The following is a 115343-nucleotide window of genomic DNA, read 5'->3' as shown; positions in this document are numbered from 1 at the left end:
GGCCTCCATCACGACGCCGGTGGCCGGCACCGTGGCACGGTTGGCCGTCGCCGCCGTCGAACAGGTCCAGGGCGGGGACCTGCTGCTCGTCATCGGGGAGTAGGACCCACGCACCAAAAAGGGCTCCTCCGGCTGACGCCGGGGGAGCCCTTTCTGTTTGCTGGTTACCTGTTGCTGGCTACTGGAAGCTGCCCACTGGTTGCCATGGACCGTGCGACGGCGGCTCAGGCGTGGGTGGGACGCTTCGCCGTGTACATCTCCTCGATGACGGCGTCGAAGTCCTTGAGCACCTGGGCGCGCTTGACCTTCATCGACGGAGTCAGGTGGCCCGAGGCCTCGGTGAAGTCCGAGGGAACGATCCGGAAGGACTTGATCGCCTCGGCCTGGGAGACCGACTGGTTGGCCCGGTTGATCAGTTCCTGCACCGCGGCCTGCACCGCCGGGAGCTCCGCGGCCTCGGCCACGCCGGACGCGGACAGGTTATGGCGCTGCAGCCAGCCCGGCAGGGCCTCCTCGTCCAGGGTCACCAGGGCGCCGATGAACGGACGGTTGTCGCCCACCACCAGCACCTGGGAGACCAGGGCGTCGGCGCGGATCTGGTCCTCGAGCAGCGCCGGGACCACATTCTTGCCGCCCGCGGTGACGATGATTTCCTTCTTCCGGCCGGTGATGGTCAGGAAGCCCTGGTCATCGAGCTGGCCGATGTCGCCGGTCCGGAACCAGCCGTCGGTGAATGCCTCGTCCGTCAGGTCCGGCCGGTTGAAGTAGCCGCGCATCACGCAGACGCCCTTGGCGAGGATCTCGCCGTCGTCGGCGATCTTCACCGCGTTGCCCGGGATGGGCGCGCCGACGGTGCCGATCTTGATCAGCGAGGGCGTGTTCACGGTAACCGGGGCGGTGGTCTCGGTCAGGCCGTAGCCCTCAAGGATCTGCAGGCCGATGCCCTGGAAGAAGTGGCCCAGCCGGGCGCCCAGCGGGCCGCCGCCGGAGACCGCATGGGCCACCTGGCCGCCCATGGCGTCGCGGAGCTTGCCGTAGACCAGCTTGTCGAACAGGGCGTGCTTGGCGCGCAGGACCAGCCCCACCTTCCCGTCCTGCCGGGCCCGGGAGTAGGCGATGGCGGTCTCGGCGGCGCGGTGGAAGATGGCGCCCTTGCCGCCGTCCTCCGCCTTGGTCAGGGCCGAGTTGTAGACCTTCTCGAAGACCCGGGGGACGGCCAGGATGAAGGTCGGCTTGTAGCTCTGCAGGTCCGGGAGCAGGTTCTTGATGTCCGGGGTGTGTGCCACGGTCACGCCGGCCGCCACGGCCAAGACCGAGATGAACCGGGCGAAGACGTGGGCCAGCGGCAGGAACATGATAGTGCGGGCGTCCTCGTTGACGGTCAGGCCCAGGGAGGTGGCCAGCACGTTGTCGGAGAGTTCCACGAAGTTGCCGTGGGTCAGCTCGCAGCCCTTGGGCCGCCCCGTGGTGCCCGAGGTGTAGATGATGGTGGCCAGGTCGGCGAGTCCGGCGCGGGAGCGGCGCTGCTCCAGCTCCTCGTCGCTGATCCCGGCGCCGGCAGCGCGGACCTCGTCCAGGGCGTCGCCCTCGAGCTGCCAGACGTGGCGGAGCGCGGTCAGGCCCTCGGAAGTGGCGGCCTGGCGGATGATGTCCTCGTGGTGGGCGGACTCGCCGAACGCGGCGACGGCGCCGGAGTCGCCGAGGTTCCAGGCGACCTGGGAGGGGGAGGATGTCTCGTAGATCGGCACCGACACGGCACCGGCGAACCAGATCGCGAAGTCGATCAGGGACCATTCGTACCGGGTGCGGGACATGATGCCCACCCGGTCGCCGGCGCCCACGCCGCTGGCCATCAGTCCCTTGGCGAGGGCGGAGGCGTCGGCCAGGAACTCGGTGGCGCGGATGTCCTGCCACTGCCCGGCGGCGTCGAGCCGGGAGAACAGTGCCGGGTTGGACTGCTTCGCCGCCTGGCGCAGCACCAGGTCGGTGATGTTTGTCTCCGGCGGGACGGTGACCAGGGGCGGGACAATAATTTCTCGCACGATAGCTCCTTTGATATCCGTAAACCCCCGAGGGGTACGACTAAGACTAGTACGCGGGCTTGTTACGGGTGTGGCGCACTTCACCTACTGGCCAGTAACTTTACGGCCGGTGGGGGCCTAATGCCACCCGGAGGCCCTCCCGGCGGGCCGCGCCGCCCCGGGACTGTGGGGCGGCGGGCCCTAGAATGAGGAGCGATGCACACTCCACTTCCGGGCCCGCAGCCGGCCCCGTCCCGCCGGAGCCCCATGTGGCGGCACCGGACCACACGCCGCCCGGGCGCCGAGCCGGCAGGCCGCTTCCGCGAACACCTGAGGCTGGGCCGCAAGGGCCTGGCGATCGGCATCGACATCGGCGGCACCAAGGTAGCGGCGGGCGTGGTCGACGCCGAGGGCAGGATCCTCAAGCAGGCCCGGCGGTCCACCCCTGGCAACGACCCACGCGCCGTGGAGCAGGTCATCGTGGAGCTGGTCGAGGAACTGGGCCAGGGCCACCGGATCTGGTCCGTGGGCATCGGCGCCGCCGGCTGGATGGACCTCGACGGCGCCACCGTACTCTTCAGCCCCCATCTCGCCTGGCGGAACGAGCCGCTGCGGGAGAACCTGCAGCGGCTGCTGCGCCGGCCCGTGCTGCTGACCAACGACGCCGACGCCGCGGGCTGGGCCGAGTGGCGCTTCGGCGCCGGCCGCGGAGAAGACCGGCTGGTCTGCATCACCCTGGGCACCGGCATCGGCGGGGCGATGGTGATGGACGGACGGCTGGAACGCGGACGCTTCGGCGTCGCCGGCGAATTTGGCCACCAGATCATCCAGCCCGGCGGCCACCGCTGCGAATGCGGAAACCGGGGCTGCTGGGAACAGTATGCCTCCGGCAACGCCCTCGGCCGCGAGGCCCGTGAACTTGCCGCCGCCAACTCCCCGATGGCGCAGGAACTGCTCAAGGCCGTCGGCGGCCGCGTCGGGGACATCACCGGCGTCACCGTGACCGAACTGGCCAAGGCCGGGGATCCCACCGCCCGGGAACTGCTGGAAGACGTGGGCGAGTGGCTGGGCCTGGGCCTGGCCAACCTGGCGGCCGCTCTGGACCCGGGAACCTTCGTGATCGGCGGCGGGCTCTGCGACGCCGGCGAGTTGCTCGTCGGTCCGGCCCGCACGGCGTTCGCCCGCAATCTCACCGGGCGGGGCTTCCGCCCGGCGGCCCGGATCGAGCTCGCGGCGCTCGGCCCCAACGCGGGCCTGATCGGCGCCGCAGATCTGTCCCGGGTCAGCAGCCGGATGCGGAGCTAGCGCCCCCGAATCAGGTCAGACCCGGGCGCCGTCGTCGTACTCGTCCTTTTCGTGCGGGAGCTTGGTGATCAGGTAGACCACGGACACCGCGAACGCGGCCACCATGCCGATGATCGCCAGCAGCGGGGCCGAGCGCCAGAACATCACGGAGAGCAGCAGGGCAATCGGGCCTCCCACCGCCCCGATCCACGCCAGCATGGTTAAGGGGTCCGTGTCCGAGAGCTTCGGCGGCTCCTCCGGCACGAACTCGCCGTCGCCGTCGTCGTCGGCCTCGTAGTCCCGCGGCCCGGTGCCCGCGGCGCCGCGCGATGCGGGGGCAGACCCCGGGGTCGGTCCGGGTCCCGGCGCGGCCAGGCCCAGCGGGTCGAAGTCGCTGAAACGCCGCGGCGAGGCAGAATCCCCGGCGGCTCCGGTCCAGGCTCCGCCCTTGCCGGCCGCATCCCCGTCCGTCCCGTCCCCGCCAGTCTTTTCCCCGCCTGTCCCTTCCCCGCCTGCGGCGGGTTCCGGGGCCAGGCCCGAGTCGGTCTGCTCCAGCCGTGCCACCAGGTCCAGCCAGACGGCGTCGTCCTGGTTCGCGCCCGAATCCGGGTCCGGGGACTTGGGATCTGAGTGGGTCATCTGCCGTTTCTTCCTTGGCTGCTGCTGGCGCCCGGTTCGTGGGCTGCCACGATCGAGCGGATGAATTCAGCCGTGCCGCTGAAGATCTGCGGCGCGTCGTTGTCCATGGTAGCCACGTGGTAGCTGTTCCTCAGCGGCACCACCTCCAGCGGGGCGTTGACCAGTCCGCGGCGTAGCGCTGTCATGCTGGCCTCCGAGACCACGTGGTCCACCGCGGAGCGGTAGACGCGCACCGGGGCGGTCACACGGGGGAGCAGCCGTACCGTGTCCTTGAACATCTTGTTCAACTCGTAGGCGGCCGCCACAGGGGTGCGGGCGTAGGCACCCTCGTCGACGCCTTCCTTGAGGATGTCCCCGGCGATCGCCGGTGTGCTCTTGAGGACGAAGCGCAGGAAGCCGGCCAGTGGGGCGCGGGGATCGTCGATCACCAGGCCCGGGTTGACCAGCACGGCGCCCGCCACCGGGTGGGTGGCGGCTAGCCGCAACGCCAGCGCCCCGCCCATCGAGAGTCCGGCCACCACCACGTGCTCGCATTCCTCCGCCAGCTCCAGGTATGCGGCCTCCAGGCCGGCGTGCCATTCCTGCCAGCGCGTCCGGGCCAGCTCCTGCCAGCTGGTGCCGTGGCCCGGCAGCAGCGGCATCCGCACCGCGTAGCCTTCCCGGGCGAGGGACTCCGCCCAGGCCCGGACCCCGTGAGGGCTGCCGGTGAAGCCATGGGACACCACCACGCCGACGCTGGGGCCCTCCCCGCTGAAGGGGTGGCTGAACGGCGAGTGGTCGGGCGCTGGCGTCATGGCTGCTCCGGGGTTCCTGAGGGGGCGGGGGTGTGGTCCTGGAAGAAGCGTAGCGAGCGTTCGAAGATCAGCGGCGCATCAACATCGAGGGTCGCAACGTGGCCGCTGTCCGGCAGCCGCACCACCTCCGGTGCGGACGGGCCCAGCCGGCGCTCGAGCAGGGCCAGCGAGGAGGCCGGCACCACGGCGTCGGTGTCCGATTTGAACACCAGGGCCGGCGCCGTGACCGAGGGCAGTTCCCGGAGCGTGGTGGAGAAGAGCTTGCGCAACTGGTGCACGGCCTGCAGCGGCGTGAGCGAGTAGTCGCCGTCATCGGTGGCGGCCGCCGTCGACTCCGCCTCCTGCAGCGGAACGGTGGTGCGCTGCAGGTACTTAAGGACGCCGACGTAGCGGACGCGCCGGTCGTAGAAGCTCAGGCCCGGGTTGACGACGGCGACGCCGGCCACCGGGTTCCGGGCGGCGGTGCGCAGCGCGATGGTGCCGCCCATGGACAGGCCCGCGACGAAGCAGGTGCCGCTGGTGGCGGCCAGTTCCCGGTAGGCATCCTCGAAGGCGCCGTACCATTCCAGCCAGCTCCGGCGAGCCAGGTCCCGCCAGTTTGTGCCGTGGCCGGGCAGCAGCGGAACGCTCACCGCGTAGCCTGCGGCGGCAAGGTGTTCGGCCCACGGCAGCACGCTCAACGGGCTGCCGGTAAAGCCGTGGCAGATGGCGACGCCGGTGCGCGCATTGGCGCCGTGGCCGGGGTAGGAGAAAGCGGCAGGCCGGGAGGGAGTACTGCTGTCGCTCATGAGCCCATCGTGTCACTGTTCGGGACAAAACTCACTAGAGTAGGGTGTCATTGAAGTCCTGGCCGGACCCGAAGAAGGGCCGGCCAGACGCCTGCCGGAGAGGTACACCACGTGTTTTATTGGTTCATGAAGACGTTCGTCCTCGGACCGGTCCTCAAGACGCTCTTCCGGCCGTGGGTCAAAGGCCTGGACAACGTTCCCGCCAGCGGCGCCGCCATCCTCGCCTCCAACCACCTCTCCTTCTCCGACTCCATCTTCATGCCCCTGATGGTGCCCCGGCCGGTGGTGTTCCTGGCCAAGTCCGAGTACTTCACCGGCAAGGGCGTTAAGGGCAAGCTCACGGCCGCGTTCTTCCGCCTGACCAACCAGCTGCCGATGGACCGGTCCGGGGGAGCCGCCTCCGCCCAGTCGCTGAACGCCGGCATGGACGTGCTGAAGAACGGCTCGCTGCTGGGCATCTATCCCGAGGGCACGCGCAGCCCCGACTCGCGGCTGTACCGCGGCAAGGTGGGCGTGGCCCGGCTGGCGCTGCAGGCCCGGGTCCCGGTGATCCCGGTGGCGATGATCGGCACGGACAAGGTCCAGCCGATCGGCAAGCGGGTCCCCAACATCCGCCGGATCGGCATGATCTTCGGCGAGCCAATGGATTTCAGCCGCTACTACGGCATGGAGGACGACCGGCTCATCCAGCGCTCCGTGACGGACGAGATCATGTACGAGCTGATGCGGCTCTCCGGGCAGGAGTACGTGGACGAGTACGCCGCCGTCGTCAAGCTCCGGCTCGCCGGCAAGGCCACCGAGGCGCCCACACGGGAGCCCGGCCCGGGCCCGGAGGCGCCGGGAACAGTGTGACGGGAGGGGCCCGGACTTTGACGCCCCGGCGCCGTTGAACCGCTCCCGGCGAACTATCCTAGGAGGGTGACTGAGCTATCCGCACCCTCCACGTCCCCCCTCACCTCCTCCCCGATGCCGGGCGCCCCCATGGCCCCCGCGTTCGCTGCCGGCGCCTTCGCCGGTATCTCCCAGAGCGGGGCGGCCAACTATCCCGGACTGGATGACTGGCGAAAGCTTCCGGCCTCACAGCAGCCCACCTGGTCCGACCCTGCCGTCTTCGACGCCTCGGTCAAGGAACTCTCCGTGCTGCCGCCGCTGGTGTTCGCCGGCGAGGTGGACATCCTCCGGGAACGGCTCGCCGCCGCTGCCCGGGGCGAGGCGTTCCTGCTCCAGGGCGGTGACTGCGCCGAAACCTTCGAGGCCGCCACCGCGGACAAGATCAGCGCCCGGGTCCGGACCATCCTGCAGATGGCCGTGGTGCTCACCTACGGCGCGGCCATGCCCGTGATCAAGATGGGCCGGATGGCGGGGCAGTTCGCCAAGCCGCGGTCCTCCAACGACGAGACCCGCGACGGTGTGACCCTGCCGGCGTACCGCGGCGACATTGTCAACGGCTACGACTTCACCCCCGAGTCCCGCGCCCACGACGCCGGCCGGATGCTGAAGGCGTACCACACCTCGGCGTCGACCCTGAACCTGATTCGGGCCTTCACCCAGGGCGGTTTCGCTGACCTGCGGCTGGTGCACCAGTGGAACAAGGGCTTCACGGAGAATCCTGCGCACGCCCGCTACGAATCGCTTGCCCGCGACATCGACCGGGCCATCAAGTTCATGTCCTCCTGCGGCGCCGACTTCGAGGCGCTCAAGCGCGTAGAGTTCTACGCCAGCCATGAGGCGCTGCTGCTGGACTACGAACGGGCCCTGACCCGCATCGACTCCCGCACCGGCCTGCCGTACGACACCTCCGCGCACTTCCTCTGGATCGGGGAGCGCACCCGCGAGCTGGACCACGCCCACGTGGACTTCCTCTCCCGAGTCCGCAACCCCATCGGCGTGAAGCTCGGCCCCACCACCACGGGCGACGACGCGCTGCGTCTGATCGACAAGCTGGATCCGAACCGGGAACCGGGCCGCCTGACCTTCATCACCCGCATGGGTGCCGGCAACATCCGCGAGAAGCTGCCGCCCATCGTGGAGCGGGTCACCGCCTCCGGCGCGCAGGTCCTCTGGGTCACGGACCCGATGCACGGCAACACCGTCACCTCACCGAATGGCTACAAGACCCGCAACTTCGACGACGTCATCGACGAGGTGCGCGGCTTCTTCGAGGTCCACCACGGCCTCGGCACCGTCCCGGGCGGCCTGCACGTGGAGATGACCGGCGACGACGTGGCCGAGTGCCTCGGCGGCGCGGACCCGATCGACCAGGATGCGTTCCTGGACCGCTACGAGTCCGTCTGCGACCCGCGCCTGAACCATATGCAGTCCCTCGAGATGGCGTTCCTCGTCGCCGGGTCCCTCGCCAAGCGCTAGGACCACGCCCAGCTTCAACGCAGGGACCCCCGGCCGCCATTCGGCGACCGGGGGTCCCTTCGTTTAAAGCGTCTGGGACGGCGTCCGGCTGGGCTGGGTTGCGGGCGGCGTCCGGGCTGGAGCCGGACGGGGTCCGGTCCGGCGGCTAGACCACCGTCAGGGTGATGGTGGATCCCTCCGGGACGCTCCGGTTGACCGGATCCTGGGCCCGGACGGTGCCGAAGAACCCGCCAAGGATGTTCTCCACCTGCACCTTGAAGCCGAGTTTCTCCAGCGCGTCGCGGGCCTCCTTGGCCTGCTTGCCCACGAAGCTGGGCACATCCACCATCCGCGGTCCCTTCGAGATGGTCAGCGTGACCGAGCCGCCGCGGGTGAGGTTGGCGCCGCCCGCGGGATCCTGGCTGACGACGGCGCCCTTGGGCACCGAGCGGTCGAACACGGGTTCGGGGGCGACGACGGGTTGCAGTCCGGCGGCCTGCAGGGCCCTGGCTGCGGCGTCCTGGTCCTTGCCCCGCACATCCGGAACCGGGATGGGCTGCGGGCCCTTAGAGACCGTCAGGCCCACCGGGGTGCCGTGCTTGGCGGGAGTGCCCTTGGCCGGGTCCTGCGCCAGCACGGCACCGGCCGGGGCGGATTCGTCGAAGGTCTGGGTGACCGGACCGAGGGCCATTCCGGCGCCGTTGAGCGCCGTCTTCGCCTCGTCCAGGGACTTGCCGGTCAGTTCGGGCAGCGGGAAGAGCTCCGGGCCCTTGGAGACGGCCAGGGAGACGGGTTCGAACTTGCGGATGACCTTGCCGGCCGGGGGCTCCGAGCCGACCACCAGGCCGGGGGAGACGCTGTCGTCGAAGACGTCCCGGGTGGTCGAGTTGAAGCCCGCCGTCCGCAGCAGGGCCTGGGCCTCGGCGACGGTCTTGTTACCCACCTGCGGCACGGTGCCGGGCGAGCCGGGACCCATCCCGAAGAACCACCCGGCCCCGGCGGCGAGGACCGCCACCACCACCAGCACCACGATCCAGACCAGGCCGCGGCGGCGGGGGTTGCCGGGCCGCAGGGCGCGGCTGGGCGTAGCGGCGGCGCGCTGCCGGGCCTTCTCCTCGTCCCGGTCGAGCTTGCGCTGGGCGCGTTTGCTGGCCGGCGGCGCGGCGGCGTCCCCGGCCCAGGCCTCCGCCCCGAAACCGGAGTCGCCGAAGTGTGAGCCGCCATCATCGGAGTCGCCGGGTGCGGTCAGCGGGCCGAAGCCGCCTGCGGTGGCTTCCCGGGCCGGCAGACGGGACGTCCCCGGGATCACCGTGGTGGGGTTGCTGCCGCCACGGCCGATCACCTCGGTGGGCTGAGGGAGGGCGCCGAGGAACTCGGTGTGCGCCCCGCCGTCGCCGGCAGCGGCGCCCGCAGCGGCGCCAGCAGCACCCGCAACGACACCGGCCGCCGCACCCGCCGCCGCGCCGGGCACCGCGGGCGAGAGCGGACGGGCGGCGGGCGGCTGCAGGTCGAGTTCGGCGTCGCTGAGGTTGGTCCGGATGTGGCGCAGCTCGGAGAGCAGGGCCTGCCCGTCCACCGGGCGCTTCTCGGGGTCGTTGGCGGTGCACCATTGCACCAGCTCATCGATTTCCCCGGCCAGTCCCGGCACCAGAAGCGAGGGCGCGCCCACGCTGGAGTTCACGTGCTGGTACGCCACCTGGATGGGCACCTCGCCGTCGAACGGCTGGCGGCCGGTGATCATCTCGTAAAGCATGATGCCCAGGGAGTAGATGTCGCTGCGGGCATCGGCCTGCCGGCCCATGACGAGTTCGGGGGAGAGGTACGCCACCGTGCCGATCAGCGCGCCGGTGCTGGTCGACGTCGTGATGGCCCGCGCGAGGCCGAAGTCGCCGATCTTGATCCGGCCGTCGTCGGCGATCAGGACGTTCTCCGGCTTCACGTCCCGGTGGATCAGCCCGGCGGCGTGCGCGGCGGCGAGGCCCTCAACCACGGGGTCGATGTAGGCCAGGGCCAGCCGCGGCGTGAGGGCGCCGCGTTCCTTGAGCATGTCCCGGAGGGTGTGGCCCTTGATGTACTCCATGACCAGGTAGGCCAGCGGGCCGTCCTCGCCCTGGTCCAGCATGCCCACCACGTGGGCGTGGGAGAGCCGGGCCGCCGCCTTCGCCTCCCGGCCCAGGCGGTCCAGGAACTGCGGGTCGCCGGCCATGTGCGGGTGCAGGACTTTGAGCGCCACGTCCCGCTCCAGGCGGCGGTCCGTGGCGAGGTAAACGGTGGACATGCCGCCCCTGGCCAGCTTGGAACGAACCAGGTACCGGTTGTCCACGAGGGTCCCGACGAGAGCATCCGAAGTGTAGTCCTGCACCATTCGATCCTACGTTCTGCACAGAAACGGGCCCGGATTGACATGCAATCCGGGCCCGTATCGTTACGCGACGGAGGGCTCAGCCCCGCGCGAAGCCGGGGTCAGCTGAACTGCTGCTGCAGCCGCTTGATGGACGCGACGTACGCCTTGGTGTCGTCGTACATGCCGTTCTTGCTCACCGAGTACTGACCCTGGTAGTAACCGGCGATCGCGTTGTCCAGGTCCTTGCTGGTGCGGACCAGCTGGCGGATGATGGCGACGCCGGCCGTGGCGTTGTCGTACGGGTCCAGCAGGTTCAACTTGCGGCCCACCAGGTCTGAGGCCCACTGTCCCGAGGACGGGATGACCTGCATGGTGCCAATGGCGTTGGCGGGGGAGACCGAGCGCTGGTTGAAGCTGGACTCCTGGAAGGCGAAGGCCATGGCCAGGGACGGGTCGACGCCCATCCGCCGCGCGGTGTCCGCGACGATCTGCTTCATCTGCGCGGTGCTGGGCACCGGCGAGGCGTTCAGGATCGCCTTGTTGGCGTTGGCGGAGCTGACCACGGCTTCCGGGTAGCTGAAGCCGAGGAAGGTGCTCGGGACCAGCGGCGTGACCGTGGCCGGCGGCGTGCTGGAGCTCGGGTTGACCGTGGTGGAGGAACCCGCACCCGGGATGACCAGCTTGTTGCCCGGGTAGATGATGCTGCTCATGGTCAGCCGGTTCGCCGAGAGGATGTCGGCGAGCTTCACGCCGTTCTTAGCCGCGATACCGGAGAGGGTGTCGCCGGACTTCACGGTGTAGGAGCCGGAAGCCGGGGCCGGGGCGGGTGCGGACGGCGCGGGGGCTGCCACCGGTGCGGGGGCCGCCGGTGCCGGGGCGGCGGGGGCGGAACTGCCGCCCACCTTGATCTGCTGGCCCGGGTAGATGATCGAGCGCATGTTCAGCCCGTTCCAGTTCAGGACATCGGAGAGCTGGACGCCGCTGCGGGCGGCGATCGCGCTGAGGGTGTCGCCGGACTTCACGGTGTAGGACTGGCCGCCGGCGGGAGCGGGGGCCGGGGCCGACGGCGCGGCGGGGGCCTGGGGGGAGGCAACGGCGTTGCCGCTGAGCTTGATCTTCTGGCCCGGGTAGATGATCGTGTTCGGCTGCATGTTGTTCAGCGACAGGACCGCGTTGGTGTCCAGGCCGAACTTGCCGGCGATGGCGCTGACGGTGTCGCCGCGGGCAATCGTGTACTCGGCCGGAACCGGCGTCTGGGCCGGCTGGAATGCTGCCGGGATGGTGGTGGAGACGGCGGCGGCCGGGATGACTGCGGACGGCAGGGCCTGGGCGGTGAGTCCGGCGGCCTGGGCCTTCATGGCGGCGGCCAGGGTGGCCGGGATGGCGCGCGGCCGGGATTCCGCGGCGGCCGGCTGGGCGATCGCCAGCGAAGACAGGACGACGGCGGGCAGGGCCGCCGTCGTGGCCGCGATCAGCGGGAGGCCGGGCCTAGGGGTTGGCTTCGGCGCACGGGACGTCGTCATGGGAAAGATCCTCTTCTCAGCGGCGAACGCTGCAGGTCAGGCCGGTGTTACTGGTGTTACCAGTGTGACTCTAGATACCCCAGTTACAAATGTGATCTATGTGAATCTCTCATGAATTGGGAAATAGCACAAGAACTGTTTGACATTCCGTAAACCCGTTTAGTGGGTGTGTCGTGGACGGGTGCAACGGAGCGGGGTGAATTACCGTCCGGGACGCGGCTAACTAGGCGCAATACGTCCCGACATGGCACTCTTGACGCGTGAGTAATGTAGAAAGCCTTGTAGGCGAATGGCTGCCCCTGCCCGATGTTGCCGAGCTGCTGAATGTCTCCATCACCAAGGTTCACGCGCTGCTGGACGAGCGTGCGCTGGCGGCGATCCGGGTTGGAGACCGCCGCATCCGCTCGGTGCCCGCGGCGTTTATTCAGGACGGCCACGCGGTGGAAAGCCTGAAGGGCACGATTGTGGTGCTCTCCGACGCTGGTTATTCGGATGAGGAATTGATTACCTGGCTGTTCACCGCTGACGAATCCCTGCGCGGCCGTCCGATTGACGCCCTCCGGGAGGGCCGCAAGACCGAGATCCGCCGCCGCGCCCAGACGATGGCCTGGTAGCGGACTGCGGGTTTCCTGGATCCACTTTCGGCATGAGCGGCGAAGGCTGTGCCCGGGGCAGACACTCTGCCCGGGGCACGGCCTTCGCTTTTTTGTTGACGCTGCTCTTGTCGTCGGTGCTGTTGTCGCTGTTACTGCCGCTAACGCGCGTCAGGCCGCGCGGCTAACGGCGGCCTCGGCGAGCCGGCGCAGGGCCGTCTTCGGCAGCTCGTCCAGTTCCAGCGACTCCAGCGCGTCGAAGGCGGCCTGGCCGAACTCCTCGATCAGCGTCTCGGTGGCCTGCAGGGCCCCGCACTCGACGATGATCCGGCGGATTTCCTCGACGTCGTTGTCCCCGAGGCCGGGACTGCCCAGCCGGGCGTCGATGAACCCGGACTCCTCCGGGGTGGCCATCTCCAGGGAAAAAGCCACCAGGACGGTGCGCTTGCCCTCGCGGAGGTCGTCGCCCGCGGGCTTGCCGGTGGTCACCGGGTCGCCAAACACGCCCAGGACGTCGTCGCGCAGCTGGAAGGCCTCGCCGAGCGGCAAGGCGAAGGCCGAGTATCCGCGCAGCAGGGCGTCGGTGGCGCCGGCCAGCGCCCCGCCCAGGGCCAGCGGATGCTCGGTGGAGTATTTCGCGGACTTGAACCGGATGATGGACTGCGCCCGGCTCACGGCACCGGCACGGTCGCGGCGCGGCCCGGCGACCTCCTCGAGGATGTCCAGGTACTGGCCCGCCATGACCTCGGCGCGCATCAGGTTGAAGATGAGCCGGGCCCGGCTGCCGGCGGCGGCGCGGTTGCCGATCTCGGTGAAGGATTCCTCGCTGAAGGACAGGCACAGGTCGCCGGTGAGGATGGCCGCGGCGTGGCCGAAGCGTTCGGGATCCAGGGCCCAGCCCTGCTCGCCGTGCAGCTCGCTGAAGCGGCGGTGCACGCTGGGGCCGCCGCGCCGGGTATCGGAGCGGTCGATGATGTCGTCGTGGATCAGCGCGGCCGCCTGGAACAGCTCGAGCGCCGAGCCTGCGGTGATCACCTCGGGGGCCGCGGCGTCCCCGCCGGCACCCCGCCAGCCCCAGTAGCACATCAGTGCGCGGAGCCGCTTGCCGCCGGTGACCAGGTTGGAGATGGACCCCATCAGCGGGTCGATGTCCGGCGAGATGGTGGACATGATCGCGGCGCGCCCGGTCAGGAACTCGGTGAGCTTTCCGGCCACTGCGGCGACGTAGGCGGCCTGTTCGTCCCGGAGTTGTTCGGCCAGGCTCACTTGACGGACCCGGGGGCGACGTTGGCGCCGATGGTGAAGGTGGACACCCCGGCGGCTTCGACGACGGCGAGGTTAACGGTCTCGTTGTCGCCCCGGACGAAGTCCTTGGACGCCACCGCGCCGACCTTCTCGCCCGGAACGGCCTTGAACCCCTGGCCCTCCAGCTGCTGGGTGTAATAGGCCACGACGTCGGAGGAAGGCGCGGACACCTTGCCCACCAGGGCGACGGTGGCGGGGGAGCCGGTCTTGTCGAAGCTGCTGGATTCCACCTTGGCGTTCGGCATCAGCGGCAGGAGCTGCTGCGGGAAGCCGGCCACCAGGGCACCTACGGTCGCGGAGGTGCCCGGCGTGGCGGACGGGCTGGGGGAGGCGGTGACGGAGGCCGTAGCGGTGGGTGCCGGAGCGGCGGCCGACGATGCGGCCGGCGTTCCCGCCCCGGAGGTGCAGGCCGTCAGGGCCAGCAGGGCCCCTGCCGCGGCGACTGCGGCCACGGCCCGTGTACGCTCTCCAATTACCTTCACGAAGACATTCCTCCTGGTGTTGATGCCGGATCCAGCCTCCAGTTTAGTCAGGCCCTGCGGCTAGGATTGATCCGGTGGGGCAGGAGAGCGGCAGCAGTGCCGGAACGGGCAGCGGATCATCCGGCGGAACGGCGTTGAGCGCCGATGCGCTGCGTGAGCTGCGCGGCAGCAGCATCCTGCACGTGGACATGGATGCCTTCTTCGTCTCGGTGGAGCTCCGGACCCGGCCCGAACTCAAGGGCAGGCCGGTGATCGTCGGCTACCCCGGGGAACGGTCCGTCGTCCTCTCCGCCTCCTACGAGGCACGCAAGTTCGGCGTCAAGTCGGCCATGCCGATGGCCCTCGCAGCACGGATGTGCCCGGCCGCGGTCATCATCGAACCCCGCCACAAGCTCTACTACGAAGTCTCCGGGCAAATCATGGCCATCTTCGGCTCGATCACCGACCTCGTGGAACCGCTCAGTGTCGACGAGGCGTTCCTCGACGTCGGCGGCGCCATCCGCAGGCTCGGCCCGCCGCGGGAGATCGGCGCCCTGATCCGACGCCGGGTCTCGGCCGAACTCGGCATCACCGCCTCGGTGGGAATCGCCGCCAGCAAGTTCGTGGCGAAGATCGCCTCCACCCGCTGCAAGCCGGACGGGCTGTTGCTGATTGCCCCGGAGGAGACCGTGCCTTATCTCCACACCCTGCCGGTCAACGCGCTCTGGGGCGTGGGCGCCAAGACGGTCGAGGTCCTGGCCCGGATGGGAATCCGCACCGTGGCGGATGTGGCCGCCACCCCGCTGCCCTCGCTGCGGAAGATCCTCGGGGCCACCGGCGAACACGTCCACCGGCTCTCCTGGGGCATCGACCCGCGGCCGGTCACCCCGGTGCGGCTGGAGAAGAGCATCGGCGCCGAGGAGACGTTCGCCGTGGACACCACCGACGCGGCCCTGCTGCACCGTGAGCTCCTGCGCCTCTCCCACCGGACTGCGGGACGGCTTAGGAGCGCCGGTATGCACGCGCGGACCGTCGCGCTCAAGCTGCGCTACGCCGATTTCTCCACCATCACCCGCAGCCGGACCGTCAGCACCCCGCTGGACAGCGCCCAGCTGCTCTACGGAGTGGCGGTGCAGCTGCTCGACTCAGTCGGGGACCGGCCCATGGCCGTCCGCCTCATCGGCATCCGGGCCGAACAGCTGGAGGAGGCCGCGCAGGCGCCGCTGCAGTTGAGTCTTGACCGGCGGGATGACAACTGGCGCGCCGCCGAGCAGGCCCTGGATAAAGTGACCCGGAAATTCGGTGCCAGTTCGGTCCTTCCGGCCCGTCTGCTGGACCCGTCGCCTGGTACGGACTGACCACGCGGCGGAGACCCCGGCGGGGCGCCGCCGGAGGACTTTCGGCGTCTTTCAGAACGGGCCCCGACAAACTATCCTTATTTATACGTAGATTTCGAACGGCTGGATGGAACGTTCGGACTGCCGGCTGTGTCAGGGGAAGCGACCGTGAACGGCCTCGAGGGTGCCAGTCGTCCGATGGTGGACGACGGGAACCGACGGGGAGTTCCGGACGTTGGGCAGGTAGGACAGGGCCGCGTCAGATCCGGACGTTGGCCGATTAAAGGAGGTCGTGATGCCGCTCTCGGAGCACGAACAGAAGTTGCTTGAGCAACTTGAGAAGCAGCTGCACGAGGACGATCCCAAGTTTGCCAGTTCCATGGGATCGGACCCGGTCCGCTCCTGGTCCACCCGGCACCTGGTGATCGGAATCCTCGGCACCCTCGCGGGCGTCCTCCTGCTGTTGTTGGGCGTCTCGCTGCAGAACATCATCGTCGGGGTCCTCGGCTTCGTGGTGATGGGAGCCGGCGTCTACTACGCCACCATGCGCAACGGCGGCGTCAAGGCCAAGGCCGGCGGAACGCCCCGCAAGCCCGGCAAGCCCCGCAGTTCGTTCATGAGTAACCTCGAGGAACGCTGGGAAGAACGGCACCGCGGCGGGGACGCCTGACCGCAGACCCTGCTCCACTCCGCTCCACCGGCACTGCCTCCACTTCACACCACCGGCACCCGGTTTCCGCGACCAAGGCCCGCTTCGGCGGGCCTTTCGCCTTTTAACCCACCTTTTGGCCTCCACCCGGCCCCTTTCGCCCTCCACCGCACCCCACTTTGGCTCCTTCCCTTTATTGGCGCGGGACACCGCCAGGAAAAATGTGTCGAAATTGTGGCCAAAAGGCCGGAATGTCGTTGACGGGGGAGCGAAGTGGAGTAATGTGGAGCGCGTAAGAGGGTAGTGGCAGCACAGGGGACGTTGGACTTCCTAGGACAGACGGGTGGTGGGCCGTGTTTCTCGGCACTCATTCACCACGCCTGGACGAGAAAGGCCGCATCATCCTGCCGGCGAAGTTCCGCGAGGAACTGGCCGGGGGTCTGGTTCTCACGAGGGGCCAGGAGCGTTGCATCTACGTCTTCAGTGAGGCGGAATTCGGCCGGGTTCACGAGCAGATGCGGGAGGCTCCAATTTCCTCCAAGCAGGCCCGTGACTACATCCGCGTTTTCCTCTCTGGAGCCTCGGACGAGGTACCTGACAAGCAGGGGCGCGTGACGATTCCGCCGGCGCTCCGGGAGTACGCAGGACTCGGCAGGGAGCTGGCCGTCATTGGCGCCGGCACCCGAGCGGAGATCTGGGACGCCCAGGCCTGGAACGAGTACCTGGCTGAGAAGGAAACCGCCTTCTCGGAAACCGACGACGCCATCCCGGGGATTCTCTAGCCCCCGGCGCCGCCGCCGAACCATCGCTTCTTGATCGAGATCTCCAGCCGCCCATCCCGCACCCCACCTGGCTCACTTCCCCGGAGCCAGGCGGACCGCAGGATAGGCGCGGATGGGGATCTGGACTAAGAAGCACCCCTCCAGTACCGCCAACCAGGAAAGGACGCAGGCATGAGTGACGACTCCCACCAGGCGAAGCCTACGTCCGAACGCCATGTACCGGTCCTCAAGGACCGGTGCATCAATTTGTTGGCCCCGGGATTCGACGCGGCCCGGCGCCGGGGCGAGACGCCCGTCGTCGTTGACGCGACGCTCGGCATGGGCGGCCACTCGGAGGCGATGCTGCAGCGGTTCCCTGACCTGCACCTGATCGGCATCGACCGGGACGAGGAAGCCCTTGCCCTGGCGGGGGAGCGGCTCGCCCCGTTTGCCGACCGCACCGACCTGGTCCACGCGGTGTACGACGAGATCGCCGAGGTGATCGAGGACCTCGGTTTCAGCAAAGTCCACGGCATCCTGATGGACCTCGGCGTCTCCTCCCTGCAGCTGGACGAGCGGGAGCGGGGCTTCGCCTACTCCTTCGACGCGCCGCTGGACATGCGGATGGACACCAGCCGCGGAATCACCGCGGCAGACGTCGTCAATACCTACAGTGAAGAGGACCTGGTCCGGATCATCCGGAAGTGGGGCGAGGAAAAGTTCGCCGGCCGGATCGCCAACCGGATCGTCGCCGCCCGCGCCGAGCGTCCCTTCACCACCACTGCCCAGCTGGTCGACACCATCCGGGCGGTCGTCCCCGCCGGCGCCGCCAAGTCCGGCGGACACCCGGCCAAGCGGACCTTCCAGGCCCTGCGCATCGAGGTCAACGAGGAACTCGACGTGCTGGAACGCGCCATCCCCGCCGCCGTGGCCTCGATCGCCCTCGGCGGCCGGGTCGTCGTGATGTCGTACCACTCGCTGGAAGACAAGATCGTCAAGGCCGTCTTCCGGGCCGGCTCGAAGTCCTCCGCGCCCCTGGGCTTCCCGGTGGAGCTCGAGGAGCACAAGCCGGAACTGAAAACCCTGACGAAGGGCACCGAGGTGCCCACCGCCGCCGAAATCGCCGAAAACCCACGCGCTGCCTCCGCCAGGCTCCGCGCCGTGGAACGCATCAAAGCCAGGAGAGACGCATGAGCGCTGCCGCCGCCACCACGTACCCCGTGTCCACCGCTGCGACCGCGCGTGCACTGCCGGAGCTCCAGCCGGGGCAGCCGGCCCGGAAGAACCGCACCCCGCTCTCGGTGGTCCAGTCCGTTCCGCGCCGCCGCCGTCGGGCCCCATTCGTCGTCATGTGCTTCGGCCTGCTGGCCCTGGCCCTGATGGCCGTGCTGGTGCTGAACATCTCCGTTTCCTCCGCCCAGTACCAGCTGGTGGAGCTGCGGGCGAAGCAGAACACGCTGACCAAGCAGAACCAGGACCTCACCCAGCAGGTGCAGAACTACGACGCCCCGCAGAACCTGGCCGCCAAGGCCACGGAGCTGGGCATGGTGGCCTCCACCGCCAAGGGCCAGATCGACCTGTCCACGCTCTCGGTCACCGGAAAGGCCAAGCCCGCCGCGAAGTCGGACGCGCCCTCGGCCGTGATCGCCGCCCCGGCCATCGCCGGCCAGGTCGCCGTCGTTCCCGCACCGACCGCCCAGGATCCGCTCGCCAACCGCAAGCCGGCCGACAGCACCGCCGCTGCGGCTTCCGCCACCGACGCCGCCGCGAAGACCGCGGCCGACGCAGCCAAGCAGGCGGCGGAACAGGCCGCAGCCAAGGCCGCCGCGGCCGTGCCCGCCGTCGAACTGCACGGCGGCTCCATCCCGGCGCCGGCCCAGAAGACCCCCGGCAAGTAGCCCCGGCCGGTAACGGACAGGACCACCCCGCACCGCCGACCAGCAAGGAAATACCGTGGCGCAGAACACCGGCAAGGCACGCTCATCCCGGACCTCAAGCGCCACCCGGCGGCTGCGGATCGGGCTCTGCCTGATGCTCGCGCTGCTGCTGGTGGTGGGCGCCAAGCTCTTCCTGGTCCAGGGCCTGGACATGGGCGGCATGGCCGAGGCGGCCCTGAAGAACCGGCTCACACCCACGGTGCTCCCGGCCGAGCGCGGCAAGATCCTCGACGCCTCCGGCAACGTGCTGGCCAGCAGCGTCATCCGCTACAACGTGGTGGTCGACCAAACCGTCAACACCGCCACCGCCACCTTCCCCCGGCTCGAGACGGTGGACGGCAAGGACACGATCGTCAAGATCCCGCGGGACCAGGGCATCGAGGAACTCGCCAACGTCCTCGGCATGAAAAAGGACGACGTCAAGAACGCCCTGACCGGCACCCAGCGCTACTACATCGTCGCCAAGGACATCCGGCCCGACGTCGAGGACCGGATCTCCAAGCTGCAGATCCCGGGCCTGGCCTCGGAGGGCACCAGCAAGCGCGTCTACCCCAACGGCTCGGTGGCCGGCGGTATTGTCGGCTTCCTCAAGGACGGCACCACCGGCCAGGCCGGCCTCGAACAGACTCAGGACGACGTGCTGAAGGGCACCCCGGGCAAGCGCGTCTTTGAGATCGGCGCCGACGGCCTCCGCATCCCGGTGGGTGTGGACCAGCTGACCCCCGCCGTCAACGGCAAGGACGTCAAGCTCACCCTGAACTCGGACCTTCAGTACTTCGCCCAGCAGGCCATCCAGAGCCAGAAGGACAAGCTAAGCGCCGAGTGGGGCATCATCGTCATCTCCGACGTGAAGAACGGCAACATCATCGCCATGGCGGACACCAACGCCCCGGACCCCAACGACCCGGGCAAGGTCGACGCCAAGGACCGCGGCGTCCGCGCTGTCACCGCCGCCTACGAGCCCGGCTCGGTGGAGAAGATGATCACCGCCGCCTCGGCCATCGAGGAGGGCACCTCCCACCCGCTGGACACCTACACCATCCCGCCGACCTACACCGTGGACGGGCAGACCTTCTCCGACGCGTTCGAGCACGGCACCGAGCAGCGGACCCTGGCCGGGATCGTGGGCTACTCGATGAACACCGGCACCGTGATGGTCGGCCAGAAGCTGAGCAAGGAAAAGCGGCACGACTGGCTGCAGAAGTTCGGCATCGGCGAGGCCCCGGACATCGGGCTACCCGCCGAGACGCCTGGCATCCTCACCCCCGCGGACCAGTGGGACGGCCGGCAGCAGTACACCGTCCTCTTCGGCCAGGGCGTGGCGCAGTCCACCCTGCAGACCGTGCGGGCCTACCAGAGCATCGCCAACGACGGCGTCATGCTCCAGCCCCGCCTGATCGACAGCTACATCGACCCGGACGGCCACGAGGAAAAGGTCCCCGCCAAGGACAGCCGGCAAGTGGTCAGCAAGGACACCGCCAAGCAGGTCCGGGACATCCTGGAGAGCGCCGTGACCGAGGGCGAGATCAAGGACGCGGCGATCGACGGCTACCGGGTGGGCGCCAAGACCGGCACCTCCGAGTCCCCGTGCGACGACGGCAAGCCCGGCTTCTGCGGCTACACCGCCTCCATGGTGGGGATGGCGCCGATGGACGATCCGCGGTTTATTGTTGAAGTGGTCCTGCAGCGGCCCAAGGGCAGCATCTACGGCATCACCAACGGGCCCGTTTTCCGTTCGGTGATGGGCCAGACGCTGCGGACCTACAACGTCCAGCCCTCCACCGGCGCGCCGGTCAGGCTGCCGCAGTACGCCAAGTAGCACACGAGACCACCAGCCAGCAGCACGTTATTCACGCAGCCGGGCCTGGGCGCGGGGCAATCCTCCGCGCGCAGCGCGCGCTGCCCGCACCACCGACGGAGAACCCCTTGTCAGAACCCACCGCCCAGGATCCGGCCGCCGAGAACGAGGGCCGGGCCGCCGCCGCGGCGTTCCGCCCGGCCGCCGTGGCCCCCGTGCCCCTGGAAACCCTTGGCGGCTGGATCGGCGTCGTGGTTCCGGGCGCCTCGGCCGCCGTCGACGTCACCGGCATCTCGCTGAACTCCCGTACCGTGCTGCCGGGGGATCTCTACGTCGCACTGCCCGGAGCCTCCCGGCACGGGGCCGACTTCGTCGCCCAGGCCGTTGAGGCCGGTGCCGTGGCCGTGCTGACCGACGACGCCGGGGCGCGGCTGCTGGCGCTCTCGAATGACATCGCCGTCCCTGTGCTGGTCACCTCCGAGCCACGGACCCTGGTGGGCCGGCTCTCCGCGCTGATCTACCGCAGCCGCCCCGAGCGCGGCATCGGGCAGGGCACCGACAGCCATGGCACTGACAGCACCTCTGACGGCGCTGCAAACCCGGCGCCGGCGCTGTACGGCGTGACCGGCACCAACGGCAAGACCACCACCACGTACTTCACCAACGCCCTGCTGCGCGCCCTGGGGCGGCGCCCCGGGCTGATCGGCACCATCGAGATCCTGGCCGGCGGCGAGCCGATCCCCAGCCTGCTGACCACCCCGGAATCCACCGACGTGCACGCCCTGTTGGCGCTCATGCGCGAACGCGGCCTCGACGCGGCCTCCATGGAGGTCTCCTCGCACGCTATCGCCTTCCACCGCGTCGACGGGGTGGACTTCGACGTCGCCGGCTTCACCAACCTGACCCAGGACCACCTGGACCTGCACGGGACCATGGAGGAGTACTTCCAGACCAAGGCCCGCCTCTTCACGCCCGAGCTGGCCCGCGCCGCCGTGGTCACGGTCGACGACGAGTGGGGCCGCAGGCTCGCGGGCCTCGCCGCGGGGACCGGCCTGCCGGTCACCACGCTGGCCACCGACGCCGGCACCAACACCCACGCCGCCGGGAATGACGCCGACTGGACCGTCACCGGGACCACCCCGCGCGGGCTCGGCACCGACTTCGTGCTCCGGCACCGGGACGGCGCGGCCCTCACCGTGCACACCGGCCTGCCGGGCGGCTTCAACGTCGCCAACGCGGCCCTGGCCACCGTCATGGTCCTGGCCGGAGGGGCCACCGTCGAGGCGGTGCAGGCCGCCCTCGACGCCGCCGACCCGTTCACCGTCGCCGTGCCCGGCCGCATGCAGCTGGTCGCCACCGAGCCTGCCGCCGTCGTCGACTTCGCCCACAACCCTGACGCACTCGAACGCGCCCTGGCCGCCGTCCGCTCCCCGGAGCCCGGCTCCAAGGTGATCATCGTCTTCGGTGCCACCGGCCAGCGCGATCAGGGCAAGCGCCCCGCGATGGGCGCAATCGCCGCCCGGCTGTCCGACGTCGTGATCGTCAGCGACGACGACCCGCACGACGAGGACGCCGCCGGCATCCGGGCCGACGTCCTGGCCGGCGCCCACGCTGCCGTCCGCGACGAGGCCCTGGCCAGCACCGTCCTGGAGGTGTTCCCGCGGGACGAGGCCATCCGCAAGGCCGTGGAGCTGGCCGCGCCGCATGACACCATCCTGGTGGCCGGCCGCGGCCATGAGGTCTGGCAGGAGGTCAAGGGCGTCAACCTGGCCCTCGATGACCGCGTGGAACTGCGCACTGCCTTGACAGCCCGGGGATTCACCGTTCTCGACGACTAGCGGATAGAGTCCTAAACCGAGATGATTGCATTTACCGCGGCGGAAATCGCCGACATAACCAACGGCCGGCTGGCCGCCGCTCCGGAGCTCACGCCCGGGTCCGTGGTCACCGACTCCCGCGAAGTGACGCCGGGTTCCCTCTACGTGGCCAAGCCCGGTGAGGCCGCCGACGGGCACGACTTCGTGGCCGCCGCCTTCGACCGCGGCGCGGTCCTGGCGCTGGCCGAGCGCGACGTCTTCGACGACGCCGGCAAGACCTTCCCGTCCGTGATTGTCGAGGACGCGGTCCTGGCCATGGGCGCCCTCGCCGCCGAGGCCGTCCGCCGGATCCGGCAGCACCGCGCCGCCGCCGGCGAGGACTTCACCGTGGTGGGCATCACCGGCTCCGCCGGCAAGACCACCACCAAGGACCTGCTGGCCGGCATCTTCTCCGGCTCCGGCGAGACCGTCGCGCCGCAGGGCTCCTACAACGGCGAGGTCGGCGTCCCGCTGACAGTCTTCAAGGCCGGTTTCGGCACCCGCTACCTGGTCATCGAAATGGGTGCCACCGGCATCGGCCACATCACCTACCTTTCCGAGATGGTCCGCCCGGAGCTCGGCGTCGTGCTCTGCGTCGGCACCGCCCACGCCGGCGAATTCGGCGGGGTAGAGAACATCGCCCGCGCCAAGGGCGAAATGGTCGAGGGCCTCGCGGCCGGCGGCACCGCCGTGCTGAACCTCGACGACCCGCGCGTTGCGGCCATGACCGCCAGGACCCAGGCCACCGTGCTGGGCTTCTCGGGCGAATCCGGGCAGACCGGCGGGGGAGTCCTCGCCACCAACGTCGAGCTCAATGCCGGCGGCAGCCCCGAATTCGACCTGGTACTGCCCGACGGCGGCACGCACCACGTCTCCGCGCGCCTGATCGGCGCCCACCACCTGACCAACCTGCTCGCCGCCGCGTCCGCCGCCTTCGCCGCCGGCATCCCCGGCGCGCAGATCGCCGCGTCCCTCAGCAGCCAGAGCGCCGCGAGCCGCTGGCGGATGGAACGAACCGAACGGGCCGACGGTGTCACCATCATCAACGACGCCTACAACGCCAACCCCGAGTCGATGCGGGCCGCGCTCCGCACCCTGGCGGACCTCGGCCGTGGGCGGCGCACCTGGGCCGTGCTCGGCGCCATGCTGGAACTCGGCGAGGACTCCATCCGCGAGCACACCGCCGTCGGCACCCAGGTGGTCCGGCTCAACATCTCCCGGCTCCTGGTGATCGGCCGGGAAGCCCGCGCCCTGTACGTCTCCGCCGTCAACGAGGGTTCCTGGGGCGACGAATGCCTCTTCGCCGAGGACGTCGAGGAGGCCTACGGGATCCTCCAGTCTGAGCTCGAACCCGGTGACCTTGTCCTCTTCAAGTCCTCCAACAGCATCGGCCTGCGCCACCTGGGGGACCGGATAGGATTAGCTGCACCGGCGCCGGACGCCGCCCCGGGCACCGGCCCGGACGCCACCCCTGCCACCGACGGGAGCACCCTGCCGTGATCGCACTGCTGATGGGCTCCGGACTGGCACTGCTGCTGTCCTTCCTCGGTACCCCGCTCTTCATCCGCTTCCTGGTCCGCAAGGGCTACGGGCAGTTCATCCGCGACGACGGACCCACCTCGCACCACACCAAGCGCGGCACCCCCACCATGGGCGGCGCCGTGGTGGTGGTGGGCGTGCTGATCGCGTACTTCGCCACGCACCTGGTGATGTGGTGGATGAACCCGGCCTCGCCCGGACCCACCGCCTCGGCCATGCTCCTGCTGTTCCTCATGGTGGGCATGGGCCTGGTGGGCTTCCTGGATGACTTCATCAAGATCTCCGCCCAGCGCAGCCTGGGCCTGAATGCCAAGGCCAAACTCATCCTCCAGGCCGCGGTGGGCATCATTTTCGCCGTCCTCGCCCTGACCTTCCCGGACGAAAACAAGGTCACCCCGGCGTCGTACCAGATCTCCCTGGTCCGCGACATTCCCTGGCTCAACCTGGCCTTCGGTGGCACCGTGGTGGGTGCGATCCTCTTCGTCCTCTGGTCCAACCTGATCGTCACCGCCGCGACCAACGGCGTGAACCTCACCGACGGCCTGGACGGCCTCGCCGCCGGCGCCTCCGTGATGGTCTTCGGCGCTTACACGCTGATCGGGATCTGGCAGAGCAACCAGTCCTGCGGCTCGCCCCGGCAGGCCGGCGGCGGCTGCTACACCGTCCGCGACCCGCTGGACCTGGCCCTGCTGGCGGCCATCCTCAGCGCGGCCCTGGTGGGCTTCCTCTGGTGGAACACCTCCCCGGCCAAGATCTTCATGGGCGACACCGGCTCGCTCGCGATCGGCGGCGCCGTGGCCGGCTTCGCCATCCTCTCCCGCACCGAACTGCTGCTGGCCTTCATCGGCGGCCTGTTCGTCCTGATCACCCTCTCGGTCATCATCCAGGTGGGCTACTTCAAGATCACCAAGGGCAAGCGGTTCTTCAAGATGGCGCCGCTGCAGCACCACTTCGAACTCAAGGGCTGGGCCGAGGTCACGGTCGTGGTCCGGTTCTGGATTCTCTGCGGGCTGTTCGTCGCCGCCGGCCTCGGCATCTTCTACGCGGAATGGGTGGTACTGCTGTGATCGGCACGATTCCCGAACCCCTCGCCAGCTCACCCCGGCTGGATGGACTCACCAGCTGGGACGCCGACTGGGCCGGCCTGCGCGTGGTGGTGACCGGCATCGGCATCTCCGGCTTCGCCGCCGCGGACACCCTGATCGAACTGGGCGCCCGCGTAGTGGTGGTGGACGCCGCCGAGACCCCCAGGGCCCTGGCCCAGGCGGACACGCTGAAGATCGTCGGTGCGGCCGACGTGCTGCTCGGCGAGGACGCCGTCGCCTCGGTGCCGCGGGTCGACGGCGAGGTTCCCGACCTGGTTGTCACGTCCCCGGGCTGGCGCCCGGACCAGGCCCTGCTCGCCGCCGCCGCGCGGGCGCACATCCCCATCTGGGGCGACGTCGAACTCGCCTGGCGGGTCCGCGTCCGTGAGGGCCGCAAGACCGCCGACTGGATCACCATCACCGGCACCAACGGCAAGACCACCACGGTGGGCCTGACCGAGTCGATGCTGCAGGCCGCCGGTCTCAAGGCGATTGCCGTCGGCAACGTGGGCACCCCCATCCTGGACGCGCTGCGCGACCCGGTGGACTACGACGTCTTCGCCGTCGAACTCTCCAGCTTCCAGCTGCACTGGAGCCACTCCATCTCCCCGGTGGCCAGCGTGTGCCTCAACGTCGCCGAGGACCACGTGGACTGGCACGGCTCCTACGACTCCTACCTCGCGGACAAGGCCAAGGTCTACGAACGGACCCGGAAGGCCTGCGTCTACAACGCCGAGCAGATCGAGACCGAGCGGATGGTCGAGGACGCCGACGTCGTCGAGGGCTGCCGTGCCGTCGCCTTCACCACCCTGACCCCGGCGATCAGCATGGTCGGCGTCGTCGAGGGCCTCCTCGTCGACCGCGCCTTCATCGCCGAACGCAAGGACAGCGCCGCCGAGCTCGCCGCCATGAGCGACCTCGGACCGGTGGCCCCGCGGCACATGGTGGCCAACGCCCTCGCCGCGGCCGCCCTGGTCCGCGCCTACGGGGTGGAACCCGCCGCCGTCCGGCAGGGTCTGCAGAACTACCTCCCGGGGGACCACCGCATCCAGCCGGTCGCGAAGCAGAGCGGGGTGCTCTGGATCAACGACTCCAAGGCCACCAACCCGCACGCTGCGGCCGCCTCGCTGGCCGCGTTCGAGCACGTCATCTGGATCGCCGGCGGCCTGTCCAAGGGTGTGAATTACGACTCACTGGTGCGCGACAACGCCGCCAGGCTCAAGGCCGTGGTGCTGATCGGGGCCGACTCCTCGGACCTAATGGCCTCGCTCGAGCGACACGCGCCGGATGTCCCGGTGATCGGCCACGCCAAGGGTGAGACTGAAAAGGAGCAGACTGCCGGACCGGCCGACGCCGACGCAGCCCCCTCGCCGATCTTTGGCGAGACTGTGATGGCCCAGGCCGTAGCGTCCGCCGCACAGCTGGCCGCCCCGGGGGACACTGTGCTCCTGGCCCCGGCAGCTGCGTCCATGGATCAGTTCTCTTCCTATGCTCACCGTGGCGACGCCTTCATCGAAGCTGTCCGCGAGCTCGTGGAAGGGCAGGCTCAGACCACCGAGGAGTAGCAATGGTCAGCACGCCCACCCGTCCCGCCGCGGCACCCTCCGGCGGCGCGGCCGCCGGCCGCCTCCGCGGCTGGTACCGGATGTTCTGGTCCGCCCTCGAGGGCAACGGCCGGTCCCGGAACGGCTCCACCTACTACCTGATCCTGGGATCCACCCTGGCGCTCACGGCGATCGGCATCATGATGGTGCTTTCGGCCTCCAGCGTCGAGTCCATCGCCGCGGGGGAGTCACCCTATTCGGCGGCGCTGAAGCAAGGACTCTTCGCCGCGATCGGCGTCTTCGTCATGTTCGTCCTCTCCCGGGTTAACGTCGTCTGGCTCAAGCGCTTCGCATGGCCGGCCATCTTCCTGGCCATCCTCCTGCTGGGCCTCGTGCTCCTGATCGGCCGCAGCACGCTGGGTAACCAGAACTGGATCGACGTCGGCCCGTTCACCTTCCAGCCCTCCGAGGCCGCGAAGCTGGCGCTGGCGCTCTGGATGGCCACCGTGCTGAACCGCAAGGCCGCGTTCCTCAGCCAGTGGCGGCACGTGCTGGTCCCCGTGGTGTTCCCGGGCGCTGCTGTCGTCCTCGGCCTGATCCTGGCCGGCAACGACCTCGGCACCGCCATGATCATCATGATCATCATGGCCGCCGGGCTGTTCTTCGCCGGGGTCCGGCTCTACCTGTTCGGGATCGCCGGTGTGGCGCTGGCGATCGGCACCGCCGTCCTGGCCGTGACCAGCCCCAACCGCATGTGCCGCATCCTCTCCTGGACCGGGCAGACCTGCTCCGACGGTTCGGACCTGAACTACCAGTCCACCAACGGCCTCTACGGCCTGGCCTCCGGCGGCTGGTTCGGCGTGGGCCTGGGCCAGAGCCGGCAGAAATACAGCTGGATCCCCGAGGCGCACAACGACTTCATCTTCGCGATCATCGGCGAGGAACTCGGACTGATCGGCACGATCGTCGTCCTCATCCTCTTCGCCGTCCTCGGCACCGCGATCTACCGCGTGGTGGTGGCCCAGCAGGACCTGTTCCACCGCGTCCTCGCCGGCGCCATCATGGTCTGGCTGCTGGGACAGGCCACGGTCAACATGGCCGTCGTCACCGGCCTGCTGCCCGTGATCGGGCTGCCGCTGCCGTTCATCTCGTACGGCGGCTCGGCGCTCCTGATGTCCCTCAGCGCCGTCGGTGTCGTCCTGTCCCTGGCCCGGGCGCAGATGGCTCCGGACATGCAGCCCAAGGGCCTGCTCCGCTTCGGCCCCGCCGGGTTCACCCGGATCCTGCGCCGCAAGGTCGTCGCCCGGCGCGAGGGGGAGACGACGACGGCGGCGTCTGCCGCTGAGAAGCCCTCCACTAAGACGGCCACCAAGGCCTCAGCAGCCGCCCGCAAGCCGCCGAGCACTAAGCAAGTTGGCACTAAGCACGCCGGCACGAGGCAGGCCGCCACGAAGCAGGCCACCGCTAAGCCCGCCAGCCCGGCACCCACGGCACCGGCCCCCCGGCCCGCCGGCACCCGGACCCCCAGCCCCAAGAACCCCGCACGGAAGCGTACCCAGACCTGATGAAGACCCCACCGCCCCTGTCCGTCGTCCTTGCCGGCGGCGGCACCGCCGGCCACATCAGCCCGCTGCTGGCCATCGCCAACGCCGTCAAGGAGGAGCGGCCGGACGCCGCCCTGCTGGCCGTCGGCACCCCCGGCGGCATGGAAACCCGGCTGGTGCCCGCCGCCGGGCTGGACCTCGCCACCGTGGACCGCGTGCCCTTCCCGCGCAAGCCGTCCAAGGCGCTCCTGCAGCTGCCGGGCAAGCTTGCCGGCGCCGTCCGGCAGGCCGGGGTCATCCTGGACGACGCCCGGGCCGATGTGCTGGTGGGCGTCGGCGGCTACGTCTGCACCCCGCTCTACCTCGCCGCGTGGCGGCGCCGGATCCCCATCGTCGTCCACGAGGCCAACACCCGCGCGGGCCTGGCCAACCGGGTCGGCGCACGGCTAAGCCGGCACGTCGGCGTCGCCTTCGCGGCCACCAGGCTGCGCGGCGCCCGCCATGTCGGTATGCCCATGCGCCGCGAGATCTCCGGGCTGGACCGGGCCGCAGCGCGCGCCGCGGCCCGCACCGCGCTGGGTCTCGAGCAGGACAAGCCCACCCTGATCGTCACCGGGGGTTCCTCCGGCGCCCAGAGCATCAACCGGGCCATCGCCGCCGCTGCGGACGCCCTCGGCGCCGCCGGCATCCAGACCCTGCACATCACCGGCCGGGACAAGGCCGTCCACGACGCCCAGGGCCGCCTCCTCGAGGCGCCGGGCTACCGCCAGGTCGAATACATCGACGGCATGGAACTGGCCTACGCCGCAGCGGACCTGCTGCTGGCCCGCGCCGGCGCCGCGACCGTCTGCGAGGTGGCCGCCGTCGGGCTCCCCGCGGTGTTCGTCCCCTTGCCCATCGGCAACGGCGAGCAGGCCCTCAACGCCGCCGGACTGGTCGACGCCGGGGCGGCTCTGCTGGTCGACGACGCTGCCTTCGACGCCGCGTGGATCACCGGCACCATCCTCCCGCTCCTGGGCGACCCGGCGCGGCTGGACCGGATGGCCCACGCCGCGGAGCAGTTCGGGATCCGCGACGCGGACCGGCGGATGTCCGCGCTGGTGCTGGAGGCCGCCGGCGCGGCAACCGGCACCACGGACACCGACCCGACCACAGACCCCACGACGCAGGACAAGCAGTGACCGGCACGGCAGGAAGCGGTAAAGCAATGGCACAGGAAACCGGTACCGGCCAGAGGGCCGAACGCACCCAGGAGTCACTGGGGCGGGTCCACTTCATCGGCATCGGCGGCGTCGGCATGTCCGCCGTCGCCCGCATCATGGTGGCCCGCGGCGTGCCCGTCAGCGGCTCCGACGCCAAGGACCTGCCGGTGATGGCCGACCTCGCCGCCGCCGGTGCCAGGATTGCCGTCGGCTACGACGCGGCCAACCTCGGCGACGCCCAGACCGTGGTGGCCGGGTCCGCGATCCGGGCAGACAACCCCGAACTGGCCGCTGCCAAGGCCGCCGGACTCCCCGTGCTGCACCGCTCCGAGGCGCTGGCCGCCGCCATGGCCCGGGACACCGCCGTCGCGGTCGCCGGCACCCACGGCAAGTCCACCACCACCTCCATGATTACGGTTCTGCTGCAGGGCGCCGGCCTGGACCCCTCCTTCGCCATCGGCGCGAACGTCCCGGCGCTCGGCGTGAACGCCGCCTCCGGGTCCTCGCCGGTGTTCATTGCCGAGGCGGACGAATCCGATGCCTCGTTCCTGAACTACCGCCCGCAGATCGAGGTGGTCACCAACGTCGAACCGGACCACCTGGACCACTACGGCACCGCCGAGGCCGTCTACGAATCCTTTGACCGCTTCACCGCGCTGCTTCCGGCCGACGGCCTGCTGGTCGCCTGCGCCGACGACGACGGCGCCCGGGACCTCGCCCGGCGCACCCGCGAACGCGGCACCACCCGCGTGCTCCTCTACGGCACCTCCCCGGAGGTCGACGTGGTCCTGCACGACGGCGGCCGGGGCGCCCTCACGCTGGAGACCGCCACCGGACGGTACGACGTCGAATTGCAGGTCCCCGGACGGCACAACGCGCTGAACGCGGCGGCCGCCTTCGCCGTGGCGCTGGAGCTGGGCGTGGCGCCGGAGGACGCCGCCGCAGCACTGGGAGGCTTCACCGGCGCGGCCCGCCGCTTCGAGTACAAAGGCGAAGGCTGCGGCGTCCGCGTCTACGACGACTACGCCCACCACCCCACGGAGGTCCGCGCCGCCCTGGCCGCGGCCCGCTCGGTGGCCGGCGACCAGCGGGTCCACGTGCTCTTCCAACCACACTTGTTCTCCCGGACCCGCGAATTCGCCCGGGAGTTCGCCGAAGCCCTCAACGCCGCGGACACCGCCTGGGTCCTGGACATCTACCCTGCCCGCGAAGACCCCATCCCAGGGGTCACCAGCCAGCTGATCGCCGACCACCTGGGCCCCAACGGGCACCTGGTGGGCCCCGGCGCGGACGCGGTCCAGGCCGTGCTCGCCGCCGCCGGCCCCGGTGACATCGTCCTCACCGCAGGTGCCGGCGACGTCACCGCCTACGGGCCGCTGCTGGTGGAGGCGCTCACCGCCGGGATCCCCGGTGCCTAGCTCCCGACGGCCCGGCTACCCGCCCGCGCCCGACACCTCGAACCAGCGCAGCTCAAGCCAGCGTGGCAGCTCAAGCCAGCGCGGTACAGGCCGGGACGGCACGCCGGCGTCCCGCCCCGGCGTCATCACGGCGACGAAGTCGGACCAGGGACCGGGCACGGCCCCGGGCCCGGCGACGGAGCCTGCACCCGGCAAGGTCCTGGCCTTCCCCGAACCGAAGGCCCGGCGGCGCCGCCGGATCGTCCTCGGCACCATCGCCGTCGTCGCTGTCCTGATCGCGGGGATCATTGCCGCCGCCGTCTATTCGCCGTGGCTCGCGGTCCGCACGGTCACCGTGCAGGGCACCCGGATGCTCAGCCAGGACCAGATCCAAGCCGCGCTGGCGCCCTTGCAGGGCAAGCCCCTGCCCCAGGTCAGCGAAAGTGACGTCACCGCGCTGTTGCAGCCCTTGGTGCAGGTCAAGTCCGTGACCAGCCAGGCCCGGCCGCCGTCCACCCTGCAGGTGACCATCGTCGAGCGCGTCCCGGTGGCCCTGCTCAAGCAGGGCCAGGCCTTCCAGTTGGTGGACCCGGACGGGGTGCCGCTCGGAACCGCGCCGGACGCCGCCGCGGTGAAGCTTCCCGTCATCGACGGCGGGGGAGGGGCCCTGCCGCAGGATCTGTTCCACGCCATCACCGGAGTGCTCGGCGCGCTGCCGCCGGACATCCTGGCCCGGCTCTCCGACGCCTCCGCCAAGTCGGTGGACGCCGTCGAACTCAAGCTCGTGGACGGGCAGACGATCGTCTGGGGCAACGCGGGGGAGAAGGACCTCAAGGCCCGGGTGCTGGCCGCCCTGCTGAAGGCGCCGGCGGACCCCAAGAACCCCGTGAAGGTGTACGACGTCAGCGTCCCGCGCCATCCCGTCACCCGCTGAGGGCCGGGCGGGGAATTTCGCCATTTAGCCGGTATTAGCGCGACACGCGGAGCCGGTCATTGAATGTCCCCGGCCTAGCCAATAGCGTTCCAAGTACGAGTTAGTTGACATAACTATAACCCTCAAGTCGAAGGTTAAGGTTAGCCTTTCAAGCTGGACTCCATCAGATTTCGCAATAGAACACGAACAAGGGACACGTAACGTGGCAGCTCCGCAGAATTACTTGGCCGTCATCAAGGTCGTCGGCATCGGCGGCGGTGGCGTGAACGCAGTCAACCGCATGATTGAGGTGGGCCTTCGCGGCGTCGAATTCATCGCAATCAACACCGATGCGCAGGCGCTGCTGATGTCCGATGCAGACGTCAAGCTCGACGTCGGACGCGAGCTGACCCGTGGTCTCGGAGCCGGCGCGAACCCCGAGGTGGGCCGCCAGGCCGCCGAGGACCACGCCGATGAAATCGAAGAGGTGCTCCGCGGCGCGGACATGGTCTTCGTGACCGCCGGCGAAGGCGGCGGCACCGGCACCGGTGGCGCGCCCGTCGTGGCCCGCATCGCCCGGTCCCTCGGCGCCTTGACGATCGGCGTCGTCACCCGCCCGTTCACCTTCGAGGGCCGGCGCCGCGCCGGTTCCGCCGAGGCCGGCATCGACGCCCTGCGCGACGAGGTCGACACCCTCATCGTCATCCCGAACGACCGGCTGCTGTCGATCAGCGACCGCAACGTCTCGGTGCTGGACGCCTTCCGCTCCGCCGACCAGGTGCTGCTCTCCGGTGTCCAGGGCATCACCGACCTGATCACCACCCCCGGCCTCATCAACCTCGACTTCGCCGACGTCAAGTCCGTCATGCAGGGCGCCGGTTCGGCACTGATGGGCATCGGCTCGGCCCGCGGCGAAGACCGTGCGGTCAAGGCCGCCGAGCTCGCCATCGCCTCCCCGCTGCTGGAAGCCTCGATCGACGGCGCCCACGGCGTCCTGCTCTCCATCCAGGGCGGCTCCGACCTCGGCCTGTTCGAAATCAACGAGGCGGCCCGCCTGGTGCAGGAAGTCGCGCACCCGGAAGCCAACATCATCTTCGGTGCCGTGATCGACGACGCCCTCGGCGACGAGGCCCGCGTTACCGTCATCGCCGCCGGCTTCGACGACGTCAAGGCCACCTCGCCGTCGATGGACCAGTCCCAGCCGGCCCCCGTACGCCAGGCCGCTCCGGCTCCCGCCCCGGCCCAGGCTCCGGCCTCAGCCCCGGCGCAGCCGATGCACGCCGGCGTCGGCGCCTCGGGCCTGGGCAACTGGGGCCAGCAGCGACCCTCCGCCGTGCCCGCCGATTCGGGCTTCGACGTGGACCTGCCCTCGGTCGTGGAGCCGGACTTGTCCGGCCGCCACTCCGATGACCTGGACGTCCCCGACTTCCTGAAGTAGGCCACCGGCACCACCCGCAGCACCCAGCATGGCACCGCCCCGGCGGTGCCATGCTGCGTTGCGGGCGGTACCGTGGTGTGGGCGGAGGACATCCGCTCACGAAAGACAGCAACAACCGGAACAGTGGTGAGATACGTGTTTTCCTGGCGGGCAGAGGTGAGCCCCGGCGTGTGGGTGGCCTTCACGAACGCGGCGGCCGGCAACCTGGCCCTGCACGTCGGCGACAACCCCGCTGAGGTGCGCCGGCGACGGAGGGACCTTGCGGCGGAGGCCGGCGTGGGCCCGGGCGGGTTCTCCTTCATGAAACAGGTACACGGCAATGACGTCGCCGAGATTCCCGCGGACGCCGGGCAGGGTTCCGCGCCCACGGCCGACGCCCTGGTCTCCACCGGCGCGCCGCTGGCCGTGATGGTGGCGGACTGCGTGCCGGTCGTCCTCGTGGGGGAGCGGGCCGCGGAGGACGGCGCCGGAGCCCCGGTCCCCGTCTTCGGCGTCGCCCACGCCGGCCGTCCGGGCACCGCCGCCGGGGTTGTTCCCGCCGCCGTGGACCGGATGCGCGCCCTCGGTGCCGGGGAGATCCGGGCCTGGATCGGCCCCTCCGTCTGCGGCCGCTGCTACGAGGTGCCCGCGGAGCTCCGCGAGGAGGTGGCCTCCGTGGTTCCCGCCACCTGGACCACCACCGCGCAGGGGACCCCAGGCCTGGATCTCCCCGCCGGGGTGCGGGGCCAGCTCGAGGCCGCCGGCGTCGAGGTCATGTACAGCGGCGGCTGCACGCTCGAAGACCCTGAGCTCTTCTCTTACCGCCGAGACTCCTCCACCGGGCGCTTCGCCGGCCTGGTCTGGGCCGCGGCATGAGCGGGGCACCGGCCCCGGAGTCCGGGGCGGATCCACGCACCGCGGAGCTCTCCGAACGGCTCGCCGCGGTGCGCCGGCGCATCGCCTCGGCTTCGGAGGCCGCCGGCCGTGGCGCGGACCTGCCGCAGCTGATCGTGGTCACCAAGTTCCACCCTGCCGCCGACGTGGCACGCCTGGCCTCCCTGGGCGTCACCGACGTCGGCGAAAACCGCGACCAGGAGGCCGCGGAGAAGGCGGCCGAGCTCTCCACCCTGGCCCTCCGCTGGCACTTCATCGGACAACTCCAAACCAACAAGGCCAAGTCCGTGGTTCGCTACGCCGCGGCCGTGCACTCGGTGGACCGGCCGCAGCTGGCCACCGCCCTCGCGAAGGCCATCGCCGTCGAACAGGGCCGCACCGGACGGGACGACCTCGACTGCTTCATCCAGGTCAACTTGGCCGATGACGCCGACGAAGCCGACGGCAACCGGGGCGGCGCGCTGCCCGTGACCGTTCCGGAGCTGGCCGCCCAACTCGCCGCCGCACCCGGCCTCCGGCTGGCCGGCGTTATGGCCGTGGCACCCCTCGGCGCACCGCCCGAACCCGCCTTCGAAAAACTCGCCGGCATCGCCGCGGCGCTGCGCGCAGACTTTCCGCAGGCCAGCGGCATTTCCGCGGGAATGAGCCAGGACCTGGAGGCCGCCATCCGGCACGGGGCGACACACCTGCGAATTGGCTCCGATATTCTCGGTCCGCGTCCGGCCGTGCGGTAGGTTCAACGTATTGGAAGGTAATGGCGGGGCAATACTGACACGATTAGGAGTGGACCCATGGCTGGCGCTCTGCGCAAGACAATGATCTATCTTGGGCTCGCCGACGGCGATGAACACTACGAGTCTGACCATCACACCCCGCACAAGGATGAGGACGAACCTATGGAGCACGACCGCGAGGAGCGCCGCGCGCCGGCCCCCGTCCGCGAAGCCCCCCGGGAAGAGCCCTATGCCGCCGAAGAGGAATACCGCGCACCCGTGACACCCATCAAGCGAGCGGCCGCCAGCCGCGAAGAGACCTCCGGCCTCCGGCAGATCACCACGATCCACCCGCGGTCCTACAACGACGCGAAACTGATCGGTGAGAGCTTCCGCGACGGCATCCCGGTGATCATGAACGTCACGGACATGGGGGAGGCGGATGCCAAGCGGCTGGTCGACTTCTCCGCCGGACTGGTCTTCGGCCTCCGGGGCAGCATCGAACGGGTCACCAACAAGGTGTTCCTGCTCTCGCCCTCCTACGTCGAGGTGATCGGCGACGACAAGAAGGCCAGCGAGACCACGGCCTCCTTCTTCAACCAAAGCTAGTCGCGGATTCCGGCGGGGCGGCCAGGCAGGATCACCTGCCCGGCCGCCCCGCCGGAATTTTCGTGTTGAAATAGAAGCGCACCCCCGGCCAGGACACTGCGGTATCCGGAACGAACATGGAGAACTGAACTAACTCATGGGAATTGTTTTCGGGCTGATCTATGTCGCGCTGCTGCTCTTCTTCGTCGCGCTGATCGTGCGGCTGGTTTTCGACTGGGTCCAGATGTTCGCCCGCAGCTGGCGCCCCCGCGGCGCGGCGCTGATCACGGCCCACGCGGTCTACGCCGTGACGGACAAGCCGCTGAAGCTGCTGCGCCGGATCCTTCCACCGCTCCGGCTCGGCGGGATCTCCCTGGACCTTGCCTTCCTGGTGCTCTTTTTGGCGGTATCGATCGCCATGGGAGTGGCCAGGTCACTGACCTACGCGACGGCCGTCGCCATCTGACGCGGCCCGCGGACAGCACCATCATCAGATAAAACTCCGGTCCAACACTGCGGTGTTGAATTAGAGGAACCAGACCATATTTAGGTACCGTAGTTTTGACGGCCGGAAGGCCTCCTGACTAACTAGACCAACGAGGTGACCAGATGGCTTTGACGCCAGAAGACGTTGTCAACAAGCGCTTTCAGCCGACCAAGTTCCGCGAGGGATACGACCAGGACGAGGTTGACGACTTCCTGGACGAAATCGTCGTCGAACTCCGACGCCTGAACCAGGAAAACGACGAGCTCCGCAAGAAGCTTGCCGAGGCCGGTTCCGGCACCGCTGCGGCCCCCGCCGCGGCCGCCCCCGTCGTGGAAAAGGTCCCCGCACCCGTCAAGGCCGAGCAGGATGACCGCGCCAAGGCCGAGGCCAAGGCTAAGGCTGAAGCCGACGCGAAGGCCGCCGAAGCCGCCAAGAAGAAGGAAGCTGAGAAGGCTCCCGCCCCCGCCGCTGCGGCCCCCGTCGCCGCCTCCGCCTCCGCGGAATCCGCCGCCGGCCTGCTGGCCATGGCGCAGCAGATGCACGACAAGCACATCGCCGACGGCGAGCAGCAGCGCGACAAGATCATCGCCGAGGCGCAGATCGAAGCCAGCAGCCTGGTCAACGACGCGCAGGAAAAGTCCCGCAAGATCCTGGGTGCCCTCGAGCAGCAGCGCTCCGTCCTGGAACGCAAGGTCGAGCAGCTGCGCGGCTTCGAGCGCGACTACCGCTCCCGCCTGAAGGCCTACATCGAAGGCCAGCTGCGCGACCTGGACGCCCGCGGCTCCGTCGCGGCCCCCGAGGTCGAAGCGAACTAGTCGAAGCGGATCACCAGCTTCAGCACGTATTCTGAAAGCCGGTGGCTGAGGACTCCTCGGCCACCGGCTTTTTGCATGTGGCAAGACCGGAACCGGAACGAAAGCACTATGACGAACGCACCAACCCCCGCCGTCCCCCGGGACGCACCCGCCCGCAGGCCGCGCCGCGGGCTCCTGCTCTCCCTGTTCGCGGGCTTTGCCGTGTTCGCCTACGTCTTCGACCAGCTGACCAAGCTGTGGGTCACCTCCACCATGATCGAGGGGGAGCGGACGCCGGTCCTGCCGCCGCTGTTGCACTGGTACTACATCCGGAACTCCGGCGCCGCGTTCTCCATCGGGGAGAACGTCACCTGGGTCTTCACCATCATCATGGCCGCCGTCTCCGTGGCCATCCTGCTGCAGCTGCGGAAGCTCGGCTCCGCGTGGTGGGCGCTGGCGCTGGGCCTGCTGCTCGGCGGCGCCCTGGGCAACCTGACCGACCGGCTCTTCCGCGACCCGTCCTTCGGCATGGGCCACGTGGTGGACTTCATCCAGCTGCCCAACTTCGCCATCTTCAACATCGCCGACTCCGCCGTCGTGTCCTCCGTGGTGATCATCTGCCTCCTGACCCTGCGCGGCATCCCCCTGGACGGCGTCCGGCGCCGCGAGGAGGGCCCCGAGGGCAACGGGCACGCCGCCGACGAGCACTCCGCCGCCGAGCGCAACGCCGAAGAGGCCGACGGCGACAAGCACGACGGCGGCAACCATGTCTGAGCCGGCAGCAGCCGCAGCCCGGCACTACACCGTCCCCGAGGAGCTCGCCGGCGCCCGCATCGACGCCGGGCTGGCACGCCTCATGGACATCTCCCGGTCCCAGGCCGCGGCGCTGATCGCCGAGGGACACGTCAGCACCGGCGGCAAGCCGGTCGGAAAGTCGCTGAAGCTCAGCGCCGGCGCCGGACTCGACGTCGTCGTCCCGGACCGCCGGGACCCCCTGGAAGTGGTGGAGGAAGTCGTGGAAGGCCTCACAATCCTGCTCGACGACGATGATTTCGTCGTGATCGACAAGCCCGTCGGCGTCGCCGCGCACCCCTCGCCCGGCTGGGTGGGGCCCACGGTCGTCGGCGGCCTTGCCGGCGCCGGCTACCGGATTTCCACCTCCGGCGCCACCGAACGCGCCGGGATTGTGCACCGGCTCGACGTCGGCACCTCCGGGGTCATGGTGGTCGCCAAGACCGAGGACGCGTACACCAAGCTCAAGCGGGCCTTCAAGGACCGCACCGTGGACAAGGTCTACCACGCCGTCGTCCAGGGCCTCCCGGACCCGCTTGCCGGCACCATTGACGCGCCGATCGGCCGCCACCCCGGCCACGACTGGCGCTTCGCCGTCGTCGAGGACGGCCGCGACTCGGTCACCCACTACGAGGTCCTTGAGGCGTTTGGCAAGGCGTCCCTGGTGGAGGTTCACCTGGAAACCGGGCGCACCCACCAGATCCGCGTGCACTTCTCCGCGCTTCGCCACCCCTGTGCCGGGGACCTGACCTACGGCGCCGACCCGCGGCTGGCCGCCACCCTGGGCCTGACCCGGCAGTGGCTGCACGCCCGGCAGCTCTCCTTCGACCACCCCCGGACGGGGGAGCGGGTCACCGTGACCAGCGACTACCCGCAGGACCTGCAGTACGCGCTCGAGGTCCTCGCCTCCGGCAACGCCTGACGCCCACCGTCCGAGCCCGGCACTAGAATGAACCGGTGACTTCCAGCAACAATTCGTTCGTCCATCTCCACAACCACACCGAATACTCCATGCTGGACGGCGCCGCCCGGCTCGGGGAACTCTTCGATGAGACCGGACGGCTGGGCATGCCGGCGCTGGCCACCACGGACCACGGCTACCTGTTCGGCGCCTTCGACTTCTGGAAGCGCGCCACCGACGCCGGCATCAAGCCGATCATCGGCGTCGAGGCCTATGTGACGCCCGGGACCGCGCGCACGGACAAGACGAGGGTGCGCTGGGGCGAGGAGAACCAGCGCAAGGACGACATCTCCGGCGGCGGCGCGTACACGCACATGACGCTGCTGAGCTACAACAACACCGGCATGCGGAACCTCTTCCGCGCCTCCTCCATCGCCTCGCTGGACTCCGTCTTCGGCAAGTGGCCGCGGCTGGACCGGGAGCTGCTGAACACCTACTCCGAGGGGCTGATCGCCACCACCGGCTGCCCCTCCGGCGAGGTGCAGACCCGGCTCCGGCTGGGCCAGTACCGGGAGGCCGTGGAGGCCGCGGCCGAGTTCCGCGACATCTTCGGCGCGGAAAACTACTTCTGCGAGCTGATGGACCACGGCCTGGACATCGAGCGCCGCGTCACCGGTGACCTGCTGCGCCTGGCCAAGGAACTGAATCTCCCGCTGGTGGCCACCAACGACCTGCACTACACCCACGAGCACGACGCCAAGGCCCACGAGGCACTGCTGGCCATCCAGTCCGGCTCCACCCTGCTCGAACCCACCTACGACAACGGCGGCTCGCGGTTCGCGTTCTCCGGCAGCGGCTACTACCTGAAATCCCCGCAGGAGATGCGCGAACTGTTCCGGGACCACCCGGACGCCTGTGACAATACCCTGCTGATCGCCGAGCGCTGCGACGTCTCCTTCAACACCGGCGCCAACTACATGCCCCGCTTCCCCTGCCCCGAGGGCGAGGACGAGACCTCCTGGCTGGTCAAGGAGGTGGACAAGGGCCTGCACTACCGGTACCCGCAGGGCATCCCGGACAAGGTCCGTGCCCAGGCCGACTACGAACTCGATGTCATCACCTCGATGGGCTTCCCCGGCTACTTCCTGGTGGTCGCGGACTTCATCAACTGGGCCAAGAACAACGGCATCCGCGTCGGTCCCGGCCGTGGCTCCGGCGCCGGTTCCATGGTGGCCTACGCCATGCGCATCACCGACCTGGACCCGCTGCACCACGGCCTGATCTTCGAACGGTTCCTCAACCCGGACCGCGTCTCCATGCCCGACTTCGACGTCGACTTCGATGACCGCCGCCGGTCCGAGGTGATCGACTACGTGACGAAGAAGTACGGTGACGAGCGCGTGGCCATGATCGTCACCTACGGCACCATCAAGACCAAGCAGGCGCTCAAGGACTCCTCCCGCGTGCTGGGCTACCCGTTCAGCATGGGCGAGACCCTGACCAAGGCGCTGCCCCCGGCGGTCATGGCCAAGGACATCCCGCTGGCGGACATCCAGAACCCCGAGGCCAAGCGCTACGGCGAGGCCGGGGACTTCCGGCAGCTGATCGCCACCGATCCGGAGGCTGCGAAGGTCTTCGAGACCGCCCTCGGCATCGAGGGCCTGAAGCGCCAGTGGGGCGTGCACGCCGCCGGCGTCATCATGTCCTCGGACCCCATCATCGACGTCATTCCGATCATGCGCCGCTTCCAGGACGGCCAGGTCATTACCCAGTTCGACTACCCGACGTCCGAGGGCCTGGGCCTGATCAAGATGGACTTCCTGGGCCTGCGGAACCTGACGATCATTTCCGACGCCCTGGAAAACATCAAAATGAACCGCGGGGTGGACCTGGACCTCGAATCCCTGGCCCTGGACGACGCCGACTCCTACGAACTGCTGGCCCGCGGCGACACCCTGGGCGTCTTCCAGCTCGACGGCGGGCCGATGCGGTCGTTGCTGAAGCTGATGAAGCCGGACAACTTCGAAGACATCTCCGCCGTCCTGGCCCTCTACCGGCCGGGCCCGATGGGCGCCAACGCGCACAACGACTACGCCCTGCGCAAAAACGGCATCCAGCCGGTCATCCCCATCCACCCGGAGCTGGAGGAACCGCTGGCCGAGATCCTCGGCGGCACGTACGGCCTGATCGTGTACCAGGAGCAGGTCATGGCCGTGGCGCAGAAGCTCGCCGGCTACAGCCTGGGCCAGGCCGACATCCTCCGCCGCGCCATGGGTAAGAAGAAGAAGTCGGAACTGGATAAGCAGTTCGCCGGCTTCTCCCAGGGCATGCAGGACAACGGCTACTCCATGGATGCCGTAAAGACCCTCTGGGACATCCTGCTCCCGTTCTCCGACTACGCCTTCAACAAGGCCCACTCGGCCGCCTACGGCGTGATCTCCTACTGGACCGCCTACCTGAAGGCCCACTACGCCCAGGAGTACATGGCGGCGCTGCTGACCAGCGTCGGCGATGACAAGGACAAGTCGGCCATCTACCTGAACGAGTGCCGCCGGATGGGCATCACGGTGCTGCCGCCGGACGTCAACGAGTCCGCGTTGAACTTCACCCCGGTGGGCAACGACATCCGCTTCGGCATGGGCGCCATCCGCAACGTCGGTGCCAACGCCGTCGATGCCATGGTGGCCGCCCGTGAACGCGAGGGCGCCTTCACCTCCTTCAAGGACTTCCTGATGAAGGTCCCGGCCGTGGTCTGCAACAAGCGCACCATCGAATCCCTCATCAAGGCCGGCGCCTTCGATTCGCTGGGACACCACCGGCGCGCCCTCGCCATGGTCCACGAAGAGGCGATCGACTCCGTCATCACGCTCAAGCGCAACGAGGCCATCGGCCAGTTCGACCTGTTCGCCGGGATCGAGGACACCGAATCGGAGTCCTCGCTCAGCATCGACATCCCGGACCTCCCCGAGTGGGAGAAGAAGGACAAGCTCTCCTTCGAGCGGGACATGCTGGGCCTCTACGTCTCGGACCACCCGCTGCAGGGCCTGGAGGGCGTCCTGACCCAGCACGCGGACCAGTCCATCACCTCGATCATCGCCGAGGATGGCCCGCACGACGGCGCGATCATCACCATCGCGGGCATGATCACCTCGCTGAGCCGGCGGATCGCCAAGGCCAGCGGCAACGCCTACGCGCGCGCCGAGATCGAGGACCTCGGCGGCTCGGTGGAGGTGATGTTCTTCGGCCAGGTCTACGGCCCCATCGCGTCCGTCCTCGCCGAGGACCTGATCGTCGTCGTCAAGGGCCGCCTGCAGCGCCGGGACGATGGGGCCATCGCGGTCAACTGCATGGAACTCTCCGTGCCGGACCTCAGCGAGGGCCTGGACGGGCCGCTCGTCATCACCATGCCCACGCACAAGGCCACCGAGGCCGTCGTGAACGAGCTCGGCGAGGTCCTGAAGACCCACCGGGGCAAGTCCGAGGTGCGGCTGCACCTGCACGGCGACTCACGCGTTGAGGTGATGGGCTTGCCGGTGCACCTGCGGGTCAACCCGAGCCCGTCGCTCTACGGCGACCTGAAGGTCCTCCTCGGGCCGACGTGCCTGGACGGGTAGGCGCTCAGATCTCGTAGTCGAGCGGCACCGGCTGGGAGTAGGCGCCGCCGTGGTAGAGCAGCGGCACCGAGGCCCCGCCGACCGCGCCGTCGACCACTTCGACGACCACGACGGCGTTGTTCTCGAACGAGAGGCGCATCTGGATCTTTCCGATCAGCCAGCCGGAGACGTCCTTGAGGACCGGGACCCCGTGGGGTCCCTCCTCCCAGTGGTCGCCCTCGAAGCGGTCCCGGCCGCGGGCGAAGCGGTCGGCCAGGGTTTGGTTCTCAAGGCCCAGCATGTGCACGCCGATGTAGCTGGAATTGGCGACGGCGGGCCAGGAACTGGATGTCCGGGCCATGTTGAAGGTGAAACGGGGCGGCTTGGCCGACAGCGACGCCACCGAGGTGGCCGTGAACCCGTAGGGAGCCCCGTTGTAGCTCGCGGTGATGATGGCGACGCCCGCGGCGTGCCGGCGGAACATTTCCTTGAACGTTCCCTCGAAGGGCTCTTCGGCTGACGACACGGCGGTCCATCTCCCTGCTGTGGTGCGGCTGTTGCTGGTGCCAGCGTATTCCCGCAACGGCCGACGGCGGTATTCGACCGGTCCCCGGGGTGCCGCTCGGCGTCATCCTGGGCCGGCTGGCATGCCGGAGGGGACGGAATCCTGGGTTAAGGTTTGTTGCATGACACAACCCGCGGTGCACCCGCCCGTCGACCCCTCCGGCCACGGCTCCGGCGCCGCGCCTACCGGCGGCATGCCGGGGGATACCGCCGGCACCGGCGGGCCGGGATGGGGCGACGGCGCCGACACCCCCACGCCCCGGCGCCGGCGGGTGCCGTGGCGCGGACTGCTGGTCATCGCCCTGGCCGGCATCCCGGTCGGGCTGCTCTGGTGGGCACTGGCGCCCACCGGCTTGAACCTGATCAGCCGCGACCCGGCCCTGGCCAGCGGCAGCAACCCCTCCACCTGGCTGCCCCGGGACCTTGTCCTGGCCGGACTGTACCTGGCGGCCGGCTGCGTCGGCGGGATCCTGGCCGCCGGCAGCAAGCCGGCCAGCCTGCCCCCGCTGACCGTCATCGGCGCCGTCGCCGCGGGCGCCGTCGGGGCACTCCTGGCGTGGGGGACCGGCGTCCTGGCCGGCGCGGTCTTCACCCCGGCCCGGGACACCTCGGCCAGCGCCAGCATCGCCTTCTCGCTGCGGGCCTACGCCGTACTGCTGGTCTGGCCCGCGGCCACCGCGCTGTCCATCTTCGTCGCCTCCCTGTTCGGCCACCCGGACCAGGAGCCGTAAAATAGGCGGGTGACTTCCTCTGCCGACCGCCCCGCGTCCCTGGTACCCGCCTCCACCGGCCTCCATTTCCGGACCGTGGACGTCCGCGCCCGGCAGCTGACCCTCGCCGGCCTCCGCGCCGCCGTCCCGCGGGCCCAGCACGGCACCGTGGCCGACGCCGAGGGCAAGGTCCAGGAGATCATCGCCGACGTCCGCGGCCGCGGCCTCGCCGCGCTGAGCGACCTCGCGAGTAAGTTCGACGGCGTCGAGCAGACCCATCCGCGGGTGCCCGCCGAGGCCCTGCAGACCGCGCTGGACGGCCTGGACCCGGAGGTGCGCGCGGCGCTGGAGGAATCCATCCGCCGCGCCCGACTCTTCGCCGACGCCCAGCGCCCCGCCAACACCGACGTCGCCCTCGGCGACGGCGCGGTGGTCAGCCAGAACTGGGTGCCGGTCTCCCGCGTGGGCCTCTACGTTCCCGGCGGCCTGGCCGTCTACCCCTCCTCGGTGATCATGAACGTGGTCCCGGCGCTGGCCGCCGGCGTGCCCTCGATCGCGCTGGCGTCGCCGCCGCAGAAGGACTTCGGCGGACTTCCGCACCCCACCATCCTCGCCGCCGCCGCGCTGCTGGGCATTGATGAGGTCTACGGGATCGGCGGGGCCCAGGCCATCGCCGCCTTCGCCTACGGCGTCCCCGCCGACGCCTCCCCGGCAGACGCACCCGGCACCGCCCTGCCCGGCATCGACCCGGTGGATGTCGTCACCGGCCCGGGAAACATCTTCGTGGCCACCGCCAAGCGCCTGGTCAAGGGCGCGGTCGGGATCGACTCGGAAGCCGGCACCACCGAGATCGCGATCCTGGCCGACGCCACCGCCCGCCCCGGGCTCGTGGCCGCGGACCTGATCAGCCAGGCCGAGCACGACCCCAAGGCCGCCTCGGTCCTGATCACCGACTCCGAGGACCTGGCCGCGGCCGTGCGCCGGGAGCTCGATACCCAGGCCGCCGCCACCAAGCACAGCGCCCGCGTCCGGGAAGCCCTCTCCGGCCCGCAGTCCGGCGTCGTCCTGGTCGAGGACCTGGAGCAGGGGATCGCCGCCTGCGACGCCTACGCCGCCGAGCACCTGGAAATCATGACCGCGGACGCCGCCGCCGTCGCCGCCCGGATCCGCAACGCCGGCGCCATCTTCGTGGGCGACTACAGCCCGGTCAGCCTGGGCGACTACTGCGCCGGGTCCAACCACGTGCTGCCTACCAGCGGCACCGCGGCCTTCTCCTCGGGCCTGAACGTCAACACCTTCCTGCGCGCCATCCAGGTCATCAACTACGACCGGGCCGCGCTGGAGGACGTCAGCCGGCACATCGTCAGCCTCTCGGTGGCCGAGGACCTGCCGGCCCACGGCGAGGCCGTGACCGCACGGTTCGCCAACCACAACATGTAGTAATTACAGGCTTGTTATTCACCCAGATCTAGTCGTAGACTGAATCCGGAAGCCCCGCCAGCGGTGCCTCCTTCCGGAGTTGCGGCAGGAAAGGAAGAGACGTGTATTGCCCGTTCTGCCGTAATCCTGACTCCCGCGTGGTGGACAGCCGCATCGCCGACGACGGCTCGGCCATCCGCCGCCGCCGCCAGTGCCCCGAGTGCGGCCGCCGCTTCACCACCGTGGAAACCACCAGCCTCACCGTGATCAAGCGGTCCGGCGTGGGCGAGCCGTTCAGCCGGAGCAAGGTCATCAATGGTGTCCGCAAGGCCTGCCAGGGCCGGCCGGTGACCGAGGATGACCTCGCCATGCTGGCGCAGGAGGTCGAGGAGACCATCCGCGCCGCCGGCGCCGCCGAGATCGAGGCCCACGAGGTGGGCCTGGCTATCCTGAACCCGCTGCAGCGCCTCGACGAGGTCGCCTACCTGCGGTTCGCCAGCGTCTACCAGGCGTTCGAATCCCTGGAGGACTTCGAGTCCGCGATCGCCCTGCTCCGGCACGAGGCGGAGACCAAGGGCCTCGACGGAAAACCGGCCCAGAAGAGCCCGCTCTAGGCACCCACAGACTCCGGTGGTGGCAACGGAGGGGAAGCCTCAGCCACCACCGGCTCCACATAGAGAACCGGCCCGCAGTTGGACAACTGCGGGCCGGTTCTCTGTTTCCGTGCGGGTCTTATTGCCTGCCCAGGTGAGCCGGTTACTTGGCCAGCTTGTGCGTCAGCGCCACCTCGATGGCCGCGCCCACGATGCCGGCGTCGTTCTTCAGCTCGGCGGGAACGATCGGGGTCCGTAGCGACATGTGCGGCAGGTACTCGTCCGCGCGCTTGGAGATGCCGCCGCCGACAATGAACAGCTCGGGGGAGAAGAGGAACTCCACGTGCGAGAAGTAGCGCTGCAGCAGCACGCTGTATTCGGTCCAGCTCAGGCCGTCGCGTTCGCGGGCGACGGCGGAGGCCTTGCTCTCGGCGTCGAAGCCGTCGATCTCCAGGTGGCCGAGCTCGGCGTTGGGGACCAGCTTGCCGTTGAAGATGAACGCGGAGCCGATGCCGGTGCCGAGGGTGATCACCAGGACGGTGCCGTCCACGCCCTTGCCGGCGCCGTAGCGGGCCTCGGCGAGGCCGGCGGCGTCGGCGTCGTTGATGACCTCCACCGGGCGGCCCAGCTTGGCGGTGAGCAGCGCGTCGATGTCCAGGTTCAGCCAGGCATGGTCGACGTTGGCGGCGGAGTGGACGACGCCATGCTGGATGATGCCCGGGAAGGTCACGCCGACGGGGCTGTCGGCGTCGGGGGCGTCGGGGCGCTTGGACAGCTCGGCCACCACCTGGGCGACGACGTCGGCCACGGCCTCCGGCGTCGAGGGCTGCGGAGTCGGAACCCGGAGCCGGTCGCCCACCAGCTTGCCCTTCTTCAAGTCGACGATGCCGCCCTTGATACCGGTGCCGCCGATATCAATGCCGATCAGCGGGGCGTTCTTCTTCGACTTATCGTCCTTCTTGGCCAATGTGTGTCCGTTCGTGGCTGGGGGCAGGGGCTGGGGACGCGCGCTGCGCGGCTCGTGCTGAAAGGTGGTGCGGGGGACTGCGGGTCAGGGGAGGGTGAGGACCTCGGCGCCGGAGTCGGTCACCAGCAGCGTGTGTTCGAACTGCGCGGTGCGTTTCCGGTCGCGGGTCACCACGGTCCAGTCGTCGGCCCACATGTCCCACTCGATGGTGCCGAGGGTGAGCATGGGTTCGATGGTAAAGACCATACCCGGCTCAATCACCGTGTTGTAGGCGGGCGCGGCGTCATAGTGCGGGATGATCAGGCCGGTGTGGAACGCCTCGCCCACGCCGTGGCCGGTGAAGTCGCGCACCACGCCGTAGCCGAAGCGCTTGGCGTAGGAGGCGATGGTCCGGCCGATCACGTTGATCTCCCGGCCCGGTGCCACCGCCCGGATGGCCCGGCGCAGCGACTCCTCGGTGCGCTCCACCAGCAGCCGGGACTCCTCGTCGACGTCGCCCACCAGGAAGGTGTAGTTGGTGTCGCCGTGGACCCCGCCGATGAACGCGGTGATGTCGATGTTCAGGATGTCGCCGTCCTGGACCACGGTGCTGTCCGGGATGCCGTGGCAGATGACCTCGTTCAGCGAGGAACACAGCGACTTTGGGAAGCCCCGGTAGCCCAGCGTGGAGGGGTAGGCCTTGTGGTCGAGGAGGAACTCGTGGCCCACCCGGTCCAGTTCGTCCGTCGTGACGCCCGGTTCGATGTGCTTGCCCACCTCAACGATCGCCTGGGCGGCGATTTTCGAGGCGACGCGGATCTTCTCGATGGTCTCCGCGGACTTCACCTCGGACCCGGTGAATTTGGCCGGTGCGGGCCTCCCCACGTACTCGGGACGGGGAATCGACGCCGGCACGGCACGCTGCGGGCTGATGGTGCCCGGGACAAGGGTGCCAATGGGTGCAGTCGAGGTGAGGGAAGGCATAGATTGATTCTATAAGCAGTGGCCCAAGCCGAAAAAAATGCAGCCGCCCGGCACGTGCAGAAGGAGACCCCATGGCCGAGTATTGGTACAACGTCAACACCCACGAGATCGAGGAGGACGCGATGTCGGACTGGAGCCAGCTCATCGGTCCGTATAAGACCCGTGAGGAAGCCGAACACGCGCTCGAGAAGGTCAAGGCACGCAACGAGGCGTGGGACAAGGGCGACGACGACTAAACAGCACGACGGGCGCGCTCCGGCGCCCGTCGGCGGCACCGGCCAGGACCGGGACACCGTTCGCAGTACTATCCATCCATATCCGGGTGCCGGCACGACCGGTGCCGCTAGGAGGTTCATCATGGCCGAACTCTCGCCGGAATACGCGGGACAGTGGCGGTTCGACCCAACCCACACGCGGATCGGGTTCTCCACCCGGCACGCGATGGTCACCAAGGTCCGCGGGGCCTTCAACGACTTCGACGGCGTCATCACCGTCGATGCTGTCAATCCGGAACGCTCCACGGTGGAACTGGCCGTCAAGGTGGCGAGCATCGACACCCGCAACGCGGACCGGGACCAGCACCTGCGCACCAACGACTTCTTCGACGCCCCTACCTACCCGGAGATCACCTTCAAGAGCAGCCGGGTGGACCAGGTGGACGAGGGCCACTTCATCGTCATCGGCGACGTGACCATCCGCGGCGTGACCAAGGAGATCTCCATCCCGCTGGACTTCATCGGCGTCGAGCGGGACCCCATGGGCAACCTCCGCGCAGGGTTCGAGGGATCGCGGCGGATCGACCGCCAGGACTTCGGACTGAAGTGGAACACCGCCCTGGACTCCGGCGGCGTCCTGGTCTCGGACAAGATCACCCTCGAGTTCGAGGTCTCCGCCATCAAGGTCGAGGACCCCTCATAGGGCGAACGCCGCCTAGAAGGAGTGCTCGGGGCCCGGGAACTGCCCGGAACGGACGTCGTCGCCGTAAGCGCGGGCGGCGTCCGTCAGGGTGCTCCGGAGATCCGCGTACTGCTTGACGAACTTGGCCATCTTCCCGCCGCGCAGCCCCGCCATGTCCTGCCACACCAGCACCTGCCCCGTGGTGGCGTTGCCGGCGCCGATGCCGATGGTGGGGACGTCGAGGGCGGCGTCGACGGCGGCCGCCGTCGCGGCCGGGACCATCTCCATCAGCACGCAGAACGCCCCGGCGTCGGCCAGGGCCACCGCGTCCTCGATCAGGCGCGCGGCATCGTCGCCCCGGCCCTGGACCCGGTAGCCGCCCAAGGCGTGTTCGCTCTGCGGCGTGAAGCCGATGTGGGCCATGACCGGGATACCTGCCTGGACCATGGCGCGGACGGTGTCCGCGTAGAACGCCCCGCCCTCCATCTTGACCGCGTGCGCCAGCCCCTCCTTAAGGAAGCGCACGCCGGTGGCGACGGCCTGCTCGGCGGAGACTTCGTAGCTGCCGAACGGCAGGTCCGCCACCACCAGGGCGCGGCGGGCGGAGCGGGTCACGGCCCGGCACAGCGGCAGCAGCTCATCGACGGTCACCGGCAGGCTGGTCTCGTTGCCGAAGACGTTATTCGAGGCCGAGTCACCGACCAGCAGCACCTCGATGCCGGCGTCGTCGAAAATCTCCGCGGAGTACTGGTCGTAGGCGGTGAGCATGGCGAAGCGTTCGCCCTTCTCCTTCGCCTGGCGCAGGTGGTGCGTGCGGATCCGGCCGGCGGGCTTCGCGGCGGGCGGCGCTGCCTGCGCGGGGCCGGCGCCGTAGGGGGCGGGAAGTTCTGCGGACATGCCGGAATCGGGGCTGGTGCTGGGGGCCATGGAATGAGCGTAGTGCGATACCGGGGGTCCTAGCTACCGGAGGGGCCGGCGTCGCCTGCTCCGGCGGGCAGTCCGGGACGCCGTCGGGACACTCACGGGTGACCGGACCGGGGCGTTGTGTTAACGCTGGGTTACGCGCCCGGGCCGGGCCAGCAATCGGCGGTAATGATTAGTAGAGTGAACCGTGAGCAGCTGCGGGCGCCGCCGCCGGCCATGGGTCGGGGTGCGCCGAGGCAAGGACGAAGACCCGGAAAGAGGCACTATGGACCGCCAGCAAGAGTTTGTCCTGCGGACGATCGAGGAGCGCGACGTGCGTTTCGTGCGTTTGTGGTTCACCGACGTCGTCGGCTCGCTCAAGTCCGTGGCGCTGGCGCCCGCCGAAGTCGAGGGCGCCTTCGAGGAGGGCCTGGGCTTCGACGGCTCCTCGATTGAGGGCCTGGCCCGCGTGTTCGAATCCGACATGCTGGCCCAGCCGGACCCCTCCACCTTCCAGATCCTGCCCTGGCGCGGCGAGACCGAGGCGACCTCGCGGATGTTCTGCGACATTCTCACCCCCGACGGCGAGCCCTCCGCCGCTGACCCGCGCAACGTCCTCAAGCGCAATCTGGCCAAGGCCGCGGACATGGGCTTCACCTGCTATACCCACCCGGAGATCGAGTTCTACCTGCTCAAGTCGCAGCAGCCCGGCCCGGACGGCGCCCCGGTTCCCGTGGACGAGGGCGGCTACTTCGACCACGTCCCCGGCGGCGTGGCCCAGGACTTCCGCCGCACCGCGGTGACCATGCTCGAATCCGTGGGCATCTCGGTGGAGTTCAGCCACCACGAGGCCGGCCCCGGCCAGAACGAGATCGACCTGCGCTACGCCGATGCGCTGCAGACCGCGGACAACATCATGACCTTCCGCACCGTAATCAAGGAGGTCGCGCTGCAGCAGGGCACGTACGCCACCTTCATGCCCAAGCCGTTCACCGCGCACCCGGGCTCCGGCATGCACACCCACTTCTCGCTCTTCGAGGGCGACACCAACGCGTTCTATGAGGCCGGGGCGGAATTCCAGCTCTCCGAGACCGCGCGCCAGTTCATCGCCGGCATCCTCAAGCACGCCCCCGAGTTCACCGCCGTCACCAACCAGTTCGTGAACTCGTACAAGCGGCTCTGGGGCGGGGGAGAGGCGCCCAGCTACCTCAGCTGGGGCCACAACAACCGCTCCGCCCTGGTCCGGGTGCCGCTGTACAAGCCGGGCAAGGGCCAGTCCGCGCGGATCGAATACCGCGGCATCGACTCCGCCGCGAACCCGTACCTCGCCTACGCCGTGCTGCTGGGCGCCGGACTGAGGGGCATCGAGGAGGGCTACCAGCTGCCGGCCGCCGCCGAGGACGACATCTGGTCGCTGAGCTCGGCCGAGCGCCGCGCCATGGGCCACGACCCGCTGCCGGCCAGCCTGCACGACGCGATCCGGACCATGGAGGACTCGGAGCTGATGCCGCAGATCCTTGGCGAGCAGGTCTTCGAGCACTTCCTGCGCAACAAGCGCGCCGAGTGGCAGGACTACCGGCTCCAGGTCACGCCCTACGAGCTGCAGCGCAACCTGGCGATCCTCTAGGGGCGTGCGGTGAGCCTGGCACGGCGCCTGATCGCCGCGGGGTTTGACGACCTCGACCGCGGCGAACGCTTCCTGGCCGCCCCCGAACTCGAGGGGCTGGACCGGGAGGCGCTGTTCGCCGGGCTCCGGCTCGCCGCCAACCCGGACACCGCCCTGCTGTCCCTGGTCCGGCTGATCGAGAAGAACCCCGACCTGCGCCGGCTCGCGGCGGACCCGGAGCGCAGCGAGCCGCTCTACCGGGTGCTGGGCGTGTCCGAGGCGCTGGGGGAGTTCCTGCTCCGGCACCCTGGGCACCTGGCCGCCTTCGACGCGGCCGTCAGCCCCGAACCGGTCCCGGCGGATCCGGCCGCGCTGCGCACGCGGCTCCTGCAGTCCGTCCGCGCCGACCCAAAGGCCGCGCGCCCCGTCGCGGCCCTGACCGGCCAGGACGGCTACGCCGCGCTCCGGACCGCGTACCGCCGCGGCGTCGTGGACCTGGCCATCAAAGACCTTTGCGCGGCGGACCCGCTGGACTACCTGCCCGCCGTCGGCGCCGAACTCGCGGACCTCGCTGCCGCCGCCATCGAGGCGGCCCTGGCCGTCTCCCGGGCCGAGGCGGCGGAGCAGTTCGGGGCGGAGGACGTCGCCGCCGTCGGACTCGCCGTGATCGGCATGGGCAAGTGCGGCGCCCGCGAACTGAACTACATCTCCGACGTCGACGTCATCTACGTGATCGACGGCGGCCCGCTGGAGGACGCCCGCGCCGCCACGATCGGCACCGCCCTGGCCTCCGGCCTCTCCCGCGCCATCATGTCCACCGGCAAGGAACCCGGCCTCTGGGAGGTCGACGCGAACCTGCGGCCCGAGGGGAAGTCCGGGCCGCTGGTGCGCACCCTGCCCTCGCACGAGAGCTACTATGCCCGCTGGGCCGAGAGCTGGGAGTTCCAGGCGCTGCTGAAGGCCCGGGCCATCGCCGGCGACGCCGACCTCGGCGCCCGCTACGAGGCGGCCGTCGCGCCGCTGATCTGGTCCTCCGCCGGCCGCGAGGGCTTCGTCGAATCCGTCCGGTCGATGCGCCGGCGTGTCACCGAGCACATCCCGGCCGACGAGGAGCAGCGGCAGCTCAAGCTGGGCCGCGGCGGCCTGCGCGACGTGGAGTTCACCGTCCAGCTCCTGCAGCTGGTGCACGGCAAGTCCGACGAGTCGCTGCGTTGCCGGGACACAACCGCCGCGATCGCCGCGCTGTCCGCCGGCGGCTACATCGGCCGTACCGACGCCGCGGAATTCGACCGCGACTACCGCTACCTGCGGCTGCTGGAGCACCGGATCCAGCTCTTCCAGCTGCGCCGCACCCACCTCATGCCGGTCAAGGAGGCCTCGCTGCGGTCCCTGGCCAAGGCGGTCCTGGGCTCCCTCTCCGACGACCGGCCGCACCCGGACGCGCTCCTGGCCGACTGGCGCAAGACCAAACGCTCGGTCCGGGAGCTCCACGAACGGATCTTCTACCGGCCGCTGCTGAACACGGCCGCCGCCCTCAGCACCGAGGAGGCCCGGCTGACCCCGGAGGCCGCGCAGGGCCGGCTCGCGGCGCTGGGCTACCTCGACCCGCCCGGGGCCATGCGGCACATCGAGGCGCTCACCGCCGGGGTGAGCCGCCGCGCCGCGCTGCAGCGCCAGCTGCTCCCGATCCTGCTGGGCTGGCTCGCCGAGGGCGTGGACCCCGACGGCGGCCTGCTGGCCTTCCGCCGCGTCAGCGAGGCCCTGGGCACCACGCACTGGTACCTCGGGCTGCTGCGGGATTCCACCGCCGCGGCCGAGCGGCTCTGCCACGTGCTCTCCAACTCCCGCCTTATCGCGGACCTGCTGGAGGTCTCGCCCGAGTCGGTGGCCTGGCTCGGCTCGGACAAGGACCTGGTGCCGCTCAGCTACGAGGCGCAGTGGCTGGAAATCACCTCGAAGATGTCCCGCCACTCAGACCCGGAGAGCGCCATGCGGCTGATCCGGCTGATCCGGCGCAGGGAGATCCTCCGGATCGCCATCGCGGACAGCGCCGGGCTGCTGGACCAGGACCAGGTGGGAGCCGCCCTGGCGGACACGGACCGGGCCGCGGTCCTCGGCGCCCTGCGCGTGGCCGAGACCGTCGTCGCGGCCGGAGAGCCGCTGAAGACCCGGGTGCTGGTGGTGGCCATGGGCCGGCAGGGCGGCCGGGAGATCGGCTACGGCTCCGATGCGGACGTCATGTACGTCCACCGCGGCCTGCCCGGCGTCCCCGAGGAGGAGGCGCAGCAGCAGGCGTCCCGGATCGTGGGCAAGCTCTCCAGCCTGCTGACCCAGCCGCTGAAGCCCGCGGTGCTGGCCGAGCGGGTGCTCATGGTCGACGCCGACCTGCGCCCCGAGGGCAAGAACGGGCCCATGGTCCGGTCCATGGAGTCCTACGCGGAGTATTACCGGCGCTGGTCCCTGGTCTGGGAGGCTCAGGCTCTTCTCCGGGCGCGCCCGATGGCCGGCGACGACGAGCTCGCCGCGGACTTCATCGCCCTGATCGACCCGATCCGCTACCCCGAGTCCCTCGCCGAGCAGGACGTCCGGGAGGTCCGGCGGATCAAGGCGCGGGTGGAGTCCGAGCGGCTGCCCCGCGGCGCTGACCCCGCCCGGCACCTGAAGCTGGGCCGCGGCGGCCTCAGCGACGTCGAGTGGCTGGCCCAGCTGCTGCAACTGCGGCACGCCGGGAGGCACCCGGAACTGCGGACCACCTCCACCGTGCAGGCCCTCGAGGCGGCCGCGGAACTCGAACTGCTGGAGGCCGGGGAAGTGGTGCTGCTGTTGCGCGCCTGGCGGCTGGCCAGCAGGATCCGCTCCGCCAATGTCATCTGGACCGGCCGCGCCTCGGACCTCCTGCCCTCCTCCCGCCGCGACCTCGAGGCCGTGGCGCGCTGGTGCGGCTACGGCCAGGGCAACGCCGCCGCGCTCGAGGAGGACTACCTCCGGCTCAGCCGCCGCGCCCGGGCCGTCTTCGAGCGCGTTTTTTACGGCCAGTAGCGCCCCTTCAGCCCCATCCGGCGCCCTCCCGTGCCGCCGGAGGCCAAATGCGGGTAGCCTCTAGGGGTACTTTGCCGGTCCCACGGGCCGTCACCCGCACTTACCTATGGGTTGTTCTACCTTGCCCAGACTCCAGCAGGCCGGGACCTCCCGGCCGCGGACGGCCACCCTCCTCGGGGCGTTGCTCGCGTTCGCCGCACTGATCCTCGGAGCCCCCGGCGCTGCCGCGGCGCCCGCCCTGCCGGCCTCCGCGGCCGCCCCCGCCGCGGCCGCCCCCGCCGCTCCCGTCGCCGCACAGCCGGGAACCGCGCCGTCGAGCGTTGCCGGGAAGACCTACGTCATCGGGACGGACACCACGTTCGCCCCGTTCGAGTTCCGCGACGCCGGCGGCGACCTCACCGGCATCGACATGGACATCATCCGAACGATCGCCAAAAACCAGGGCTTCTCCGTCGAGATCAAGTCCCTCGGCTTCAACGCCGCGCTGCAGGCGCTCTCCTCCAACCAGGTGGACGGCGTGATCGCCGGCATGTCCATCACGGAGCCGCGCAAGCAGATCTACGATTTCTCCGACCCCTACTTCGAATCCGGGGTCCAGATGGCGGTGGCCAAGAACAACACCGACATCAAGGGCTACGAGGACCTCAAGGGCAAGACCGTCACCGCCAAGACCGGCAGCGAGGGCGAGACATTCGCCAAGTCGATCGCCGGCAAGTACGGCTTCACGGTCAAGTCCCTGGACCAGTCCGCCACCATGTACGAACTGGTGAAGTCCGGTAACGCCGTCGCCGTCTTCGACGACTACCCGGTGCTGGCGTACGGCATCAGCCAGAACAACGGACTGAAGTCCGTCACCGAAAAGGAAAAGGGCGGCTCCTACGGCTTCGCCGTCAACAAGGGCCGGAACCCCGAACTGCTCAAGGCCTTCAACACCGGCCTCGCCGACCTGAAGTCCAGCGGCGAGTACCAGAGGATCCTCGACAAGTACCTCAAGGACCCCACCCAGGCCACCTCCTCCAGCTTCTGGGACCTGCTGGCCAACAGCTTCCCGGCGCTCATGAAGGGTCTCGGCAACACCGTCCTGGTCACCGCGATCTCCTTCGCCCTGGCCATGCTGATCGGCCTGTTCATGGGCTTCTTCAAGATCTCCACCTCGATCATCCTGCGCGGCATCGCCACAACGTTCGTCAACATCTTCCGCGGCACCCCGCTGCTGGTCTGGGCGTTCTTCTTCTACTTCGGCATCCCGCAGCTCACCGGCCAGCCCATCGACATCTGGGTCGCCGCCGTCCTGACCCTGAGTCTGAACTCGGCGGCGTACATCACCGAGATCGTCCGCGGCTCCATCCAGTCCGTGGACCCCGGCCAGCTGGAAGCCAGCCGCAGCCTGGGCCTCGGCTACGCCAAGTCCATGCAGAAGGTGGTGGTCCCGCAGGCGTTCAAGATCATGACCCCGTCGCTGATCAACCAGCTGATCATCATGCTCAAGGACAGCTCCCTGCTGCTGGCCATCGGTTTCGCCGAACTGCTCTACCAGGGCCAGCAGATCTACGCCGGCAACTTCCGGATCACCGAAACCCTGCTAATCGTCGCGGTGCTCTACTTCGTCGTCATCATGCTCCTGACCAGGCTGGCCAACTTCGCGGATAAGAGGTTCAACAAATGACCACGGCAGCAACCCCCGCCAGCAAGATCTCGGTCCGGGAACTGAAGAAATCCTTCGGCAGCAATGAGGTCCTCAAGGGCATCAACGCCGAGGTGGCCGAGGGCGAGGTGGTCTGCGTGATCGGCCCCTCCGGCTCCGGCAAGTCCACGTTCCTGCGCTGCCTGAACAAGCTCGAGGACATCACCGCCGGCCACGTCACCGTGGACGGCTTCGACGTCACCGACCCGAAGGTGGACATCAACGAGGTCCGCCGGCACATCGGCATGGTCTTCCAGCACTTCAACCTGTTCCCGCACATGTCGGTCATCGAGAACATCATGCTGGCGCCCGTCGAATCGAAGAAGCAGACCAAGGACGAGGCCCGCGCCAACGGCCTGAAGCTGCTGGAGCGGGTCGGGCTCGCCGAGAAGGCCGACGCCCGCCCGGCGTCGCTGTCCGGCGGCCAGAAGCAGCGCGTCGCGATCGCCCGCGCCCTGGCGATGAATCCGGACATCATGCTCTTCGACGAGGCCACCTCCGCGCTGGACCCGGAAATGGTCGGCGAGGTGCTCCAGGTCATCAAGGACCTCGCCGCCGAGGGCATGACCATGGTCCTGGTCACCCACGAGATGGGCTTCGCCCGCGAGGTGGCGGACCGGGTGCTGTTCATGGCCGACGGCGTCATCTGCGAGCAGGGCGAGCCGGAGGCCCTCTTCGGCAACCCGCAGCAGCAGCGCACCCGGGACTTCCTCTCCAAGGTGCTCTAGGACCGTGGCACGACCCCCGGCCGCCCCGCACGTGTGGCTGATCCCTTTGAAGGACCTCGACGACGACGCCCGCGCCGTCAAGCTCGGGGAACTGGCCGGCGTCGAACTCGGCGCCGGCCAGGACCGGTTCGTCGGCGAGCCGCTACGGATGGCCTTGGTGGGCCTGGCCGAGGAGTCTCGGCACCCGTACGTGCTGGACGTCGACGGCACCGCGGTGGGCGCCGCGACCCTGCAGTCCGGCGCCGCCCGCTCCGCCGGCTGGGCCGACGACGATTCGGCCTGGCTGCTGCGTGGCTTCGCCATCGACCGGCGGGCCCAAGGTCGCGGCTACGGCACCGCCGCGGCCACTGGGGCGGTCCGTGAGGCCGCCAGGCTCACCGCGGCCCTCGGCGGGACCCAGCGCGGCGTCGTCCTCTCGGTCAACGAGGCCAACCCGGCCGGGCAGGCGGCCTACCGCAAGGCCGGCTTCGAGGACCGCGGGCAGTACCTCGGCGGGGACGCCGGGCCGCAGCGCATCATGTACCGCGCATTCTGACGGCCCCGCCTTAGACTGGCGGCCATGACCGCCAACCCCGTCAACGACCCACGTCCCGAGCCGGCCCCCACCGCCGATGAGCGCACCACCCTCACCGGCTTCCTCACCTGGCACCGCAAGACACTCGAGCTCAAGTGCGCCGGCCTGGCCCCGGCGGACCTGGCCCGGGCCGCGGTGCCGCCCTCCACCCTGTCCCTCCTGGGCCTGCTGCGGCACCTGGCCTACGTCGAGCATCATTGGTTCCGGGGCATGCTGGCCGGCGAGAGTGTCCCGGCCCCCTTCGAGTCGGACGAGGACCCGGACCACGAATTCAATGGCGTGGAACCCACCGCGGAAGCCGTCGGCGAGGCCTGGGCAGCCTGGCGCACGGCCGTGGACTTTGCGGACGCCTTCGTCGCCGCGGCGCCGGACCTGGACGTCACCGGCAGGGACCACCGCCGCGGTGACGTATCACTCCGCTGGGTCCTGGTGCACATGATCGAGGAGTACGCCCGCCACAACGGCCACGCCGACCTGCTGCGCGAACAGATCGACGGCGCCACCGGCGAATAGTCGCGCATTCACGGGAAGCCCTTGACGAGAAAGCCTTAAAACAGGAACGGCCCCCGCCACAAGGCGGGGGCCGTTCTGTGTCTTACCTGCGTTTATGTCAGGGACTAGACGCCGTAGTAGAGCTCGAACTCGTACGGGTTCGGGCGCAGCGAGAGCGGGCGGATCTCGTTCTCGTACTTGTACTCGATCCAGGTGTCGATCAGGTCCTGGGTGAAGACGCCGCCGGCCTGCAGGAACTCGTTGTCCTCGGCCAGGGCCTCCAGGGCCTCCTCAAGGGTGCCCGGAGCCTTGGGGATGTCCTTGGCTTCCTCGGCGGGGAGCTCGTAGAGGTCCTTGTCGATCGGAGCCGGCGGTTCGATTCGGTTGCGGATGCCGTCGATGCCGGCCATCAGCTGAGCGGCGAACGCCAGGTACGGGTTGGAGGAGGGGTCCGGAGCGCGGAACTCGATGCGCTTGGCCTTCGGGTTGGAACCCGTGATCGGGATACGGATACCGGCGGAGCGGTTGCCCTGCGAGTACACCATGTTGACCGGGGCCTCGAAGCCCTTGACCAGGCGGCGGTAGGAGTTCACCGTCGGGTTGGTGAAGGCCAGGACGGCGGAGGAGTGCTTGAGCAGGCCGCCGATGTACCAGCGGGCGGTGTCGGACAGGCCGGCGTAGCCCTTCTCGTCGTAGAACAGCGGCTCGCCACCGTTCCACAGCGACTGGTGGCAGTGCATGCCCGAGCCGTTGTCACCGAAGACCGGCTTCGGCATGAAGGTCACGGACTTGCCCCAGGCGTCGGCGGTGTTCTTGATGACGTACTTGAACTTCTGCAGGTCATCGGCCGCGTGGGTCAGGGTGGTGAACTTGTAGTTGATCTCGGCCTGACCGGCGGAACCAACCTCGTGGTGGCTGCGCTCGACCTCAAGGCCGGCCTCGTCCAGTGCCACGCACATGGCGTCGCGCAGGTCGGCCTGCTTGTCGGTGGGGGAGACCGGGAAGTAACCGCCCTTGACGGGGGTCTTGTAGCCCAGGTTGCCGCCCTCTTCCTCGCGGCCGGTGTTCCAGTGGGCTTCCTCGGAGTCGATCTTGTAGAAGCTGCCCTGCGGGGAGGACTGGTACTGGACGTTGTCGAAGACGAAGAACTCGGCCTCGGGGGCGAAGAATGCGGTGTCGGCGATGCCGGTGGAGGCCAGGTAGGCCTCGGCCTTTTCGGCCACGCCGCGCGGGTCGCGGTGGTACGGGTCGCCGGTGCGCGGGTTGACGATGGAGAAGTTCAGCGCGAGGGTCTTCTCGATGCGGAAGGTGTCGACGAATGCCGTCGTGACGTCCGGGATGAGCTGCATGTCCGACTCGGCGATGCCCTGGAAGCCGCGGATCGACGAACCGTCGAAGAGCTGGCCGTTGACGAAGAAGTCCGCGTCGACGCTCTTGGCCGGGACGTTGAAGTGCTGCTGCACGCCGGGGAGGTCGGTGAAGCGGATATCGACGAATTTGATGTCTTCGTCCTTGATGAACTTGAGGACTTCGTCCGCAGTCTTGAACATCTATGCTCCTTACGCATATGAAAGGTCGGGCCCCAGGGGCCGTACGGGCCAGCGCAGTCCGACGCCGGGGACAGCGCACTGCCGTCCCCGCTCAGGATCCCGCTAACAACTGTTACCACCCTAGGGAGTGGGAGTTTCCCCGCGGTGTCAGCTTTGTTTCGCGCAGGTTACAAACCGCGCTGACCCTCCAAACCTAGCCGGTGTCCACACTGTGGCCTATCCATGTCCGCGATTCGAACCGTTTGAGTCCACACTGCGAACGCTCCAGCGGCCTGCCGGCGCCCGGTAAACTTGGCAGGTGGTAGATCGTAAAGACCTTGGCTCCTGGCTCAGTGGACCGGACACCTCCGGCATTTCCAAGTACCCGGGGGAGCGGCTGGGCCTGCCCGAATCCGGCCCCGGCTCGATGGCCCGGGCCGGCCGCCGGATCATCGCCATCTGCATCGACTGGGGCATCGCCCTGCTGATCAGCAACTTCGCCTTCGCCGGCAACTCCTGGGCCACCCTCGCCGTGTTCGCGGTGGAGCAGGCCCTGCTGGTGGGAACCCTGGGTTACAGCATCGGCCACCGGGTCGTGAACATCCACGTCGTCCGGCTCGGCGGCGGCCCGGCCGGACCTCTGGCCGGTGCGGTCCGCGCGCTCCTGCTCTGCCTGGTGATCCCCGCTGTCATCTTCGACCCGGACCACCGCGGCCTGCACGACAAGGCCGTCAACACCATCCTGATCCGCCGCTGACGAGGGCCGGCGCGGCGGTCTGGCACCCGGGCCGCCGTCGTCGTCCTCGCCGCTGTGCCGCATGCCTTTCCACTCGTGCATTCCGCCCGGGCTCGTCGGATCCATCCAGCGAGTCCGAACCGAATCCGCGAGCCGAACCCTCACCCGCGGCGGATCCAGCGCCGGCTCCCACCGGCCGAGTACCAGGCCTTAAACGCAGGACGCCCCGGTTCCTGACCAATGGCCTGGAACCGGGGCGTCCGGTGAGCTGCGGTGCTTAGCGGCCGCGGGCTGCCTTGCGGTCCGGGCGCGCCTTGTACGGGTCGATGCCCTTGGGGATCGGCAGGCGGTTGCCGAGCGAGGAGATGCGCTTGGAGACGGTGCTCACCTCGGTCTTGGTGAGCTCGTTCTTCATCTTGCCCATCTTGCGGGCGACCTGGCTGATGGGGGTCTGGCCCTCGCCGCGGCCGCTTTCGATCACGTGGATGGTGACGTTCGGCAGGATGCGGGCCAGGCGCTTGCGTTCGCCGTCGATCAGCGGCTTGACGCGGTGGCTGGGGCCCTCGCTGACCAGCACGACGCCGGGCCGGCCGATGGCGCGGAAGACGGCGTCCTGGGTGCGGGGGTTGACGGCCACGGGCTGGTCTTCGGTGATCCAGCCTCGGCGGAGGGTTCCCAGCGCCGCGCCGGAGGCACCGGGCTGGTTCTCGATCTGGGCGAAGGCGGCGCGCTCGGCGCGGCGGGACAGCACCAGGGTGGCGGCGAGGACACCGAGCACGATGCCGATGATCAGGCCCGTGATCCAGTTCTCCAGCAGGAAACCAACCAGCAGGGCAACCGCGACGGTGCCGAGGAACGCCAGCAGGATCAGCCACGTGACCATCGGGTCGTGGCGCCGGGTCATCTGGAAGACGTCCTTGATCTGCTTCAGCCGGCTCGGCTTCTTGACCTTGGCTTCCTTGGTCTTACGGGAGAAAAGGCCACGCTTCGGCTCATCGGCTGAAGAGGTGGACGTGCTGGAGTCGGAGGAATTCGCCATAATGCCTAAATTCTACGTGATGCACGGCTCAGGGCCGGACGCCGGATCTCTCCGGCGCCGGCCCTGAGCTGGCAGTGCGGTGCGGGTGGTTCAGGAGTGTGCCGCGAGCAGCGAGCTGGCTTCCTGGCGGGTGCTTCCGGAGCTCTCGATGTGAGCGAGTTCGGCCGGGATTTCCCAACCCTTCTTGCGCATCGCGGTGGCCCAGAGGCGGCCGGCACGGTAGGAGGAGCGGACCAGCGGGCCGGACATGACGCCCAGGAAGCCGATCTCGTCCGCTTCCTGCTGCAGCTCCACGAACTCCTGCGGCTTGACCCAGCGGTCCACCGGCAGGTGGCGCTCGGACGGGCGCAGGTACTGGGTGATGGTGATCAGGTCGCAGCCGGCCTCGTGCAGGTCGCGGAGTGCCTCTGAGATTTCCTCGCGGGTCTCGCCCATGCCCAGGATCAGGTTGGACTTGGTGACCATGCCCAGGTTGCGGCCCTGGGTGATGACGTCGAGGGAGCGCTCGTAGCGGAAGGCCGGGCGGATCCGCTTGAAGATCCGGGGCACGGTCTCGACATTGTGGGCGAAGACCTCGGGCTTGGAGTCGCAGATCGCGGCGATGTGCTCGGGCTTGCCGGAGAAGTCCGGGATCAGGAGCTCGACGCCGGTGCCGGGGTTCAGCTCGTGGATCTTGCGGACCGTTTCGGCGTAGAGCCAGACCCCCTCGTCGGCGAGGTCGTCGCGGGCCACGCCGGTGACGGTGGCGTAGCGCAGCTGCATGGACTGGACCGAGCGGGCCACCTTCGTGGGTTCGAACATGTCCACGGGGGAGGGCTTGCCGGTGTCGATCTGGCAGAAGTCGCAGCGCCGGGTGCACTCGGAGCCGCCGATGAGGAAGGTGGCTTCCTTGTCTTCCCAGCACTCGAAGATGTTGGGGCAGCCGGCCTCTTCACAGACGGTGTGGAGGCCTTCCTTCTTTACGAGGTTCTTGAGCTGGACGAACTCCGGGCCCATCTGGACCTTGGCCTTGATCCATTCCGGCTTGCGTTCCACCGGGGTGGCCGCGTTGCGCTGCTCGATACGCAGCAGCTTGCGTCCTTCTGGTGCCAGGGTCACAGCAGGGCTCCTTCATGGGTAGCGACGAGGGCTTCTTCATTCTTGCGTAGTTCTTCGATGATCCGCGACACGAGGTCTGCGGGGGTGACGTCCCGGCCGGTTTCCTGCGCGATTGTCGTGACGCCGGCGTCGGTGATGCCGCAGGCGATGATCTGGCCGTACGGGGCCAGGTCGTTGTTGCAGTTGATGGCGAAGCCGTGCATGGTGACGCCCTCGTGGACGCGGATGCCGATCGCCGCGATCTTGCGGGCGGGGCCCTTCTCGTCCGCGTCGATCCAGACGCCGGCGCGTCCCTCGATCCGGACTGCATCGATGCCGTAGTCGGCCAGCACGGCGATCATCACGGACTCCAGGCGCTCGACGTAATCGCGGATGCCGGCGGGGTTCTTCAGCTTGATGATCGGGTAGCCCACCAGCTGGCCCGGGCCGTGCCAGGTGAGCTTGCCGCCGCGGTCCACGGGCACCACCGGGGTGCCGTCGAAGGGACGTTCGTGGTCTTCGGTGCGCTTGCCTGCGGTGTACACGGCAGCGTGTTCAAGCAGCAGGACGGTGCTGGGCGCCGTGCCGGCGAGGACCTTCGCGTGGAGTTCGCGCTGGATCTCCCAGCCGCGGGTGTAGTCGATGAAGTCCGGGGCAAGACCCAGCTGTTGGAACTCAAGAGTCATGGAATCCAGCTTAGACCTCGCCCCGTGCGCCAACCGATTCTGTGGCCAAACTCTCACGCCTGTGGATAACTTCTGCGGCGTCGCGAAAAAGCGCGTATCCATGGGCTATGGACGAATCTGCGCGCACGAATCACGGGGAGCCCGGGCGCCCCGACGTCGAGGGCTACCGGGTGGGCCGGATGCTGGGTCGCGGCAGCTCCGCCGTCGTCTGGCTCGCCACGGAGCACGCCTCCGGGGCAAGCGTGGCGCTTAAGTGTTTTGAGCGTGGCCCGTCCGGGGCCGCCGGTGGGACGGAGCCTGGGTCCGAGACGGAGGAGGCGGTCCGCCGGGAGGTGCGCATCCTCTCGGTGGTGGAGCACGGCCACCTGGTGGGGGTGCGGGATGTGGTGCGCTTCCGGGCGGGCGACGACGGCGGGACCGGGCTGGCGCTGGTGCTCGACTACGCGCCGGGCGGCTCGCTCGCGGAGCTGATCGCGGCGCGGGGCAGCCTGGGCCCTGGGGAGACCGTCACCATCCTCACCCCGGTGGCGCAGGCCCTGAGCTACCTGCACGGCAGGGACTTCACCCACGGGGACGTCTCACCCGGGAACGTGCTCTTCACGGCGCACGGCAAGCCGCTGCTCTCGGACCTGGGCGTCGGGCGGATGATCGCCGACGCCGCCGACGCGCACCCGGCCGGGACCGGCGGCTTTCAGGACCCGACCCCGGTGGATCCGTTCCGCGCCGGACTGCAGCCTGAGGCGGATGTCTACTCCGTCGCGGCGCTCGGCTGGTATTGCCTCACCGGTTCCCCGCCGCCGCCGGAGCCGCAGCGTGCCCCGCTGCCGTTGCTGGTGCCGGGCGTTCCGGCCGCCCTGACCGCTGCCCTGGAGTCGGGCCTGCGGCTGGACCGCCGGCTTCGCCCCTCCGCGGCCGACTTCGCGGCGGCTGTGTACCGCTCGGCGACGGCGGCCCCGGTGGACCTGACCGTCTCGGCCCATCCCACGGTTCTTCCGGAACTCCTGACGCGTCGCTCCGGCCCGGCCACGCCCCGGGAGCGGCGGGCCGCCCGGCGCTCCGCGGCGGTCCTGGCGCTGCTGCGCGGGACCGCCGCCGCACGGGCGCGGCTCAGACGGCGTGGTCCTGGGGATGGGGCGCAGCTCAGACCAGGAGCCGGGGATGACCCGGCACGGCTCCGGACCGGAGTCCCCGGTGAGCGGACGCGGCGGGCGGAGGTGTGGTCACAGCGGAGGCCGGCTGTACCCGCGGAGAAGATCAGGGGGACGATAAGGCGGACCCGGCACCGGGCCGTGAGCCGACGGGGTGCACTTCGCCGCGCCATCCTCATGGCACTCGTGGCGGTGGCCGCCGCGGCCGGACTGGTGTTCCTGCCGGCGTTGGGCGACCCGGAGGCTTCGTTGAGGCAGGCGGTGCAGGCAACGGCTCCCGCGGCCGCTACCGGAGACGCAGCACCGGACGGGACCCGGGATGGCATCCCAGCCGATGTGGCGCCTCTGCTCTCCGCCGCCCGGCCCGAGGAGGCGGTGCAGGGTCTGGCCCGGCTGCGCGGCATGGCACTGCGGACCGGAAACCATGCCCTGCTGGCGCGGGTCACGGAGCCAGGGTCACCCGCCGCGGCGGCGGATGCGGAGGTGGCCGCCCGGCTTGCCGAGGACGGGCACGTTCTCGGCGGGTTCGAGCAGCGGCTGCTGGAGGTGCGGGCCAGGCCCCTAGGCAGCACGTGGACGGGCGGGGCCGGTGCCGTCCCGGACGATGGCGCCTTGGTTCAGCTGGCGGTCACGGTCGCGACTCCGGCCTACCGGGAGCTGGACCGGAACGGTGCGCTCGTGGCGGAGGCGGCAGCAGCCGGAGACCAGCGGCTGATTCTGGTGATGACCGCCGTCGACGGGAGGTGGCGGATCCGCGAAATCCTGCCGGCCGTCTGAGCCGCCCGGGCGCCGGCGCGGAGTCGATGTCCGGAGAGAACCGCGGCGCTATCCCGCAGCCGAGCTACTGCCCGGCGGCGACCCAGGCGGCCGCCTCACGCACGGTGGGATGCTGCCATTCGAATCCCGCGGCCGCCAGGGCCGCCGGCTCCATCCGCTGGCTCGCGAGCAACAGTTCGTTCGCCAGCCGGCCCAGCGCCAGCCGCAACGCCGGCGCCGGTGCCGGCAGCAGGGCTGGACGGTGCAGGGCATCGGCCAGCGACCGGATCAGCCCCGACACGTCGGAGGCCTCGGGGGCGCAGAGGTTGACCGGGCCCTCCAGCGGGGAGGTCAGTAGGAACTCGAAGGCCCCGGCAACGTCGGGCAGCGTGACCCACGGCCAGTACTGCCGGCCGTTGCCCAGCGGGCCGCCCAGGCCGGCGCGCAGCAGCGGGAGCAGCTTGCCCAGGGCACCGCCCTTGCGGCTGAGCACCACGCCGGTGCGCGGCGTGACCACCCGCACCCCGGCCGGTGCCTGGTGGGCGGCGGCCTCCCACTCGGTGCAGATGTCGGCGAGGACGCCGTGGCCGGCGGGGGAGTCCTCGCGCAGGACGGCTGATCCGGCGTCGCCGTAGAAACCGGAGGCGGACTGGCTCAGGAAGACCGGCGGCGGAGTGGCGGAGCGCTGCATCGCGGCCACCAGCGTGGTGGTGGGCTCCAGCCGGGAGGACTTCAGCTCGGCGATCCGTCGGCTGGTCCAGGGACGGTCGCCGATGCCGGCGCCGGAGAGGTTGATGACGGCGTCCACGCCGCGGAGTGCGGAGTCCTCCAGCCGGCCGCTGGAGGGGTCCCACTCGATTTCCGCGGCCGTCGCGGCGGGCCGACGGACCAGGCTGACGACGTCGTGGCCGCTGGTGCGCAGCCGGGTGGTGAGGGCGGTTCCGATCAGCCCGGAGGCGCCGGCGACGAGGATTCTCATGGTTCATCTCACCATGCCCGGCGCGGCAGGGAAACCTCCCCGGGGTGCGGCGCGCCGTTGACTATGATCGAACGATGACCTCTTCGAGTTACCTCCGTTTCCCGCACCTGCACGGCGATCTGGTCACCTTCGTGGCCGAGGACGACGTCTGGGTAGCCCCGCTCGAGGGCGGCCGCGCCTGGCGTGTTTCCTCGCTGCAGTTGCCGGCCCGCAACCCGCGGTTCAGCCCGGACGGCCGGCGCCTGGTGTGGACCGTGGTGCAGGGAACGGCGCCCGAGGTGGTGACGGCCGACGTCGACGGCGGCGGGTATCGCCAGCTGAGCTACTTCGGCCATAGCTCCACCCGGGTCAAGGGCTTCACGCCCGAGGGCAACGTCGTCGTCACCAGCGCTTTCCGCCAGGGCGACAGCCGCCTTACCCACGGCTACAGCCTGCCCCTGGAGGGCGGTTCCGCCGAGGAACTCCCGTACGGCCCGGTCGAGTCCCTGGCGTACGGCACGGTCGTCGGCGACGAGCGTCCCCTCGTTCTCGCCAGCGTGCTCTCCCGCGAACCGGCCTGGTGGAAGCGATACCGCGGCGGCACCGCCGGCAAGCTCTGGATCGACGCCGACGGCAACGGCGAATTCGAACGCCTGGTCCCGGACCTCGACGGCAACCTCACCGACCCGCTCTGGGTCGGCGGCCGCATCGCGTTCCTCTCCGACCATGAGGGCTACGGCAACCTCTACTCGGTGCTCCCGGATGGTTCGGACCTGCGCCGCCACACCGACCACGAGGACTTCTACGTCCGGCACGCCACCACCGACGGCGAGCGGGTCATCTTCGAGTACGCCGGCGAGCTCTGGCTCCTGAGCAGCCTCGACGCGGACGCCGTCAAGCTGAACATCACCCTCGGTTCCGCCGCGCAGGGCCGCCGCTCCACGCCGCTGAAGGTTTCCCGCCACCTCGGCGAGGTCATCCCGGACCGCACCGGCGACTCCAGCGCCGTCGAGTCCCACGGCACGCTGCACTGGCTGCGGCACAAGGACGGCCCCTCCCGCATCCTCGAGGCCACCCCGGGGGTCCGTGCACGGCTGCCCCGCCCCTTCGGCGAGGGAAAGATCGCCTACATCGCGGACCACGACGGCGTCGAGGCGCTCTACCTGCGCCCGATCGCCGCGCCACTCTCGGTAAGTAATGCTGGAAGCGACGCTGGAAGCGACGCTGGAAGCAGCGCCGGAAGCCGCGGAGCCACGGCACCGGCCGCCGCACCCGCCACCCCCAACGACTCCGACGACGGCGCCCCGGCGCTGCCCCGCCCCGTCTCGGCCGCCGCCCTCACCCGTGCCGGGTCCGAGAGTGCGGGCCGCGACGCTGCAGATCGGGTCCAGGCGGCAGCCCCGCAGGCCGATGACGCCACCGCCGCCACCGCGGACGCGGCCGGCGCCACCGCGGACGCGGCCGGCGGCACCGCCGGTGCCGAGCTCGCCGCCGAGGCCCGGACCGGTTCGTCCGCCGGCACCACGCGCATCGATTTCCCCCGCCCCAGCCGCCCCAGCGCCCTGGAGGCCAGCCCGGACGGCAACTGGCTGGCCGTCGGAACCTCCTTCGGCGACATCTACCTCGCGGATACCCGCACCGGCGAGCTGACCCTGCTCACCAGCATCGGCGAGGGCACCATCGAGGGCTTCACCTGGTCCCCGGACTCGGCCTGGCTGGGTTGGGCCGAACCGGTCACCTCCTTCGGCGCCCGCACCAGGCTGCGCCTCGCACCGGTGCCGGGTTCCACTGCGAAAGACGGCGGCGAAAAGGACGCCCAGGCGATCATCGACGTCACCGACGGCCGTTTCCGGGACGACTCCCCGGTCTTCACCCCGGACGGTAAGTTCCTGGCCTTCCTCTCCAACCGCAGCTTCGACCCGGTCTACGACGGTCACTCCTTCGACCTCTCCTTCCCGAGCCCGATCAAGCCGTACCTGGTGGCCCTCGCCGCGGAGACGCCGTCGCCGTTCGGCCCCAGCGTCGCCCTGGCCGAGGCGGTAGCCGCCGACGGCGCCGCGGACGCCTCCGGTACGACTGGCGGCCCCGCCGCCAAGACGACCGGCGCTGACAGCTCGGACACCGTCCCGGCGGTCACCGTCGACCCGGAGGGCCTGGCGCACCGCGTCATCAGTGTCCCCGTGCCGCAGGGCAACTACTCCCACCTCAGCGCCGCCACCGGCGCCCTGCTCTGGCTGGACCACGAACTGGCCGGCGTGACCGGCGACGGCCGGGCCAGCCTCGAGGACAAGAACGCGGCCCCCAGCCTGGTCCGCTTCGACCTGGCCAAGCGCCGCTGCACCACCATCGTCGAGGCACTCGACAGCTACCGGCTCACCGGCGACGGCGAGAAGGTCGTCCTCATCCAGGACAAGCAGGTCCGCGTCAGCCCGGCCCGCACCAAGGCCGACGAGGAGTCCGGCCAGCTGGTCAAGGTGGACCTGAACCGGATCCGGGTGCGCCTGGACCCGGTCAGCGTCTGGGGCCAGGCATTCGATGAGTCCTGGCGGCTGCAGCGCGACTTCTTCTGGACCGAGGACATGGCCGGCCAGGACTGGGACTCCGTCCACGCCCGGTACCGCCCGATCGTCGACCGCCTCGGCTCCCACGACGACCTCGTGGACCTGCTCTGGGAGATGAACGGCGAGCTCGGCACCTCCCACGCCTACGTCCGGCCCGCGATGGTCACCGAGAACGGAAGCAACGGGCAAGGCCGCCTCGGTGCCGACTTCGCCGCCACTGCCGAGGGTTGGGAGATCACCCGGATCCTCGCCGGGGAGTCCTCCGACCCGCTGGCCACCTCGCCGCTGACCCGGCCCGGCGTCGACGCCCGCCCTGGCGACGTCCTGCTCGCCGTCGACGGGATCGAACTGAGCCCGGAACTCTCGCCCTCGATGCAGCTGGCCGGAGCAGCAGGACGCGCCGTCGAACTGACGCTGCGCAACGGTCCCCGCCACGGCGAACGCGCCGGGGAGCAGCGCCGCGTCGCCGTCGTCCCCGTCAAGGACGAGGAGCGGCTGCGCTACCAGGAATGGGTCGCCGGCAACCGGCGCACGGTCCGCGAGGCCTCGCAGGGGACCTTCGGCTACCTGCACATCCCGGACATGATGGCCAACGGCTGGGCACAGCTGCACCGCGACCTGGACACCGAGACCGCTCTGGACGGCCTGATCGTGGACGTCCGGCGCAACCGCGGCGGCCACACTTCCCAGCTCGTGGCCGAGCTGATCGGCCGCAAGGTCACCGGCTGGAGCATGCCCCGCGGCGAACGCCCCCGGACCTACCCGCACCACGCACCGCGCGGGCCGGTGATCATCCTCGCCGACGAGTTCGCCGGGTCCGACGGCGACATCATCACGCAGGTCTCCAAGCTCCGCGGCATCGGCCCGGTCATCGGCACCCGGACCTGGGGCGGCGTCGTCGGCATCGACAACCGGTTCTCGCTGGCGGACGGCACCGGCGTCACCCAGCCGCGGTACGCGAACTGGTTCGCCGGGGGAGTCGGCTGGGGCGTCGAGAACTACGGCGTGGACCCGGACATCGAGGTGACGTTCCCGCCGCACGCGTACGCCGCCGGCAGCGACCCGCAGCTCGAATACGGCATCGGCGCGCTCAAGGAAATGATCCAGGAGCTGCCCACGGACCGGCCGCCGCTGCGCGAGGGCTACCGGAACGTCCGGCCTGCCCCGCTGCCGCCCCGCCGGCAGGGCTAGAGCCTCAGAGGCGGCCCCGGCCCGCAGAGGCCGGCCGCACGTAGGCACGGAAAAGGCCCCCGCCCACCGGGAAGCCGGAGGGCGGGGGCCTTTGTGTCGGCGCTTCAGGCTAGACGGCCAGGGTGGCGTCCAGGGTGATGGTGATCCCGGTCAGCGCGGCGGAGACGGGGCAGCCGGTCTTGGCTTCCTCGGCGATGCGCTGGAAGTCCTCCTCGGACAGGCCCGGGACCTTGGCGTTCAGGGTCAGGTGGCTGCCGGTGATGCCGGTGCCCGGCTCGAACGTGACATCGGCCTTGGTGTTGACCTCGTCCGGGGTGTGGCCGGCCTGCGCGAGGGCGTGGCTGAAAGCCATCGAGAAGCAGGCGGAGTGCGCGGCGGCGATCAGTTCCTCGGGGCTGGTCTTGCCTTCGGCGGACTCGGCGCGGGCCTTCCAGGTGACATCGAAGGTGCCGAGCCCGGAGCTGTCCAGGCTGGTGTTCCCTGCCCCGGTCATCAGGTCGCCGTTCCATACAGTGTGTGCGGTGCGTGTCGTTGCCATATCCACTCCTCAGCGTCGTTGATCCAGGAGTCCGGCGTCCGGACCCTGCCGCTCTCCATCCTAGGGTTAACGACGGCGGCGGCGCACCCGGGTGGGTGCGCCGCCGCCGTCGATGCGGGGGACTACTGCCAGATGGTGGCGATGGCGATGTTCAGCAGCGCCAGGCCGCCGACAGCGTGGGCGAGGCCCTTGCCGACGGGCTCGTCCTTCTTGTACCGGCGGCGGCCGATGAAGGCCAGGACCGCGACCACGAGCGCCACGACGAACTTGATGCCCAGCTTGGCGTAGTTGACGTCCATGTCCAGGGCCGGGATCAGGCCCATCATGGCGATGCCCGTGATCAGCTGAAGCACGGCGCCGTCGAACTGGCGCGGGTGGACCGTGGGCTTCTTCATCTGGCCGATCCAGATGCCGACGATCATGGTGGCGCCGATGATGTGGAGGAAGACCAGGATGTCGAACAAAATTTTCATGGCTTCAGTCTAACCAGAGAATTCTACGGTCCGTAGTAAGACGGCGACGGCGGCGCGGTCCGCCGGTGGGTTTCCCGCCGTGGTCCGCACCGCCGTCGCCGTTGGTGCCTCAAAGCCCCCGGGACCGGGGACCGCCTGCCGCTAGAGGCCCAGGTCGGCCTCGAAGGCGCCTTCCTCGAGGCGTGCCTTCAGCGTCTGCAGGAAGCGTCCCGCATCTGCGCCGTCCACCAGGCGGTGGTCGTAGGTCAGCGAGAGGTACATCATCGAGCGGATCGCGATCGAGTCGTCGCCGTTCTCGTCCGAGACCACCACGGCGCGCTTGACGATCGCGCCGGTGCCCAGGATAGCGACCTGAGGCTGGTTGATGATCGGGGTGTCGAAGAGGGCGCCCACGGAACCGATGTTGGTGATGCTGAAGGTTCCACCGGAGAGCTCATCCGGGCCGATCTTGCCGTTGCGGGTGCGGTCGGCGACGTCGGCGATCTTGCCGGAGAGGCCGGCGAGGTTCAGGTTGCCGGCATCGGAGATGACCGGAACCAGCAGGCCCTTGTCGGTGTCCACCGCGATCGCCAGGTGCTCGGCGTTGTGGTAGGTGATCTCCTGCTTGTCCTCGTCGTAGGAGGCGTTCAGCTTCGGGTGCTGCTTCAGGGCCTCGGCGACGGCCTTGGCGATGAAGGGCAGGAAGGTCAGCTTGGAGCCGTTCTGCGCCTGGAACGAGTTCTTGGCGCGGGCACGCAGCTTGGCGACCTTGGTCATGTCGACCTCGTGCACCTGGGTCAGCTGGGTGGAGACGTCCAGGGATTCGCGCATGCGGCGGGCGATGACCTGGCGGATGCGCGGGGCCTTCTGGACGGTGCCACGCAGCGAGGAAGCCTCGGCGGTGGGGGCCGCGGACGGGGTCTTTGCGGCAGTCGGGGCGGCGGCGGCCGGCGCGGCCTTCGCCTCGGCGGCGGCCAGGACGTCCTGCTTGCGGATACGTCCGCCGACGCCGGTGCCGGTCAGCGAGGAGATCTCGACGCCGTGCTGGTTGGCCAGCTTGCGGACCAGGGGAGTGACGTAGCCGGACTCGCTCGAGGAGGCGGCGGGCGACTCCTGCTTGGCGGGGGCGGCGGGAGCCGGGGCGGCGGCCGGGGCGGCAGCCTTCGGGGCCTCCTGCTTCGGAGCTTCCTGCTTCGGTGCCTCGGGAGCCGGGGCGGCGGCGGGAGCCGGTGCTTCCTGCTTCGGTGCCTCCTGCTTGGGAGCCTCCTGCTTCGGGGCCTCGGGGGCCGGAGCGGCGGCAGGGGCAGCGGCGCCGGAGCCGATGACGGCCAGGACGGAGCCGACCTCGGCGGTCTCGTCCTCCGCGACGCGGATTTCCTGCAGGGTGCCGGCAACGGGGGAGGGGATCTCGGTGTCGACCTTGTCGGTGGAGACCTCGAGCAGCGGCTCGTCGACCTCGACCGAGTCGCCGACGCTCTTGAGCCAGCGGGTGACGGTGCCTTCGGTGACGCTCTCGCCCAAGGCCGGGAGGGTGACCTCGTGGCCTTCGCCGGCGGGAGCGGCGGCCGGGGCCTCGGCAGCGGCCGGGGTTTCGTCTTCGGGGGCCGGAGCCTCGGTACCGGACGGGGTCTCGGCGGGGGCTTCCTCGGCCGGGGCGGCTTCCGCGGGAGCTGCCGGGGCGGCGTCAGCGGAGCCGTCGCCGATGCGCACCAGCGGGGCGCCGACCTCGGCGGTCTCGTCTTCGGCCACGAGGATTTCCTCGATCACGCCGGCGATCGGAGAGGGGATCTCGGTGTCTACTTTGTCGGTGGAGACCTCGAGCAGGGGCTCGTCCACCTCTACCCGGTCACCTACCTGCTTGAGCCAGCGGGTGACGGTTCCTTCGGTGACGCTCTCACCGAGGGCGGGCAAGTTAACGGATTCAGACATGTCGTCCCCGTTCTCCTTATTGATCTTTAGTGCGGATGATTGCTGCCTGGTTCGAGCTTAGTGCACCCGGTTTTTCGGGCCGGGTGCACTAAGCGCGGTGGTCTTGCGGTGCTGCGGTGGGGGCTGTTAGCCGTGCAGCGGCTTGCCGGCGAGGGCCAGGTGAGCCTCGCCCAGGGCCTCGTTCTGGGTCGGGTGGGCGTGCACCAGCTGGGCCACGTCCTCCGGGTAGGCTTCCCAGTTCACGATCAGCTGGGCCTCGCCGATCTGCTCGCCCATGCGGGAGCCGATCATGTGGACGCCGACGACGGGGCCGTCCTTCTGGCGGACCAGCTTGACCAGGCCGGAGGTGCCCAGGATGGAGCTCTTGCCGTTGCCGGCCAGGTTGTATTCCTGGGTCTCGATCTGGTCATCGCCGAACTTGGCCTTGGCAGCCTTCTCGGTGTAACCGACGGTCGCGATCTCCGGCTCGGAGTAGGTGACCTTGGGGATGTTTACGTCTTCGACGACGACCGGCTTGAGGCCGGCGATTTCCTCGGCGACGAAGATGCCCTGCTGGTAACCGCGGTGGGCCAGCTGGACGCCGGGGACGATGTCGCCGACGGCGTAGATGTTGCCGACGCCGGTGTGCAGGCGCTCGTTGGTGATCACGAAGCCGCGGTCGATGGTCAGGCCGGCCTCTTCGTAGCCGAGGTTGGCGGTGACCGGGCCGCGGCCGACGGCCACGAGCATGAGGTCGGCTTCGAAGGTCTTGCCGTCCACCAGGGTGACCTTGACGCCGTCGTTGTTCTGCTCGACGCCCTGGAAGAAGGTGCCGGTGGAGAACTTGATGCCGCGCTTCTTGAAGGCGCGCTCGAAGTTCTTGACGATCGTGGCGTCCTCGTTCGGGACGAGGGAGGGCAGGCCCTCGATGATGGTGACGTCCACGCCGAAGGACTTCCAGACCGAGGCGAACTCGACGCCGATGACGCCGCCGCCGAGGATGATGGCGCTCTTCGGGATGAAGTCCATGGTCAGCGCCTCGTCCGAGGTGATGACCTTGCCGCCGATCTCGAGGCCCGGCAGGGTGCGGGAGTAGGAGCCGGTGGCCAGGACGATGTTCTTGCCCTTGTACGCGGTGCCGTTGACCACGACGGTGTCGGTGCCCTGGAGCTTGCCTTCGCCCTCGATGACCGTGATGGCCTTCTTGGACTTGATCAGACCCTGGAGGCCCTTGTACTTGCCGGCGATGATGCCGTCCTTGTACGAGTTGACCGTGGAGATGTCGATGCTGTCCAGGCTCACGTTGACGCCGTACTTGGCGGAGTCACGGGCGTGGTCGGCCAGTTCGGCGGAGTGCAGCAGGGCCTTCGTGGGGATGCAGCCGTTGTGCAGGCAGGTGCCGCCGAGCTTGCCCTTTTCGATGAGGCCGACGGTGAGGCCGAGCTGGACGGCGCGGAGGGCGGTGGCGTAGCCGCCGCTGCCGCCGCCGAGTACCAGGATGTCGAATTCTTGCGCAGTTGCCTGATCGGCCACTAAAACGCTCCCTCGCGTGAACGATGACGCGAGAGTACGCATCATCTGGTCTTGGAATCTGTCTGCCGTGATTATGCCAGCAGGCGGCTTCCCTTTCGTGTGGAATTGCTTCCATGAAGCTGAATGCTTTGAAACTACGGTTCACCTTAGCGAACCACTAATCCATGCTCCACCTTGCCGTGGCGTTTGTGGAGCGCTTGTGTCCAGTCTCACGCGGGCCTGTGGCCGGGGTATCAGCCCCGGCCACAGGCCCGCGGAAGAGGGCTTACTTGGCGGCGAGGACGTCCTCGACGTAGGCCACCAGGGTGCGGACGGTGCAGCCGGTGCCCTGCTTGTGGTTGTAGCCGTAGGGGCTGCCGTTGTTGAAGGACGGGCCGGCGATGTCGATGTGGGCCCAGGGGATCTGCTCCCCGTTCTTGCCCTTGCCGACGAATTCCTTCAGGAACACGGCGGCGGTCATCATGCCGCCGTGGCGTTCGCCGATGTTGGCGATGTCCGCCACCTGGGAGTCCAGGCTGGGGCGCAGTTCCTCCGGCAGCGGCATCGGCCAGACCAGCTCGCCGGCGCGGTCCGCGGCGGCTTTCAGGGCGCCCGTGACGGACTCGGAGCCCATGACGCCCGCGGTGCGGTTGCCCAGGGCGATCAGCTGCGCGCCGGTGAGGGTAGCGACGTCGATGATCACGTCCGGGTGCTCCTCGCTGGCCGCGACGATGCCGTCGGCCATGACCAGGCGGCCCTCGGCGTCGGTGTTCAGCACCTCGACGGTCTTGCCGCCGAAGATGGTGAGCACATCGGCGGGGCGCTGGGCCGCGCCGGAGGGCATGTTCTCGGCGATGCAGAGCCAGGCGGTGGCCTTGACCGGCAGGCCCATCTCGGCCAGGGCCAGGACGGTATTGAGGACGACGGCGGCGCCCGCCATGTCCGACTTCATCTCACCCATGCCCAGGTGCGGCTTGAGCGAGATGCCGCCGGTGTCGAAGGTGATGCCCTTGCCCACCAGGGCAACCTTGGCGGTGGCCTTGGCCGGCGCGTACTCGACCTTGACCAGGCGCGGCTGGCGGGTGGAGCCCTTGCCGACCCCCAGGATGCCGCCGAAGCCGTCCTTTTCGAGGCGCTTCTCGTCCCAGACGGTCACCTTGACCGGCAGGCCCTTGGCCAGGTCCTTGGCGGCCTCGGCGAAGGTCTCCGGATAGAGGTGGCTCGGCGGCTGGTTGACCAGGGTGCGGGTGGCGTTGACGGCCTTGCCGATCAGCGCGGCGCGGTCCAGGGCCGGCTGCAGGAGGCCCTTGGTGGCGGCCAGGTCGGTGAGGATGCGCACGTTGCGGACCGGCTCCTTGAGCCCGTCCTTGGAGGAGCGGTGTTCGGTGTAGGCGTAGGCACCCATGGCCGCACCCTCGGCGATCGCGGCGACGGCGGCGGCGTCCGGGGCGGGCAGGGCCAGGGTCACGGTGCCCAGGCCGGCCAGCTGCCGGATGGCCGAGCCGGCGGCGCGGCGCAGGGCCTCCTCGCCCAGGGCGGTGCCGGGCGTGACCTTGCCGACGCCGGCGAGGACCAGGACCGGGGCTCCGGCCTCGGGCAGGCCGGGCAGGCGGTGTGCCTGGTCGGCGGCACCGGTGACGCCGAGGGCGGCCAGTGAGTCGGCGAGGGCCTCGGCGGCCTTGGCGGTCAACGGGTTCTCCAGCAGGACGGGGCCGTCGGTGCCCTGTCCGACGCCCACGACGAGGGCATCGGAGGGGGACTTCTTCACGTCTCCGGCGACGGCGCTCAGTTTGACTTCGGTATTCTTGACCACCAGGACAGTCCTCAATTCTCTGTGCTTCGTAAGCAGGGACTGCATGTTTGGCGCCCTGCCATGGGACCCGGGCCACCGGGAACGACGTACGTCCCGCCGGCAGCACCCGGGCCGGCCCTCAGGCCAGCTTCGATCGTAGTCTCTTGCCGCGGCCGGAACCGCATTTTCTGAGACGTGGCCCACAGTAAGGGGCAGGAATTAGCCCGGCGCCCGGGACGTTGGACCTGACAAAGGGACAGAATGCCGCGGCGACGCGGGCACTGCGCCCAAGACATTGCAGCGGCATTGCAGCCCCGCCGGGCGCCCGCTGTGCCCGGCAGACGGCCCCGCTGGGGCCGCATGGAGGAAAGGAATACGTGATGGAACGGATAACAGGTTCCCTGCTGGATCCGGCAACGCTGTACGTCCGTGACGACGCGCTGTTCCACAGCCCCGAACTGAGGGGCCTTGATCTGCTGATGGGCTTCACCGGCTTCGCCGATGCCGGCCACGTGGTCCGGCAGATCACCACGGAACTGGTCGACAACCTGGACGCGGAGCTGGTGGCGGAGTTCGACGCCGACCAGCTGATGGACTACCGGTCCCGCCGCCCGCAGATCAGCTTCGTCGAGGACCACCTGCAGGACTACCAGGCGCCGCGGCTGTCCCTGTACCGGCTGCGCGACGGGCTGGGCAAACCCTTCCTCCTCCTCGCCGGGTTCGAACCGGACCTGCAGTGGGAGCGGTTCGCACGCGCCGTCGTCGGCATCGTGGAAGAACTTGACGTCAACCTCACCGCCTGGATCCACTCCATCCCCATGCCCGTGCCGCACACCCGCCCGGTCGGCGTGACGGTCCACGGCAACCGCCCGGACCTGATCGAGGGCATCTCCGTCTGGAAGCCCACCGTTGAGGTTCCCGCGGCCATCGGCCACATCCTGGAGCTGCGCCTCGAGGCGGCCCACCGGGACGTCGCCGGCTACGTCATCCACGTCCCGCACTACCTGGCCGAGGCCGAATACCCGAACGCCGCCGTCGCCGGTTTGGAATACCTCGGCGCCGCGACCGCGCTGATGCTCCCCACCGACCGGCTCCGCGAGGCGGGCCGGGAGGTCGGCCGCCAGATCGCCGAACAGATCGAGGCCTCCGAGGACGTACAGCAGGTGGTGTCCCGGCTCGAGACCCGGTACGACGAGAAGGCCGAGGGCACGGTCCGCCGCTCGCTGCTGGCCGACGAGAACGACCAGCTGCCCAACGCCGACGACCTCGGCGCCGCGGTGGAGGCCTACCTGGCCCGTAAAGAACCCGGCGAATAAATAATCTTTATCCGTCGCGGGGGCATAATGGGGGAGTGACGTACCCCCGTGCCTGGCTCATCTGGATCATCGGGGTTTTCGCCTATCTGGTTGCCGTGAGCCAGCGCACCTCCTTTGGGGTTGTTGGCCTCGAGGCCACCGCCCGCTTCCACGCCAGCGCGGCCGAGATCTCCTTCTTCACCGTCCTGCAGCTGCTGGTCTACGCGGCGTTGCAGATTCCCGTAGGCATCCTGGTGGACCGTTTCGGCTCCCGGGCCATGCTCGCCGGCGGCGCCCTCCTGATGGGCCTGGGCCAGCTCCAGCTCGCCTTCGCCGACAGCATTCCAGGCGGCGTGCTGGGGCGTGTCCTGGTGGGTGCGGGCGATGCGATGACGTTCGTCTCCGTGATCCGGCTCATCCCGCTCTGGTTCGCCGCCTCCCGCGTTCCCCTGCTGACCCAGCTCACCGGCATGTCCGGCCAGCTCGGCCAGCTCTTTTCCGTCGTGCCCTTCGCCCTGATCCTGCATTCCGCCGGTTGGACGCCCGCCTTCCTGACCCTCGCCGGCATGTCCGGGCTCGCCCTGGTCCTGACCGTGGTCCTGCTCCAGGACCTGCCGCCCGGGCACCCGGCGCCGGCCCCCGCACAGGGGCTGCGCGCCACGGGGGTATCGCTCGGGGACGCCTGGCGGCAGCCGGGAACCCGACTGGGCCTCTGGAGCCACTTCACCGTGCAGTTCAGCGGCACCGTCTTCGCGATGACGTGGGGCTACCCCTTCCTGATTTCCGCGCAGGGGCTGAACGCCGGGACGGTGTCCGCACTGATGGCCCTCTATGTCGCGGCCGCGATCGTGGCCGGTCCGTTGATGGGGAGCTTCGTCGCCCGGCACCCGCTGCGCCGTTCCACCATGGTGCTGCTGATCTCGGGGGCCACCGCCGCCGCGTGGGCCGCGGTCCTGCTGCAGCCCGGGCGGTCACCGCTGTGGCTGCTGTCCGTCCTGGTGGTGGTGCTGGCCATCGGCGGCCCGGGCTCCATGATCGGCTTCGACTTCGCCCGCACCTTCAACCCCGCCCACCGGATCGGGACAGCCACCGGCATCGTGAACGTGGGCGGTTTCATCGCCGCGCTGCTGGCGATCTTCCTGATCGGCCTGGCCCTCGACTTCCAGCACGGGGCCGGGCTCTCGCCCGGCGGCCTCTACAGCCTGGACGCCTTCCGGGTGGCCCTCTGCGTGCATTTCGTCCTGCTGGGCGGCGGCGCGACGGCGATCCTCATCATCCGCCGCAAGGTCCGTCGGCAGATGGCCGCGCAGGGCGTGGTGGTCCCGCCGCTGCGGGACGCGATCGCCCGGCAGCGGCGCGTCGTGGCGGAACGACGGCGCGACGGCGGCACCGTCCGCTAGCTGCGGGGGCGCTCCTTCCTGCTGCTTATCCACATAGCACCGCCGTTGGGCTGACCGGGTGCGGTGCCCGGGGCGAAGCTGACGGCATGACAGCTCCCGATCACCTGACAATTTCCGGTCCCGCCGACGTCCTCGGTTTCATCCCGCACTCACTGGGCTATTGGCCGGCCAGCAGCGTGGTGGCTATGACCATGCAGGGAAAGCGCCTCGGCGCCACCCTCAGGGTAGACCTCCCCGGCCCCGGCCGATTCGACCGGACACACCTGCGGGCCTTCGCACGGTCCGTCGCGGGCTACCTTGTGGCGGACCGCGACGCCGACGGCTCTCTCGTGGCCCTCTTCACCGCACCGCCACCCGGGGACGACGGCTCCGAACCGGACACCGTCACTCACCCGGCCCCGTCGCAGCAGTCCCTGGACCGGCTGCTCCGGGAACTGGAGACCGCGCTGGCCTCCGAAGGGCTTCCGGTTCGGGACGCCTGGATCGTGGGGGAGCGGTACTGGAGGAACGCCCACTGCTCGGACCCGGGCTGCTGCGCACCACCGGGCCGGCCCATCGCGGAGATCCGGGACAGCGTCCTCAGCGCCGAGATGGTGTTCCGCGGCAGCCGGGTAGGTGCGGCACCGGGAACCGCCGCTTCTGCCGGGGCGTCCGGATTGTCCGGGCCGGCGGGAAAGGGAAGTTCCGCGGACCCCAGCCGGCCGGGCCGTGACCCGGCCCGAGTGCTCGCGGCTGAGCGGCGGTTCCTCGACGGGTTCGGCACGCGCTGGCGGGACCGGCGGCAGTTCGAGGCGGTCCTCGACGTCTGGGAACACGTCCTCGACGGACAGGCGGCCACGCCTGATCGGGGTCCCGTGCCGAGCACGGCTGCGGACCAGGCCGCCGACCGTGTGGCGTTGACTCCAGGGACCCTCACGTCAGACCCCGCCCTCGACACCCCGGGCCATAGCGCTTCTGCAGGCCAGGCCGCCGGGTTCGCGGATGACCTGGCCGGCTACCTTCGGGCCACCCTGTGCGTGGCGGCCTGGCGGGATGCGGTGCTGGTCCTGGCCGCGGCCGGACGTCGGGCGGCCGTCGCCGGAGCGGAGGACTTCGGGCTGCTGGACGACGGACCGGGCGGCGACCCCCTGCTGCCGGAGGGGCTGAGCCAGAGCGGAAATGCCCTGGCGGGAGGCCCCGGACCGGTAGCGCGGCCCCTTCCGCCCCCGCCGGGGTATGGGGAGGTCCTCCTCGGCCTGGAGCCCGTCACCCCGGACTGGCGGCGGCTCGCGCGACTGGACGCTGTGCTGGATGTTCTCTACGCCTGCGGTGCCGGGGAATCCCGGGCCGCGGCCCTCACCGGCCGTGGCTGGATCGAGTGGTGCCGGGGCCGCGGCTCCTACGCCGCGGCACTCTACAGCGCGGCCACCGCCGAGTATCCGGGGTACCGGCTCGCGGAGTTGCTGGGGGAGTTGGCCCGGCGCGGAACCCTCTGCGGCTGGGCGGCCAGGAAGGAGTCCGCCTGGCAGAAATTCGATCCGGACGCAGCCTAGCCCGGACGCCGGCGGGGCCCCTGATTCGGAAAAGCATGAGACAATGGAGGCCGAGACCCGGTTGGGTCCGTGTATCTGGTGTGTGTAGCGAACCTTGGAAACAGGGAACATTACGGTCGCTCCGGCAGTTCTACCTAGTGGCTCTGCTGGTCCCGATTTCACCTGATGGAAAACACGGACTTGACAGGGTCATAGTGGTGTTGCCCGTATGGCGATTCCACAGACCACCGCTAGAAAGGTTTTCTGTGACCCCGTCTTCCCAGAAGAAGGACCCCGCCGACCAGGCCGTCTTGTCCCCCGAGGAGAAGAAGGCGGCGGCGAATGCCAAGCGCGCCGCCACCCGTGCAGCGAACAAGGCTGCCAAGGATGCCGCCGCCGCCGCGGGCGACGACTCCGCCGCCGACGCCAAGCCTGCGCCCAAGAAGCGCGGCCCCAAGCCCGGCGCGAAGGCCGCCGCCGAGGCCGCCAACAAGTCCCAGGACGAGGACATTGACGAAGTTGAGGTCGACGAGGACCTCGACGATGTCACGCCCGACGCCACCGAACTGACCGAGGAGGGCGAGGAGGCGGCCGGCAAGACCGCCGCGGCCCCTACCGGATCCGGCTTCGTCTACTCCGACGCGGACGACGACGACGCCCCGGTCCAGCAGGTCATGTCCGCCGGCGCCACCGCCGACCCCGTCAAGGACTACCTCAAGCAGATCGGTAAGGTCGCCCTGCTGAACGCCGAGCAGGAAGTCGACCTCGCGCTCCGCATCGAGGCCGGCCTGTTCGCCGAGGAGAAGCTCGCCGCGGACGACGGATCCATGGATCCGAAGCTCAAGCGCGAACTCGAATACATCATCCACGACGGCAAGCGCGCCAAGAACCACCTGCTGGAGGCCAACCTCCGTCTCGTGGTCTCCCTGGCCAAGCGTTACACCGGCCGCGGCATGCTGTTCCTGGACCTGATCCAGGAAGGCAACCTGGGCCTGATCCGCGCGGTCGAGAAGTTTGACTACACCAAGGGCTTCAAGTTCTCCACCTACGCCACCTGGTGGATCCGCCAAGCCATCACCCGCGCCATGGCGGACCAGGCCCGCACCATCCGTATCCCGGTGCACATGGTCGAGGTCATCAACAAGCTCGCCCGTGTCCAGCGCCAGATGCTGCAGGACCTGGGCCGCGAACCCACGCCGGAAGAGCTGGCCCTCGAGCTGGACATGACGCCCGAAAAGGTCGTCGAGGTCCAGAAGTACGGCCGCGAACCCATCTCGCTGCACACCCCGCTGGGTGAGGACGGTGACTCCGAGTTCGGCGACCTGATCGAGGACTCCGAGGCCGTCGTCCCCGCCGACGCGGTGAGCTTCACCCTGCTGCAGGAACAGCTGCACTCGGTGCTGGACACCCTCTCCGAGCGCGAGGCCGGCGTCGTGGCCATGCGCTTCGGCCTGACCGACGGCCAGCCGAAGACTTTAGACGAAATCGGCAAGGTCTACGGCGTGACCCGCGAACGCATCCGCCAGATCGAATCGAAGACCATGTCCAAGCTGCGCCACCCGTCGCGATCGCAGGTCCTCCGGGACTACCTGGACTAAGTCCCGAGCATCACCGCCGGCACTGCCGGCACACCACAGCGGGGCCGCGTCCCGCCCGGGCCCATCAGGGGCCTGGCAGGGCGCGGCCCCGCTGTCGTATGCGCCGGGCTGCGGAGGCTTTCCCTGTCGGCGCTGCCGGGCAGCGCCGCCGGGTTAAACGACGAAGGGCCCCTCCGCAGTGGAGGGGCCCTTCGCAGTGGAGGTCTTAGTCGACCGGAACCGGTTCTTTTTCGTTGAGGCGGCCCGACTCGTCGTGCCAGTCGGAGCTGAGCGGGCGAAGGTTCGGTTCAACGGCGCGTGCGTGGTGGGCGCAGAAGAGAAGCTCACTGCCGGAGGCTCCGAGGACAACGCGGACATATGCCTGAGCTCCGCAACGGTCACACCGGTCAGCGGTAGTGAGTGTGCGGTCCGCAACTGCTGTGGTCATGTTCGGCCTCCTTAGTAGATCGATACGTCTATATAACCAGCATTCGCTCCCAATCCATGGCACGGATGGGCCACTTTCGCTGTGCGCGTATCACGTCCCCGTAACGGCGTGCGCCGGGCCACATTCAGCCGGGGAGTGGCAACCGGAAGAGCGGCCAGCGGCGGACTACGCTAGGAAGAGCGTATTTTTCGCGTTTCACCGAAGGAGTTCCCCACCCGTGGCACCAAGTTCTGATTACACCGCCCGGCACCTTTCCGTGCTGGAGGGCCTGGAGGCCGTCCGCAAACGCCCCGGCATGTACATCGGATCCACGGACTCGCGCGGCCTGATGCACTGCCTCTGGGAGATCATCGACAACTCCGTCGACGAGGCCTTGGCCGGCTTCGGCCACGACATCAAGATCATCCTGCACGCGGACAATTCGGTGGAGATCCACGACGACGGCCGCGGCATTCCGATCGACGTTGAACCCAAGACCGGCCTCACCGGCGTCGAGGTCGTCTTCACAAAGCTGCACGCCGGCGGCAAATTCGGCGGCGGCTCCTACACCGCCTCCGGCGGCCTGCACGGCGTCGGCGCTTCCGTGGTCAACGCCCTCTCCTCCCGTCTGGACGTCGAGGTGGACCGCGGCGGGAAGACCTACAAGATGTCCTTCCGCCGCGGCGAACCCGGCCGCTTCAAGGACCCCGGCACCCGCCCCGACCCGGCCGCCGTCTTCGAGCCCTTCGTCGACGGGTCCGTGCTCGACGTCGTCGGCAAGGCCAAGCGGGGCGTCACCGGCACCCGCATCCGCTACTGGGCGGACCGTCAGATCTTCATCCCGGACGCCAAATTCTCCTACGAGGACCTCACCGCCCGCGCCCGGCAGACCTCCTTCCTGGTGCCCGGGCTCAAACTCACCGTGCGCGACGAGCGGAAGGTTCCGGGCACGCCCGGGGAGGCCGGCCCGCACGAGGAGGTCTTCCACCACGACGGCGGCATCTCCGAGTTCGTCGAATTCCTCGCCGCCGACCCTGCCGTCACCGACGTCTGGCGGCTGCACGGAGCCGGCAAGTTCAAGGAAACCGTCCCCGTCCTGGACGAGCGCGGCCACAGCCAGCTCGCCGAGGTAGAACGCGACTGCGAAGTGGACGTGGCCCTGCGCTGGGGCATCGGCTACGACAGCACGGTCCGCAGCTTCGTCAACATCATCTCCACCCCCAAGGGCGGCACCCACCAGTCCGGCTTCGAGCAGGCCCTGGTGAAGACCTTCCGCAAGGCCGTCGAGGCCAACGCCCGCAAGCTCAAGGCCGGCAACGACAAGCTGGAGAAGGACGACATCTTCGCCGGCCTCACCGCCGTGCTCACGGTCCGCCTGGCCGAGCCTCAGTTCGAGGGCCAGACCAAGGAAATCCTCGGTACCTCCGCGGTCCGTGCGATCGTCGCGAAGGTGGTGGAGCGGGAAATCAACGCCAAGCTCACCTCCGCAAACCGCAACGACAAGGCCCAGTCGGCGCTGCTGCTGGAAAAGGTCGTCAGCGAGATGAAATCCCGCATCTCGGCCCGCGTCCACAAGGAAACCCAGCGGCGCAAGAACGCCCTGGAAACCTCCTCGATGCCGACCAAGCTCGCGGACTGCCGCACGGACGACGTCGAACGTTCCGAACTGTTCATTGTCGAGGGCGACTCCGCGCTCGGCACCGCGAAGCTGGCCCGTTCCTCGGACTTCCAGGCGCTGCTGCCGATCCGCGGCAAGATCCTCAACGTCCAGAAGGCCTCGGTGGGGGACATGCTCTCCAACGCCGAATGCGCCGCGCTGATCCAGGTGGTGGGCGCCGGCTCCGGCCGCAGCTTCGACATCTCGGCCGCGCGGTACGGCAAGGTCATCCTGATGACCGACGCCGACGTCGACGGCGCGCACATCCGCACGCTGCTGCTGACGCTGTTCTTCCGCTACATGCGGCCCATGATTGACGAGGGCCGCGTCTTCGCCGCCGTCCCGCCGCTGCACCGGGTGGAGGTCATCAACGCGGGACAGAAGGCCAACGAGATGATCTACACCTACTCGGAGGCCGAGCTGCACCAGTTGCTGGGCCGCCTGGCGAAGGAAGGCAAGCGCTACAAGGAACCGATCCAGCGCTACAAGGGCTTGGGCGAGATGGACGCCGAGCAGCTCGCGGAGACCACCATGGACCCGCGGCACCGCACGCTGCGGAAGGTCCGGGTGGAGAACGCCCGCCAGGCCGAGGAGATCTTCGACCTGCTGATGGGTTCCGACGTCGCCCCGCGCAAGGACTTCATCATCGCCGGCGCCGCCAGCCTGGACCGGGAACGCATCGACGCCTAACGCGGCAGGGTGGTGTGCGCCGCTGGCACCAGCTCAGCCGAGGAGGCCGGGCACTATCAGCAGCGCCGTCGGCGCCGCGAGCAGCAGGATGCAGGCGGCCAGCACCGCGTAGCGGAGCCCCTGCGGGAGTGGCGGCTGAGGCGAGAGCAACCGGCTGACCCGGGTCGCGGTCGTCACCATGGCGCCCGCGCCGCCGGTGGCGCCGGGCTGGCTGCTGTCCGCCTCTGAACTGCCGAAGGCCATCCGCGCCGCCGGTGCCGCGCCGGGTCCGGTGCCCGTGGCCGAGCCGCTGGCCACGATGGCGATCGCCTTGATCAGCGTTGCCTTGCTCTCGGTCTTGAGCGCGACGTCGTCGGCCAGCATCTCAATCAGGGAGTTGACCGCCTCCTGGGCCAGCCGGGTGGTCGGCAGCCAGGGCAGGGCCTGGCGCCAGGCCGCGAAGGCCCAGAGGAGCAGGTGGTGCCGCTGGCTGAGGTGGGCGTTCTCGTGGCTCAGGACCGCCCGGAGTTCGCCGGGTTCCAGCGCCGCCATCAGGCCGTCGGAGAGGACGGTCACGGAACGGGCCCCGCCCGGCAGGCAGTAGGCCACCGGGGAGTCGTGGCTGATCACCATGGTGCGGGCCGCCTCCGCCGACGGGGAGGCCAGCAGGGTCAGGAGCTCACGGTGCCGCCGCCGCTGCCGCTGGATCTTGTAGTAGGTCAGCAGCAGCGTAAAGACCAGGTGCGCGCTCAGCAGCGCTGCCGCGGACAGCGCGAAGATGTGCCAGAAGCCCAGCTCGGTGGTGGGTTCGTTTCGGAAAACCATGCCGGCGAGGCCGCGCAGGCCGGCAATCAGGTTGTCGCCGATGGGTTCCAGCCCGTAGACCAGCATAGCGCCGATCATGGACAGGCCACCGGCGAGGGCGATCGCCTGCCAGAGCAGCATCGCCGTCGAGGGTGAGCGGGCGGGCCAGTGGGCGCGCGAAAGGAGGATAGGCACCGGCCAGGCCAGCGCTATCGCCAGGACCGCCAGAAAATATGAGGTCCAGAACACCGCTGTTAGCTGTGGTCCAGCAGTTTGCGCAGGGTCTCGGCCTCGGTGGGGGAGACGGAGCCGATGAAGCGGGCCAGAACGGCCTCACGGTCCGGGGCGGAGCCGAGGACCTCGTGCATCAGTTCGGCGGTATGGTCCGCTCGGCTGGACACGGCCTGGTAGCGGTGCGGGCGGGTGCCACGTTCACGCTCCACCAGGCCCTTGCGCTCCAGCCGGGAGAGGACGGTCAGAACCGTGGTGACGGCCAGGTCCTTGCCCTCGTGGCCCTCGGTACCGCCGGGGGCGCGGGTGCTTGTGGCCAGCAGGTCGCGCAGGGTGTTGGCCGTCGCGGCCTCCTGTCCTGCCCAGAGCAGGTCCATGACTGCCCGTTCCAGTTCCCCAAGACTTGCCATTGCCTGTGTCCCTCTAAGATGCCTCCTGGCCGGCGGCTGCCGCGGGAGGACGTTAATTACTACAGCCTTCAATTTACCGTTTTTTCGCCCGACTTTCTACATGCAGTAGAACAGTGCCCCGGCGTGTCACCGCGGGCCCTGGTGGGGATCCGTTGCGGCCCGGGGTGAGCCGTGCCACGCTGGGTGCGTACGAGCGGGCCGATGTTCTACACTCTGTAGAAGTAGCAATTCTACGAACTGTAGAAAACTCTCGGGAACCTAACCAAAGGGACTGCCATGGACGCCTTGGAAATTGCACGTTGGCAATTCGGGATCACCACCGTCTATCACTTCATGATGGTGCCGCTGACGATCGGCCTGGGCCTGGTGGTGGCGGTGATCCAGACCCTCTGGTACCGCACCGGCAAGCCCGAATACCTCCGCATGACCAAGTTCTGGGGCAAGCTGTTCCTGATCAACTTCATCATGGGCGTCGCCACCGGCATCGTGCAGGAATTCCAGTTCGGCATGGCGTGGAGCGAATACAGCCGCTTCGTCGGGGACGTCTTCGGCGCCCCGCTGGCCCTCGAGGCGCTGCTGGCGTTCTTCGTCGAGTCAACCTTCCTCGGCCTCTGGATCTTCGGCTGGAAGCAGCTCAAGCGCGGCGTGCACCTGGCCTGCCTCTGGATCGCCGTCATCGGCTCCGCGCTCTCGGCCTACTTCATCATCGTCGCCAACAGCTGGATGCAGCACCCGGTAGGCGTCGAAATGATCAACGGCCGCCCCGTCATGACCGACGCCTGGGCCGTCTTCACCAACAACACCGCCCTCGTGGCCGTGCCCCACACGCTCTTCGGCGCCCTCGCCGTCGCCGGCGCGTTCCTGCTCGGCATCGCCTGGTACCACCTGTGGCGCCGCCGGTATGACGGCATCGATACGGTCGGTGCCGACGGCCGGGTCATCCCCGGCGAGTCCTCCGTGCCGGGCCGGGACCGTGCCGACCACGCCGTCTGGATCCGCTCGCTGCGGATCGGCGCCGTCGTCGCCATGATCTCCTTCGCCGGCACCGCCGTCACCGGCGACCTGCAGGGCAAGCTGATGTTCGTCCAGCAGCCCATGAAGATGGCCGCCGCGGAGGCCGCCTGCCACGACGGGACCGGCTTCTCCATCCTGAGCATCGGCAACGTCGGCTCCAAGAACTGCGACGACGTCGTCGCCGTCATCGAGGTGCCGGGCTTGCTCTCCTTCCTGGCCAAGGGCGATTTCAGCACCGAGGTCAAGGGCGTCAACAGCCTGCTGGAACAGTACAAAGCCGACTACGGCACCCACCTGCCGGACAGCCCCATCTACGGCGACCGCGCCGGCAAGGAAATCCAGTACGTCCCCGTCATGGAGGTCACCTACTGGGGCTTCCGGATGATGATCGGCTTCGGCGGCCTCGCCGCGGCCGCCGCCGCCGCCGCGCTCTGGGCCACCCGCAAGGGCACCGTCCCGGCCTCCCGCGGCCTGATGCGCCTGGCCGTCTTCGGCATCCTCGCCCCCTTCGGCGCCAACGCCGCCGGCTGGATCTTCACCGAGATGGGCCGCCAGCCCTTCGTCGTCGCCCCCAACCCGGATGCCAGCGGCATCGACCAGGTCTTCATGTTCACCGCCGCCGCCGTCTCCCCGGGGGTGTCCGCCGGGGAACTGATCACCTCGCTGGTGGTGCTGACCGCCGTCTACGCCCTGCTGCTGGTGGTGGAGGTGAAGCTGCTGGTCAAATACGTCCGCGGCGGCGTGGTCTCCGCCATGCCGGAGCTCGCGCATGTCCCGGCGGACGAGAACGAGGACAAGACGCCCCCGGGCGGCACCCCCGGAGCGTCGGGCGCCGACGACGTCCTGGCCTTCGCCTACTGAGCGCCCCGCCCACCACGTACCCGACCCGATACTGACAGAGGACACCCAGCATGGAACTGCTCCCCACGATCTGGTTCATCGCCATTGCGGTGCTGTGGACCGGCTACCTCTTCCTCGAAGGCTTCGACCTGGGCGTCGGAATGCTGATGAAGCTCTTCGCCCGGAACAACACCGAGCGCCGCGTCCTCCTGAACACCATCGGCCCGGTATGGGACGGCAACGAGGTCTGGCTGCTGACCGCGGGCGGGGCCACCTTCGCGGCCTTCCCGCTCTGGTACGCCTCGCTCTTCTCCGCCCTCTACCTGCCGCTGCTGCTGGTGCTGGTGGCGTTGATCTTCCGGGCCGTGGCGTTCGAGTACCGCGGCAAGGTGGACACCCCGCAGTGGCGCGCCCGCTGGGACTGGGCGATCGCCCTCGGCTCCCTGGTGGCCGCCTTCGGCGTCGGCGCCGCCCTGGGCCTGACCACCACCGGCCTGCCGGTGAACGCCAACGGTGACCGCGTGGGCGGCCCCTTCGCCTGGTTCAACGCCTACGCCGTGCTCGGCGGGCTCGCCGTCGTCGGCTTCTCCCTGGTCCACGCGCTGGCGTTCCTGGCGTTGAAGACCGACGGCGAGGTCCGGCACCGGGCACGGCAGTGGTTCGTCCGGCTGCTGCCGGTACTGCTCCTGCCCATCGCCGGCTGGGCGGTCGTCATGCAGTTCCAGGGCGGCAAGGCCTGGACCGTCGCCGCCGTCGTGGCGGCCGTCATCGCGGCCGCCGCTGCCTGGAACTTCGCCCGCGGCGGCGCCGAGGGCAAGGCGTTCCTGTCCCTGGGCGTGTTCCTGGTCCTCGGCACCGCCTCGGTGTTCGGCGCCGCGTTCCCGGTGGTGCTGCCCTCCACCCTGGATCCGGCCTTCAACCTGACCATCTCCAACGCCTCCTCCTCGGACTACACGCTGGGCCTGATGACGATCGTCGCCTGCGTCGGCCTGCCGCTGGTGCTCGCCTACCAGGCGTGGACCTACTGGGTGTTCCGGCGCCGGGTCAGCAGCGCCCACATCCCGGAGGCGCACAGCTTCCTGCCCGCCATCGCCTCCCGGGCCCTGGCGCCCAAGGACTAGGCGCCGATGAGACCGCAGTTCCCCTCCGGCCCCGCCACCCGTTCCGCGCTCTACCTGCTGGGGCTCCTCGCCGCCCTGAAGGCCCTGTCCCTGGTGCTGATGGGCCAGGCGGTCGCCGCAATGCTGACGGGACTGGCCGGCCACCAGGAGGCGTGGGCCGAACAGCTGGCCTGGGGCCTGGCGGGCGTGGTGCTACGGGCACTCACCACGTGGGGCCAGGCCGTCGCCGCCCGCCGTGCCGCGCTGGGGGTCAAGGAGGAGCTGCGCTCGCAGCTGCTGGAGCGGGCCCTGCAGACGGGGACCCGGTCCGCCGGGCCGTCCGACGGCGGACTGGCGGTGCTCGCCACGCGCGGACTGGACGCGCTGGATAACTACTACACGCAGTTCCTGCCCGCGCTGGTGAACTGCGCGGCCATCCCGCTGCTGCTGGGCGCCCGGATCCTCTTCGCCGACTGGGTCAGCGCCGTGGTGATCGTCCTGACCGTGCCCCTGGTGCCGCTGTTCATGATCCTGATCGGCCGGTACACGGAGGAACGGGTGCGGGAGGCGCAGTCCACGCTGGCCCGGCTCTCCGGCCACATGCTGGAACTCGCCAAGGGCCTGCCCGTGCTGGTGGGCCTGGGCCGGGCCAGTGCCCAGCGCAAGGCCCTGGAGGACATCTCCGAGGAATACCGGACCCGGACCATGGGCACCTTGCGCACCGCGTTCCTCTCTGCCCTGGCACTGGAACTCATCGCCACCCTGTCCGTGGCCGTGGTGGCGGTGTTCATCGGCGTCCGGCTGGTCCACGGGGAGATGGGCCTCGAGGCCGGCCTGCTGGCCCTGATTCTCGCCCCCGACTGCTACCTCCCGCTGCGCGAACTCGGCACCGCGCACCACGCCAGCGACGAGGGCCGTGCCGCGCTCGCCGACACCACCGAAGTACTTGACGCGCCCCGGCAGGAGCCGCTGCTGCCGGCAGCCGATACTCCCGCGCGCGCAGCCGCTTTGCCGCCCGTTGTCGCCGTCAGCGGGCTGCGGGTGCGCTACCCGGGCCGGGAGGGCGACGCCGTCGGGCCGCTGGACTTCACCGCACCCGCGGGACGCATCACGGCCCTCGATGGCCCCAGCGGCGCCGGTAAGAGCACCATCCTTGGCGTGCTGGCGGGCACCATCGGCGCCGACGCCGGCACTGTGCTGGAAGGAAAGGTGTCCGGGTTTGCGGCCGCCGACGTGGCGTGGGTGCCGCAGCACCCGGTCATGGTGGCCAACACAGTCCTGGACGAGGTGCTGCTGTACCTGGGCGGCGCTGACACGGCCCCGGACGACGGGTCCCGCGAGGCTGAGGCTGGGGCGCGGCGCTGCCTGGCCGCGTGCGCGGCGGAACACCTGGCCGCGAAGCACCCCGCTGAGCTGAGTCCCGGCGAGTTGCGCCGGGTGGCCGTGGCCCGCGGCCTGGCGCGGATCGCCGCCGGCGCCGCCGTCCTGCTGCTGGATGAACCCACGGCGCACTTGGACCGGACCTCGGCCGACGCCGTCAGCGCCGCGCTCACCGGGTTGCGCGGCCGGGTCACCGTGCTGCTGGTGGCCCACGACCGGCAGACCCGCGAACTGGCCGACACCGTGGTGCGGATCGGCGTGGCCGCTTCCGACGGCGGTAGGACCGGCGGCGGTGCCGTAACGGCCGCGGCACCGGACGGCCCCGCACTGACCGGCCCCGCAACGACGCGCCCCGCCACCGCGGCCGTTACCAGCCCAGCCGCTGTGAACCGCCTCGCCGCGCGCGCCGGCCTGCCCGCCACGGGCCGCCTGGAATCCTCCGTTGGCCTGAAGGCGGACCAATCCGACGACCCCTCGGCCTCCGAAGAGACCCCCGGCGCCCTCGCCCGGCTGGGGAGGCTGCTGGCGCCCGTGGCCGGACGGTTCACCGCCGCCGGCGTCGTGGGTGTGCTGACCGCCCTGTTCGCCGTCGCCCTCGCCGGCCTCTCCGGCTGGCTCATCATCCGCGCCAGTGAGCAGCCCCCCATCCTCTACCTGCTGACCGCCATCGTGGGAGTGCGGTTCTTCGGCGTGGGCCGGGCCGCTCTGCGCTACGCCGAACGGCTGCTGCTCCACGACGCCGTCTTCACCGCACTGACCCGGCTCCGGGGCGAGCTCTGGGAGTCGCTTAGCCGCCGCGCCCTGTCCCTGCGCCGCCTGCTGCAGGGCGGCAACGTCCTGGGTGCCGTCGTCGACGACGTCGACACCGTCCGGGACCTGCTCCCGCGCGTGGTGCTGCCGCCGCTGACCTCCATCGCCGTCGCGGCGGCCGCCCTCACCGGGGTGGGACTCCTGCTCCCGGAGGCGCTCCCGGCGGTGGCCGCCGCCGCCATCGCCGGCCTGGTGGCCGCACCGGCGCTGGCCCTCTACGCCGACCGCAAGTCCGCCAGCGCCGAGCAGCGCCTGCGCTCGGGCGTGCTGCGCCGGGTAGCTGCCGCCCTGGACGCGCGCGCCGAACTCCACGCCAACGGCGTCGGCGGTCCCGTGCTGGCCGCCATCCAGCGCGATGACCGGGCCGCCACGGACGCGGTCCGGCGCTCCGCCGTGGCCGAGGGGCTGGGACACGCCCTGACGGTCCTGACCTGCGGATCCGCCGCGCTGGGATGTGCCCTGCTGGCCGCCCCGCAGGCCCTCGCCGGGTCCGCCCAGCCGGCCATGGTGGCGGTGGTGGTGCTGCTCCAACTGGCGCTGATCGAACCCTATGCGGCGATGACGACGGCGGTCCGGCAGTACCCCGCGCTCCGCACCGTGCTGCGGCGGATCGGGGAGTCCGGCGTCCTGGACGAGGCCCGGGGCGCGTCCCGCGCCGGCGGTCCCGACGGGGGCCTGGTTGCGTTGGCGCCGCGGCAGCACGGCCGTCCCGGCCTGTCGACCGTTGACCTGGCCGCGGCCTGGCCGGGCGGCCCGGCGGTGTTCGAGGGCCTGACCGCGACGGCGGAACCCGGCCAATGGCTCGCCGTCACAGGCGGATCCGGCTCCGGGAAGTCCACGCTGCTGGCCGTCCTGCTCGGGTTCCTCCCGGCCGCCGACGGCGAACTGCGGCTGACCGGCCGCGCCGCCTGGTGCCCGCAGGAGGCCCACCTGTTCGACTCGACCATCCGCGGCAACCTGATGCTGGGATTGCCCCAAGCTACCCGCCCCGCCGACGGCGCGGCCGAGGATGCGCCTGACGGAGCGTCTGACGGAGCCTCTGGCAGCGCGGACGTTGAGCGCCGCCTGAGGGACGCGGTGGCCGCCGTGGGCCTGGCGCCGCTGCTGGCCCGCCTGGACCGTGGACTGGACACCCCCGTCGGCCCCGGCGGGGCCTTCCTCAGCGGCGGCGAACGCCAGCGCCTGGCCGTGGCCCGCACCCTGCTGACCGGGGCGGACATCATCCTGCTCGACGAGCCCACCGCCCACCTGGACGCGGAGTCCGGCCGCGCCCTGCTGGCCGAACTGCGGCGCGGGCTGGCCGACCGTACCGTTGTCCTGGTCACTCACAACCCGGACGACGTCGATCCGGCCGACGCGCGGCTGGACCTGGACGACAACGCCGCGGTGCGGGAACCGGCCGGCGTGAGCGGCCGGGCCTGACGCCAGTCGCCCAGCCGGGCCGGGTGCTCAGCCCGAGGAGGCGACCGCGAAGAGCCCGGCCACGCCGGCAGCGTACAGCACCAGCACCACCAGCGAGTCCACACCCATGCCCAGCACCCGGCGCGCCGGCCGGAACAGCAGCCCCAGCATGTAGACCAGCGTCAGCAGGATGGCCAGCGCCGTCAGATAGATGTCCGAGGCGTGGGCCTGGGGGAGGACCGGGGTACCCGAGATCAGGACGGCCACCAGGAACAGCACCGGCAGGAAGGCGTTGCCGCCAAAGATGTCACTGACCGCCAGCTGGAAGTCGCCCTCCCGGACCGAGGCCAGGCCGGTGGAGATTTCCGGCAGGGAGGTGGCCAGAGCCAGGAACGTCGCGCCGAAGAGGACACCGGACAGGCCGATCTGGCCGGCGATCGCGTCGCCGCTGCGTTCCAGCAGCACACCGGCTCCCAGCGTGGCGGCCGCCGCGACCAGGAAGATCCCCAGCGCCTTGCCGGTGCCGGTCTTCTTCCGGGACGACCTGGCGTCGGACGGTCCCGATTTCTTTGCCGACGTGTGGGCTGAAGCCTTGGCATGGCCCTTGGGCACGGACTGCCCATCGGGGGCCTGACCCTGGGCATGCCAGGGCAGCGACTTCTGCGACCGCTGCACCAGGAACAGGCCCAGCAGCCAGATCACGGCGATCAGCACCGCGGCCGGGGTGAGCCGGAACAGGACCAGCCCCGGAGGCATCTGGCTCCCCGCGATGACAACGCCCAGCACACCCACCACCGTGATGGCCTCGATGACCAGGGTCAGGGACGCGGCTCGGTAACTCAGCGGCTTGCCGCCCCTGGTGCCGACGACGTCGAGGATGACGAGGACCACCGTCTGGATGGCGATGCCACCCAGGATGTTGCCCACCGCCACGCCCACGTTCCCTGCCAGGGCGGCGCTGACGGTAATGGCGATCTCCGGCAGGTTCGTGGCCAGCGCCAACAGGATCAACCCGCCCAGGGCCGAGCCCAGTCGGAAGCGGGCATCAAGCACATCCGTCTGTTTGGACAATTGGATGCCGGCCACCCAAATCACGGCGGCTGCCCCGGCGAAGATCAGGGCCAGGGCCCACAGCGGCAACGACTCCATCACATGCTCCCTTCCCGGCCGGACACATGTCCGGCTACGGCTCCCACGGCCAGACGCCGCGCGGATGGTCAGGGTACTTACTCTATGACCCGACCCTCGGACGGGTGCCGGAGACCCCTGGAGCCGGACCCGAGGGGTCGGATAGCCTGACCCGATGATGAGCCATGACGACAGCGACGCCGTCGACGCCCGCCACGCCCTGGATAACCGGCTGTCCTGGCGCCCCGCAGGGCCCGGGGACCTGGACGCCTGGGCGGCGCTGATCGCCCGGACCGCCGCCGTCGAACACCCTGTCTGGTATGAACGCCGCGAGGACCTGGCGCAGATCCTGTCCTCCCGGCAGAACCCCGCCGCCGCGAACACCATCCTTGGTTTCGACGGGCAGGGAACCGCGCGTGCCTACGGCCGGCTGACCAAGAACACCGACGGCGGGAAGGCCGACGGGTTCGGCTGCGTGGATCCCGACTGGCAGGGGAGCGGGGTGGGCGGCGGCGTCCTGGCCTGGCTGGAGGAGCGGACCCGCCGGCGCTTTGCCGACGACGGCGGCGCCGACGGCAGAGTTGTCCGGGACCATGCCCCCGGCGACACCCCCGCCGACGGAGCGTCCCGGACGCCCGGCCGGGCCGTTCCCAGGCTGCGGCTCCACTCCGAGGAAGCTCACGCCCGCCAGGCCCGTCTCTTCGAACGGCACGGCTACCGGGTGGTCCGCTACTACAACGAGATGCACCGCCCCCTGGCGGACCCACCGCCCGGGTACCGCCTCGACGGCGGGCTCGAGCTGGCCGACTTCGGTCCCGCGCTGCACGAGGAGGTGCGGCAGGCCCACAACGACGCCTTCCGCGACCACTGGGGCAGCGAACCGCGCGACGAGGAAGCCTGGGGCTTCGTCGTGAACGACCCTTTGGCCCGGCCGGATCTGAGCTGCGTCGTCCTGGACACCGCGAACGGCCGGGTCGCGGGCTACCAGCTGGCCAGCCACGACCCGGACATCGCAGTGGAACGCGGCTTCACCGAGGGCTACACGGATCTGCTCGGGGTCCGTCGGGACTACCGCGGCCGGGGCGTCGCCCGGGCGCTGCTCGCCGAGGCGATGCGCCGCTTCGCCGCGGCGGGTATGGACAAGGCCTCGCTCGACGTCGACTCCGAAAACCCCACCGGCGCCCTGGCGCTCTACACCGCGCTGGGATACCGGGCCGTCAACCGCAGCATGGCCTGGGACAAGGAGCTCTGAGCCCCGCGGAGGCGTAAAATCTTAGCTGGGGGAAGGGCCTGGAAAGGGATATCACCATGCTCAAAGACCAGCCGGTCGGCGCCGTGTTGCCGGCCGCGGATATCGCCCGCGCCCGCGATTTCTACCGCGACAAGCTCGGGCTCGAACCTGACAACCAGGATGCCCAGGACAACCTGCAGTACACCTGCGGCTCCGGGACCAGATTCATGCTCTACCTCACGCCGAACGCCGGGTCCGCGAAGAACACGCAGATGGGCTGGATGGTGCCGGACCTGCCGGCCGCCGTCGAAGAACTGCGCGGAAAGGGCGTGGTCTTCGAGGACTACGACTTCCCGGGCCTGAAAACCGAGAACGGCATCGCGACCCTGCCGGACGGCAACTCCGCGGCCTGGTTCCTGGACAGTGAGGGCAACATCCTGAACCTCAACTCCGGCACGTGACGCCTGCCTCCGCCGTCGTAGGCTTCCGGCGCCGGGACATCCCGGCCTGAATCCCGCCGCTTCCCACAAAGGGTCGCTACGGGCGGCCCCTCACCCGCCGTTTCCGGCAAACGGGCGCGGCGAGGTGCGGACCGGCGCGGGCCGTGCCGCCGGCGATCCAGCCGCGCTAGCCGGCCACGTCGTGCAGATGATGGACGACGTCGTGCAGGAAGTACTGCGAAAAGGTCAGCACGGTGAACTCCGAGCCGTTGCTGCGGGTGCCCTTCCGGCCCCAGTCGCCCTCCGGGACACCGGCGAAGGACGCCGCGATCTCCTGACCGCGGGCGGTCAGCTCGTCACTCACCGTGGCCGGGTCGGCTCCGGCGTAATCCAGCTCGATCGCGGTCCGGTCCTGGTCCCAGTCCTCGAAGCGGGCATCATCCTGGCTGAGCATGAGGTGGAGGCGCTGGTTGAAGAGCGCAAAGACGTCGCGGACGTGGCAGGCGTACTCCAGCGGCGACCAGGTGTCGTCGTCGGGTCGCACGGCCGCGTCCGGTCGCCGGAGGACGGCCTGCCAGCGTGGCAGCATGGCGGCAATGTGGTCCGGGGCCGTGGACGGCGAGCAGGCGGAGGCCTGGAAGCCGCACTCGGGGCAGGGGGTGCCGAGCACCCAGGTCCAGTCTTTTGCGTCCGGGACGATAGGCATGCCAGCAGTCTAAGTGACTCGGCCCGTCCGCCAAGTGGCTCAGTGCGGCCCGGATGCGACCGGCCGTGTCAGCCCTCCGCGGGTGCCGGGGCGGCCCCGGAGGGGGCCTCGGACCACGCCATGCTCGGCCCGATCGCGTCGACGGCCTGGGAGAGCGGGATGCCCGAACCGTCCCGGCGGCCGTGCTCCACCGGAAGGGAGCGCGCCACACCGGCCAGCGAGGACGCCTTGGCCGGGCCGTGGCCCGCCCAAGCCAGCAGGAGCGTGTCCTCGCCCTTGAGGAACCGATGCGCCCGGACTCCGCCGGTGCCGCGGCCCTTGGAAGGGTATTCGGAGAGTGCTGTCACCTTCGCGGTGCCCGGGGCGGTGCCCGGCAGGGCCCCCTCGGTTCCGGCGATGGTGACCACGACGGCGGCCTCGTCATCGGCGCGGGCGGTGCCGAAGTGCAGCACCCGGTCCCCGGCGGCCAGCTTGATCCCGGCCATGCCGCCGGCGGTCCGGCCCTGCGGACGGACCGAGGAGGCGCCGAAGCGGAGCAGCTGGGCCTGCCGGGTGATGAAGACCAGGTCGACGTCGTCGCCGTCGGCCGCCTCAACGCCCACCACGGTGTCCTTGTCCTTGAGCGCGATGACCTCCCAGTCCTCGCGGTTCAGCGGGTAGTCCGGCTGGACGCGCTTGACCACGCCCTGCGCGGTGCCGATGGCCAGGACCCGGTCCAGCGGGGCGAAGGCCACCAGCGTCTCGCCCTTGAGCAGGGTGATGAAGTCCTTGGCGGGGACGCCGCCGGCCATGTTCGGCGTGCCGTTCGTGGGCGGCAGAACGGGCATGTCCACCACCTGCAGCCGCAGCATCCGTCCCTGGGAGGTGATGGCGGCGATCTCACCGCGGGCCGAGGTCTTCACCACGGAGCGGAAGACATCGTGCTTGGCCCGCGGTCCGGCCTCGGCCAGGCTGTCCTGGTTGGCGGTCCGGGCAATCTGGCCGGAGACTGTGAGGATGGCCCAGCACGGGTCGTCCGCGATCTCCAGGGCCAGCGGCGCGGCCTTGCCCTTGACCGGGGCGGCGGCCGCGGCGGCCTGGGTGGGGGAGACGGCCTCGGATTCGAGCAGCACCGTCCGGCGCGGCGTCCCGTACTTCTCCGCGATCCCGCCGAGCTCGTCGGAGACGAGGCCGCGCAGCAGTTCCGGGGAGTCCAGGATGGCCTGCAGTTCGGCGATCTCGCGCCGCAGCTCGTCCTGTTCCTTCTCCAGTTCGATCCGGGAGTACTTGGTCAGCTGCCGCAGCCGCAGCTCCAGGATGTAGTTGGCCTGGATCTCGGAGAGGTCGTAGATGGACATCAGCCGGGTCCGGGCCGCGGCCGCCTCGTCCGAGGAACGGATGATCTGGATGACCTCGTCGATGTCGACGATCGCGATCAGCAGGCCCTCCACCAGGTGCAGCCGGTCCTGCTTCTTCGCCAGCCGGAACGCGGTGCGCCGGCGGACCACGGTGATGCGGTGGGTGACGTAGACGCTGAGCAGTTCAAGGAGGCCCAGGGTCTGCGGCTGGCCGTCCACCAGGGTGACGTTGTTGATGCCGAAGGAGTCCTCCATCGGCGTGTAGCGGTACAGCTGCTGCAGCACGGCGTTGGGGTTGAAGCCGTTCTTCAGCTCAATCACCAGGCGCAGCCCGTGCTTGCGGTCGGTGAGGTCCACGATGTCGCTGATGCCCGAGAGTTTTTTGCCGTTGACGGCGTCCTTGATCTTCTCGATCACCTTTTCCGGGCCCACCATGTATGGCAGTTCTGTGACCACCAGGCCGGTGCGGCGGGCCGAGAGCTGCTCGACGTCGACCTTCGCCCGGGTCTTGAATGAGCCGCGGCCGGTGGCGTAGGCGTCCCGGATGCCGTCCAGGCCCACGATCCGGCCGCCCGTGGGCAGGTCCGGGCCGGGGACGAACTTCATCACGTCCTCCAGCGTGGCGTCCGGGTGCGCGATCAGGTGCCGCGCCGCCGCGATGACCTCGCCGAGGTTGTGCGGGGCCATATTGGTGGCCATGCCGACGGCGATGCCGGTGGCGCCGTTGACCAGCAGGTTCGGGAACGCCGCCGGCAGCACGTCCGGCTGGGTGAGCTGGTTGTCGTAGTTCGGGACGAAGTCGACGACGTCCTCGTCCAGGTGGTCGGTCAGAGTCAGCGCCGCCGCCGCGAGCCGGGCCTCCGTGTACCGGGGCGCGGCCGGACCATCGTCGAGAGAACCGAAGTTGCCGTGCCCGTCGATCAGGGGCAGCCGCAGCGAGAAGTCCTGCGCCATGCGGACCATCGCGTCGTAGATGGCGGTGTCGCCGTGCGGGTGCAGCTTGCCCATCACCTCGCCCACCACGCGGGCGCTCTTGACGTGGCCGCGGTCCGGGCGCAGGCCCATCTCGCTCATCATGTAGAGGATGCGCCGCTGCACCGGCTTCAGGCCGTCGCGGGCGTCCGGGAGCGCCCGGGAGTAGATCACCGAGTAGGCGTACTCCAGGAAGGACCCTTCCATCTCGGAGGTGACATCGATGTCGACGATGTTCTCGTGATAATCCTGGGCTTCCCCTGCCGGGGGCGTGGTTTGGCGGCGTGCCATGGGGCTGGTGGGTCCTTCTGCGTGGTGCTCAACGGGTGCTGCGTAAGTTTATGGCTAGGCTAAGCCTATGGTGGATCAGCCCGTGGACGGCGTATATCCGGAACATTGGGAAGCCGATGTCGTGCTGCGCGACGGCGGCACTGCCCACCTGCGGCCCATCCACGCCGCCGACTCCGACGCCGTGCAGGCCTTCCACGTCGGCCAGTCGCAGAAGTCCATCTACATGCGCTTCTTCGCTTTCAAGTCCAAGCTCTCCAGCAAGGAACTCAAGCGCTTCACCGAGGTCGATTACAAGGACCGGGTGGCGCTGGTGATCACCATCGGCGGCGACATCATCGGCATCGGCCGCTACGACCGGCTCGATGACCCGGCCGAGGCGGAGGTGGCCTTCAACATCGCCGACGCCCACCAGGGCCGCGGCATCGGCTCCATCCTGCTCGAACACCTCGCCGCCGCCGCCCGGGAAAACGGCATCCGCAAGTTCAGTGCCGAGGTGCTGCCGGAGAACCGCAAGATGCTGATGGTCTTCTCCGACGCCGGCTACGACGTCAAGCGGCACTTCGACGACGGCGTCGTCAGCCTCGAATTCAACATCGACCCCACGGACAAGTCCCGCGCCGTGATGGAATCCCGCGAGCACCGCGCCGAGGCCCGCAGCATCCAGGAGCTGCTGGCCCCCGACTCGGTCGCCGTGATCGGCGCCAGCCGCCGCTGGGGGACCGTGGGCTACCAGCTGCTTGAACACATCATCGAGGGCGGCTTCACCGGTCCGGTCTATGCGATCAACCCCGAGGCGCTGGAACTGGCCGGCATGCTCTCCTTCGCCCGGCTCTCCGAGGTGCCGGGCCCGGTGAAGCTCGCTATCATCGCCGTGCCCTACGACGAGGTCCCCAAGGTGGTGCAGGAGTGCGGCGAGGCCGGGGTCAAGGGCATCGTGGTGGCCACCGCCGGCTACGCCGACGACGGCGAACGCGGCCTGGCGCGGCAGCGGGAACTGGTCCGCCAGGCCCGGGCCAACGGCATGCGGGTGATCGGCCCGGCGTCGCTCGGGATCGTCAACACCAACCCCGCCGTCTCCCTCAACGCCTCGATGGCCCCCTCGCTGGCCCGCCGCGGCGGCCTGGGACTGTTCAGCCAGTCCGCGGCGATCGGCGTCTCGCTCTACGCCGCGTCCAGCCGCCGCCGGGTGGGGATCTCCACCTTCCTCTCCGCCGGCAACCGCGCCGACGTCTCCGGCAACGACCTGATGCAGTTCTGGGAGGACGATGCGGACACCACCGCCGTCGGGCTCTACCTCGAATCGATCGGCAACCCGCGCAAGTTCTCCCGCCTGGCCCGCCGGCTGGCGCGCACCAAGCCCGTGATCGTTGCCAAGTCCGATGCGATGGGCCTGAACCTGCCGCCCGGCCACTCGGTCCGGACCACGCAGGCGCCGCCGGAGGCGCTCGATGCCATGATGCGCCAGGCCGGCGTGATCCGGGTGGGGACCATCGAGGAACTCATGGACGTCGCCCAGATCGTCTCCAGCCAGCCGCTGCCGCAGGGCCCCGGCGTGGCCGTATTCAGCAACTCCCGGGCCCTCGGCAAGGTGGTCTCGGACAGCGCCGAGGCCGCCGGGCTCGGCGTCGAGCGGATCGTCGCCGACGTCGACCTGGACACCGGAATGTCCCGCGCCCTCCCGGCGCTGCGCCGCAGCCTGCAGGAAACCCTGACGCTGGAGAACGTGCACGCCGTAGTCGTGGCGCTGCTGCCCGCCCGGGGCCTGACCGTGGAGAAGATCGGCGCCGTGCTGGCCGAATGCTCGGCCGCCGCCGGCAAACCCGTGGTGGCCGCCTTCACCGGCATCCTGGACCCCTCCATCTACGTCGAAGGCATGGTGGGCGACGCCGGCGAGGCCCCGCCCGTGCCCTGTTACTCGAACCCGGGCGCCGCCGTCGCCGCCCTGGCCGCCGTCGTCCGCTACGCCCAGTGGAAGGTCCGGGACCAGGGCCTCTTCGTCGAGCCCGAGGGCTGCGACCCCGACGCCGCGCACCACGACCTCGAAGAACTGCTGCGTCCCGTCGGCGGTGAGCAGCTGGTCCGGCTGGACCCGGCCGCCGCGGACCGGCTGCTGGGCCACTACGGCATCCACGTTCTGCCCTCGACGGGGTTCGAGACCGACGACGACGCCGTCGCCGCGGCCGAGAGGCTCGGCTGGCCGGTGGCGATCAAGACCACCGACCCGGCGCTCCGGCACCGGCTGGACCTGGGCGGGGTGCGGCTGGACATCCAGGACGCCGACTCGCTGCGGGCCAACATCGCCCAGATGCGCCGGTCCCTGCAACGCTACGGCTCGCCCTCCCTGGAGGTGCAGACCATGGCGCCGGTGGGCCAGGCGTGCACCTTCCGGGCCATCGAGGACCCGCTGCTGGGACCGGTGGTCTCCTTCGGCCTCGCCGGGGACGCAGTGAACCTGCTGGACGACTGGGCGCACCGCGTGCCACCGCTCTCCGGCTCGGACGTACACGACTTCATCCGCTCACCCCGGGCCTCGCGGAAGCTCTTCGGCTACCAGGGGCTGCCCGCCGTCGACGTTGCCGCGCTGGAGGACCTCGCGGCCCGGCTCACCCGGCTCAAGGACAACCACCCGGAAATCGCCCTCGTGGAGTTCAACCCGGTCCTCGCGGGCACCGAGGGGGCGGTGATCCTCGCCGCCGACGTGCGGATCGCCAACGCCGCCCAGCGCACCGACACGGCCCGGCGTGCCATGCGCGCCTGAGGCTCCGGACCGCCCCGGCGTTGTCCACATCGGGGCGCCGCGGTTAGCAAGTGACTAGCCGATCTGTGAAAATGGAACCCATGACCTCCCAGCCCCCAGCATCCCAGCCACAGGCTTCCCTCTCCGCCCGCCACGGTGCGCCGCACGCCGGCCTGCACGACCACAGCGCGCAGGGACAGAGCCTCACGGATGCGCTGGAGCAGGCCGGCTTCTACCCGCGGCTGGTCGCCGACGTAGTGGCCGATGCCCTCGACGGGCGGGACTGCGTCTCCCACCTGGTGCACCTCGAAACCCACTTCGACCGGGCCGAGGTCCGCCGCCACATCACCGTGCTGGTGCTTACCGAGGACATGCTGGTCATCACCCACGTGGACGACCAGCAGCTGGACGAGGCCGGCGAGCAGATGGTCGCCCAGGTCTCCACCGAGTCCGTCCCGGTGGCCCAGATCCGCTCCGTGGTGCTCAGTTACATCTACGCCCAGCCGCAGGATTACAAGCCCTCGGACCCGGTCCGCGAACTCACGCTTTCCATCGCCTGGTCGGGTGGCCAGCGGCTGGACATGGGCCCGGCCAGCTGCGGGGACCCCCAGTGCGAGGCGGACCACGGTTACAGCGGTACCATCGCCCAGGAGGACATCGTCCTGCGGATCAGCGCCGAGGCGGACGGCCTCCAGGCGGTCCAGGACGCCAAGCTCTTCGCCCGCGCCCTGCGCGCCGTGAACACCGGATCCGGTGCCCCGGCCGGCCACGGCGTCTCCACCCTGCCGCCGCGCTCCCGCGCCGGCGTCTTCGCCAACCGCCTGAGCCGCGGCCATCAGCGCTGAGATGGGCGCCGACAGCACCGCCGGTTCCGCATCGGTTTCGGGCGGCTCCGCCCTGTCCACCGGCCCAGCTTTGCCCTCGCCGCCGGCCTACGGCAGGAAGTCCATCGCCGAGGTTTTCGGCAGCGCGGCGGCCAGCATCGGTGTGCCAGGCTTTGAGAACCGGCTGTCGCTGCCCCCGGCGCGGCGGGTCTGCGTGGTCCTGGCCGACGGCCTGGGCCGGCAGCTGCTGAAGCAGCGCGCCGCCCACACGCCGTTCCTGCGCTCGGTGCTCCAGTCCGGGCAGGGTGAGGTCCCCGCCGGCGTCGATGCAGCCTTCCCGTCCACCACCGCGGCGTCGCTGGCCAGCTTCGGCACCGGCCGCTCCGCCGGCCAGCATGGCATGGTGGGATACGACGTCGTGGATCCGGACCAGGACCGCGTGGTCAACATGCTCAGCAACTGGGACGACGGCGTGGACCCGCGCCGCTGGCAGCCGTTGCCTACCGTGTTCGAACGCGCCGCGCAGCACGCCGACGTCAGCACCGTCGCCCTGCCCCGCTTCAGTGACTCCGCCATGACCCAGGCGGCCCTGCGCGGCGGCCGGTTCATCGCGGGCACCACCGCGCACGCGCGCACCGCCGCCGCTGCCGAGGCGATGGCCGGGGCGGAGACCGCGCTGATGTACTTCTACGTGCACGAGCTGGACAAAGCCGGCCACCGCTATGGTGCCGCATCGGCCCAGTGGGAACACCAGCTGGAGGAGCTCGACGCGACCGTCAGCCGGCTGAACTCGACACTGCCCCCGGGGACCACCGTGCTGGTCACGGGCGACCACGGAATGGTGGACGTGCCCGAGTCCCAGCGTCTGGACTACTCCGCCGAACCGGCCCTGATTGAGGGTGTCCGGCACACCGCAGGCGAGCCCCGGATGGTCCACCTCTACCTGGAGGAGGATGCGGGGGAGGCCGGTAGCAACCGGCTGGTGGCGGCCTGGCGGGCGCGGTTCGGCGAGCGGATCTGGGCTTTTACCCGCGAGGAGGCCATTGCGGCGGGGCTGTTTGGCGACGTGCGCGACGCCGTCGGGCCCCGGATCGGGGACGTGATGATTGCCGCCCGCGACACCCTGGCGCTTTATGACACCCGGCGGGTCCCCGCGCGGGCGCTGGAGGTGGTGGGCCAGCACGGCTCGCTGACCAAGGCCGAGCGGGAAGTCCCGCTGCTGTGCTTCAGCGCCGCCGGCAAGTCCGGCAGCCCCAAGGCCCGGCGCCGCTAACAATCCGTAGCGGGGCCGGCGACAGGTCGATCACTCGGTGGCTACTCGCTGCGGGTGCCGAAGACGATGTCGTCCCAGCTGGGCACGCTGGAGCGCTTGGGTTTGGCCGGCTGGCGTTCGGGCGTCTCCGCTGCACGCTCGGCCCGCGCCTCCGACCGGGACAGTTCCGGAGTGCGGTTGCCGGCGGGGATGATGCTGTCCGGGGTGCGGGGCTGCTCGGGGGACTCCGGCCGGGCCGCGCGCCGGGAGGTTCCGCCGCCAAGCAGTTCGTCGAGTCCAGGGCTCGACGTCGGCCCCTGGCCGTTGCCGCGCACCGGGCGCAGCTGCGACGCCGCGATGGTGATTTCCCGGGTTTCCGTGCTGACCCCGTCGTGCAAACGCAGCGCGTCGCCGGCGTCTGCGGCATCGTGCCGCGGCGCCAGCGTCAGCCGTGAGAGCATCGAGGGCCGGGCATCGCGGCGGCGGGTGAAGGCATCCGGCCCGGGAATGGAATGCGGCTCAGCCGTGGGCACCGGAGTGGCGGACGTCTCCGGCTCGACGGTCTTGTCGGCGTCGGCGGCTTCCGTCTCGCTGGTGGCATCCGTGCCGCTGCCGTTGAGAGTGTGAAGGTCGGCGTCATCGGAGGTACCGGCGTCGGACGCGGTGACTGTGTCGCTTTCACTGTCGGAGGCATCGCCCGGGGCGGGGACCTCGGAGGGCCGAGGGTGGGCCGCCGGGACGCCCTGGCTCAGCATGAGCGCCAGCGCGTCATCCGCGTCCTCGTCCACCCCGATCCGGTGCCCGCGGCGGGAGCGGAGCATGTCCAGCAGTCCGTCGTTGTCCCGGTCCTGGCGGGAATCCCCGGGCAGTGACCTGTCGGCGGGGACGATGCTGAGCTGCGCCGTCGCCGTGCGCGCGGCGGCCTCGGCGTCGGTCTCGAAATCGAAGGGCCGGTCGGAAACGGCCGAGAGTCGGCGGGACGGGACGGGCCCGTCCATCGGCTCGAGTTCGCTGAGCTGCTGCGCCCAGCGGTTCGCGTTCTGCAGGGACTTCAGCGCCGGGCTGAACGTCCACGTGGCGGGCGGTTCCTCGCCGATGGCGGTGTGGCCGCCGGCCGGCAGCGAGAAGGCTGCCACCACGTTCCACAGTCCGTCGGGGCGCCGCCAGGAGTCCCATTCCACGGTCTCCGGCGCGACGCCGTAGGCGCGGAGCCGGTGGCTGACCATTTCCTCCAGGGTGGCGGGCTGGTCGCCGAAGTGCGAGCGGTAACCCTCGTGGCCCGCGGTGGGGGAGGCAACCTCGATCCGGCGCGCCTGCTGGGCGACGTATTCGCGCTCGGCCAGCACCGGACCTTCATAGCGCTCAACCTTGGCCAGCGGCATGCCGGAGAGCTCGGCGACCTCCGCGGCAGTTGCGCCGCTCCGGATCCGGGCCTGGATATCCCGCGGGGACATGGCTATGGGCTCCGGCGCCGGGCCCGGGGCAGTCTTCGAGGGCCGGTTCACGGCAGCCCGAAGCGTTTCATCGATCGGCAGCTGGAACATCTCGCCGCCGGCGCCACTGAACAGGAGATGCTCTCCATCGTCGTGGACGCCTACAAGCCGTAGATCCTGCATACAAATCCTCCACCCTGGCATTGCTAACACTCGAAACTCTGCCACTGCCGGGGACCAAAAGCGGTGAAGAGGGAGGGCGCGCCGCGAATTTCCGGCATTTTCCGCCCTTCACGGGCCCCGTCGGCCGGCATTGCGTGAACGCCCGGGACCCCACGTCCCGACCGCGTCCGCCGGACTCTGGCGCGCTGAACCCGCGTAGGCAAGAATGACCCGACGCCGGGCACAAAAAACACCCGTCCGGCGTTGACGCCGGTGAACCGGACCCGGACCGGCCGGGGAAGAGCAAGACCCCGGCGGACGGCGACGGCGACGACCCCCAACAAGTGCGGAGTGTGAGCGAAAAGTAATGGCGACAGACTACGACGCGCCGCGGAAGAGCGAAGAGGACCTCAACGAAGACTCTATCGAGGAACTGAAGTCCCGTCGGACCGAGAAGCCCTCCGCGGTGGTGGACGAGGACGAGACCGATCTGGCCGAGGGGTACGAGCTCCCCGGCGCGGACCTCTCCGGTGAGGAGCTGCTGGTCCGGGTGATGCCCGCCCAGGCGGACGAATTCACCTGTGCGTCCTGTTTCTTGGTCCGGCACCGCTCCCAGATCGCCCGGGAAAAGGACGGCCTGAAGTACTGCGTGGAGTGCGAGGGCTGAGGCAACCCCTCGAAGCGCCCCGGCGGCGGATGAGCGGCTAAGGGGTCCGGGGGTTGGCAGCTCAGCGGATTAGCGCTTCAGCGCGGCGACGAACTCGGCGGGATGGCGGGTCGAGGCCAGCCAGTACGGTGTGCGGTCCATCGGGTCGGTGATCTCGATCCGCACGACCGGGTCGATCCAGCCGCGGATGCACATGAAGGCCAGCCCGTTGAGCCGGGGGCCACGTTCCGCCGTCGCCTCCCCGCCCTTGAAGGCCTCCACGGTGCCGACGAAGCGGCGCTCGATCGTCGCCCGGCCCACGCGCAGGGTTCCCGCGGTGACCTGAAGGGACGGGGTGGAGACGATCAACAGCACGGCCAGGATCACGAACAGCACCACCGCCGCGGTGATGCCCGCGGTCATGCTGATCGGAGCGAACACCAGGATGCCGGCCGCCGACAGTCCCGCCGCCACCAGCCAGATCCAGAAGCTCGGCCACAGCTTTTCGCTGAACAGGACGGTGGATTCGTCGGGGGTCTGGTTGGAGGCAGGCACAGCGGCGCTGGATTCGGGCATGAGGCCAGCTTTCCACTTTTCCCGGGCTATTTCACCTTGGCGGGACGTCCCGGGAGTGCCCCGACGCCCGGGCCCGCAAGGCATCATCCCGCCCGGCGCCTCGGTAGGCCGAACCTTTCCGCTGGCGTTACAGTGGGGGACTGTGACTGAAGAAACAACCCCCGCACCCGCCGGCCAGGGTCCTACCCTGACGGTCCAGCTGAAGATGCTCGACGACGGGTTGGAACCGCCGTCATACGCGCACCCCGGCGACGCAGGCGCGGACCTGCGCGCCCGCGAGGACGTCGTCCTGGAACCCGGCGACCGGAAACTGGTGCCCACCGGTGTCGCCATCGCGTTGCCTGTCGGCTACGTGGCGCTGATCCACCCGCGCTCGGGCCTCGCCACCAAGCACGGCCTGACCGTGGTGAACGCCCCCGGCACCGTCGACGCCGGCTACCGCGGAGAAATTGCGGTAACCCTGTTGAACACGGACCGCTCCGAGTCCATCGAGCTGCGGCGCGGCGATAGAATTGCCCAAATGGTCATCCAGCGTGTGGAGCACGCGGAGTTCGTTCCGGTCCAGGAGCTCAGCGATTCGGTCCGCGGCACCGGCGGGTTCGGTTCCACCGGCGGGTTCGGCGCGACGCAGGCCTGACCGGTCCCAGCTACACCGCCCGGCCCGTCAGGCCGGCACACCCGGTCCGTCCCGGACGAGCAGCGGCGGAACACTACGAAGGAGACAACCCCATGGTTTTTGGGCGTGGCAGGAAAGCCAAGCAGGAACAGCCGAGCGGGGCCGTCGAGGCACCGGAGACCGGCGCCGACGCCGCCGCGGACACGGCCGTCCGCGGGTCCGGCCCGTACGACGTCTCGGAGATTGAGAACCAGGACGGCTACGTCGACCTCGGCGCCCTGCTGATCGCGCCGCGGGAGAACCTGCAGCTGCGGCTTGAGGTCGAGGAGGCCACCCAGCGCGTCGTCGCCGTGACCATGGACCTGGAGGGCTCCAGCCTGCAGCTGCAGGCCTTCGCGGCGCCCCGGTCCGAAGGACTGTGGGACGAGATCCGCGAGCAGATCGGCCAGTCCGTCGGAAGCCAGGGCGGCCAGGTCGAGGAGATCGAGGGCCACTTCGGCATCGAACTCGTCGCGAAGCTCCCCGCCGGCGACGGCAGCGAGGGCTACCGGGTGGCCCGCTTCATCGGCGTCGACGGCCCGCGCTGGTTCCTGCGCGGCGTGCTCGGCGGGGAAGCGGCCATTGACCGGGAAGCCTCCCGGGACCTGGAGGACCTGTTCCGCAAGATCGTCGTGGTGCGCGGGGACAACCCGATGCCGCCGCGGGACCTGCTGCAGCTGCGCCTGCCCAAGGACACCAGCGCCACGGCCCCCGGCCCGGCCGGACGCCCCACCCTGGACCAGCCCGAACGCGGACCGGAGACCACCCAGATTGGGTGACGCCCCCGGAGGCCTGTCCTCCGACGCCGTCCCGGTCCGCGGCCTGCCCGAGCGCGGCCGCGTCCTCTGCCGCGGCTTCATCGAATCCGTCACCTACGCCCCCGCGGGCGAGGTGGCGGCATTCACAGCGATCATCACGGACCACGACGCCCCGGCGGCGAGGCCCCGCCGCGTCACGGCCGACGCCGCACCGCCCACCGCCCGTCGCCGACGCCAGGTGGCAGCGGACCGGCTCCGCGTGGTGTGGCTGGGCCGCCGGCGCATCCCGGGCGTCCACGCCGGACTGGAGCTGAAGCTGGAGGGGATGGTTACCGTCCGCGACGGCCTGCCCACCATGTTCAACCCGCGCTACGAAATCCTGTCCCGCCTGGAGGAACACTGACCATGCCCGAGACCTCCCCGTTCCAGGACCCCCGCCCGCGCGAATCCCAGCCCGGTTCCACCCGGCCCCCTGAGTCGCAGCCCGCGGGCACCCAGCCCACCGCGGCCCAGCTCGCCGAGGACTACGCCGCGAAGGCGGGCCTGCACCGCACCAGCAACGGCAACATCGACGTGCTGAAAAGCGCCGGCGGTGTCCAGGGCCTGGCCGAGAGCATCCTGCCCGGCCTGGTCTTCCTGATCGTCTTCACGGTGTCCCGGGAGCTGACCCCGGCGCTGGTGGCCGCCCTCGCCGTCGCCGCCGCCTTCACCGTCGCCCGGCTTGTCCAGCGCAAGCCGCTGACCCAGGCGCTGGCCGGCATTGCCGGCGTCGGCCTCTCCGCCTGGCTGGCCAACACCACGGGCAAGGCCGAGGACTTCTACGTCCTGGGCTTCTTCACCAACCTGGGCTACATCGTGGCGATGAGCATCTCGATCGCCGTCCGCTGGCCGATCGCCGGGCTGCTGTTCGGCTTCATCCGCAACGAGGGACTGCACTGGCGCAAGGACCCGGCCCGCGTGAAGGCCTACCGGATCGGCACCTGGGTGATCATCACGGTTCTGGCCCTGCGCCTGCTGGTCCAGGTGCCGCTGTACTACATGGGGGAGCAGGGCCTCGCCGCCCTCGCCACTACCCGGCTGCTGATGGGCGCCCCGCTCTACATCCTGGGCCTCTGGGTCGCCTGGCTCCTGACCCGGCCCGCCGCCCCCGCGACCGAGACTTCCGCGGAACCCAACTAGCTCGCAGCTGAGGCCGTTATGAATGCTCATAACGGCCTCAGCTGCGAGTTAGTTGGGTCGGCCCGCGGTCGGCCCGTAGGCGGTTAGGGGCCTAGCCGTCGAAGCCGTCGTCTTCGATGGCGTGGCTGTGCGCGGGCTGGCCGGAGCGGCCGTCGGACCCATCGCCGGACCCGGCTGCGGCATCCGCAGCGGCGTCGCCTTCGCCGGCATCCGGGGCCGAGAGCAGGGCCCGCAGCTCGTCCTCCGCGGCGATTGTGGTGACGAAGAACAGCTCGTCGCCGCCGTCGATGACGTCGTCCCGGCTGGGGGTAATGGGGGCCTGGTCGCGGAGGATTGCCACCAGGGTCGCGTCCTCGGGCCATTCAATGGCGCCCACCGTCAGGCCGATCACGTGCGAATCGTGCGGCACGGTGAATTCCACCAGCGAGGAGACGCCGGTCTGCAGCGTCAGCAGCCGGACCAGGTCGCCGATCTCCACGGCCTCCTCCACCAGCGCCGTCATCAGCTGCGGGGTGTTGACCGCGACGTCGACGCCCCAGGAATCGTCGAACATCCAGTCGTTCTTCGGGTTGTTCACCCGGCCCACGGTGCGGCCCACGCCGAACTCGGTCTTGGCCAGCAGCGAGACCACCAGGTTGACCTTGTCGTCGCCGGTGGCGGAGACGACGACGTCGGCGTCCTCCAGGCGGGCGTCCTTGAGGGTGCTGAGCTCGCAGGCGTCGCCCACCAGCCAGTGCGCGCCGCGCAGGCCGCTGCGGCCGATCACCTCCGGCTTGAGGTCGATCAGCAGAATTTCGTGCTTGTGCGAGAGCAGTTCGCGGGCAATCGAGGAACCGACGCTGCCGGCACCGACGATGACGACCTTCACTTAGGACTCCTTGGCGGGGGATTTGGCGAGGATGTGGGCCACCTCGGAGGTGCGGTCCACGCTGAGCATGGCGTGGACGGTGTCGCCGTCCTGCAGCGACATGCCGGGCGTCGGGAGCATCCCCTCGCCGAAGCGGGTGAGGTAGGCGATGCGGATGTCCGCGGCCTTCTCAATGGCGGTCAGCGGGTGGCCGACCCAGCCGGCGTCGAGGTCCACCTCGGCCAGCACCAGACGGCCGGAGGGGTCGCGGAAGTCACCGGCGAGGTGCTGCTCGGGCAGGATCCGGCGCAGCACCTGGTCGGCGCTCCAGCGCACGGCGGCGACCGTGGGGATGCCCAGGCGCTGGTAGATCTCAGCCCGGCCCGGGTCGTAGATGCGGGCCACCACGTGCGGGACGTGGAAAGTTTCCCGGGCCACGCGGGTGGCCAGGATGTTGGAGTTGTCACCGCTGGAGACGGCGGCGAAGGCGTAGGCCTCCTCGACGCCGGCGCGCTTGAGCGTTTCGCGGTCAAAGCCGACGCCGGTGACCTTACGGCCGGTGAAGCCGGTGCGGAGCCTCCGGAAGGCACGGTCGTCCTGGTCGATGATGGCGACCGAGTGGCCGGCGTCCTCAAGGGTGTGCGCCAGGGTGGCACCCACCCGGCCGCAACCCATGATCACGAAGTGCGCCACATGTGCCTCCTAAAGCGTCTGTCTCACGTTGCTGCGTAAACTCTACCGGCCACCGGGGCCCGGCAGCCGCGCCCCGGCCGCCATGACATCGGGTGCGAATCAGACTAACTTTGTCTGGTGCTGACAATTTTCAATGCCGTGAAGCGGGTGCTGGTGGGGCGTCCCTTCCGCAACGACCGTCTGGCCCACACGTTGCTGCCGAAGCGGATCGCGCTTCCGATCTTCGCCTCGGACGCGCTGTCCTCGGTGGCGTACGCCCCGGACGAAATCCTGCTGACCCTGGCCCTGGCCGGCGTCAGCGCGGTGGCTTTCTCGCCGTGGGTGGGCCTGGCGGTGATGGTGGTGCTGCTGACGGTGGTGGCCTCCTACCGGCAGAACGTCCACGCGTACCCCTCCGGCGGCGGCGACTACGAGATCGCCAACGAGAACCTCGGCAAGTACGCGGGCCTGACCGTGGCCTCGGCCCTGCTGGTGGACTACGTCCTGACCGTTGCGGTGTCCATGTCCTCGGCCGCGGCGTACCTGACCACTGCCGTGCCCTCGCTGCACGGCCAGCAGGCCGCGATCGCCACCATCGGCGTCGTGATCCTGGCCCTGGTGAATCTTCGCGGCATCCGCGAGGCCGGTAGCGTCTTCGCCGTCCCCACCTATATCTTCATGGTCTCCATCCTCGGCATGACCGCCGTCGGCGTCTTCCAGGCCGTCACCGGCCAGCTGGGCCAGGCGCCGTCCGCCGAGTTCCAGATTGTCCCGGCGCCCGGCTTCGACGAGGGCCTGGTGGGCCTGACCGGCGCGTTCCTGCTGCTGCGGGCCTTCTCCTCCGGCGCCGCCGCCCTCACCGGCGTCGAAGCGATCAGCAACGGCGTACCCAACTTCAAGAAGCCCAAGAGCAAGAACGCCGCCACCACGCTGCTGCTCCTCGGCGTCATCGCGGCGTCCATGCTGGCCGGCATCATCTACCTGGCCAACGCCACCAAGGTGCACATCGTGCAGGACCCGGCCAAGGAGTTCCTGCTCAACGGCCAGCCCGTGGACGAGGGCTATATCCAGAACCCGGCGATCAGCCAGATCGCGCAGACCGTCTTCGGCGCCGGTTCCATCCCGTTCTACATCGTGGTGGCCGCCACCGGCGTCATCCTCGTCTTCGCCTCCAACACGGCGTTCAACGGCTTCCCGGTGCTCGGCTCCATCCTGGCCCAGGACGGCTACCTACCCCGCCAGCTCCGCACCCGCGGCGACCGGCTGGCCTTCAGCAACGGCGTACTCGCCCTCGCCGCCGGCGCGCTGGTACTGATCATCTCCTTCAACGCCGACGTCACCAAGCTGATCCAGCTCTACATCGTGGGCGTCTTCATCTCCTTCACCCTCAGCCAGCTCGGCATGATCCGGCACTGGGGCCGCGAGCTGAAGCTCGCCAAGGACCCGGCCGCGAAGCTGCGGATGCTCAAGTCCCGCACCATCAACACCATCGGCTTCGGCATGACCGGCCTGGTGCTGGTGATCGTGCTGATCACGAAGTTCGAACAGGGCGCCTGGATCGCCCTGCTGGCCATGTTCATCCTGTTCCTGATCATGTGGAGCATCCGGGCGCACTATGACAACGTCGCCAAGGAACTCGCCGTGGACGAGGACTCCTCGCCGCGCGCCCTGCCGACCCGCGTCCACGCCGTGCTGCTGGTCTCCCACGTCCGCAAGCCCGTGCTCCGCGCCCTGGCCTACGCCCGCGCGTCCCGGCCCTCCCGGCTGGACGCCATCACCGTGGACATCAGCCCGGAGGAGACCGAGCAGACCCTCGCGGACTGGGAGAAGCTGGACATCCCGGTGCCCATCACGGTGCTGGCCAGCCCGTTCCGCGAGACGGTCACGCCCATCATGGAGTACATCAAGAACATGCGCCGGGACTCACCCCGTGACCTGATCGTGGTGTACATCCCGGAGTATGTGGTGGGCAAGTGGTGGGAGCAGCTGGTGCACAACCAGACCGCCCTGCGGATCAAGACCCGGCTGCACTTCGAACCCGGAGTGATGGTCGCCAGCGTGCCGTGGCAGCTGAAATCGTCCGAAGAAGCCAAGAGACTGCAGGATATTCAATGAGCACCGACCCCCGGACCCCCGCCGCCACCGAACTGGTCGTCGACGTCGGCCGGGTGGCCCACGGCGGCCACGCCGTGGCCCGGCACGAGGGCCGGGTCATCTTCGTCCGGCACGGCATCCCGGGGGAGAAGGTCCGCATCAGGCTCACCGACGACGCCGAGGGCGCCAAGTTCTGGCGCGGCGACGTCATCGAGGTGCTCGAGGCCTCCGAGGACCGGGTGGAGCACTTCTGGCACGCCGCTGACGCGCGCCGCGCCTGGGCCCACGGCCACCCGCCGGTGGGCGGGGCCGAACTGGGCCACATCTCCCTGCCCCGCCAGCGCCGGCTGAAGGCCGAGGTGCTGGCCGAGCAGCTGCACCGCCTCGCCGGCATCGACACCCACGCCCTGGCCGGCCTCCCGGGCGCCGGCCGCGTCGAGGCGGTGGGGGAGGACGCGACCTCGGCGGCGCCGGGCCTAGGCTGGCGCACCCGCACCGGCTTCGCGATGACCCCGTCCGGCCAGCTGGGCATGCACGCCTACCGTTCCGACGCCGTCCTCGCCGTCCGCGAGATGCCGCTGGCCGTGGACGGCATCAACGACCTCCGCCTCTGGGACCACGATCTGCAGGGCATCGAACGGATCGAGGTCGCGGCCCCGGCCAACGGCTCCCGGCCACTGGTGCTGCTGGTCCCCGCACCCGGCACCCGCCCGCAGCGGGTCGCCGCCATCGCGGCCCGCCTCCCGGAGACGGTCTCCGTCGCCCGGCTGGATCCCGCCACCGGTGAGGTCACCCAGCTGCGCGGCCGCACCTGGGTGCAGGAAACCGCCGCCGGCCACGACTTCCGCGTCACCGGCGACGGCTTCTGGCAGATCCACCGCCACGCCCCCGAAACACTGGTGGGCGCGGTCAAGGAGGCCCTGCACGACGGCGGGTACCTCGCCCCCGGCTCGGCCGTGGCGGACCTGTACGCCGGTGCCGGACTCTTCACCGCCGCGCTGGCCGACGCCGTCGGTGTCACCGGCTCCGTGCTGTCCGTCGAAGGATCGCCCGGCACCAGCAGGGACGCCCGCAAGAACCTGCACCACGCCCCGCAGGTAGAAATCGTCCAGGGCAAGGTCGAACGGGTGCTGCGGCAGAAACCGCGCAGCTTCGACGCGCTGATCCTTGATCCGCCCCGGGCCGGCGCCGGCAAGGCCGTGGTCAGCCAGCTGGTGGACTCCGCGCCGCGCGCGATCGCCTACGTCTCCTGCGACCCGGCGTCGTTCGCCCGCGACGTCGGCTACTTCCAGCAGCGGGGCTGGGCACTGAGGTCCCTACGCGGGCTCGACCTGTACCCGCATACGCACCACCTGGAGACGGTGGCGTTGCTGACTCCCGGGGGCCCGGACCACTAGGATGGGCGGAGTAGTCCGACGTCGCGCGGGCTCAGCACCCCGTTTCCCGACGGTCCCGCGGAGAACATCCCGCTCCGGACCGTCCCGGCCGGCTTGTCCGGCAGCTGGTTAGGCTTGCCTAACTAGCTTAGGGGTCTGCGGCGCGACAAAGATGAAACAGTTGCGAGAGGAGTCCTGCGATGAGCATTGTGGACAGCTTCGGTGCAAAAGGCAAACTTAATGTAGCCGGTACCGAATACGAGATTTTCCGGTTGAACTCCGTCGAAGGCGCAGACAGCCTTCCGTTCAGCCTCAAGGTGTTGCTTGAAAACCTGTTGAGGACCGAGGACGGCGCCAACATCACGGCCGACCACGTCCGCGCCCTGGCCGGCTGGGATCCCAACGCCGAGCCCGACACTGAAATCCAGTTCACGCCGGCGCGCGTGATCATGCAGGATTTCACCGGCGTGCCCTGCGTTGTCGACCTCGCCACCATGCGCGAGGCCGTCAAGGACCTCGGCGGCGACCCCACCCGGGTGAACCCGCTGGCACCGGCCGAACTGGTCATCGACCACTCCGTGCAGATCGACGCCTTCGGCAACTCCGGCGCACTGGAGCGCAACATGGAGATCGAGTACCAGCGCAACGGCGAGCGGTACCAGTTCCTCCGGTGGGGCCAGACCGCGTTCGACGACTTCAAGGTCGTCCCGCCGGGAACCGGCATCGTGCACCAGGTCAACATCGAATACCTGGCCCGCACCGTCATGACCCGCGAGGTTGACGGCACCCTGCGCGCCTACCCGGACACCTGCGTCGGCACCGACTCCCACACCACCATGGTCAACGGCCTGGGCGTGCTCGGCTGGGGCGTCGGCGGCATCGAGGCCGAGGCAGCCATGCTCGGCCAGCCCGTCTCCATGCTGATCCCGCGCGTCGTCGGCTTCAAGCTGACCGGCTCCATCCCGGCCGGCGCCACCGCCACCGACGTGGTGCTCACCATCACCGAGATGCTGCGCCAGCACGGCGTGGTCGGCAAGTTCGTCGAGTTCTACGGCGAGGGTGTCGCGGCCGTGCCGCTGGCCAACCGCGCCACGATCGGCAACATGAGCCCCGAGTTCGGTTCCACCGCCGCGATGTTCCCGATCGACGACGTCACCCTCGACTACCTGCGCCTCACCGGCCGGGCGGACGAGAACGTCGCCCTGGTCGAGGCCTACGCCAAGGAACAGGGCCTCTGGCACGACCCGTCCCGCGAGATCCAGTTCTCCGAGTACCTCGAACTGGACCTGTCGACGGTCGTCCCGTCGATCTCCGGCCCGAAGCGCCCGCAAGACCGCATCATCCTCTCCGAGTCCAAGGCACAGTTCCGCGAGGACCTGCGCAACTACGTCAAGGTCGACCTGGCCGACGGCAGCCTGGACGAAGCGATCGATGAGAGCTTCCCGGCCTCGGACGCGCCGTCGTTCACCGCCAGCGCCAGCCACCTCACCGAGGAGGCCCCGCACTCGCACGGACCGAAGGCCAACGGCCGCCCGTCCAAGACCGTGGCGGTCAAGACCGCCGACGGCCGCGAGTTCGAGCTGGATCACGGCGCGGTGTCGATCGCCTCGATCACCTCCTGCACCAACACGTCCAACCCGTCCGTGATGCTGGCCGCCGCACTGCTGGCCCGCAACGCCGTCGAAAAGGGCCTCACCGCCAAGCCGTGGGTCAAGACCTCCGTCGCCCCGGGCTCGAAGGTCGTCACCGACTACTACAACAAGTCGGGCCTGACCCCGTACCTGGAGAAGCTCGGCTTCTACATCGTCGGCTACGGCTGCGCGACCTGCATCGGCAACTCCGGCCCGCTGGACGCCGAGATCTCCGAGGCCATCCAGGCCAACGACCTCTCCGTCACCGCCGTGCTTTCCGGTAACCGCAACTTCGAAGGCCGGATCAACCCGGACGTGAAGATGAACTACCTGGCATCCCCGCCGCTGGTTATTGCCTACGCCCTGGCCGGCACCATGGACTTCGACTTCGAGAACGACCCGCTGGGCCAGGACGAAGCCGGCAACGACGTCTTCCTCAAGGACATCTGGCCGAACCCGTCCGAGGTCCAGGAGACCATCGACTCCTCGATCGACAAGGGCATGTTTGCCCGCGGCTACGAAGGCGTCTTCGAAGGCGACGAGCGCTGGAAGGCCCTCGACACCCCCGCCGGCGACACCTTCGCCTGGGACCAGGACTCCACCTACGTCCGGAAGCCCCCGTACTTCGAGGGCATGAAGGCCCAGCCGGAGCCGGTCCAGGACATCAGCGGAGCCCGCGTGCTGCTCAAGCTCGGTGACTCGGTGACCACCGACCACATCTCCCCGGCCGGTTCCTTCAAGTCGGACACCCCGGCCGGTAAGTACCTGCTGGAGCACGGTGTCGAGCGCAAGGACTTCAACTCCTACGGTTCCCGCCGTGGCAACCACGAGGTCATGATCCGCGGCACCTTCGCCAACATCCGGATCAAGAACCAGCTGCTCGACGGCGTCGAGGGTGGCTTCACCCGCGACTTCACGCAGGCCGATGGCCCGCAGGCCGCCGTGTACGACGCCGCCCAGAACTACCAGGCCGCCGGCACCCCGCTGGTCGTCCTGGCAGGCAAGGAGT

94 protein-coding genes and 1 pseudogene (2 of these 95 only partly in view) are annotated in these 115343 nt (G+C 69.8%); 63 read left to right on the top strand and 32 right to left on the bottom strand.

The features are described 5' to 3' along the window. On the top strand, positions 1–103 hold the final stretch of the coding sequence (locus tag ABC337_RS01290; RefSeq protein ID WP_412882676.1) for a pyruvate carboxylase. 3296 nt of this gene lie to the left of the window's left edge; only the last 103 of its 3399 coding nucleotides appear in the window; the start codon falls outside the window, past its left edge; its stop codon occupies positions 101–103. Positions 104–224: 121 nt separating this feature from the next. Here the strand turns inward: ABC337_RS01290 and ABC337_RS01285 are convergent, their stop codons facing one another. Continuing rightward, a complete protein-coding gene (locus ABC337_RS01285; RefSeq protein ID WP_412882677.1) occupies positions 225–2042 on the bottom strand; it encodes an AMP-dependent synthetase/ligase in 1818 nt (605 codons plus the stop codon). Between the two features lie 195 nt (positions 2043–2237). Here ABC337_RS01285 and ABC337_RS01280 point away from each other — a divergent pair, with 195 nt between their 5' ends. Beyond that, positions 2238–3326, top strand: coding sequence for an ROK family glucokinase (locus tag ABC337_RS01280; protein ID WP_364137875.1), 1089 nt, complete (start codon positions 2238–2240; stop codon positions 3324–3326). A 15-nt stretch (positions 3327–3341) separates the two neighbouring features. Here the strand turns inward: ABC337_RS01280 and ABC337_RS01275 are convergent, their stop codons facing one another. Genes ABC337_RS01275 through ABC337_RS01265 form a run of 3 tightly spaced genes read right to left on the bottom strand, consistent with a single transcriptional unit; the run spans position 3342 to position 5526 of the window. Further along, the gene (locus ABC337_RS01275) at positions 3342–3944 is read right to left on the bottom strand and encodes a hypothetical protein (RefSeq protein WP_412882678.1); all 603 of its coding nucleotides are present in this window, start codon (positions 3942–3944) and stop codon (positions 3342–3344) included. Beyond that, entirely contained in the window at positions 3941–4738 is a 798-nt protein-coding gene (locus tag ABC337_RS01270) for an alpha/beta hydrolase (RefSeq protein WP_412882679.1), read from the bottom strand. The genes ABC337_RS01275 and ABC337_RS01270 overlap by 4 nt, the downstream gene beginning before the upstream one ends. Beyond that, on the bottom strand, positions 4735–5526 hold the full coding sequence (locus tag ABC337_RS01265; protein ID WP_412882680.1) for an alpha/beta hydrolase: 792 nt from the start codon (positions 5524–5526) through the stop codon (positions 4735–4737). The genes ABC337_RS01270 and ABC337_RS01265 overlap by 4 nt, the downstream gene beginning before the upstream one ends. Before the next feature lie 111 nt (positions 5527–5637). Here ABC337_RS01265 and ABC337_RS01260 point away from each other — a divergent pair, with 111 nt between their 5' ends. Continuing rightward, the gene (locus ABC337_RS01260; protein ID WP_412882681.1) at positions 5638–6378 is read left to right on the top strand and encodes a lysophospholipid acyltransferase family protein; all 741 of its coding nucleotides are present in this window, start codon (positions 5638–5640) and stop codon (positions 6376–6378) included. A gap of 114 nt (positions 6379–6492) precedes the next feature. Further along, positions 6493–7893, top strand: coding sequence for a class II 3-deoxy-7-phosphoheptulonate synthase (locus ABC337_RS01255; protein ID WP_412883251.1), 1401 nt, complete (start codon positions 6493–6495; stop codon positions 7891–7893). 145 nt (positions 7894–8038) lie between these two features. Here ABC337_RS01255 and ABC337_RS01250 read toward each other — a convergent pair whose 3' ends face one another. Together ABC337_RS01250 and ABC337_RS01245 are read right to left on the bottom strand one after the other, a co-directional pair. Then, a complete protein-coding gene (locus ABC337_RS01250; protein WP_412882682.1) occupies positions 8039–10237 on the bottom strand; it encodes a Stk1 family PASTA domain-containing Ser/Thr kinase in 2199 nt (732 codons plus the stop codon). 98 nt (positions 10238–10335) lie between these two features. Further along, positions 10336–11739 (bottom strand): LysM peptidoglycan-binding domain-containing protein, encoded by a 1404-nt coding sequence (locus ABC337_RS01245; protein ID WP_412882683.1) that lies wholly within the window; start codon positions 11737–11739, stop codon positions 10336–10338. A 260-nt stretch (positions 11740–11999) separates the two neighbouring features. Here ABC337_RS01245 and ABC337_RS01240 point away from each other — a divergent pair, with 260 nt between their 5' ends. Next, positions 12000–12353, top strand: a complete 354-nt coding sequence (locus ABC337_RS01240; protein WP_377973010.1) for an Rv2175c family DNA-binding protein — start codon at positions 12000–12002, stop codon at positions 12351–12353. Positions 12354–12503: 150 nt separating this feature from the next. Here ABC337_RS01240 and ABC337_RS01235 read toward each other — a convergent pair whose 3' ends face one another. Together ABC337_RS01235 and ABC337_RS01230 are read right to left on the bottom strand one after the other, a co-directional pair. Beyond that, positions 12504–13598 (bottom strand): polyprenyl synthetase family protein, encoded by a 1095-nt coding sequence (locus ABC337_RS01235; protein WP_412882684.1) that lies wholly within the window; start codon positions 13596–13598, stop codon positions 12504–12506. Further along, positions 13595–14119 (bottom strand): hypothetical protein, encoded by a 525-nt coding sequence (locus tag ABC337_RS01230; protein WP_412882685.1) that lies wholly within the window; start codon positions 14117–14119, stop codon positions 13595–13597. Before ABC337_RS01230 ends, ABC337_RS01235 begins: the two co-directional genes overlap by 4 nt. 134 nt (positions 14120–14253) lie before the next feature. Here ABC337_RS01230 and dinB point away from each other — a divergent pair, with 134 nt between their 5' ends. From dinB to dnaE, 23 genes and pseudogenes are all read left to right on the top strand, one after another. Then, on the top strand, positions 14254–15456 hold the full coding sequence (gene dinB, locus ABC337_RS01225) for a DNA polymerase IV (RefSeq protein ID WP_412883252.1): 1203 nt from the start codon (positions 14254–14256) through the stop codon (positions 15454–15456). A 274-nt stretch (positions 15457–15730) separates the two neighbouring features. Beyond that, the gene (locus tag ABC337_RS01220) at positions 15731–16105 is read left to right on the top strand and encodes a DUF3040 domain-containing protein (protein ID WP_412882686.1); all 375 of its coding nucleotides are present in this window, start codon (positions 15731–15733) and stop codon (positions 16103–16105) included. A 332-nt stretch (positions 16106–16437) separates the two neighbouring features. Further along, on the top strand, positions 16438–16866 hold the full coding sequence (gene mraZ / locus ABC337_RS01215; RefSeq protein WP_160666519.1) for a division/cell wall cluster transcriptional repressor MraZ: 429 nt from the start codon (positions 16438–16440) through the stop codon (positions 16864–16866). A 171-nt stretch (positions 16867–17037) separates the two neighbouring features. Further along, positions 17038–18039 (top strand): 16S rRNA (cytosine(1402)-N(4))-methyltransferase RsmH, encoded by a 1002-nt coding sequence (rsmH, locus tag ABC337_RS01210; RefSeq protein WP_412882687.1) that lies wholly within the window; start codon positions 17038–17040, stop codon positions 18037–18039. After that, the gene (gene ftsL / locus ABC337_RS01205) at positions 18036–18743 is read left to right on the top strand and encodes a cell division protein FtsL (RefSeq protein ID WP_412882688.1); all 708 of its coding nucleotides are present in this window, start codon (positions 18036–18038) and stop codon (positions 18741–18743) included. Before rsmH ends, ftsL begins: the two co-directional genes overlap by 4 nt. A 55-nt stretch (positions 18744–18798) precedes the next feature. Continuing rightward, complete coding sequence (locus ABC337_RS01200) at positions 18799–20601, top strand: peptidoglycan D,D-transpeptidase FtsI family protein (protein ID WP_412882689.1); 1803 nt, start codon at positions 18799–18801, stop codon at positions 20599–20601. A 107-nt stretch (positions 20602–20708) separates the two neighbouring features. Beyond that, positions 20709–22418 carry a UDP-N-acetylmuramoyl-L-alanyl-D-glutamate--2,6-diaminopimelate ligase gene (locus ABC337_RS01195; protein ID WP_412882690.1) on the top strand — a complete coding sequence of 570 codons (1710 nt, stop codon included), beginning with the start codon at positions 20709–20711 and terminating at the stop codon, positions 22416–22418. A gap of 21 nt (positions 22419–22439) precedes the next feature. Then, complete coding sequence (locus ABC337_RS01190) at positions 22440–23936, top strand: UDP-N-acetylmuramoyl-tripeptide--D-alanyl-D-alanine ligase (RefSeq protein WP_412882691.1); 1497 nt, start codon at positions 22440–22442, stop codon at positions 23934–23936. Continuing rightward, on the top strand, positions 23933–25042 hold the full coding sequence (gene mraY, locus ABC337_RS01185) for a phospho-N-acetylmuramoyl-pentapeptide-transferase (RefSeq protein ID WP_412882692.1): 1110 nt from the start codon (positions 23933–23935) through the stop codon (positions 25040–25042). Before ABC337_RS01190 ends, mraY begins: the two co-directional genes overlap by 4 nt. Continuing rightward, positions 25024–26625 (top strand): UDP-N-acetylmuramoyl-L-alanine--D-glutamate ligase, encoded by a 1602-nt coding sequence (gene murD / locus ABC337_RS01180; RefSeq protein WP_412882693.1) that lies wholly within the window; start codon positions 25024–25026, stop codon positions 26623–26625. The genes mraY and murD overlap by 19 nt, the downstream gene beginning before the upstream one ends. Positions 26626–26627: 2 nt before the next feature. Beyond that, positions 26628–27869 (top strand): annotated as a pseudogene (gene ftsW / locus ABC337_RS01175) (putative lipid II flippase FtsW); the annotation flags it as partial. Positions 27870–28168: 299 nt separating this feature from the next. Beyond that, positions 28169–29329 (top strand): undecaprenyldiphospho-muramoylpentapeptide beta-N-acetylglucosaminyltransferase, encoded by a 1161-nt coding sequence (murG, locus tag ABC337_RS01170; RefSeq protein WP_412882694.1) that lies wholly within the window; start codon positions 28169–28171, stop codon positions 29327–29329. 26 nt (positions 29330–29355) lie between these two features. Further along, complete coding sequence (murC, locus tag ABC337_RS01165; protein WP_412882695.1) at positions 29356–30768, top strand: UDP-N-acetylmuramate--L-alanine ligase; 1413 nt, start codon at positions 29356–29358, stop codon at positions 30766–30768. Next, positions 30761–31681 (top strand): cell division protein FtsQ/DivIB, encoded by a 921-nt coding sequence (locus ABC337_RS01160; protein ID WP_412882696.1) that lies wholly within the window; start codon positions 30761–30763, stop codon positions 31679–31681. Before murC ends, ABC337_RS01160 begins: the two co-directional genes overlap by 8 nt. Before the next feature lie 202 nt (positions 31682–31883). Further along, positions 31884–33098 carry a cell division protein FtsZ gene (gene ftsZ, locus ABC337_RS01155; RefSeq protein WP_412882697.1) on the top strand — a complete coding sequence of 405 codons (1215 nt, stop codon included), beginning with the start codon at positions 31884–31886 and terminating at the stop codon, positions 33096–33098. 135 nt (positions 33099–33233) lie between these two features. Beyond that, a complete protein-coding gene (locus ABC337_RS01150) occupies positions 33234–33953 on the top strand; it encodes a purine nucleoside phosphorylase YfiH/LACC1 family protein (protein ID WP_412882698.1) in 720 nt (239 codons plus the stop codon). Continuing rightward, positions 33950–34705, top strand: a complete 756-nt coding sequence (locus tag ABC337_RS01145) for a YggS family pyridoxal phosphate-dependent enzyme (protein WP_412882699.1) — start codon at positions 33950–33952, stop codon at positions 34703–34705. The genes ABC337_RS01150 and ABC337_RS01145 overlap by 4 nt, the downstream gene beginning before the upstream one ends. 57 nt (positions 34706–34762) lie before the next feature. Further along, a complete protein-coding gene (locus ABC337_RS01140; protein WP_290258180.1) occupies positions 34763–35293 on the top strand; it encodes a cell division protein SepF in 531 nt (176 codons plus the stop codon). A 136-nt stretch (positions 35294–35429) separates the two neighbouring features. Next, a complete protein-coding gene (locus ABC337_RS01135) occupies positions 35430–35738 on the top strand; it encodes a YggT family protein (protein WP_377972996.1) in 309 nt (102 codons plus the stop codon). Between the two features lie 143 nt (positions 35739–35881). Beyond that, complete coding sequence (locus ABC337_RS01130) at positions 35882–36574, top strand: DivIVA domain-containing protein (RefSeq protein WP_290258178.1); 693 nt, start codon at positions 35882–35884, stop codon at positions 36572–36574. A gap of 108 nt (positions 36575–36682) precedes the next feature. Continuing rightward, entirely contained in the window at positions 36683–37327 is a 645-nt protein-coding gene (gene lspA / locus ABC337_RS01125; RefSeq protein ID WP_412882700.1) for a signal peptidase II, read from the top strand. After that, entirely contained in the window at positions 37320–38267 is a 948-nt protein-coding gene (locus ABC337_RS01120) for an RluA family pseudouridine synthase (protein WP_412882701.1), read from the top strand. The genes lspA and ABC337_RS01120 overlap by 8 nt, the downstream gene beginning before the upstream one ends. A gap of 35 nt (positions 38268–38302) precedes the next feature. Continuing rightward, entirely contained in the window at positions 38303–41860 is a 3558-nt protein-coding gene (dnaE, locus tag ABC337_RS01115) for a DNA polymerase III subunit alpha (protein WP_412882702.1), read from the top strand. Positions 41861–41864: 4 nt separating this feature from the next. Here dnaE and ABC337_RS01110 read toward each other — a convergent pair whose 3' ends face one another. Next, the gene (locus ABC337_RS01110; protein ID WP_290258259.1) at positions 41865–42323 is read right to left on the bottom strand and encodes a flavin reductase family protein; all 459 of its coding nucleotides are present in this window, start codon (positions 42321–42323) and stop codon (positions 41865–41867) included. A gap of 202 nt (positions 42324–42525) precedes the next feature. Between ABC337_RS01110 and ABC337_RS01105 the strand changes: the two genes are divergently transcribed. From ABC337_RS01105 to nrdR, 3 genes are all read left to right on the top strand, one after another. Next, positions 42526–43134, top strand: a complete 609-nt coding sequence (locus ABC337_RS01105; RefSeq protein WP_412882703.1) for a hypothetical protein — start codon at positions 42526–42528, stop codon at positions 43132–43134. A gap of 9 nt (positions 43135–43143) precedes the next feature. Continuing rightward, on the top strand, positions 43144–44553 hold the full coding sequence (gene hisD / locus ABC337_RS01100) for a histidinol dehydrogenase (protein WP_412882704.1): 1410 nt from the start codon (positions 43144–43146) through the stop codon (positions 44551–44553). 101 nt (positions 44554–44654) lie between these two features. Further along, a complete protein-coding gene (gene nrdR / locus ABC337_RS01095; protein WP_412882705.1) occupies positions 44655–45146 on the top strand; it encodes a transcriptional regulator NrdR in 492 nt (163 codons plus the stop codon). Positions 45147–45288: 142 nt separating this feature from the next. On the opposite strand, the gene ppgK is transcribed toward nrdR, so the two are convergent. Together ppgK and map are read right to left on the bottom strand one after the other, a co-directional pair. Further along, positions 45289–46092: a polyphosphate--glucose phosphotransferase gene (ppgK, locus tag ABC337_RS01090; RefSeq protein ID WP_377972990.1), complete on the bottom strand. Its 804-nt coding sequence runs from the start codon at positions 46090–46092 to the stop codon at positions 45289–45291. A gap of 84 nt (positions 46093–46176) precedes the next feature. Next, entirely contained in the window at positions 46177–47055 is an 879-nt protein-coding gene (gene map / locus ABC337_RS01085) for a type I methionyl aminopeptidase (RefSeq protein WP_412882706.1), read from the bottom strand. A 71-nt stretch (positions 47056–47126) separates the two neighbouring features. Between map and ABC337_RS01080 the strand changes: the two genes are divergently transcribed. Both ABC337_RS01080 and ABC337_RS01075 read left to right on the top strand, forming a co-directional pair. Then, positions 47127–47291, top strand: a complete 165-nt coding sequence (locus tag ABC337_RS01080) for an SPOR domain-containing protein (RefSeq protein ID WP_290258167.1) — start codon at positions 47127–47129, stop codon at positions 47289–47291. 121 nt (positions 47292–47412) lie between these two features. Then, positions 47413–47973, top strand: coding sequence for a YceI family protein (locus ABC337_RS01075; protein ID WP_412882707.1), 561 nt, complete (start codon positions 47413–47415; stop codon positions 47971–47973). A gap of 12 nt (positions 47974–47985) precedes the next feature. Here ABC337_RS01075 and panB read toward each other — a convergent pair whose 3' ends face one another. Then, positions 47986–48879 (bottom strand): 3-methyl-2-oxobutanoate hydroxymethyltransferase, encoded by an 894-nt coding sequence (panB, locus tag ABC337_RS01070; protein ID WP_412882708.1) that lies wholly within the window; start codon positions 48877–48879, stop codon positions 47986–47988. A 262-nt stretch (positions 48880–49141) separates the two neighbouring features. On the opposite strand from panB, the gene glnA (ABC337_RS01065) reads away from it, so the two are divergent. From glnA (ABC337_RS01065) to ABC337_RS01040, 6 genes are all read left to right on the top strand, one after another. Then, on the top strand, positions 49142–50482 hold the full coding sequence (gene glnA, locus ABC337_RS01065) for a type I glutamate--ammonia ligase (RefSeq protein WP_412882709.1): 1341 nt from the start codon (positions 49142–49144) through the stop codon (positions 50480–50482). A 9-nt stretch (positions 50483–50491) separates the two neighbouring features. Further along, on the top strand, positions 50492–53500 hold the full coding sequence (locus ABC337_RS01060) for a bifunctional [glutamine synthetase] adenylyltransferase/[glutamine synthetase]-adenylyl-L-tyrosine phosphorylase (protein ID WP_412882710.1): 3009 nt from the start codon (positions 50492–50494) through the stop codon (positions 53498–53500). Positions 53501–53621: 121 nt separating this feature from the next. After that, on the top strand, positions 53622–55166 hold the full coding sequence (locus tag ABC337_RS01055; RefSeq protein WP_412882711.1) for an amino acid ABC transporter substrate-binding protein/permease: 1545 nt from the start codon (positions 53622–53624) through the stop codon (positions 55164–55166). After that, the gene (locus tag ABC337_RS01050; RefSeq protein ID WP_412882712.1) at positions 55163–55912 is read left to right on the top strand and encodes an amino acid ABC transporter ATP-binding protein; all 750 of its coding nucleotides are present in this window, start codon (positions 55163–55165) and stop codon (positions 55910–55912) included. The genes ABC337_RS01055 and ABC337_RS01050 overlap by 4 nt, the downstream gene beginning before the upstream one ends. Before the next feature lie 4 nt (positions 55913–55916). Next, positions 55917–56447 (top strand): GNAT family N-acetyltransferase, encoded by a 531-nt coding sequence (locus ABC337_RS01045; RefSeq protein ID WP_412882713.1) that lies wholly within the window; start codon positions 55917–55919, stop codon positions 56445–56447. Between the two features lie 24 nt (positions 56448–56471). Next, on the top strand, positions 56472–56999 hold the full coding sequence (locus ABC337_RS01040; protein WP_412882714.1) for a DinB family protein: 528 nt from the start codon (positions 56472–56474) through the stop codon (positions 56997–56999). Between the two features lie 104 nt (positions 57000–57103). Here ABC337_RS01040 and glnA (ABC337_RS01035) read toward each other — a convergent pair whose 3' ends face one another. Next, complete coding sequence (gene glnA / locus ABC337_RS01035; protein WP_412882715.1) at positions 57104–58528, bottom strand: type I glutamate--ammonia ligase; 1425 nt, start codon at positions 58526–58528, stop codon at positions 57104–57106. A 298-nt stretch (positions 58529–58826) separates the two neighbouring features. Here glnA (ABC337_RS01035) and ABC337_RS01030 point away from each other — a divergent pair, with 298 nt between their 5' ends. Next, positions 58827–59264 carry an RDD family protein gene (locus ABC337_RS01030; protein WP_364137804.1) on the top strand — a complete coding sequence of 146 codons (438 nt, stop codon included), beginning with the start codon at positions 58827–58829 and terminating at the stop codon, positions 59262–59264. 256 nt (positions 59265–59520) lie between these two features. On the opposite strand, the gene ABC337_RS01025 is transcribed toward ABC337_RS01030, so the two are convergent. The 3 genes from ABC337_RS01025 to lipB all read right to left on the bottom strand — a co-directional run bounded on the left by ABC337_RS01025 (position 59521) and on the right by lipB (position 62045). Further along, on the bottom strand, positions 59521–60282 hold the full coding sequence (locus ABC337_RS01025) for a DUF4191 domain-containing protein (protein ID WP_412882716.1): 762 nt from the start codon (positions 60280–60282) through the stop codon (positions 59521–59523). Between the two features lie 90 nt (positions 60283–60372). Continuing rightward, on the bottom strand, positions 60373–61380 hold the full coding sequence (lipA, locus tag ABC337_RS01020) for a lipoyl synthase (RefSeq protein ID WP_377972982.1): 1008 nt from the start codon (positions 61378–61380) through the stop codon (positions 60373–60375). After that, a complete protein-coding gene (gene lipB / locus ABC337_RS01015) occupies positions 61377–62045 on the bottom strand; it encodes a lipoyl(octanoyl) transferase LipB (protein WP_412882717.1) in 669 nt (222 codons plus the stop codon). Before lipB ends, lipA begins: the two co-directional genes overlap by 4 nt. Before the next feature lie 107 nt (positions 62046–62152). Here lipB and ABC337_RS01010 point away from each other — a divergent pair, with 107 nt between their 5' ends. Continuing rightward, entirely contained in the window at positions 62153–63970 is a 1818-nt protein-coding gene (locus ABC337_RS01010; protein ID WP_412882718.1) for a serine/threonine-protein kinase, read from the top strand. A 64-nt stretch (positions 63971–64034) separates the two neighbouring features. Here ABC337_RS01010 and ABC337_RS01005 read toward each other — a convergent pair whose 3' ends face one another. Next, a complete protein-coding gene (locus ABC337_RS01005) occupies positions 64035–64928 on the bottom strand; it encodes a TIGR01777 family oxidoreductase (protein WP_412882719.1) in 894 nt (297 codons plus the stop codon). Between the two features lie 74 nt (positions 64929–65002). Here ABC337_RS01005 and ABC337_RS01000 point away from each other — a divergent pair, with 74 nt between their 5' ends. Continuing rightward, entirely contained in the window at positions 65003–68659 is a 3657-nt protein-coding gene (locus tag ABC337_RS01000) for a S41 family peptidase (RefSeq protein ID WP_412882720.1), read from the top strand. A 109-nt stretch (positions 68660–68768) separates the two neighbouring features. Here the strand turns inward: ABC337_RS01000 and ABC337_RS00995 are convergent, their stop codons facing one another. From ABC337_RS00995 to ABC337_RS00975, 5 genes are all read right to left on the bottom strand, one after another. Further along, on the bottom strand, positions 68769–69197 hold the full coding sequence (locus ABC337_RS00995; protein ID WP_412882721.1) for an OsmC family protein: 429 nt from the start codon (positions 69195–69197) through the stop codon (positions 68769–68771). 122 nt (positions 69198–69319) lie between these two features. Then, entirely contained in the window at positions 69320–69670 is a 351-nt protein-coding gene (locus tag ABC337_RS00990) for a hypothetical protein (protein ID WP_364137791.1), read from the bottom strand. A 141-nt stretch (positions 69671–69811) separates the two neighbouring features. Then, on the bottom strand, positions 69812–71578 hold the full coding sequence (gene sucB / locus ABC337_RS00985) for a 2-oxoglutarate dehydrogenase, E2 component, dihydrolipoamide succinyltransferase (RefSeq protein WP_412882722.1): 1767 nt from the start codon (positions 71576–71578) through the stop codon (positions 69812–69814). 126 nt (positions 71579–71704) lie between these two features. Next, positions 71705–73090 (bottom strand): dihydrolipoyl dehydrogenase, encoded by a 1386-nt coding sequence (gene lpdA / locus ABC337_RS00980; RefSeq protein ID WP_290258147.1) that lies wholly within the window; start codon positions 73088–73090, stop codon positions 71705–71707. A 265-nt stretch (positions 73091–73355) separates the two neighbouring features. Then, complete coding sequence (locus tag ABC337_RS00975) at positions 73356–74882, bottom strand: leucyl aminopeptidase (protein WP_412882723.1); 1527 nt, start codon at positions 74880–74882, stop codon at positions 73356–73358. Between the two features lie 356 nt (positions 74883–75238). On the opposite strand from ABC337_RS00975, the gene ABC337_RS00970 reads away from it, so the two are divergent. From ABC337_RS00970 to ABC337_RS00955, 4 genes are all read left to right on the top strand, one after another. Beyond that, positions 75239–76177: a proteasome assembly chaperone family protein gene (locus ABC337_RS00970; RefSeq protein WP_290258145.1), complete on the top strand. Its 939-nt coding sequence runs from the start codon at positions 75239–75241 to the stop codon at positions 76175–76177. 35 nt (positions 76178–76212) lie between these two features. Further along, positions 76213–77556, top strand: coding sequence for an MFS transporter (locus ABC337_RS00965; RefSeq protein ID WP_412882724.1), 1344 nt, complete (start codon positions 76213–76215; stop codon positions 77554–77556). A gap of 86 nt (positions 77557–77642) precedes the next feature. Next, a complete protein-coding gene (locus ABC337_RS00960; RefSeq protein WP_412882725.1) occupies positions 77643–79088 on the top strand; it encodes a DUF4192 family protein in 1446 nt (481 codons plus the stop codon). Between the two features lie 245 nt (positions 79089–79333). Next, positions 79334–80665 (top strand): RNA polymerase sigma factor, encoded by a 1332-nt coding sequence (locus ABC337_RS00955; protein ID WP_290258141.1) that lies wholly within the window; start codon positions 79334–79336, stop codon positions 80663–80665. Positions 80666–80870: 205 nt separating this feature from the next. Here ABC337_RS00955 and ABC337_RS00950 read toward each other — a convergent pair whose 3' ends face one another. Beyond that, positions 80871–81092, bottom strand: coding sequence for a DUF7455 domain-containing protein (locus tag ABC337_RS00950; protein ID WP_412882726.1), 222 nt, complete (start codon positions 81090–81092; stop codon positions 80871–80873). Positions 81093–81309: 217 nt separating this feature from the next. Between ABC337_RS00950 and ABC337_RS00945 the strand changes: the two genes are divergently transcribed. Continuing rightward, on the top strand, positions 81310–83418 hold the full coding sequence (locus tag ABC337_RS00945) for a DNA gyrase/topoisomerase IV subunit B (protein WP_412882727.1): 2109 nt from the start codon (positions 81310–81312) through the stop codon (positions 83416–83418). Positions 83419–83451: 33 nt separating this feature from the next. On the opposite strand, the gene ABC337_RS00940 is transcribed toward ABC337_RS00945, so the two are convergent. Continuing rightward, positions 83452–84450 carry a M56 family metallopeptidase gene (locus ABC337_RS00940; RefSeq protein ID WP_412882728.1) on the bottom strand — a complete coding sequence of 333 codons (999 nt, stop codon included), beginning with the start codon at positions 84448–84450 and terminating at the stop codon, positions 83452–83454. Positions 84451–84455: 5 nt separating this feature from the next. Beyond that, the gene (locus ABC337_RS00935; RefSeq protein ID WP_412882729.1) at positions 84456–84842 is read right to left on the bottom strand and encodes a BlaI/MecI/CopY family transcriptional regulator; all 387 of its coding nucleotides are present in this window, start codon (positions 84840–84842) and stop codon (positions 84456–84458) included. Positions 84843–85118: 276 nt separating this feature from the next. Between ABC337_RS00935 and ABC337_RS00930 the strand changes: the two genes are divergently transcribed. The 3 genes from ABC337_RS00930 to cydD are packed head-to-tail and all read left to right on the top strand — an operon-like array spanning position 85119 to position 91408. Further along, entirely contained in the window at positions 85119–86717 is a 1599-nt protein-coding gene (locus ABC337_RS00930) for a cytochrome ubiquinol oxidase subunit I (protein WP_412882730.1), read from the top strand. Between the two features lie 50 nt (positions 86718–86767). Next, complete coding sequence (cydB, locus tag ABC337_RS00925) at positions 86768–87817, top strand: cytochrome d ubiquinol oxidase subunit II (RefSeq protein ID WP_412882731.1); 1050 nt, start codon at positions 86768–86770, stop codon at positions 87815–87817. A gap of 6 nt (positions 87818–87823) precedes the next feature. Continuing rightward, a complete protein-coding gene (gene cydD / locus ABC337_RS00920) occupies positions 87824–91408 on the top strand; it encodes a thiol reductant ABC exporter subunit CydD (RefSeq protein ID WP_412882732.1) in 3585 nt (1194 codons plus the stop codon). 27 nt (positions 91409–91435) lie between these two features. Here cydD and ABC337_RS00915 read toward each other — a convergent pair whose 3' ends face one another. Beyond that, complete coding sequence (locus ABC337_RS00915; RefSeq protein ID WP_412882733.1) at positions 91436–92536, bottom strand: sodium:calcium antiporter; 1101 nt, start codon at positions 92534–92536, stop codon at positions 91436–91438. 157 nt (positions 92537–92693) lie between these two features. Between ABC337_RS00915 and ABC337_RS00910 the strand changes: the two genes are divergently transcribed. Next, a complete protein-coding gene (locus ABC337_RS00910; protein ID WP_412883253.1) occupies positions 92694–93767 on the top strand; it encodes a GNAT family N-acetyltransferase in 1074 nt (357 codons plus the stop codon). 56 nt (positions 93768–93823) lie between these two features. Continuing rightward, the gene (locus ABC337_RS00905; protein WP_412882734.1) at positions 93824–94207 is read left to right on the top strand and encodes a VOC family protein; all 384 of its coding nucleotides are present in this window, start codon (positions 93824–93826) and stop codon (positions 94205–94207) included. Between the two features lie 166 nt (positions 94208–94373). Here ABC337_RS00905 and ABC337_RS00900 read toward each other — a convergent pair whose 3' ends face one another. Both ABC337_RS00900 and ABC337_RS00895 read right to left on the bottom strand, forming a co-directional pair. Continuing rightward, the gene (locus ABC337_RS00900) at positions 94374–94892 is read right to left on the bottom strand and encodes a DinB family protein (RefSeq protein WP_412882735.1); all 519 of its coding nucleotides are present in this window, start codon (positions 94890–94892) and stop codon (positions 94374–94376) included. Positions 94893–94960: 68 nt separating this feature from the next. Continuing rightward, a complete protein-coding gene (locus ABC337_RS00895; RefSeq protein WP_412882736.1) occupies positions 94961–97492 on the bottom strand; it encodes a DNA gyrase/topoisomerase IV subunit A in 2532 nt (843 codons plus the stop codon). Between the two features lie 67 nt (positions 97493–97559). Here ABC337_RS00895 and ABC337_RS00890 point away from each other — a divergent pair, with 67 nt between their 5' ends. The 3 genes from ABC337_RS00890 (at position 97560) to ABC337_RS00880 (ending at position 102326) form a co-directional block, all read left to right on the top strand. Next, positions 97560–100250 carry a bifunctional acetate--CoA ligase family protein/GNAT family N-acetyltransferase gene (locus tag ABC337_RS00890; RefSeq protein ID WP_412882737.1) on the top strand — a complete coding sequence of 897 codons (2691 nt, stop codon included), beginning with the start codon at positions 97560–97562 and terminating at the stop codon, positions 100248–100250. An 80-nt stretch (positions 100251–100330) separates the two neighbouring features. Continuing rightward, a complete protein-coding gene (locus tag ABC337_RS00885) occupies positions 100331–101074 on the top strand; it encodes a DUF5998 family protein (protein WP_290258122.1) in 744 nt (247 codons plus the stop codon). 1 nt (position 101075) lies between these two features. Beyond that, positions 101076–102326, top strand: a complete 1251-nt coding sequence (locus ABC337_RS00880; RefSeq protein WP_412882738.1) for an alkaline phosphatase family protein — start codon at positions 101076–101078, stop codon at positions 102324–102326. 41 nt (positions 102327–102367) lie between these two features. Here the strand turns inward: ABC337_RS00880 and sepH are convergent, their stop codons facing one another. Beyond that, entirely contained in the window at positions 102368–103921 is a 1554-nt protein-coding gene (sepH, locus tag ABC337_RS00875; RefSeq protein WP_412882739.1) for a septation protein SepH, read from the bottom strand. A 346-nt stretch (positions 103922–104267) separates the two neighbouring features. On the opposite strand from sepH, the gene ABC337_RS00870 reads away from it, so the two are divergent. Next, a complete protein-coding gene (locus ABC337_RS00870; RefSeq protein ID WP_290258119.1) occupies positions 104268–104567 on the top strand; it encodes a DUF4193 domain-containing protein in 300 nt (99 codons plus the stop codon). A 69-nt stretch (positions 104568–104636) separates the two neighbouring features. On the opposite strand, the gene ABC337_RS00865 is transcribed toward ABC337_RS00870, so the two are convergent. After that, positions 104637–105122, bottom strand: coding sequence for a DUF3093 domain-containing protein (locus ABC337_RS00865; protein ID WP_412882740.1), 486 nt, complete (start codon positions 105120–105122; stop codon positions 104637–104639). Positions 105123–105264: 142 nt separating this feature from the next. On the opposite strand from ABC337_RS00865, the gene dut reads away from it, so the two are divergent. From dut to ABC337_RS00845, 4 genes are all read left to right on the top strand, one after another. Further along, complete coding sequence (gene dut, locus ABC337_RS00860; RefSeq protein ID WP_412882741.1) at positions 105265–105759, top strand: dUTP diphosphatase; 495 nt, start codon at positions 105265–105267, stop codon at positions 105757–105759. A 92-nt stretch (positions 105760–105851) separates the two neighbouring features. Next, positions 105852–106556 carry a DUF3710 domain-containing protein gene (locus ABC337_RS00855; RefSeq protein ID WP_412882742.1) on the top strand — a complete coding sequence of 235 codons (705 nt, stop codon included), beginning with the start codon at positions 105852–105854 and terminating at the stop codon, positions 106554–106556. Beyond that, entirely contained in the window at positions 106549–106938 is a 390-nt protein-coding gene (locus tag ABC337_RS00850) for a hypothetical protein (RefSeq protein WP_412882743.1), read from the top strand. The genes ABC337_RS00855 and ABC337_RS00850 overlap by 8 nt, the downstream gene beginning before the upstream one ends. A 2-nt stretch (positions 106939–106940) precedes the next feature. Next, on the top strand, positions 106941–107714 hold the full coding sequence (locus tag ABC337_RS00845) for a DUF3159 domain-containing protein (RefSeq protein ID WP_412882744.1): 774 nt from the start codon (positions 106941–106943) through the stop codon (positions 107712–107714). A gap of 91 nt (positions 107715–107805) precedes the next feature. Here ABC337_RS00845 and ABC337_RS00840 read toward each other — a convergent pair whose 3' ends face one another. Together ABC337_RS00840 and ABC337_RS00835 are read right to left on the bottom strand one after the other, a co-directional pair. Next, complete coding sequence (locus ABC337_RS00840; RefSeq protein ID WP_412882745.1) at positions 107806–108582, bottom strand: potassium channel family protein; 777 nt, start codon at positions 108580–108582, stop codon at positions 107806–107808. Beyond that, on the bottom strand, positions 108583–109254 hold the full coding sequence (locus ABC337_RS00835) for a potassium channel family protein (protein WP_290258111.1): 672 nt from the start codon (positions 109252–109254) through the stop codon (positions 108583–108585). 117 nt (positions 109255–109371) lie between these two features. On the opposite strand from ABC337_RS00835, the gene ABC337_RS00830 reads away from it, so the two are divergent. The 3 genes from ABC337_RS00830 to ABC337_RS00820 all read left to right on the top strand — a co-directional run. Beyond that, on the top strand, positions 109372–111348 hold the full coding sequence (locus tag ABC337_RS00830; RefSeq protein WP_412882746.1) for an APC family permease: 1977 nt from the start codon (positions 109372–109374) through the stop codon (positions 111346–111348). Further along, entirely contained in the window at positions 111345–112724 is a 1380-nt protein-coding gene (locus ABC337_RS00825; RefSeq protein ID WP_412882747.1) for a class I SAM-dependent RNA methyltransferase, read from the top strand. Before ABC337_RS00830 ends, ABC337_RS00825 begins: the two co-directional genes overlap by 4 nt. 179 nt (positions 112725–112903) lie before the next feature. Next, positions 112904–115343, top strand: partial view of an aconitate hydratase gene (locus ABC337_RS00820; RefSeq protein WP_412882748.1) — the 5' portion only. 371 nt of this gene lie beyond the right edge of the window; the window shows 2440 of its 2811 coding nt (coding positions 1–2440); it begins with the start codon at positions 112904–112906; its stop codon lies beyond the right edge, outside the window.

It is taken from the genome of Arthrobacter phoenicis, from assembly GCF_047238215.1.
Taxonomy (GTDB): domain Bacteria; phylum Actinomycetota; class Actinomycetes; order Actinomycetales; family Micrococcaceae; genus Arthrobacter.
This window is presented reverse-complemented; position numbering and strand designations above follow the sequence as displayed.

Excerpts from the sequence above, each read along its gene's own strand:
- ABC337_RS01005 (WP_412882719.1), bottom strand. The coding sequence starts at position 64,928 with ATGAGAATCCTCGTCGCCGGCGCCTCCGGGCTGATCGGAACCGCCCTC.
- ABC337_RS01140 (WP_290258180.1), top strand. The coding sequence starts at position 34,763 with ATGGCTGGCGCTCTGCGCAAGACAATGATCTATCTTGGGCTCGCCGAC.
- panB (WP_412882708.1), bottom strand. The coding sequence starts at position 48,879 with ATGGCCCCCAGCACCAGCCCCGATTCCGGCATGTCCGCAGAACTTCCC.
- rsmH (WP_412882687.1), top strand. The coding sequence starts at position 17,038 with ATGAGTGACGACTCCCACCAGGCGAAGCCTACGTCCGAACGCCATGTA.
- ABC337_RS00915 (WP_412882733.1), bottom strand. The coding sequence starts at position 92,536 with ATGGAGTCGTTGCCGCTGTGGGCCCTGGCCCTGATCTTCGCCGGGGCA.
- ABC337_RS00900 (WP_412882735.1), bottom strand. The coding sequence starts at position 94,892 with ATGCCTATCGTCCCGGACGCAAAAGACTGGACCTGGGTGCTCGGCACC.
- ABC337_RS00935 (WP_412882729.1), bottom strand. The coding sequence starts at position 84,842 with ATGGCAAGTCTTGGGGAACTGGAACGGGCAGTCATGGACCTGCTCTGG.
- glnA (WP_412882709.1), top strand. The coding sequence starts at position 49,142 with ATGGACCGCCAGCAAGAGTTTGTCCTGCGGACGATCGAGGAGCGCGAC.
- ABC337_RS00890 (WP_412882737.1), top strand. The coding sequence starts at position 97,560 with ATGGTGGATCAGCCCGTGGACGGCGTATATCCGGAACATTGGGAAGCC.
- sepH (WP_412882739.1), bottom strand. The coding sequence starts at position 103,921 with ATGCAGGATCTACGGCTTGTAGGCGTCCACGACGATGGAGAGCATCTC.
- cydD (WP_412882732.1), top strand. The coding sequence starts at position 87,824 with ATGAGACCGCAGTTCCCCTCCGGCCCCGCCACCCGTTCCGCGCTCTAC.
- ABC337_RS01190 (WP_412882691.1), top strand. The coding sequence starts at position 22,440 with ATGATTGCATTTACCGCGGCGGAAATCGCCGACATAACCAACGGCCGG.
- ABC337_RS00930 (WP_412882730.1), top strand. The coding sequence starts at position 85,119 with ATGGACGCCTTGGAAATTGCACGTTGGCAATTCGGGATCACCACCGTC.
- ABC337_RS00910 (WP_412883253.1), top strand. The coding sequence starts at position 92,694 with ATGAGCCATGACGACAGCGACGCCGTCGACGCCCGCCACGCCCTGGAT.
- ABC337_RS00895 (WP_412882736.1), bottom strand. The coding sequence starts at position 97,492 with ATGGCACGCCGCCAAACCACGCCCCCGGCAGGGGAAGCCCAGGATTAT.
- ABC337_RS01130 (WP_290258178.1), top strand. The coding sequence starts at position 35,882 with ATGGCTTTGACGCCAGAAGACGTTGTCAACAAGCGCTTTCAGCCGACC.
- ABC337_RS01000 (WP_412882720.1), top strand. The coding sequence starts at position 65,003 with ATGACCTCTTCGAGTTACCTCCGTTTCCCGCACCTGCACGGCGATCTG.
- ABC337_RS01280 (WP_364137875.1), top strand. The coding sequence starts at position 2,238 with ATGCACACTCCACTTCCGGGCCCGCAGCCGGCCCCGTCCCGCCGGAGC.
- lspA (WP_412882700.1), top strand. The coding sequence starts at position 36,683 with ATGACGAACGCACCAACCCCCGCCGTCCCCCGGGACGCACCCGCCCGC.
- ABC337_RS01245 (WP_412882683.1), bottom strand. The coding sequence starts at position 11,739 with ATGACGACGTCCCGTGCGCCGAAGCCAACCCCTAGGCCCGGCCTCCCG.
- ABC337_RS01050 (WP_412882712.1), top strand. The coding sequence starts at position 55,163 with ATGACCACGGCAGCAACCCCCGCCAGCAAGATCTCGGTCCGGGAACTG.
- ABC337_RS00885 (WP_290258122.1), top strand. The coding sequence starts at position 100,331 with ATGACCTCCCAGCCCCCAGCATCCCAGCCACAGGCTTCCCTCTCCGCC.
- ABC337_RS01040 (WP_412882714.1), top strand. The coding sequence starts at position 56,472 with ATGACCGCCAACCCCGTCAACGACCCACGTCCCGAGCCGGCCCCCACC.
- ABC337_RS01265 (WP_412882680.1), bottom strand. The coding sequence starts at position 5,526 with ATGAGCGACAGCAGTACTCCCTCCCGGCCTGCCGCTTTCTCCTACCCC.
- ABC337_RS01250 (WP_412882682.1), bottom strand. The coding sequence starts at position 10,237 with ATGGTGCAGGACTACACTTCGGATGCTCTCGTCGGGACCCTCGTGGAC.
- ABC337_RS01270 (WP_412882679.1), bottom strand. The coding sequence starts at position 4,738 with ATGACGCCAGCGCCCGACCACTCGCCGTTCAGCCACCCCTTCAGCGGG.
- ABC337_RS00995 (WP_412882721.1), bottom strand. The coding sequence starts at position 69,197 with ATGGCAACGACACGCACCGCACACACTGTATGGAACGGCGACCTGATG.
- ABC337_RS01075 (WP_412882707.1), top strand. The coding sequence starts at position 47,413 with ATGGCCGAACTCTCGCCGGAATACGCGGGACAGTGGCGGTTCGACCCA.
- lipB (WP_412882717.1), bottom strand. The coding sequence starts at position 62,045 with ATGACTCTTGAGTTCCAACAGCTGGGTCTTGCCCCGGACTTCATCGAC.
- ABC337_RS00870 (WP_290258119.1), top strand. The coding sequence starts at position 104,268 with ATGGCGACAGACTACGACGCGCCGCGGAAGAGCGAAGAGGACCTCAAC.
- ABC337_RS00845 (WP_412882744.1), top strand. The coding sequence starts at position 106,941 with ATGCCCGAGACCTCCCCGTTCCAGGACCCCCGCCCGCGCGAATCCCAG.
- ABC337_RS01080 (WP_290258167.1), top strand. The coding sequence starts at position 47,127 with ATGGCCGAGTATTGGTACAACGTCAACACCCACGAGATCGAGGAGGAC.
- sucB (WP_412882722.1), bottom strand. The coding sequence starts at position 71,578 with ATGTCTGAATCCGTTAACTTGCCCGCCCTCGGTGAGAGCGTCACCGAA.
- ABC337_RS00950 (WP_412882726.1), bottom strand. The coding sequence starts at position 81,092 with ATGACCACAGCAGTTGCGGACCGCACACTCACTACCGCTGACCGGTGT.
- ABC337_RS00960 (WP_412882725.1), top strand. The coding sequence starts at position 77,643 with ATGACAGCTCCCGATCACCTGACAATTTCCGGTCCCGCCGACGTCCTC.
- murC (WP_412882695.1), top strand. The coding sequence starts at position 29,356 with ATGGCACAGGAAACCGGTACCGGCCAGAGGGCCGAACGCACCCAGGAG.
- ABC337_RS00905 (WP_412882734.1), top strand. The coding sequence starts at position 93,824 with ATGCTCAAAGACCAGCCGGTCGGCGCCGTGTTGCCGGCCGCGGATATC.
- ABC337_RS01220 (WP_412882686.1), top strand. The coding sequence starts at position 15,731 with ATGCCGCTCTCGGAGCACGAACAGAAGTTGCTTGAGCAACTTGAGAAG.
- murD (WP_412882693.1), top strand. The coding sequence starts at position 25,024 with ATGGGTGGTACTGCTGTGATCGGCACGATTCCCGAACCCCTCGCCAGC.
- murG (WP_412882694.1), top strand. The coding sequence starts at position 28,169 with ATGAAGACCCCACCGCCCCTGTCCGTCGTCCTTGCCGGCGGCGGCACC.
- ABC337_RS01135 (WP_377972996.1), top strand. The coding sequence starts at position 35,430 with ATGGGAATTGTTTTCGGGCTGATCTATGTCGCGCTGCTGCTCTTCTTC.
- ftsL (WP_412882688.1), top strand. The coding sequence starts at position 18,036 with ATGAGCGCTGCCGCCGCCACCACGTACCCCGTGTCCACCGCTGCGACC.
- ABC337_RS01025 (WP_412882716.1), bottom strand. The coding sequence starts at position 60,282 with ATGGCGAATTCCTCCGACTCCAGCACGTCCACCTCTTCAGCCGATGAG.
- ABC337_RS01255 (WP_412883251.1), top strand. The coding sequence starts at position 6,493 with ATGCCGGGCGCCCCCATGGCCCCCGCGTTCGCTGCCGGCGCCTTCGCC.
- ABC337_RS01275 (WP_412882678.1), bottom strand. The coding sequence starts at position 3,944 with ATGACCCACTCAGATCCCAAGTCCCCGGACCCGGATTCGGGCGCGAAC.
- ABC337_RS00865 (WP_412882740.1), bottom strand. The coding sequence starts at position 105,122 with ATGCCCGAATCCAGCGCCGCTGTGCCTGCCTCCAACCAGACCCCCGAC.
- ABC337_RS01010 (WP_412882718.1), top strand. The coding sequence starts at position 62,153 with ATGGACGAATCTGCGCGCACGAATCACGGGGAGCCCGGGCGCCCCGAC.
- cydB (WP_412882731.1), top strand. The coding sequence starts at position 86,768 with ATGGAACTGCTCCCCACGATCTGGTTCATCGCCATTGCGGTGCTGTGG.
- ABC337_RS01110 (WP_290258259.1), bottom strand. The coding sequence starts at position 42,323 with ATGTTCCGCCGGCACGCCGCGGGCGTCGCCATCATCACCGCGAGCTAC.
- glnA (WP_412882715.1), bottom strand. The coding sequence starts at position 58,528 with ATGTTCAAGACTGCGGACGAAGTCCTCAAGTTCATCAAGGACGAAGAC.
- ABC337_RS00880 (WP_412882738.1), top strand. The coding sequence starts at position 101,076 with ATGGGCGCCGACAGCACCGCCGGTTCCGCATCGGTTTCGGGCGGCTCC.
- ABC337_RS00855 (WP_412882742.1), top strand. The coding sequence starts at position 105,852 with ATGGTTTTTGGGCGTGGCAGGAAAGCCAAGCAGGAACAGCCGAGCGGG.
- map (WP_412882706.1), bottom strand. The coding sequence starts at position 47,055 with ATGCCTTCCCTCACCTCGACTGCACCCATTGGCACCCTTGTCCCGGGC.
- ABC337_RS01120 (WP_412882701.1), top strand. The coding sequence starts at position 37,320 with ATGTCTGAGCCGGCAGCAGCCGCAGCCCGGCACTACACCGTCCCCGAG.
- ABC337_RS01105 (WP_412882703.1), top strand. The coding sequence starts at position 42,526 with ATGACACAACCCGCGGTGCACCCGCCCGTCGACCCCTCCGGCCACGGC.
- ABC337_RS01145 (WP_412882699.1), top strand. The coding sequence starts at position 33,950 with ATGAGCGGGGCACCGGCCCCGGAGTCCGGGGCGGATCCACGCACCGCG.
- ABC337_RS00990 (WP_364137791.1), bottom strand. The coding sequence starts at position 69,670 with ATGAAAATTTTGTTCGACATCCTGGTCTTCCTCCACATCATCGGCGCC.
- ABC337_RS00825 (WP_412882747.1), top strand. The coding sequence starts at position 111,345 with ATGAGCACCGACCCCCGGACCCCCGCCGCCACCGAACTGGTCGTCGAC.